This is a genomic window from Candidatus Hydrogenedentota bacterium, from assembly GCA_012730045.1.
Taxonomy (GTDB): domain Bacteria; phylum Hydrogenedentota; class Hydrogenedentia; order Hydrogenedentales; family CAITNO01; genus JAAYBR01.
Window position 1 is genome coordinate 1 of sequence record JAAYBR010000100.1, and the last position, 115,343, is coordinate 115,343.

The following is a 115,343-nucleotide window of genomic DNA, read 5'->3' on the forward strand; positions in this document are numbered from 1 at the left end:
CGCCCCCTCTTCCTTTCTGGCACCCCGGCAGGGGTGCGGGACTCCGGGGCCAGCGGGAACCGACGCGTCCTGAACCCCTGCCGGGGTTCTTGAAGAAATGGGGGGGCTGCTGTCCGGTGGTATCGCTACGCTCAACCACCGGCTAGTGTCCTGCATCCCTCCGGGATGCCCAAGACTTTCGCTTTCGGCCATTTCCACGTTTGGCAGAGAAAAACCTTCGGCTTGGGGCGCGGAAGAATACGTCCACTTCATTAGCAGCGAAGCGCGGCCATCTCGTTCCCGCCAGCGCCCCGGCCGACGCGGAAATCTTCTGCCCGGAAGACCTTCCCTCCCCCGCAGCCCCCGGTGAAACCGGACCAGCCCGGGGCTGGTCCGTGAAATGTGCCATATTTTCGGATTCTGCCCGGGTGACCGGCACGAAAGGGTCATGCGATGAAGAGGCATCATCAGGGATTCACGCTTATTGAGCTGCTGGTCGTCATTGCCATCATCGGCATTCTGGCGGCCATCCTCCTGCCCGCGCTGGCCCGGGCGCGCGAGGCCGCCCGCCGCGCGAGCTGCCAGAACAACCTGAAACAGTTCGGGCTGGTGTACAAGATGTACGCCAACGAGGCCGGCGGCGGGAAGTTCCCGCCCATGCAGTTCGAGGCCTACTCCCTGCGCAACGCCGACATCGCCATCGGCCCCATGGTCCGGGCCATCTACCCGGAATACATGACGGACCCGTCCATCGCCCTGTGCCCGTCGGACCCGAACAGCACGCTGGAGGACATCCGCAACGATGAGACGGGGCGGCTGGACATTATGGACGACCCCGAGGCGATTGACATGAGCTACGCCTACATGGGGTGGGTGCTGGACAAATGCGGCGACGACTCCCCCCAGATTGACCTCACCTCCATCTTCAACATGATGCCGGGCCTGCCCAACAACATGATCCTGGACGACCCGACCGCCACCGGCCCCTACCAGTTCATCGCGCTGTTCACCGCCACGGTGGCCCAGGTCATCTCCGAGCGCAACAGCCTCTCCGGGGACGACCAGATCCGCGCCGCCAGTTTCCGCGTCGCCGACGACGACAAGAAGGTCCCGGCCTTTAGCGGGCAGTCCATGGGCAACGGCAGCGGGGACACGATCTACCGTCTGCGCGAGGGCATTGAGCGCTTCCTGATCACGGACGTGAACAACCCCTCCGCAAGTTCCCAGGCCCAGAGCGACATCTGGGTCATGTTCGACACCGTCTCCAAGAATGTCAAATACTTCAACCATGTGCCCGGCGGGTCCAATGTCCTCTACATGGACGGCCATGTCGAGTTCATCCGGTACCCGGGCCGCGTGCCCGCCAACACCGGCATGGCCCTGTTCCTGGGCACGCTGCTGGACCGCACCCGGTCCTGACGGGGGATAATGCGCAATGGCTGACCGGACAAAAGTCGTGAAGGTGGTCGGGTCGCTGGTGGCCCTGAGTTTCTCCGGGTTGGTGCTCTTTGCCATGTACGGCCCCGAGGGCTGCGGCCCGTCGGAGGACGAGCTGAAGGTCGTCGCCCAGCTCAACAACCTGGAGGAGCTGATCCAGAAGGGCGGCTACGTCAAGACGATCACCCCCATCGAGGAGCGCGACGACCACGGCGACGCCGTCTACGGTTTTCAGGCCGAGATCGAGGATGAGAAAGGCGTGCCCATCGGCCGCCTGCGCTCCATGCGCGTCGAGGGCTTCGGCATGATGAAGCCCCGCTTCCTCTGGTACAAGCAGCCGGGCGTCCCCGAGGACTGGCCCCCGCGCGGCGAACGCCGCCGCCGCGGCGGCGGCGAGCGCCGCGACGGGGAACGCCGTGAAGGCGCGCCGCCCAACGCCCAGCAAAGCGCCCCCCCGCCCGCGCAGTAGGCGCAGAGGCGGATAGTTGGCGGAAACGCAAGGGAACAGGAGGGGAGGGAGGTTTCGCCCGGGCGGCCCCGGGTTCATGTCCCCCATCTCAAATCTCAAATTTGAGATTCTATGGATGTTGGGCCGGACACAGACGCAAGCCTCTTCGTGGACTCTCTTTTCGACCTCCCACACTTCCAGGGCAATCACGCTAAAAGGCCTCTCGAGAAACGCCAGCGACCGGCATGAACGCTCCCCGGATCCGTGATTTGGTGTTTGTTGTCCCAAAGGGGTATCCGCATATTGTCCAAGCAGGCCGCCGCCCATCCCCTCAGCCCCGGGTCCGCACAACGCGCAGCGCCTTGGAGTGCGGCAGCTTGCTGCCGCCTTTCTTCGCGTGGGCTTGCCCGCGCGGGGGCACACGAAAAATGACGGGGACCGCGCGTTTCCCCGAGGCCGTCGCGGCACCCCCTGCCGCAATTTCGGCTGCCCCGTTGGGGCATGATCCTTTTGACCCGTTTACCCAGGGCAGGCCTGGCCCTTCGGGCGGCGGCCTGGCCTGGGCTATATTCGGCAACGCTTTCAGCGTTGGGGAGGTCGGATAGAGGGCAATGAACGCACTCCGCCCAGAAGGTGTTTGCGGTTTCAGTGCGATTGCCCTGCCCATTTTTCCCGGCCGGGGTGCCCGCCCCGCGGCCTTGTGGTACACTTTGCCCGTTGTTTTGAACCCCCAGAAGGAGTGTTGGCGCCATGGCGGACGCGCGGTGGGAGACGGCCCGGGACTATCAGGAAATCCGGTATGAGAAGCGGCCCGGGGTGGCGAAGATCACGATCAACCGGCCGCACCGGCGCAACGCCTTCACGCCCCTGACGCTGGACGAGATCAGCGACGCCCTGCGCGATGCGCGGTTTGACCCGGCGGTCGGCGTGGTCCTCCTCACGGGCGAGGGGCCGCTGGCGTTCTGCTCCGGGGGCGACCAGAAGATCCGGGGCGAGGCGGGCTATGTGGACCCGCAGACGGGGGCGCACCGGCTGAATGTGCTGGACCTGCACCGCCAGATACGGACCTGCCCCAAGCCGGTCATCGCCATGGTGGCGGGCTACTGCATCGGCGGGGGGAACATCCTGGCGATGGTCTGCGACCTGACCATCGCGGCGGACAACGCCATTTTCGGCCAGACGGGCCCCAAGGTGGGCTCCTTCGACGCGGGCTACGGCTCGGCGCACCTCGCGCGGATGGTGGGGCAGAAGAAGGCCCGGGAAATCTGGTTCCTCTGCCGCCAGTACACCGCCGCCCAGGCGCTGGAGATGGGCATGGTGAACACCGTGGTGCCCCTGGACCGGCTGGAGGAGGAGACGCTCCAGTGGTGCTCGGAGATCCTGGAAATGTCGCCCATGGCCCTGCGGTGTATCAAGGCGGCCATGAACGCCGACGAGGACGGCCAGGCGGGGCTCATGGAGCTGGCGGGCAATGCCACCAGCCTCTTCTACATGTCCGAGGAGGGGCAGGAGGGCCGCAACGCGTTCCTCGAAAAGCGGCCGCCGAACTTCTCGAAGTTCCCGCGCAACCCCTGAGGGGCCCCATCATGACGGACACGGCACCCATCCGGCCGGCCGGGGCGCGCGTCTGGCTGGACGCCGCGCGCCCGCGCACGCTGGGCGCGGCGGTGGGGCCGGTGCTGCTGGGGGCGGCGTTCGCGGTGGACGCCGGGGGCGCGCATTTTCCCTCCCTGCTGGCGGCGCTGGTCTGCGCGCTGCTCCTGCAGGTGGCCGCCAATTTCGCGAATGACTACTACGATTTCCTCAAGGGGGCCGACACGGCGGCGCGGGTGGGGCCGGTGCGCGCGACGGCCTCCGGGCTGGTGACGCCCGCCCAGATGCGCCGCGCCCTGGCGCTCACGCTGGTGGCGGCGTTTCTGCTGGGCCTGTATCTCGTCTGGCGGGGCGGCTGGCCCATCCTCGTCATCGGCGTGCTGTCCATGCTCTTCGCCGTCCTCTACACCGGCGGCCCGTATCCCCTGGGCTATCTGGGGCTGGGCGAGGTCTTCGTGTTTATCTTCTTCGGTCCCGTCGCCGTGGCGGGCACGGCCTATGTGCAGACCCTTTCCTTCGACCCGCTGGCCGCTGTCGCGGGCATCGGCCCCGGCCTCTTCTCCGTCGCCATCCTCACGGTGAACAACCTGCGGGACCGGGACGAGGACGGCCGCACGGGCAAGCGGACCCTGGCGGTGCGTTTCGGCGCGCGCTTCGCGCGGGCGGAGTACGCGCTGTCCCTGCTGGCTGCCCTGCTCGGGGTGCCCGCCCTGCTGTGCGCGCTCCCGGGCGGGCACGGCGGCGCCTTTGCCGCCCTGCCGGTGCTGGTTCCCGCCATGTTCGCGGTTCGGACCGTCTCCAGGGAGTCCGGGCCGGCCCTCAACCGCATGCTCGGCGGCACGGGAAAACTGCTGCTGCTGTACAGCCTGCTGTTCGGCGTGGGGTGGGTGCTGTGGTGACGCCCGGCACCACGCGGGTGTACCGCTACGACCTGCCGCTGGCCCATCCGATACGGGTGGGCGGGGAAAGGCTGACCCGCCGCCGGGGGTGGCTGCTGGAGCGCGCGGACGCCGACGGCCGCTCCGCCTGGGGAGAGGCCGCGCCGCTGCCGGGGTTCAGCCGCGAAACCTTTGACGAGGCCGGGGAGGCGTTGATCGCCCTGTGCGGGGTGTCCGACCCGCCCCCCGATGCGCCGCCCTCTGTCCGTTTCGCCCTGCATGCGGCACGGGGGGATACCACGCCGTCAGGGAACCGCCGCGTGCCGCTCTGCGCCCTGCTGCGGGGGGACGGGTTGCAGAAGCTCACACACGCCTCCGAAGCGGCCAGAAAGGGATATCAGGCGGTCAAACTGAAAGTCGGCGGGAGAAAGGTGGGGGAGGACATCGCGTTGACGTTGAACCTGCGCAGCTTGCTGGGACCGGACGTGGCCCTGCGGCTCGACGCCAACCGGGCGTGGTCGTTGGAGGAGGCGGAGTCCTTTCTGCGGCGCATGACGGAGGAAGATGCGCTCTATGCGCTGGCGCCGGTGGCCTTCATCGAGGAACCCCTCAAGGACTGGACGCAGCTGCCCGAACTGGCGGCGCGGACGCGGGTTCCGCTGGCGTTGGACGAGACCCTTCAGGAGGTCTTCGGCGCGCGCACCGTCTCGCGCGCGGAGGCGGAGCCGGCCTTTCGGGCGGCATCGTGCTGGGTGTGGAAGCCCACCCTCTGCGGACCCTTTCAGACGGCCACAGAGGACTGGCTGTCTTTCGGTCCCCCCTTCAGGGGGGGGATTCGCGGAAGCGAACCGGGGGATGTTCCGGACTCCGGGGCGTTGGCGGGAACGGGATTGCTTCGCTTCGCTCGCAATGACCTCGAAAAAACACGTCATTGCGAGCGAAGCGAAGCAATCTCATGCTCGCGAAAACGCGGCATCCCCCCTCATGGGGAGATCAAGACCGGCCTTCCGGTGGTGTCCAGCGCCGCCTATGAGTCGGGCGTGGGCATTGCGGCGATTGTTAGGGCGGCAGGGGAAGGCGTTCTCGAACCCTTGGGCATTGACACCTACGCGGCGCTGGCGGAGGACGTGCTGGCGCGGCGGCTGCCACTGGACGCGCCGGAGGCGGAAGTGGGCGGGGTGCTGGCCGCCGCCGGGGACGTGGTCCGTTCACGGCTGGAATTGGTTCATGAGCACCCCTGACACCCCACGCTGGGAAAACCCCTTCGCCGCGGCGGCCCACCGCTTTGGCGACACCCCCTTCGTGGAGACGCCAACGGAGACGCTGTCGTTCGCGGCATTTCACCGCCGAGCTTCTGAACTGCGCGGGGGGCTGTCCGGTCAGGGGATCGGCATGGGCGCCTGCGTGTGCCTGCCCGCCGCGCGCACCGTGGAGACCCTGCTCCTTTGGGCCGCCTGCTGGGAATGCGGCGCGTGCGTGTGCATGGTGGATCCCGCCGCCCCGGAGGACTACACGGCGGCCCGCGCCGCCCAGGCGGGATGCACCCACCGCGTTTCCCCGTCCGGCCTTGTTCCCCTGACGTCACATGAGTCGCGATGCCATATGGGCAGGGAGGTTGCCTCTGACCAGAATGCGCCCCCCCACCCGTCATTCCCGCGAAAGCGGGAACCCATCTTGGGTCAGCAGGTTACGACATGCGTCGAAGACATGGGCCCCCGCCTTCGCGGGGGTGACGGCGAGCGAAGGGCGCCGGAGACCCCGTCCGGGGTCGGGCCCGAGACCGCGCTGGTGGTCTTTACCTCCGGCAGCAGCGGCACGCCCAAGGCCGTCTGCCACGGCGTCGAGGGTATGCGGCACGCCTCCCGCGTCACTGCCGCCGCGCTGGACCTCCACGCGGGGGACCGTTGTCTTCTGAGCCTGCCTCTCCACCATGTCTCGGGACTGTCCATGGTGCTGCGCTGTGCCGAGGCCGGCGCGGTGTGCGTGCTTCCCCCGGCGGGGGCGCCCCTGGCCGAAGCCCTGCGGAACACACAGCCCACCCATGTTTCCCTTGTGGCAACGCAGGTCGGCCGCCTGCTGGAGCAGGGTGCCGCCCCGCCCGCGTCCCTTCGCTGCGCCCTGCTGGGTGGGGGGCCGTCTTCCGCGTCCCTCATTGCCGCCGCTCTGCGGGGTGGCTACCCGGTCCGCAACAGCTACGGCATGACGGAGACTTTCGCCATGATCGCCGTTTCGCGGCCGGACGCTTCGGCGGACGAGGCGGCGGCCGCCGCTGAGGTCATCGAGCCGGGCACGGTGCGCGTGGGGGACGGCCGCATTGCCGTGCGCGGGGGGCGCCTGTTCCTGGGCTACTATCGGGACGGCGGTCTGGATCCCGCGCGGGACGCCGACGGGTTCTACCCCACCGAGGACCGGGGGATTCTGGACGGGGACCGCCTGTCCGTGCTGGGGCGGGCGGACACGGTGTTCATCAGCGGGGGGGAGAATGTGGCCCCGGAGGAGGTGGAGGCCGCCCTGCTCCGGCTGGACGGCGTGGCCGATGTTGTGGTTATCCCCGTGCCGCATCCAGACTTTGGCCGGGTGCCCGCCGCGTTCCTGCGCGTGCGGGACGGGTCCGTTCCCGAGATTTCCGCCCTGCGCGCCGCGCTGGCCGCCGCCCTGCCGAGGCACTGCCTGCCCTGGGCGGTGTTTCCCTGGCCTGCGGACGCGCCCGCCCCTTCGGCCAAACCCAACCGGGAGTGGTGGCGGGATTGTGCGGCGCGGACAGCGGGAGAAGGACTTTCGGGCTAACCCTCCGTTGGGGCGTCCTTCGTTTCGGCGGGGGGCGCATCCTGAGCGCGGGTGCGTGCGGCGCGGGTGCGCTCGACCAGGGTGGTCATGAACGCCTCGTCCCCGAGGGTCTCGCGGAAGGCGCGGCGGGACTCTGCGAGGTGGCCGCGCGTGATGGCGAAGAATTCCCGGACAGCCTTGACGCTGGCCACCAGAAAGAAGAGAAACATCACGGCCAGCACCAGGAAGAACTTCTGCGGGTTGTCCCGGTACCGGGCCATCTGCGCGCCCAGCACCATCACCACGGGAAAGCAGAGGAGAAGGTAGAAACTGACCGGCCGGCGCCGGTGCGCCTCGACGACACCCCGGGCGACACAGCGCCAGAAGGAGAGGGGGGGCTTGGGGGTGGGGGCTTCCTCGGTCATGCCGCCCTCCGGTCGCGCGCCGGGATCACAGGTCGCAGGCGCCCTGCATGGGGCAGCCGCCGTGGCCCCCGTTGCCGCCGCAGCAGCCCGCGCACGCGGGGTCCGTGGAGTTTCCGCTCAGGGCGGCGAAATGGCTCATCTGTTTTTCAAGGTCCGCCGAACCGCACACCGGACACTCCGGCCGCTCTGATCCGCGCACGAGAATCTCCGACTGGGCGCCGCAGGCTTTGCAGAAGAAGGCGAACAACGGCATGGGAAGCATCCTCCACGCGTTCGTTGGGAAACGTCAACCACTGGGAGAATTTTATCAGACTGGGCCGTTTTTTGCCAAGCCGGCGGACGGGTCAGCCTTCCCAGGTCCGCAGTTCGACGGTTCCGCCGCCGCAGAAAACGTAGGTTTTATAACGCATCCAGTCGCCCGGGTTCACGTAGAGCCCCTCGCCGCCGCCGGGCAGGGGGAACCGCTCCAGCGCCGCCGCGTGGGAATGGCCGCAGGCGACGAGACCGGCCCTGCCGGCCTCCAGCAGCGCCCGGGCGTGTTCGCGCAGCGCGCGGGCCTCCGGCCCCTCTGCCGGGTCGCCCACCCGGGTGAGGGTGCGGCTGCCGTGGCTGACCGTGCGGGCCAGGGCCATGGCCCAGTCGGGGTGAAGCAGGCGGAACGTTCCCACCACGAAGGGGTTGCGGGCGATCCGCCGGTATGCGCGGTAGGCCCGGTCCGCCGGGTTGACGCCGTCGCCGTGATACAGCAGGGCGCGCCGCCCGTCCAGGTCCATCTCCACGGAATCCGGGTGGATCTGAAACCCCACCTCGTCCCGCAGAAAGCGCCCCGCCCAGAAATCATGGTTGCCGCAGACCAGATGCAGCGCCACCCCGTCGTCGCGCAGGTCGGAGAAGGCGCGCAGGACGGTGTAATAGTCGGAAAAGCACACGTGGCGGTACTCAAACCAGAAGTCGAAGAGATCGCCCAGGCACACGACGCGCCCGCAGCGCAGGCTGCGCAGGCTCTGGAGGAAGTGGACAAACTGGTCCCGGACGGGCCGGGCCTCCGGGCCGCTCTTGAGGTGGACGTCGGAAAAGAGGACGGTCGCGCTCACAGCAGGCCAAACTTGCTCAGGGGCCAAAAGCGCAGCACAGCCCGCCCGACGATCTGGTCGTCCTTCACGGCGCGGAAACTGCGGCTGTCCTTGCTGACGCTTCGGTGGTCGCCCATGACGTAGTATTCCCCCGGATGCAGCAGGCAGAGGTCGCGGTCAGGGGACTGCATTTCAACGGGGTCCAGGTATCCCGTCTCGTCCACCTGCCAGTCGTTGACCCGCACCCGGCCCTTGTCATACTCCACCTGGACCACATCGTCCAGGGCGGTCAGCTCATCCTTCCGGACGGCATTGACGCCGTTTTCGGCCTTTTTGGGGTTCAGGGCGATGACCCGCTTGACGTAGCGCTTGTTCCCGATGCCGTCGAACACGACAATGTCACCGGGCTTGAACGGGGTGAACAGGCCCTCGAAAAGGGCCAGTTTGGAGAGTTGGTGGGGGGCCTTGAGCACCAGAATGCGTTCGCGGTCGTGAAGGTTCGGGAGCATGGAGGGGCCCTGCACCTCGTACCCCTCGATCACGAAGGTCTTGAGGCACCAGAACACCACGAGGAAGACCAGCACCATCTTCACGAACTCGTAAAGCTCGCGGCGGGCTTCCTGCTGCGGTTCCGACGTTTCCGCCGTCTCCGCCGGGGTCTCCAGGGTATTTTCCTCAAACTCCAAAACATCTGTCTCCGGGGGACTGCGCGGCTGCGAACGCGGGCGCGCCCCCCTTCCGCGCCGTCGTGGCGCGTCTTGCGGGAACTATACCATGCGCGCGCGGGGATGTCACGGCGGTCACTCCGCAGCCAGGCCGAGCCGGCGCGCCAGCTTAGAATCCGCGCGGTACCGCGGCATGATGATTTCGGTGTCGTGGGAGACGGCCTGCCGCGCCACGAAGAGGGCGGACGCGGGGTGGGCGTAGGCCATGTCCTTCAGATATTGCCACCATTCCAGATCAAGGGCGGACCGGCTGGCCAGCCGGGCCGAGATGCGCCGCGGGTTGTCGTTCTCCGCCGCCAGCTCGGCGACCTCCTCCGCCAGGGACTGGGGCGGCGCGTCGGTCTTGGCGCGCTCCAGGCGCTCCCCCTGCTCCCTGGCGAGAGCGCAGGCGGCCCGGTAACTCTCCGCGAAGGCGTCCCATTCCGGGTCCGTCTGGCGGACCCATTCCTCGAGGAAGGCCGTCTTGGCATCCAGCGGGAGGGCCGAGAGGCGCCCCGCGATCTCGACATTCTGCAGCAGGTAGTTCAGCGCCGTGTCCGCGTGGCGGTCCGGCGGCTGCACCGCCACGGCCTCCTCCGGCGTGCGGGGGTACTCCCCGTGGAGGATCAGGGCGGTCACCTGGTGGCGTGGCACGGCCGGCAGGGGCTCCGGGAAGGCGGCATAGTCGTAATCCAGCCCCACGGCGGTGCGGTAGCCGCGCACGCCGGCGGGCGTGTCGCCCGCCGCCAGCGCGGCGTCGGCCTGCGCGAGGAACTCCTCCTGCATCCGCCGCCGGATGCGCAGCAGCTCGTAGGCCTGGGCCGCGGCGGCGTATTTTTCCAGCCGCACCGCGTTGTCCGCCAGCTGGAGCAGGGGCTCCCAGGGAAGCTGGGGCGGACCGTTCTTCGTGAGCTGGGCGCGGACATGGGTGAGCAGCCCCGGTGCCTGTGCGGCCCGGAGGGCCTCCCGGTAGGCCGGGTCGTTTTCGTCCGGCGGCAGGAGGTAGGCATACTTGTCCGAGTGAAGGTCTTCCGTCGAGTCATCCCGCAGGGGGGAATAGGGCACGAAGAGGAAGCGGAAATTCACAATATCCCCGGCGGCGATGGCAAAGGCCAGGGCCTGGAGGATGTCGTTGTCCTGCACGGCGGCTTTTGGGGCGGGTTTCCGGGCCATCAGGCATCCCCTCCCCGCAGCATTGCCCGCACAAAGTTCGCCCGCTCCGCCCAGTCGACTTCCGGGCGTGTGACGTCGTAATAGGGGAGCCGCTCGTGGATCTTGTGGTACAGCCGCTGGCGGTAGTGGCGGAGCACGCTGCTGGCGTGGCGTTCGTGGGCGGGGTCCCACCCGCTGTTCTCCACGCATTCCGCGTCCCGGCCCGCCTGGAGCATGATTTCCTCCAGATAGGTCGAGAGGAAATGCCGCAGGGCCTGGTCAAACTGCCTGCGGCCGCCGTCGGCGGCCGAGGCGTCGCCGGCCGCCTGCTGCCAGGCCTCCTCCAGGGACATGACCTCCTCCCGGTCGGCGAGGTACTTCGCGGCCAAGTCGTTGTCCCGCAGGATGTAGAAGGCGGCGTTGAGCTGCGCGATCTGGAGGAGGTACTGGTTGCGCCGGTCCTCGGTCATGACCTGGCCGGTGATCTCCGCCAGCAGGTCTTTGATCTTTTTGCGGTAGTTCCTGCGCACGTCGGCGGGCTTGAAATCCGGGGGCAATCCCAGGATTTCGAGATAATCCACATATCCAGAATCGGACTCAGGCATAGATCGGTCGCTCCGTAAACCCGCATTCTACCCCCCCTGCGGGCCGATGGGCAACTCCGGTCAGGGCTTCGGGCTCTCCTCGATGAACTTCAGGGCGGCCTCTATGTACAAGTCGCCGGTCTTCTCGCCCAGACTCGTTTCGCTGATGTATTCGTAGCGGTCGAAGCTCATCCAGTCCACGCTGGTCAGCATGTAGCCGATGGCGTCGTTGGTGAGGCCGAACAGGAAGGCGTTGCGGGCGGGCATGTGGCGCTTGACATGGTAACCGATGTTCGGCAGGGCCTCGCCCGGAATGGTGAGCACCTGCGCGGTGCCGATGTTCACCAGGTTCACCCGTGTGGTGAAGTCGTCGCCGGGCAGGTTGTAGCCCAGGGGCGACATGCTGATGACCGCCTTGAGCAGGGGGGAGTCCATCGGGAAGGACACGGGCCGCGCGGCGCAGTACAGGTTGGGGTTCTCCTGGACCGGGGCCTCCGCCACGATGCGCAGGGCCTCGTCGGCCATGAGATTGCCGATGCGGATGCACTCCTCCCAGGTCTGGATGTCCTTGCCGCCGTTGTCGTCGCGGCAGTCCGCGGTGACCATGCCGCCCTGGGCACCGTTCATGAAGATGCCCATGCCCCCGGTCTTCTCCGCGATCCGGTCATAAAGCGGGCCGCAGAGGTCGGGGGACAGGATGCCCTGGTCGTTGCCGATGACCTCCGGGTGGGTGGCGTAGTTCACCAGGGTGGCGATGGTTTTTCCCTTGTCGTCGCCGTCGGCGGCCACGGCCTGGATCACGCCGCAGCGGGGGTCGTAGAGCTCGGGCGCGTAGTAGTTGTAGGCGATCTTGCCCTTGGCGCGGTCCACGGCGATCTTCAGCGTGGCCGGCCGCAGGGTGTCCACGGCCTCGTTAATGGCCTCCGCCATCAGGTCGCAGACCCGGTTCAGGTAGTTCAGGTCGGCCCCGTGCTGGCCGTTCATGTCGGGGAACCCGTAGGCGTCGGGCGCGCTGTGCGTGTGGGTCGCCCCGATGAGGATGTTCTCCGGCGGGATGCCCTTGACCTTCGCGCGGGTCTTGTCGCCCAGCACGGCGGGCCAGCCCAGGTTGTCCACGCTGACAATGGCGACGCGCGTGCCGCCCTTCTCAAACACCAGGGCACGGGTGGTCAGTTCGCCCTTCTTCACGGTGGCGGGGTTGGGCTTGCCCACCCCCCCCGACACCGGCAGCAACGGGTCGGGCGTGATAACGCGGAAGGCGGCCCCGGCCTTGAAGGTGTCCTGGGCGGCGGCGAATCCACAGAGCGGGAGGGCGGCGAGCAGCATGGCGGCGGCAATCCCCGTGAAGGATTTCATTTTTGGTAGACTCCGTTTGCCGCCGAAACATGCGGCGGCGAGGTTGTGGGCAATCTTACCGCAGTTGGACACCGCGCGCGGCGCGGGGGTTTCACTATAAGATGCCGCAGAGCGGAGAGATTCTGGCAAGGGATTGCCGTCGTGTCCGGGCGTTGGCGGGAACGAGATTGCCGCGCTTCGCTCGCAATGACCGGAAAAAACAGCTTTGCTGCAATGACCGCGCCAAATGGCGTCACTGCAATGACCGCAGAAAATGGCGTCAGTGCAATGACTGCGCCAAATGGCGTCAGTGCAATGACCGCGCAAAATGGCGTCACTGCAATGACCGCGGAAAATGGCGTCAGTGCCATGATGGCGGAAAATGGCTTTACTGCCATGACCGCATAAGCGCGCGTCATTGCGAACGAGCGAAGCGAGGGAAGCAATCTCGTGCCCGGCATGACGCCGACTTGCAGGTTTGTTTCATGTGACTCAGGTTCGTGCCTGGGACAACCATAAAGGAGCGCAATGGTGATCCTTGCGGTGGAAGGCGGTGGCACGGCCACCCGGGCGGGACTGTACGGGGGGGCGACGCTGCTGGCGGAGGGGACGGGCGGTCCGGCGAATCCGGTGGCCTACGGCCTGTCGCGGACTGTGGACACCCTGGTGGAGCTGGCGGAGCGGCTGCTGCCGGAGGGTGCCGCTCCGGACTGTGTCTGTCTGGCCCTTGCGGGGGCGGCGGAGCCGTTGCTGCGGGCCGCCCTGGCGCGCGGGACGGCGCAGCGGCTGGGCGCGGGGAGGGTCGTGGCCACCACGGACCTGCACCCGCTGCTGTTCGCCAATGCCGGGAAGGGTGCGGGGATTCTGACCATCGCGGGCACGGGGTCTTCCGTGCTGGGGAAGGACGCCTTCGGCTGCACCGCCCGGGCGGGCGGGCGGGGGGCGCTTTTCAGCGACGACGGCAGCGCCTACCGGCTGGCCGTGGAGGGCCTGCGCGCGGCGGCCGCGATGGCCGACGGTCTGGGGCCGGAAACCCCGCTGCTGGAAATGCTGATGGAGGGGGCGGGGGCGGCGTCTCTGGAGGGGCTTGTCGCCTGGTCTGCCCGCGCTGACAAGCGCGCGGTCGCGGCGCTGGCCCCCTTGGTCACAGCGGCTGCGGAGGAGGGGGACTATGTCGCCGCAGGCTGCCTGGAGGAGCAGGCCCGCAGGCTGGCGGGGCAGACCGCCGTGGTGGCGCGGCGTCTCGGGCTGGAGGACGGCTACCGCGTGTTCATGCACGGCGGGCTCCTGCTCAACGCGCCCCGGTACGCGGAGGCGTTCCGGCAGTGCTTGGACATGTACAGCGAGGCCCAGTTCATGACCTGCGCCCTGACAGGCCATGCCGCCGTGGCGGCGTGGGCGGAAACACTGGACCGGGTGCCGGAATGGGCGTCGGAGTGGCGCGGGGACGCCCCCGGGACGCGTCATCCGGAGCTGCCGCCCACAGAGCGGCGCGCCGACAGCGGGCCGTTCCTCGACGCGCTGGACGCGGCGGGCATCGTGGACCTCATGATCCGTCGGGAGGCGGACACCTGCGCAGCGGTGGCGGCGTGTGCGTCTGAAATCGCCCGGGTGGTGGGCCTGGCCGGACGCGTGCTGGAGGGCGGGGGCCGTATCTTCTACATCGGGGCGGGCACCAGCGGGCGCCTCGGCGTGCTGGACGCCTCGGAGTGTCCGCCGACCTTCGGTGTGTCCCCGGACCGGGTTATCGGCATCATCGCGGGGGGTGACACGGCCCTGCGGAACAGCCTGGAGGGGGAGGAGGACCGTCCCGAGCACGGCGGCCGCGACTTGGCGGCGCACAGCGCCGGCCCCGGCGATCTCGTGGTGGGCATTGCGGCGTCCGGTGCCACGCCCTACGTGGCGGGGGCCCTGGAGCACGCCCGGGCGGCGGGCGCGCCCACCGTGCTCGTCTGCTGCGTGCCCCGCCCGGCGATTGCGGCGGACACCGTGATCGCCCTGGACACGGGACCAGAGGTCCTCGCCGGGTCCACCCGCCTGCGCGCGGGCACGGCCACCAAAATGGTCCTCAACATGATCAGCACGGGGGGGATGACCCTGGCCGGATACGTTTGCCGGGGCCTCATGGTGGAGATGAGGCCGACCAACGCCAAACTGCGCCGCCGGGCCGCGCGGATCGTCGCCGAACTCGGCGGATGCCCTGAGGCGGACGCTGCGCACCTCTTGGAAAGCGCCGGATGGCACATCCCCACGGCGGTGGTGATGGCCGTCCTGAAAGTGCCGTCGGAAGAGGCGCGACGGCGGTTGCAGGCCGCCGGAGGCCGCCTGCGCGGGATATTGGGCGAAACCTGACCGTCCTGCGTTCTGCGAGCCTGGGTGCGGCAGAGCGCGCAGCGCCTTGGAGTGCGGCGGCTTGCCGCCGCCTTTCTTCCCGCAAGCTCAGCTTGCGGGTGTCCTCTCCATCCACCAGCACACGAGCGTCTTCATGCAGGGCGTTCCCCCATGAGGCCGCGAAGTGCTTCAGGAGTCCCGCAGACAGGACGCTCGCGCGGGCAAGCCTACGCACTCCAAGGCGCGCGCCGCGCGCGGGAGGACCGCCGTAGCTTTTGTTGGCCTGGGCGTTGCAGTGCGCGCAGCGCCTTGGAGTGCGGCGGCTTGCCGCCGCCTTTCTTCCCGCAGGCTCGCCTGCGGGCGATGTACGCAGAAAAACGTGGGCCGTTTTCCTTTCCCAAGGTCCTGGCGGAGCTTCGAGTTGAAGTCGAAAGGCCAATCACCATAGACTAGCCGCAGCTTGGTGTCGCGTTTTCAGTCAGAGCGCGAACATGGCGTGCATTGAAATCATTGGAGAACCTATACGCAGTAGCAGACAGCAATAACGAAAATAGACCTTAGGCGTTTGGTCTTGGGTGGTTCCCGACAAATCTTCCACTTCGCGTAATCCGCGAAAAAAGGCACGAACCACACAGGCACTGGACGCTCCCCTTTGGGAGCGTCGTCAGGCTTGTGTTCGTGCAGGGTGTGGAAGCCCCGTTGGGAACGCAGGTAGGCGGCGTTCCTTTTTTGTTGACTCCTTGCCTACCCGCCCACGACAGCCGGAAGAACACATACGACGGCGCGGCAGTCTGGAACATGCCGCAGGCGGACAGAGGGCGATTGAGGCGGACACCCGGCAGGGGATACCGCTTCGGACAACAGGCAAGGAGAAAAGGTCATGGTGCGGTTCAATTGGTTCATGCAGGGATGGCTCGGAAATGTAAACCGGAAAACACGGACGGCCGGGCTGTTCTTGATTGTCTGCTGGGTCCTCGCCCTTTCCGGATGTCCGAAGACTGTTCTTGTGACGGTTCCCGATCTGGCGGGCATGACGCGGGCCGAGAGCGAAGCCCTTCTCGGGCGGCTTCAGTTTTCCGTCGGGGAGGTCACGGAGGCTTACAGCCCCTCGGCGCCGGCGGGAAGTGTGATCGGACAAAGTCCGGCAGCCGGGGAACGCGTAGCTCGGGGAGCCTCGGTAAGCATGGTCCTTTCAAAGGGGCCGGAGCCGCCCTCCACGGAGGCCGTGACTGTTCCCGATCTCCGGGGAATGACCGAGGCGGAAGGCATGTCTTCCATCCAGGCTCTTGGTTTGGTCGTGGGCACTGTGGGACACCAGTACGATAGCGGCGTTCCCGCAGGACATGTCCTTGAGCAGTTGCCGGCCGCCGGATCACGCGTGGCCCCCGGAGCGAAGGTGTCCTTCGTGTTGTCCCGTGGACCGCGTCTCGTCCCCGATCTCTTGGGGAGGGACCAGTACTCCGCCGCAATGGCCCTAAGGGACGCGGACCTCGCGTGGGGAAATGTCACCTATGAGCACAGCGAAACGATCCCCGTGGGCCGCGTGTGCGGACAGAGTCCCGCGCCAGGAACCCCCATTTCCGTGATGGCGTATGTGAACATCGTAATTTCCAACGGCATCATGCCGGTGCCCGTCCCCAATGTGGTCGGCATGACCCAGGATGCGGCGACAGAAGCGATTGTCGCCGCTGGACTTGTCCTCGGAGGAGTGGATGGACAATTCAATGCCACCATTCCCGCTGGCACGGTGATGAGCCAAAATCCGACGGCGGGCACGAACAAAGTTCCAGGATCCCCTGTCAGCCTCGTTGTCTCCCTTGGGCTTCCCCGGGTGCCGAATGTGGTCGGCCTGACCCGTCTGTTGGCGGAGGCGGCCATTCTGCGGGCGAGTCTGGCCGTGGGGGAGGTGACGGAGCAGCACGATGAGACCGTGCCTGCGGGCATAGTCATGGACCAGTATCCCGAGCCCGGAACGGTCAGCAATCCGGGAAGACAGGTGCGCCTGATGGTGTCGGCGGGGCCGGAACCGGTCCCGGTGCCCTATGTGGTGGGGATCCCCCAGGCGCAGGCGGAAGCCGCCATTGCGGCCGCGCGGCTGGCTGTTGGAAGCGTCTCCGTGCAGTTCAGCGTCTCCGTGCCGGAGGGCAGCGTGATCAGCCAGGACCCCGTCGGCGGCACGGAGGTTGCCCCGGGAACCGAAGTGCATCTGGTCGTTTGCGGAAAGCCCACCATTCCAAACGTGGTCGGAAAGCGCGCCATAACCGATATTCAGGCAAGATTTTCCTCTGACACGAGAGCGCCCGCCGCTTTCTCACCGGACGGCCAAGTGGTAATCACCAATACCGCGGGAAACGCCGCGAAACTGTGGAACGTAACCTCCAGACAGGCACTGTTTACCCTGTCCCATGCGGAACCGGTCACCTCTGTGGCCTTCTCCCCCCAGGGAGACCGGGTGATCACCGGCAGCGAAGACTGGAAAGCCAAGATTTGGGACGTGCAGACCGGCGCCCTGCTGAAGACGCTGGTGGGGCATACCGGAAAAGTCCTGGCGGTGGCGTTCAGCCCTGACGGCACAACGGTGCTTACCGGATCGGAGGACAAAACCGCCCGCGTTTGGAACGCATCCACAGGGGGAATCGTGCAGACTTTTGCGGATCATGACCGCGGCGTAAGTTCTGTGGATTACGCGCCAAACGGGGCCACGGTATATACCGCCTGCGGAAAAGTCTATGCTTGGAGCGTCGCCTCGGGAGTGGGCAGCGAGATGCAATCCTATGGTTACACCGTGGATTGTTCCCCAGACGGACGCTGGTTGTTGGTTTCCGGTGTCTCTCTCGGCCCTTCCGATGTGTTGGATTTGCAGACAGGAGCCGTGACCCAAGAAATTGACATGGTGGAGGCGCGCTTTTCGCCGAACGGGAAAGAGATATACGGCGACGGTAGGTTCAGCGGCGGAATTCTCTTGGACGTCTCCACAGGCTTCACGTTGCAGAGATACCCTCTCCCTGTGCTGTGCGTGTCTTCAGATGGGAAAAGCGTCCTCTGTGAGGCTATGTTTACTGATGGTGTTCGGATATTCATATCGAACAAACTTGCCGCCGCACAGGAGACGCTCCTACGCTCAGGATTGTTTCCTGGATCTGTCACCTCCCAGCTTCACGATAGCATTCCCAGAGGACATGTGGTACATCAGAGCCCGTTGGCCGGAGGTCCGGCAGAGGTCGGGAGCACGGTGGACCTGATCCTGTCCGGGGTCACGGAATGACCGTGTACTGATTCCCCAACAACGAGGACCGATCCAAGCCTCCGGGATGTTGGCACCATGAGGGCCAGCCTTCCGGGGGCATTGTTTTCTTCCGATAAGGCACGGGGGACGTCCTGCCGCCCGCGTGCAAGCCCGCGCGAAGGAAGGCGCAGGCAAGCCTACGCACTCCAAGGCGCGCGTTGCGCGCGGGAGGACCGTCGCAGCTTTTGTTCGCCTGGGTGCGGCAGAGCGCGCAGCGCCTTGGAGTGCGGCGGCTTGCCGCCGCCTTTCTTCCCGCAGGCTCGCCTGAGGGTTCTTCTCCACCTCAGCCGACATGCCCGCCTGAAGAAGTGGTATCCTCTCACGGAACCGTGAAACTTGTCGGGAGCCCTGCGGACATGTCGTCCTCCGACAGACCAAGCGAACCCTTGCCGGACAAGCCGGGCTGGTGGCATCACGCCCCCATCCACCGGTTTGAACCGGGGGGTGTTTACATGATCACGGCCGGCACGCTGCACAAGCGGCCGCTGTTCACCGGGGACACCCGGCTTTCCCTTCTTGAGGACACGCTCCTTGGGGTGTTCCGCGAACACGGTTGGCAACCCCAGGCCTGGGCTGTTTTTCCAAACCACTATCACTGCGTGGCTCTGGCTCCTGCCGGAGATGGAGGGCTGCCCCTGCGCGATGCTGTGAGGTGTGTGCATTCCCTGTCCGCACGGGAGCTGAACCGGCTGGACAGCGCGCCCGGACGCAGGGTCTGGTTTCAGTACTGGGACACGCGGCTGACCTATGAGAAGAGCTACTATGCGAGAATCAATTACACGCAGAACAACCCGGTGAAGCACGGGCTTGTGGCGTGCGCGGAACAGTACGCCCACTGTTCCGCAGCGTGATTCTCCCAGAATGCCGACGACGTGTTCCGGCGCAAAGTGGCGACGTTTGGTTATGGGCGGGTGAGCGTGGCAGACGATTTTGACTGAGGGGCATGTCGTGAGGGCCGCGCGGGCAAGCCCGCGCGAAGAAAGGCGGCGGCAAGCCACCGCACTCCAAGGCGCTGCGGCGGTTTTCTCCTGTTTTGCGGTCCTTTCCGCTCCCGGTAGGCCTTGTTTCGGGTGTTTCATGGCCTCGAAGCTTGATTTTCTTAAAGAAAAATGTTTACAAATGTGCGGAATTGGGTATAATGAAAAAAAAGAAACGCGTCGTATGCGCCGGGTGAGAGGATTGTCCCGTCGTGCCGGGTTGCCGCAGGCGGGGGTTTGGGCGCCATGGGGCAGGAGGAGACGCGGAGCGAAGCGAGAAAGGTGCAGGCCATGAATTTGGAAGAGATCCGCAACAAGCGGGCGCGGTTCGGCATCGGCCTGATGTCGGGCACGTCCTGCGACGGGGTGAGCGCGGCGCTGGTGCGCATCAAGGGCACGGGCCCCGGGCTGGCGATCAAGATGCTGGCGCACCAGACTTTTGCCTACGAGCCGGAACTGCGGACGCGGCTGCTGGGGGAGCACCTTTCGGCGAAGGAAATCTGCCTGCTCAATTTTGAGCTGGGCGAGCGGATGGCGGAGGCGACGGGCACGATGATGGACATCGCCGCGGACGAGCAGGTGCAGGTGGACTTTGTCGCGATTCACGGCCACACTGCGGCCCACTATCCGCCGGGATCCTCCGGGGACCATTACGGCACGCTGCAGATCGGGGAGCCCGCCGTGATCGCCCACCGGTGCGGCCTGCCCGTGGTGTCCGACTTCCGCGTGCGCGACATGGCGGCGGGGGGGCAGGGGGCGCCGCTGGTGCCGTACGCCGACTGGCTGCTTTTCCGGCGCGAGGACCGGACGATGGTCTGCCTGAACATTGGCGGCATCTCGAACCTGACGGTGGTGACGCCGGAGTTCAACGACATCATCGCGTTCGACACGGGCCCGGGCAACATGATCATTGACGGGGCGGTGCGCCTGCTCTCGCGCGGCACGCGCATGTACGACGAGAACGGCGAGGCGGCGCAGCGGGGGAAGGTGGTGGACGAGTTTCTGGAGTACCTGCTGAGCGACGCCTATTTCACCAAGGACCCGCCCAAGAGCACGGGGCGCGAGCGCTTCGGCGTGGACGTGTACCTGCGCGACGCGCTGGCCAACCGGCGCGACCACTCCTATGAGGACCTGGTGGCGACGGTGACCGAGGCGGTGGTGCAGAGCATTGCGGACGCCGTCAAGCGCTTTGTCGCCCCGAAGCACGAGGTCTCGCACATGATCGTGGGGGGCGGCGGCGCCATGAACAACGCGATCATGCTCGGCCTGCGCCGGGCGATGCCGGACATCAAGATTTTCGTGAGCGACCGCATCGGCATCTCCTATGACGCCCGCGAGCCCATCGCCTTTGCTATACTTGGGAACGAGACGCTTTGCGGAACCCCCGCGAACGTCCCCCAGGCCACCGGGGCCAAGGAGCGGGTCTTGCTGGGAAAGATCACGCCGGTCTGAGCCCCGGGGAGACAAGGAAGACCGATGATCAGCCCCGAGTTGCTTGAGATTCTGGTGTGCCCCGAGAACCAAACCCCCGTGTCCCTTGCGGACGCGGCGCTGGTCCGGAAGGTGAACAGCGCCATCGCCGCCGGGAAGATGGCCAACCGCGCCGGGGAGATCGTCAGCGAGCCGGTGGACGGCGGGCTGGTCCGTGAGGACCGCGCCTGGCTCTATCCCGTGCGCGAGGACATTCCCGTGATGCTGGTGGACGAGGCGCTTCCGCTGGAGGGGCTGCTCCCCTGACCCGGCGCCGCCGTCCGGCGGGCCGCGCGGTTTCCTTTCACGCAACCAACCCCTTTTTGGAGAGACAAGCATGCGCATTTGCATGGCCGGCGCCTGCGGCCGCATGGGCCGCCGGATTCTCGAGTTCGCCGTCGAGGCGGGCGACATGGAGATCGCGGGGGCCTTTGACCTTCCGCAGAACAGCGGGACCGAACTCACGGTGGGCCTCGAGTGCGGCCGTCCGCAGAAGGTGGTGGTCGGCGCCGACAGCGCCGCCGAGATCGCCCGGGCGCAGGTGGTGATTGACTTCACCCTGGCGTCCGCGTGCGTCGGCAATGTCCGCCTCGCCGCGGCGGCGGGTGTGGCCGCGGTCGTGGGCACCACGGGCCTCGACGCCGCGCAGCAGGCCGAACTGCGCGCGCTGTCCGCCGACATTCCCGTGGTCTACGCGCCGAACATGAGCGTCGGCGTGAATCTGCTGTTCAAGGTGGCCGGCGAGGTTGCCCGCATTTTGGGTCCGTCCTACGACGTGGAGATTGTCGAGGTCCACCACAACCAGAAGAAGGACAGTCCCAGCGGGACGGCGGTCCGCCTGGCCGAGCGGGTCGCCGAGGCCCTCGGACTGGACTATGAGACGGCTGCGGTCCACGGACGCGGGGGGCTTGTCGGCGCGCGCCCGTCGGGCCAGATCGGCATGCACGCCGTGCGCGGCGGCGACGTCGTCGGCGAGCACACGGTCTCCTTCATCAGCCGGGGGGAGCGGGTCGAGCTGACGCACAAGGCGCACAGCCGGGACAATTTCGCGCGCGGGGCGCTGGTGGCGGCGCGGTTCGCCGCGGCGGCGGCCCCCGGCCTCTATGACATGCAGGACGTGCTCGGCCTCGAGTGACCCGCCGTCACCCGCCGTCAGAGGCGGGGCCGATGGTGATTTCGCGCCCCACGGCGCGGCGCACCTCCAGGGCCGCGCCGCCGGCGGGGGGGTGGTGCACGTAGTCTGCCAGGGCCGCCATGGTGCCGCCGTATTCCAGGGCGATCCTGCCCAGCGACGGGGCGTCCAGCAGCGTTTCCGCCCCGGTGACCCCCGGCGCGGCGCCCAGGAGCGCCGCCACGGCAGCGGTGAGCCCGGCGACATTGTCCGTCTCCACCGTGACGATCACCCGGTCGCGGTTCTGCCGCGCCAGCATGGCGAGGGTCACCGAAACCGCCGTGTCCCCCACAAGCCGGGCGGCGGCGTCACTGAGCACCTGGCTCCCCGCCGCTTCGGGGTCCAGCCCCTGGACAACGCCCTCGGCGGTGAAAACATCGCACATCTTTCCGTCGGTGCCGGAGAAGACGCGCAGCAGCACCGTGCCGCGGTGCCGGTACACGTTGGACCCGTCGGTGGTGGGCTCGCGGGTGACGGAGGCCTCCCCCAGCAGCAGGACGTCGTGCAGGTTCTCGCGGGCGAAGCGCGCGCCGGTCTCGAGTCCCCCGGCGACCACCGCCGCCAGCTCTTCCGGGGTGCGGCGGGGCTGCAGCGCCTCCACGCCCTTCACGGTGAAGTTGAACTTCTCCAGACCCTCGCGCAGGGCCGCCGCCGCGGGGCCCCCCTCCGTGACGGGGGGGGTGCCGGGCTCGGGTGTTTCCGCGAGCAGCACCAGCACGGTCGGGCGGCGGGGCAGCCGGGGCAGCATGACCGCCGCGATGTCCTGGCGCAGGGGCTTTTCCGCGAGGTGCGCGTCAATTTCCACGTGGGTCTGCCCGTCCGGCGTGGTGTCGCAGCGCAGGAGGTCGTGCCGGGGCACATAGGCGGACGCCTGCCGCAGCATCATGCGGAAGGGCGCCAGGTCCTCCGTGTTGGCCATGGTTTTCACGGCCTCCGTGAGGGCCTGCTGCTGCGCGTCCTCCACGGCGAGCCGGCGGGCGGCGGTGCCCGTGCCCCGGGCCGACCCGGTCATGCGCACGGTGAAGGAGTCCTCCTCCGCCGCGGGGCAGGGGAGGGCGGCCGCCACCGCGAGGAAAAGCGCGACCCGGACCGCGCCGCGCGCGGGTCCGGGCCAAAGCCTTTCGCTGGGGGCCATCGCGGGGTCAGTCCCGCCCGCGGGCGATGATCAGGATGCGCAGCAGGTTGAGCACGGCGGCGGCGGCGGCGGCGACATAGGTCATCGCCGCGGCGCCGAGCACTTTCCTCACCCCGAGCATCTCGTCGTCCGTGAGGTACCCCCCGGCGGCCAGGGCTTTCACCGCGCGGCGGCTCGCGTCAAACTCCACGGGGAGGGTGACGATGGTGAAGGCCACCGCGGCGCTGAAGAGGTAGATGCCCAGCTGCAGGAGGAACCCGAAGCCGCTGTCGCTGAAGATGAGCCCCGCGAAGATCAGGGGGAACGCCAGGGTGGACCCGATGCTGGACACGGGGTACATGAAATGGCGCAGCTTCATGGGCGCATAGCCCTGGGCGTCCTGGATGGCGTGGCCCACCTCGTGCGCGGCGATGCCGAGCGCGGCAATGGAGGCGCCCGCGCCCACGCCCTGCGAGAGGTTGACCCGCTTGGCCGCGGGGTCGTAGTGGTCGGTCATTTCCCCGGGCACCATGCCCAGGGAGACATTGCGCACGCCGGCGTTCTCCAGGATGACGGCGGCCACATCGGCGCCGGTCATCCCCGAGCGCGTGGCGATCTGCGAGTACTTTCCGTAGGCGTGCCTCACCCGCGCCTGCGCCCACAGGGCGAAGATCATCGCGGGGATCATCAGCAAGTCCGCCGGATGGAACATGTGGAACATCTCAGACTCCTTGTTTGTCCGCCGTCCCGGCCGCAGCCTCTTTGGGCGTGCCCAGCATGCTGCACTGGCCGTTCAGCGCCGCGCCTTCTTCCATCACCAGAACGCCCGCCCGCACATCGCCGTTGACAACGCACCCGGTCCCCAGCCGCAGCCTTCCGGCCACGGACACGCCGCCGGTGACGCATCCAAGGATGTCCACGCTGCCGCCTGCGTATATGTCCGCGTTGATCCGGCCCGTCGCGCCGACGGCGAGGTTCCCGGAGCATTTCACCGGGCCTTCCACCGTGCCGTCCACATGGCCCGACCCCGCGGACACGGCGCCTGTCAACGAGGCGGACTTGAACAGCGTCAGCTCCCCTTTCAGGGTGATGTCGCCTTCGACGCGCCCCGCGATCTCCGCGTCGCCCGCCGTTTCCAGCGATCCGCTGACCACCGCGCCCACCGGGATAACCATCCGGGCGTGTGCGGCATTCCGGCCCCGGCGGGCGCCCGGGTCCGAAGGACGCGGATGCGCCTCCTGCGGGGTCTGCCGGAGCGGCGCGGTGTTCCGCGCCCCGCCCCGGCCCTCCTGGACCGCGCGGTCAAACCAGCCCGCAATCCTTCCAAAGACGCCCGGCTTCCTGTCGGGTCCGCCGTTGCCGTTTCCCGGCGCCTGGGGGGTCTGCTCTTCGCTGGACATGGATTCAGCCCTCAATGGGTGCGCGCCGCTTCGTCCGGGCCGCCGCATGGGGCACCCCCCATGCGGGCCGTTGCGGCTTGTCTGCCCGCAAGTGTAGCCATTTCGGCGCGGTGTTATCAAAAGCCCCGGCGCGCCCGGGCGGAATGGAACGTTCTCCGGCCGGTGTTGAATAAAACATGTGCTGAAGAGGACGCAACAAAGAAGGAGCGGAAACATGCGAAGAAAATACAGGGTGGTTGTCCCGCTGGTGGTGTGCGCGCTTGCCGGCGGAGCGGTTGTGCTGGGAGCCCTGCACGGCGGGGTGGTGCTGGCCGCCGTGGAGATTGGCCAGGCGGTGCCCGGTTTTGAGCTGCCCGATGTGAACGGCAAAACGCGGAAACTGGCTGATTTCGAGGGGAAAATCGTGGTACTGGAGTTCTGTTCGATAGAGTGCCCGTTCTCGCGCGGAGCGGATCCGCACCTTTCCGCCCTGGCGCAGCGCTACGCGCCCCAGGGGGTGGTGGTGATAGGCATTGACTCCCACAAGAGCACCACCCCGGAGCAGATACGGAAGTATGCGCGGGAGAAGGGGAAGACGTATCCCATTCTCAAGGACGCGGGAAACGCCTACGCGGACGTGCTCGGCGCCAAGGTGACCCCTGAGGTGTTTGTCCTGGGCAAGGACGGCAAACTGGCGTATCACGGTGCCTTTGACGACCGGAAGGCCCCTGAAGAGAAGGGGGAAACCCCGTATGTGGAGAATGCCGTCAAGGCACTGCTTGAGGGCAGGCCTGTGGAGCCCGCCACCGTCAAGGCGTGGGGCTGCGGCATCAAGCGGGTGGAGAAACCCTGACGGTGTCTGAAAAACGGTCCAACGGTGCGGGGCGCGGAATGCCTGCCGGTATTCCGCGCCTCCCCCTGTCTCTGGCGGCCTGCGTTCTGCTGTCCGCCTGCGGCGTGCAGAATACCCCTCCCGCCATGCAGTCTCCCCCGGCTGCGATGGAGAAGGCCGTTGTCTCCCCCATTTCCGGCGATGGCATCGTCCGGTGGCTGAAGGAAACCCGGGGAAAGGCGGCTGTGGTGAACCTTTGGGCCACCTGGTGCCCCCCCTGCGTGGCCGAGATGCCGGAGCTCAACGACTTTCACAAAACGGCGGACCCCGCCCGGGTGGCCCTGCTGGCGGTCTCCGTGGACGACTCCTCCCGGTTGGCTTCCACCGTGGTTCCTTTTGTGGAAAAGCACGGAATCGTCTTTCCGGTCCGTGTGCTGGAGGACACCTCCCCGGACGCGTTGGGAGCCGCGCTGGGCATTGACTTCTCGGGGGCTGTGCCGGTCACGCTGCTGTATTCCGCAACGGGAGAGCTGGTGAAGATGTGGGACGGTGAGGTGACGGCGCGGGAACTGCGGGAGGCGCTGGGAGGCGCGTAACGGCGGTTTTTGTCGCTATTTGACCGTCGTCTCCCGCTGAGGAAGGGCGGTTTCCGAAATTAACCCTTGACATGGCGCACCGTTTGAAGTAATCTATTTACAAATCCGCCGTTTGTGCGGTTTTCAAGTGAACGTTCAAAGGAACTTTGGAGGGTCTTCTCGTGAGACATGTGACGGCTGTTACCCGGCGAAGGAACGTGGCCAAGGCGACGGCGCTTGAGGACACCATTTGCGCGGTGAGCGCGGTTATCAGCGCGCTGCTCGGTTTCTTCGGCGGGAGTTCGCCCCTGCTGCTGTTCGTTGAGGACAAGTGCGCCATTCCGACGCCGGGCACCGGGTCGGACACGGCCAGCTAGGGGTACGAAAACAGGCAGGGATGCCGTTTTTCGCGGCTTGAAAGCGGGACCGTCCCGTTTCTGCTGGTGAAACTTGGAAAAAGAGTGTACTATCTAGTCTGCGAGGCCGGAGGCGGTCCCCGGGATGGGCTGCCGCGCCGGGTGGACAGAAACTCAAGGTGAGCGTATGGAAATGTCAACGGCGAGTCGTAAGGTTCTGACCGCGTGCGTGGCGCTCTTTGTGCTGGCGGCTGTGACCGGGTGTGATGTGATCAGCCCCGTCTACATGCCCGACAAGGCGCTGTCCAAGGTGGTGCGCGCCGCAGTGGGCAAGCCGCTGGGGGTGGTGACGCGCGCGGACATGGCCAAGCTCAAGGAACTCCAGGCTGCCGGGATGGGCGTTGTTGACCTGCAGGGGCTCCAATACTGCGAGTCGCTGTCCGTGCTCAATCTGAGCGGCAACGCCGTGGTGAGTCTGGCCCCTCTGGCGGGCCTGCGGAATCTTGCCCGGGTGAACCTCAGCGACAACCAGCTGGGCAGCGTTGAGGCGCTGTCCGGGTGGTTCTATCTCGAGGAGCTTCAACTCTACGGCGAGCAGAACCTGATCTGGGACTGGCGTCCGCTGCTGGCGAACGTGCAGGCCGGCGGGCTGGGCGCGGGGAACATCCTCGTGCTGCCCACGGCGACCACGCTGGACTCGAACAGCAACCCCCTTCCCGGATTTGCCGAGGCGCAGAAAGCCCTGATTGAGCAGGATGTCAAGGTTACCTACGGCGCCCCGGGCGAGACGACGGATGGCACGACGGACGAAACGCAGACCGGGTCCTGACGGCATGCCGGGTGTTTCCTGGAGAGTCCCGAGGGCGGGTCGTTGCAAGCGGCGGATGCCGGCGGGCGGCGTCAACTTTTAAGGTGTAGCACAATGAGCATGGCCATGCCTCGGTGGTGCGCGGTTGTCTTTGTGGGGGCCGCGCTGCTGGCGCTCGGGGGGTGCGGGAACAATGTGGACCTCAAGGTGGAACCCGGGGCGCTCGCCTTTGGCACCGACCGGTCCGAGGTCTTCTTCACCCTGCTGAATGACGGCGTCTTTGCCGCGGAGTGGACGCTGGAGGAGGTGGTCCGGGAGAGCCAGGAGGCCGAATGGCAGCCGGCCGACGTGGCCTGGTTTGCGGCGGACAGCGCCGGGGGCAGGCTCAGGCGGGACGAGTCGGCGCGGGTTTCCCTGACCGCGAACCGGGCACTGGTCGGCGCCGGCACCTACAGCAACACCGGCGTGCGGATCACCTCGGGCAAGTTTGTCCAGGTGCTGCCCGTGTCCATCATCGTCGAGGCGTCCCTTCGGGTGTTGCCCGCGCGGATCGCCCTGACCCCCGGCAGCACGGGGGCGCGTTTCACGGTTTTCAACGTCGGCAACCAGCAGCTCTCGTGGTCTTTGATGTATTTGGGGTCCAGCACGGTTCCTGGGGATGCCGTGGCCCTGCCATCGGACATCGTGGCCACCCCGGCCGCGGGGGACATCAGCGCGGGCGATCTGGCCCAGGTCGAAATCGCCTGGACAACGGAACGCGCCGACTTTAACCTGCTGGTGGACTCCGCCGGCGGGCAGGCCGTGGTGCGCATCGTGTTCGGAGAGCCGCTGCCGGGGCTGGAAGTCACGCCGGAAGTGCTGACGCTGTACTATGACCCGTCCGGGGAGGGGGAGCAGCCCGCCTCCAAACTCACCATTGAAAACACCGGCACGGTCGCCCGCAGCTGGACCATTTCGGCGGCGGACCTGATGAACCCCGCCGCCGCGCCCGCCATCGCCGCCGCGCCCAACCAGGGGGCGACGCTTCCCGGGGAGACGCAGGAAGTCACGGTGCGGGTCACGGACCCCGAGCTGATCCTGTCCGGATCGGGCAACTACGAGCTCCAGATGCGTTCCGGCGAGGAGGGGTTCCTTGCCGTTCCGCTGGTGCTTGAGATCGTGTCCCTTCCCGACATCGCCGTTTCCGATCCGCCGAACCCGGAGTCGGGGCGGCCGGAAGTGACGTTCATGGACGTTTTGGACTTCGGCCGGGAACAGGTGGTGGGCGAGTTCTGGGTGGCCAACATCGGGCCGGTCGGGTCCGACCTTTTCTTCAAAGTCGTGTCCGACGATGACACGTCCGCCGCGCCGCTGATCACGAGCATCACGCCGCGGCAGGGGGACACCAACCAGCGCCCCGGGACGGATTTCTTCCGGGACAACACGTCCAACACGCTCATAGACGGCACCCCCGTTTATGTGACGGTGGACCGCTCCGTGATGACGGAGGACGTGGAGTACCGGAAGGTCACGGTGGAGGCGTGGAACCAGGACTACACCCAGCGGCTGGACTCGGTGGAGCCCTATGAGCTTTCCGTGCGTGTGGAACGCCCGCCACTTACCGTGGAGGGCGCCACCAACCGGAGCCGTCCGCCGTTCCTCAACCGCTTTGTGTTCCTGCTCCGCGACACGACGAGCCGGGTCATCCCCACCCGCACGCCGGAGGACCTCGCGCGGCTCAGCTTCGATGTCGCGGAGGATGGTGTCTACATTGACTGGAACGAGGCCACCAAGAGCATCACGGGGCCGGAGAGCCTGCGCACCAACATGGTCCTGATGCTGGACTACACCGGGAGCATGTATTACGCCGGAACGACCGACCCGGCCAACCCGCTCGCGCCCGGCGAGGCGATCGCGCAGGTCAAGACGGCGGCCCTTCGGTTCATTGACGACCTGCCCCCGGGCACCCGCCTGGCCATCATGTACCACAGCGACCGGCAGCAGCAGGACCGGTTCATCTTCCCGTTCAGCACGGACAAGACGGCTCTGAAGAACGCCCTGGCGGCGTTTCATCTCTCCCCGGCGCTGCACGGCACGTCCACCGTGTGGGACGCGGTGGAGGAGGCCGTGCTGCGGGTGGCCCTCGAGGATCCCGGCGATGTGCTGGCCTTCGACGATGCGGACGTGCGCGCCGTGGTTTTCCTTACCGACGGGCGCGACAATTCCTCGCTGTCCGACGCGTCCTCCGTGTCCACCCTGGCACAGGATCTGCGCGTGCGCCTGTATCCCGTCTCCTACGCCCCCAGTTCACCCGTGGAGACCACGGACATGATTGTTGCGGCCGGGGAGACCGGCGGGCACCACTATGGCGGCGGCAACGTGCGCGCCTTGAACGCGCTGCTTGGGAACCAGCGTTCCCTCACTCTGGACCCGGCGGAGAGCACCTCCGCAGACCAGGTGGCCTTCCTCGTGTCGAACACGGGCACCGCCAATCTTTCCTGGAGCGCCGCCCAGGCGGAAACGAAACCCTGGATCGTGTCGCTCACCCCCGAGGCGGGCATTGTCCCCCCCGGCGGGAGCACCCGTGTGACCGTGACGGTGAATCCGGCCCTCGCGGGCGCGCCGCCGCTGAACAGCGTTCGGGGCGCGCTGAACGTGGACTCCAACGACGGCGCCGCCACGGTCGAGGTGCTGATGACCCTGACCGAGGACAATTCGGCGCTGCGGGGCCTCACCGCCGCACTGATGGACGAGCCCGGAACCATACTGGGCGAGCTTCGGAACCAGGTTGTCCTCGCCTATGTCAGCCCGCGCCAAGCCCCCGGAACGTACACCATCCGGGTGAAGTATGAGCAGCCCAACGGCGAGTCTGTCACGGGCTTCTTCGAGAAGGACGGCGTCTTCACATCCGGCGATGTGCGCGCCGGGCAGCTCTCCCTGACCACGGCGGGCATTGTGGAGGACCTGGACGCGGCGGACCTGGCGTCCGCAGTCCGGGCGGAGGCCTATCTGCGCGCCGACTACGTGCCGCGCGGCGTCAGCCAGTTCCGATTCCGCTTCCTTCCGTCGTTCCCGGTGGATGCGCCGGCCGCCGCGCGTGCGGCCTTTGCCGCGACGGCGGTGCTGGACGCCGACCTCGCGCCCGGCGGGCTGCTCGCCTCGGGCAGCCAGACCTCGTCCTGGCGCCTGGTCCGGGAGCGCGACCAGATTTACACCCTGCTGACTGAGCAGGAGAACTGCCTGCCCTATGCGTCCTTCGGCAACCTGCTCCGCATCCGGATCACGGGCATAAAGGGGTATGTGGACGCCTGCGAGGCGGCCGGCGTTGAGCCGCGCATCCTCCTGGGCATGCGCGCGGAAAACCAGATTTACGTCCGTCCCGCCGGGCCGGGAAGGCCCAGCGAGAGCATCTACTTCCTGTATCCAACGGGTCCGCTGTCGCCCAGCCGGCCGCTGGAGATCGGGGGATACTCCGACACCGCCTCGCCCGCGCGCACCATGCTTGACCTGTTCTCCACGTATCTGGATCCCGAAGCGCCGAACGCCTGGGACATGGACGAGGACGGACTGCCCGACTTTCAGGATCCGGCGATTGACGACGACGGTTTGCCCGGCCCGCTGACGTTCCCGGCGCAGCTTGACTTGACGCTGGCTCCGGCGACGGTAAGCCTGATCAACGGGCGGCTGGACACGTTCTCCTGGACTGCGGAGCTCGTGCCGGAGGCCCCTGTGGCGGCGCTGCTGGAGGGCCGCTTCACCCTGGACTTCTCGGGGGCTGCGACGAGTGTGGCGCCCGGAGAGTCCACGTCGTTCACCGTGGATGTGGACCGGACAGGGCTGCCCAGCGGCCTTTATGAGGCCACGCTGCTGATCCAGACCGATGTCTTCCAGACGGAGCAGGTGAGGGTCGTTTTCCGCATCTCCTGACAATAGACCGCCCGGCGGCCCCGGCCGCGGGATAAGGACGCCGCATATGTTTAGAGCAACGCGTTGCATGATCATGGTGGGCTTGGCGGCCGCCGCCGCACTGGGCGCCGGCTGCACATGGCGCCCGGTTCTGAGCGTCACCCCCGTGACGGTGGCCCTGGGCAACGGAGTTAGCGACGGCACCTTCCGCGTGGCCAACACGGGCGGCGGCGCCCTGCGGGTCACGGTGTCCGAAGACCTTCCCTGGGTCGCGCTGCGCGCCCCCTCGGGCGAGACCGTCTCCCCCTACACGGCCACCGTGCGCCAGGACGTGCTGGTGCTTCAGGTGGTTCTTGTCGAAGACGGGATTCCCGAAGGTGAACTGGAGGTCCGCGGGGAAATCCGCATCAGTTCCAACGCCGGCGAGGAGACCGTGATTGTTTCCGCGCGCCGCGAGACGGAGGCGGTGCTCAATGTGACGCCCGAAACCCTCGATTTTGGCCTCAACGCCCTGGAGCAGACCGTCACGGTGACCAACCGGGGATCGGCGGCGTTGAACTGGACCCTGGGCATCCCCGCCAACCAGGTCTGGCTAGGCGCCACGCCGGTGGCGGGCACCCTGGCGTTCGGAGAGCGCGCGGAGGTCACTGTCCGGGTGAACCGGGGCAATCTGGCCGCCAGCGCGGAACCCTACAGCGCCCCCCTGCAATTCGTTTCGAACGGCGGCAACGCCCAGGTGACGGCCACCATGCAGGTGCCCACCTTCTCGGTGTCCCCGCCCGCGCTCGACTTTGGCGCCCTCAGCGAGAACACCACGCGCACGCAGGGGATTGTCGTGCAGAACCGCAGCGCGGGTCCGATTCCCCTGCAGATCAGCGCGGTCACCACCGACGGGGCCGGCTGGCTCGCCGTGGGGGACACGGCGCCCGTGCTGCCCGCCTCAACATCCCTCCAGGTGCCGGTGTCGGCGTCCAGCGCGGGCCTGCAGCCCGGAACCTACACCGGCACAATCCGGGTGGCCGCCCCCTCTCTTGACTTCTCGCTTGAGATTGCGGTCTCCGCCCTGGTGCAGGCTTTCCGGCTGGCCCCCGTCTCCGTGGATTTCGGCACCATCACCGAGCCCGCCACCCGGACGGTCACGGTGGAGAATCTGGGCCAGTCCCCGCTGGACTGGTCCGCCTCGATTCCCCCAGTGGCTGCCGGATGGCTTGCGGCAGACCCGGCCTCCGGGACGGTGCCCGGAGCGGGCACCGTCACCCTCACGCTGACCGCGACCCCCGGCGCCGTGGCTTCCGGCAGTTACACCGCGGCGGTGTCGGTGGATGTCGCGGGGGTGGTGACGCAGGTCGCCGCCGCAATGACGCGGCCCAAGCCCGCGGAACTGAAGGTTTCCCCCAGTGAGGTGGACTTCGGGGTGTCGGGCACCGAGGTCACCGTCGGGATATGGAACGAGGGCATAGGCACCATCACTTGGGGGATTGACACCACGGCCTTCCCCGCGTGGCTGAGCCTGGCGCCCGTGGACGGCGCCGGACAGGCGGGGGGCACGGTGTCTGGAGACCTGACCGACACGGTGACCCTCCGGGTGGACCGCACCCTGGCCCCCGAGGGGCAGGACATTTTCGAGCACGCCTTCCAGGTGACCGCGGCGGGCGACTCCACCACGGCGGTCCCCGTGGTCGTCCGCGCCTCGGCGCCGAAGCTTCCCGAGTTTGCCGTCGTGGGTGAGGGCGTGGATGTGAACAACATCCCGTTCCTGCTGTTCGACATTCAGGAGACGACGCAGACCTTTGTCATCCAGAACACGGGCTACGGGCGGCTTTCGTGGCGGGTGGACGAGAACCAGACCATTCCCAACTGGGTCACCTCCATCTCGCCGCTCCAGGGGGAAGTGGAGCCCGGGCGGCAGGCAACCATCACGGTCACCGTCAACCGGGAGGGCCTCCCGCGGACCGGCGCCGTGTACGCCCTGCAGCTCGCGTCGAACGACCCGGCGCGGCCCCTCGCGCTGCTTGAGCTTCAGGTGAGGGTCCCCTACACCATCACGATTGGCGTCAAGCCCGAGTCCATTGCGTTTGGCCGCTTTGCGAACACGGCCATCGTCGAGGTGTGCAACCAGGGCGATCCGGGCGAATACCTGAACTTCCAGATCGTCTCCAACCAGCCAGACTGGCTTTTCGTGGACCCGGGTTTTGGACGCAGTCTGGGGAGTCCCGCGGGCATTCCCAAGGACTGGCGCCCCATCAGCGTGGCCATTGACCGCTCCAAAATACCCGGCACCGGCGCCTCGGCCAAGCTCACCGTCTCGGCGACCGAAGTGCCCACGGACGCCATTCCCCCGGAGCCGGTGGAAATCACGGTTTCGGTGGACCTGGCCCCGCTGACGATACAGGGCGCGGTGCCCACGCTGCGTTGCCCGTCTCTGATCCGGGCCAATTTCCTGCTGCGCGACTCGGCCTACACCATTTTTCCGAAGCTTCTCGACGATCCAGCAGACGCGCTGTTCCACTACGACCTTGCCAATGTGGACGCGGTGGTCCTTGAGGACTCGCTTCCCCTGGACCTGGACGAGACAGAGGTCTACGTCCGCAAGAATGAGGGGCTCCGGTTCACGGTTCTCATCATGATGGACTTTTCGGGCAGCATGAAGGCCGCCGCAGAGAAGCTCGTGGAGGACGGAGACCTTCCCGGGGGCCTTGCCGATCCCCTGCTCGAGCTGTACCGGCGGACCATCGGCCCGCTTATCGCGGCGTTGCCGGGCCACTACCGGGTGGCCCTGGGCGTCTTCAGCGAGCGCGACCAGTCCCAGCCGCTGCGCCTGATCTACGGCGCGGACGCCGCCAACCCGGGGCTGGCCAACGAGCCGTTTGTCAAGAACAAGGATGTGCTGCAGTACCGGCTGGACACGATCACCGTGGTGGACAACGGGGCGACGGCGCTGCTGCCGGCGATCACTTCGGCGGCCTCCACCCTGTTCCTGCTCGACAGCGACGAGATTCTGGTGCCCTTTGACGCGTCCGAGGAATATGTTGCGGTCGCCGTGACGGACGGACGGCGCACGACGCCCCCCGGGGAGACGGGTCCCGTGGGCGATTTTCTTGAGGGCACCCGGGTGCGGCTCATGCCGATCGGCTGGGGCACGGACGTCCAGGCCAACCCGCTCATTGAACTGGCCTCGCAGTCCGGCGGCCATTACTACGCCGCAGAAAGCCGGATGACCGAAACGGGCGAGAAGCGGCCCACCCTTTCCGGACTGCTTAAGCGCTGCGGTGTCGAGGCCGGCTTCGAGACCCAGTCGCTTCCCCGTGACCTCCAGGCCCACTTCTCCTTCGGCTACGTGTCCCTGAACGAGGCGGCGTCGGTTCTTCTGGATGCGCGGATAACGTCCTACGACAAGAACCCCGAGGTCACGGGGGACTACTTTGTGGAGCAGGTGCCCACGGGCACCTACGCCAACGACGTCCGGCTTGGCCAGATCGGCATGAAGAGCGAGGGCATTTCCGGCGGCTCCGCCGTGGTGCGCCTCTATGCCGACTACATGCCGCGCAACCTCTCCCGCCTGTCCCTGCGCGTGTCCGCCGAGCAGCTGGACGGGACGCCGCTGCCGGCGCCGGCCTACGCCGTGGTGCCCAAGGAGGGCGGCGGCCTGGTGTCGGACTGGACGCTCCAGGTGGTAAACAACGACTACACATTTGAGGCGCCCGCGGGCCGGGCCTTCCGCTACGGAGACTACGGCGAGCTGATGGACATCACGGTGGACTCGGCGGTTCCCTTCAAGGTGCGGCTGGAGGTGCTGGACCCGCTCATCGGCGGGTCGCAGGACGGCAAGTATTTCACCAGTCCGGACACCATCACAGTCGGGGACACCTTCTTCCAGGCCACGTCTTTCCCGAGGCCCAGGCTCGGTTACGACCCCGCGCCCGTCTTCACCAAGCCGGACGTGGTGGACCTTGGGGCCGCGGGGCTTCAGGCCGACGTGGACGTCTTCAACATCGGCGGCTCGCACCCGCCCACGGACGTGGCCCTGCACTGGGTGATCCGTCAGGGCGCGCTTTCCTGGCCCGGCAGGCAGACCGGCAGCTTCACCATTGACCCGATAGACGCCGAACTGATTCCGCCGGTGACGTCCACGGAGATTCCGGGGCTGTGCGTCATTGCCCCCGACCGCGAGGCGGCGGAGCCGGGCCTCTACAGCGGCTCCTTCTACATGGACTTCACCTACGGCAGCCTGCCCTATTTCGGCACCCTCGGCCCCTTCTATGTGCTGTACGCGGTCGAGCCGCCGAAGATGGAGATCGAGAACGCCGACCTCGACTTCGGGGATGCGGCCACCGAGCTGCCCGCCAAGGTGACCAACACCGGCCAGGGCCTGCTGGAGTGGTCCATTGACACGGCGGACCTTCCTGAGTGGGTGTCCGTGACCAGCGCCGGTTCCGTGCTGGGGCCGGGCCAGGAGGCCCCCTTCAATGTGCGCGTGGACAGGAGTGTCGTGGGGCCGGGAACCTATGTGAAGAACATCCAGGTCCGGGGCAACACCGGACTGACGGACATGATCCATGTGCGGATGGTGAAGAACTGACGGGCCCGCGGGCCCTTCCGCGAAACACAAAGCGGGCGTCCAACACCGGTTGGGCGCCCGCTTCCGTTGTTTCCGGCTATTCCTTCCAGGCCCTTCCGCAGCCGCAGTCGCCCGCTGCGGCCGACCTGGCCACGTTCTTGAGATGCTCCCACGAGAAGATGCCCGAGCTGTGCCCGTCGCTCCAGGAGAGGGCCACGGCGTAGTTCCCGAGGTACTGGAGCTCCTCCGCGTGGATGTCCTCCGGCACAGAGGCGGGGTCCAGTTTCTGCTCCCGCGTGTACTCGTCCACGCAGACGGCGCACTGGCAGGAGGCCCGCAGCGCCCGGTTGGGAATCCGGTCCTCCGTGCCGTCGGGCCAGAGCACGGACACAAAGGCGAGGTCCGTGCGCACCTGCGGCTGCGGCCCCCGGCCCGCCCGGCGCATGCCGACGGCCCGGTGGAGGTTCGCGGCCAGCTGGGCGAAGGCGGGGATGTCCGCCCCGGCGTCGCGGGTGGCGGCGGTGTGCAGCCCCGGCAGGATGGGCAGGCGCGCCAGCGTGTCCAGGCCGAAGCGGTCCTTGAGCGCGCGGGTGCCGTCGCCGAAGGGGTGGTGTTCCCTGCCGCACCCGTCGCAGGTGAAGGAGGCCATGTTCTCCACGATCCCCAGCACCGGCACGTCCACCCGCTCAAACATGAGGATGCCCCGCGCGACGTCCACGAGGGACAGCGCCTGGGGCGTGGTCACGATGAGGGCGCCGTCCAGGGCCACCCGCTGTGTCAGGGTCAGCTGGATGTCACCGGTGCCCGGCGGCAGGTCAATGAGGAGGTAGTCGAGGGGGCCCCACTCCGTCTGGCCGAGCAGCTGCATGACATAGCCCGAGACCATGGGCCCGCGCATGACGGCGGGCCGGTCGCCCAGCATGTAGCCCAGGCTCATGGTCTTCAGCCCGTCCACCTCCACCGGAAGAAACTGCTCGCCGAAGGAGACCACCTCCGGGTGGTGCGTGTTCAGCAGCGTCGGCAGCGACGGCCCGTGGACATCCGCGTCCAGCAGGCCCACCGCCAGCCCTTCGCGCTGAAGGGCGCGCGCCAGCAGGGCGGCCACGGTGGATTTTCCCACCCCGCCCTTGCACGAGGACACGGCCACGATCGCGCCGATCTGGCCCAGGTCCAGGTCCGGCTGGGCCTTTGACCGGTGCTGCGCCGTCATGGCCACCTCCACCCGGTCCACCCCGGGCAGCGCGCCCACGGCGGCCTCGGCCTGCCGCTTGAAGGCGTCCTTCACCGGGCAGGAGGGGGTCGTCAGCTCGATGTCGAAGCTGACCGCGCCGCCCTCGATCTTTAGGTTTTTGACGAATCCGAGGGACACGATGTCCCGGTTCAGGTCGGGGTCCACGATGGCCCCGAGGGCCTCCAGGATCTGTGCTTCGGTGGCCATGGTCCGGGGTCTCCTTTGGCGGGCCGCCGCGCGCTCAGGCGAACGCGTCGCCCTCGAACAGCAGTCCGCAGTAGAGGCACTTCTTGTGCCTGGAATTGCTCACACGCCCGCAGTTGGGGCACTTGACGGGGTGGCTGGTCAGTCTGCCGTCCGCCATTCCGTCGCGCAGGTCAATCTCCTGCGCCAGCTTCTCCAGTTCCGCGTCGGACAGGCTCGCCCGCGCCCTCACGAGCTCCCACATGGCCTGGCACATGAGGGCCAGCCGCTCCACCTGGTCACGGAGCTCCCGGATCTCCGACGCCTGCACGGGCGACTGCCGCGCGTCGGTGGCCCGGGGGCCCGCCTGGGGCAGGTCGGCCGTCGGGCCGGCGTCAAAGGGGTCGAAGAAGATGTTCGCCATGGGACGGTCTCCTCGGGAGCCCGGCTACTCCACGCACCGGCGCAGCAGGTCCAGGTCCAGTTCCGGATACACCGGGAACCGGGCCAGCAGCGCGGCGACGCGGCCGCGGGCGGCCTGCCGGACCGCCGGGTCCAGCTCGTATTTCTTCTTGCTCGGCTTGCCCGCGTTGTCGCCTGTGGTCAGCACGGCCGGCTTGGCGGCGTTCAGCACCAGGGCGAGGATGTCCGCGATCTCCGCCATTTCCGGCGCGCCCATGCCCAGGGTGGTCACGGCGGGCGTGCCGATGCGCAGGCCGCTGGTGATCATGGGCCCGTTCGGGTCGAAGGGCAGGGAGTTGTAGTTCAGGGTGACGCCGCACTCGCGCAGGGCCGAGGCGGCCTGGGTGCCCGTGAGTCCCCGGCTTGCCGCCACGTTCACCAGCATGAGATGGTTGTCCGTGCCGCCGGTGGCCAGGGTGAACCCGCGCTCCGTGAGTTCCGCGGCCAGGGTGCGGGCGTTGGCGGTGATCCGCGCCGCGTAGTCCTTGAAGGCGGGCCGGTTGGCCTCCGTCAGGGCGACGGCCTTGGCCGCCATGATGTGGGGCAGCGGGCCTCCGAGGACCAGGGGGCATCCCTTGTCCACATACTCCGCGAACTCCCTGGTGCACAGCACGATGCCGCCGCGCGGCCCGCGCAGGGTCTTGTGCGTGGTCGAGGTCACGATGTGCGCGTGGGCCACGGGGTTGGCGTCCCCCTGGAAGACGCCCCCTCCCACGAGCCCCGCGAAGTGCGCCATGTCCACCATGAACACCGCGCCCACTTCGTCCGCAATCCCGCGCATCCGGCGGAAGTTGATCTCGCGCGGATAGGCGCTGTACCCCGCCAGCAGGATGAGCGGCTTGATTTCCCGCGCCATCCGCCCGATCTCGTCATAGTCCAGCAGCCCCGTCTCCCGGTTCACCGTGTAGGTGTGCGCGTCAAACATCTTCGCGGACAGGTTGCGCCGGTATCCGTGGGTCAGGTGGCCGCCGGAGTAGTAGTCCATGCCCAGCAGCCGCTGGTTGTTCAGCGCCTGCCGCACCTTTTCCCAGTCCTCCTGCGCCATGTGGGCCATGTTCGTCACGCCCATCTTCTGAAGCGCGGGAACCTCCACCCGCGCCGTCAGAATGGCCCAGTAGGCCACCATGTTCGCGTCCGCCCCGCTGTGCGGCTGGACATAGGCATGCTCCGCGCCGAACAGCTTGCAGGCCTGTTCGCAGGCGAGCGCCTCCACGGTGTCCACATTGTCGCAGCCCTCGTAGAACCGCTGGAAGGGGATGCCCTCCGAGTACTTGTCGGTCAGCAGGTTGCCCATGGCCAGCTGGGTGGCGAGAGATGAATAGTTCTCGCTGGCGATCAGTTTCAGATAAGACCGCTGGTCGGCCAGCTCCTGCACGATGGCGCGGGCCGCCTCCGGGGACACTTCGCGGATGACCGAAAGCTGGGCCAGCCAGGCGACAAAAGCGGCGGAGGTCTTTTCAGAAGGGGTGCGGGCCAGATGGTCCCGAAGCAGGGTGTCAAACACGGCAGGCTCCTCAGGAATTAGGGTTGCGCGGTCCCGCGATCCTCCGGGAACCTCGGCGTCCGAGTATCGTACCCCGCAGGTGGCGGAAAAGGCAAACGCGCGCGCAGGGGAGTGTCCCGGCCCCGGCGCGGCTTCGATTTTCCCGGCATCCCTTCCTGCGGACGGGCGGCCTGCGGGGAACCGATGACTTTTAAAGTGATTGGACCAGTTGAAAAAAAAGGTGTGTTTTGTTCGGTTTTTTGCTAATCATACTGAGGAAACCACGCAAACTGCGGTTGTGTGCTATTTTTTTCCGCTTGCTTTTTTCCCGGTTGTCTGGTACATTGTCCCTTGGAGGACTGAGCCATGGATGTGCGAGAAGAACGCAAGGCCAAGTCCGGCGGCACAAGTGACGGGGGTTTCACGCTTGTTGAGGTGATGTTCGCCGCAGGCACCCTCGCCTTGGCGCTCACCCTGCTGTTCGGATCCCTGATTTCCATCAACCTTATGGGGGAAGTCAATGAGGGGCGTGCCAAGGCCTCGAACCATCTGGCGAGTGTGATGGAGAGTCTTCGTTCGCGCTCCCTCAACGACGTTATCACGCAGGAAATCCCCCTTTACACAGAGGACCATGTGGAGATCGCCGTGGCGCTGGAGGCGGTGAACACGTCTGGCGAGCGGGTGAGTCTCCCCGTCACCGATGTGGTCCAGGCCATGGCGGCGCTTCCCGATCCCGTGGAGGTGGTGGCCACGGCCGTGTGGACAGACACGCGGGGCCGCATGTATACAAGCACGGCGTCCACGATGGTGGGGAGATGAGTTCATGGGCATGAACAACCGCGGCTTCACGCTTCTGGAGGTGATGACGGCCTCCGCCATTCTTTCGGTGCTCCTGCTGACGCTGTACGGCCTTTCAGAGGCGTTTGCCGGCACCGCGCAGGTGCAGCGGGCGAAAATTCAGGGAAACGAGGAGGCGCGCCGCGGGGTGCAGGTGGTGCTGCCCCTGGTGCGCATGGCCTCCCGCAGCACCGTGAACTGGAACCAGCTTCCCGGCCCCGTGCTCACGTTCCGCGCCGCGGAAGATGTGGACGGGAACGGCACGGCGGTCAATGTGGGCGCGCGGCTGGAGCTCGGCGCGGCCATCACCGTCGGTCCGGACCTGCAGGATGCAAACGAGGACGGGGTGACGGCCACGCAGCTGGTGATGGTCCAGGGCGACGTGGTCACCGTGCTGGCAAACCATTTGGTTGCGCCGCCCGGCGGGGCGCAGCCGACGGCGGACAACAGCGGTTTTTGGGTGACCCCGCGCGATGCGGGGGTTGAGTTGATGATCCGCGCCCAGGGCCGCACCGCCCGGGGGCGTGTCATGACAACCAGCATGTCGCAGTTTGCGGCGATGAGGAACTAGCCATGAAGAGGAACACCATTCGGCGTGGGGGCACCTCGGGCATGGCGCAGTTGACGGCGGTGATTTTCATCGCCGTCGCGGCGCTCATCATCGTGGCCGTTGCCACACGGCAGCTGGACCAGTTCAGGCTGGTGGAGCGCCACGAGGATTTCCAGATATGTTTCGACGGCGTGGAGTCCGCGCGGCTGCACAGCGTGGCCATTCTGGAGGGCGCCTCGACCGGCACCCCGGCGGCCGCGCCGCCGGAGGGGGTCAACCTCAATCCGGTTTCCACCTCGGGCATCGGCGCCTCGACCGCGAAAAGCGCGGCGGGCGGCGGCGCCAGCGGCGCCAGTGTCGGCCTGGAAACATGGGATCCTGTCTACGACTCGGACAACCGGATTGTGCTGCCCGAGTTTGACTCCACCGAGGCCAATCCGGTGGAGCTTCCGGGCATGCCCGGGCTCGTCTACATGAGCTATGTGGCCGACTGGGCCAACGACAGCCGGGACAACAACGGCAACGGTGCGGTGGACGACTTCGGCGAGCAGCTCGTGTTCAGCATCCACAGCGAGGCGCAGTACGAGGGGGTGCAGCGCGAGGTGGAGTCCGTGTACGTCGCGAAGGACATCAACGTGTGGAACAACGCCATCTTTGCGGGCACGGGGGCCGCCGGGCAGCTGATCAACGGCAATGTGAGCATCTACGGCTCCGTGCACCTGCTGGGCGATGATCTGGACCCGAGCAACCTGGCCGTGAACGCGATGGACCTCAGCGGCACGTCTATGATTCACAACAACTACGTCGGCATGCCCGGCACCCTGCGGTCGCGGGTGCCCGCCCTGCCCACCACCTTCGTGAACGGCAAGGAGGTGGAGACGCTGGACGCCGCGCTGCGGGTGCGCCGCGGCCTCGTCAGCCTGTCGGGCAACTCCGAAATCGGCGAGAGGAACAACGACGGCAACAGCGTGAAGGAGCTGATGGACGGCACCTTCAACACGGACGGGTGGGCGGGCAACGCCGTGATTCCCGACGGCGGGCGGGGCATCCCCCAGTCGGTGTGGAGCGACAACGGGTTCAACAACACCTACGACCTGGGCACCCGCATGTCGCTGCCCCTGCTCGACGACGACTGGCGCGAGACCGACGGCTCGCGCGTCATGAACCCCTACACGGGCACCTGGTACACCCACTCCGAGTACTTCAGCGAGGTGCTGCTGGCCGACCCGACCGCGCGGACCGACGGCATGTACAACAAGAACATGCTCATTGACACCGGGGCCAACGCCGCCTTCTACTGGAACGCGACGACGGGCCAGGAGCTCACCGGCGCCGCCGCGGTCGCCGCGGTGCCCGGCGCCAACGACGACTATATCAGCTTCAACCCGGTGACGAATGTGCTGAAGATCAACGGCCAGATCCGGATCAACGGGGACCTCGAATTCACGGGGAAGGGCAACGACACAACCATCAATTATTCCGGACGGGGCGCCATCCTGACCTATGGCGACGTCACCATTGACACGAACCTCCTGACCTGCAACAACGGAAATCCGGCGGACACGGCCCTCAGCTATCCGGTGCGCAACGTGCTCGGCGTCATGTGTTCCCAGGACATGATGGTGGGAAGCAAGGCCCAGCTCGACATCATGGGCGCCTTCTATGCCGAGGGCCAAATTAAGACCATGAAGCAGACCAACGTGATAGGAACCTTCGTGTCCAACTACTTTGACATGGGTTCCCAAGTGCCGAACATCTACCAGGTGCCCGAGCTTTCGCGCAACCTGCCCTATGGCATGATCGGCAACTACCCGATCATGGACCTCTCCATGGTTTCCTGGCGCGAACTCCCGCAGAACTGAGGGTTTTCATGAACGCGGAGTTTCTGCGGAAGAACGGGTGGATGGTGGGGATGTGCGCCGTGTGCCTTGTCGCACTCGGCGCGGGGGTGGTTTCCCTCTTCACCGGGGGGGCGGAAAAGGAGGCCCCCGCCCGGAAAGTGCGCCGTCCGCACCCCGTGGCCGCCGACCAGCAGGACCGGGCCCGGGAGATTTTTTACGCCGCCAAGGAGGCGGTTCCCGCCCCCACCAAGCGGGAGGAGCGCCTGGGCTATGTGGAGAAGTACCGGCGGCTGCTCGAGGAGGACCAGGACGCCCCGGAGACGCCCGTCACCCTGATGGCCCTGGGCCTCACCTACCGGCAGCTTCAGGATTTTGAGAACGCCGCATGGGCCTTCCACGAGGTTATAGACCGTTATCCCCAGTCCAACCAGTGTATCCAGGCGTGGCTGGAACTCGGAACCTGCTATGAATTCACGGGCAACCAGGAGAAGATGATCAGCACCTACATGGAGATGGCAAAAGCCTTTCCGCCCGACACGGACGCCCACAAGTTCGCGCAGAGCAAACTGAAGCTGCTGGACCTTCCCATGTCCGGCCCCGTGGCCGAGCCCGCCCCCGCGTCCGAGCCCGGTTTTGTACCCGATGTGGAGTTCGAGAGCACGTCCGCAGTGGCGGCGGAGGCCGCGCCCGCAGCGGAGGAGCCGGCGGTGGAGGAGGCCCCGTCCGCAGGGGAGGTTCCTGCCGCGGAGGAGGCTGCCGCGGCGGAGGAGGCACCCGCCGAAGCCGTTCCCGTCCCTGCGGCGGAACCCGTCCCCGCGGAGGCCCCCGTCGCTCCGGAGGAAGAGGCGCCGGCGGCGGAAACCGCCGCGCCCGCGCAGTAAGGGGCCGTTTTTTCCCGAAAGACCTGACAGGGGTGAGGTGTGTCCAAGACACGCGCGCGGAGCGCGCCTTGGAGTGCGCAAGCTCGCTTGCGCCTTCCAGACCGGGTTGCCACGGAATCTGCCAAGGGGCGGCGGAGCCCGGCGTGTCGTGTAAGCGTGCGCGCGGGCAAGCCCGCGCGAAGAAAGGCGGCAGCAAGCTGCCGCAGTCCAAGGCGCTTCGCGCCGCGCGAAGCTACGGTCAGCTCGGTGCCCAGCGGTCTGTTGGCGCGCGGGGTTGTGGGGACGGGAAGCGGGCGGCCCGGTCGAGACGCAGGCCGTGGTAGACTGTCCGCGTGCCGGGTGTTCTGGCGGGAGGTCATTGGCATGGATGGTATGGGTGTGGACCGGGGCCGGCGGCGGTTTTTGGGGGCGCTGGGGGCGGGGGCGGTGTCGGCGGCGTGGCCGCGCGGGGCGGCGCGGGCGTCCGCGCCGGACCCCCGGCCCAACGTGCTCTTCATCGCGGTGGACGATCTGAATGACTGGGTGGGCTGCCTGGGCGGCCACCCGCAGGCGCGTACGCCGAACCTGGACCGGCTGGCGGGGGAGGGGGTGCTCTTTGAAAACGCGCACTGCCAGGCGCCCATCTGCACGCCGTCGCGCGCGTCCCTCCTCTCCGGGATGCTTCCGTCCACCACGGGCCTCTACTTTCTCACCCCGCAGTACCGGGAGGCGGAGACGCTCCGCGACACGGTGTCCCTCCAGCAGCACTTCATGGCCCACGGCTACCGGTCCCTGGGGGCGGGCAAGGTGTTCCACACGAACACGGACCCCGAATCTTTCCACGAATACGGCGGGGCCATGGGCGGTTTCGGCCCGCTTCCGGAGAAGAAACTCAGCTTGCCCAAGGGGCACCCCCTGTGGGACTGGGGGGCCTTTCCCGGGCGGGATGAGGACATGCCGGACCACAAGATTGCGTCCTGGGCGGCGGACCGGCTCTCGGAGGACCACGGGGGGCCCTTCATGCTGTCTGTGGGCTTCTTCCGGCCCCACGTCCCCATGTATGCGCCGCAGAAATGGTTTGACCTGCATCCGCGCGGCAAGATCATCCTCCCCGAAGCCCGGGCGGACGAGTACGACGACATTCCCCGCTACGCGCGGCAGCTTTCGTATGCCGCCGCCGCGCCGCGCCACGACTATGTGGTGTCCCTGGGCGAATGGGAGCACGGCGTGCAGGCCTATCTTGCCTGTGTCAGCTTTGTGGACGCCTGCGTGGGCCGCGTGCTGGACGCGCTGCGCGCGGGGCCGCATGCGGACAACACGGTGGTGGCGCTGTGGGGCGACCATGGGTTCCACCTGGGCGACAGACTGCGCTGGGGCAAGCGGTCGCTGTGGGAGGAGGCGACGCGGGCGCCCCTGATGATCGCGGGGCCCGGCGTGGCGCGGGGCGGCCGCTGCCGCCGTCCGGCGGGCATGATTGACCTGTATCCCACGCTGTCGGACCTGTGCGGACTGCCGCCGCGGCCCGGTCTGGAGGGGCGCAGCCTGCGCCCCCTGCTGGAGGACCCCGCGGCCCCGTGGGACCGCCCCGCGCTCACGACCTTCGGCCCGAACAACCACTCCCTGCGTTCCGAGCGCCACCGCTACATCCGCTACGCGGACGGTTCCGAGGAGCTGTACGACCACGAGACGGACCCCGGTGAGCATGTGAACCTGGCGGGCACGCCGGGGGCCGACGCTGTGGTGCGGGAGATGCGCCGGTGGCTGCCGGCGGTGAACCGCCCCGCGCTCCCCGGAAGCGGCGGCTCCGACTCGCCCCTCTACGGCCCCATAGACGCGTGGTGAGGAGGGCGCTAGTTTCCGAAGCGGTCGGAGGATTCGACGATGACGACGCCGCTGGGGGTGACGCGGAAACGGGCGGCGTCGCGGGCGAGGTCGTAGCCGATGAGGGTGTTCTCGGGAATGTGGACCTCCTTCTCCACAATGACGCGGCGGAGGCGGCAGTGCCTGCCGACGACGCACCGGTCCATGAGGATGGACTCCTGCACGTGGGCGTAGGAGTTGACGCGGACGCCAGACGAGAGCACGCAGCGGTCCACCAGCCCGCCGCTGATGATGCAGCCCGGGCTGACGATGGAGTCCACGGCCACGCCGAAGCGGTTGCCCATCTCGGCGAAGACGAACTTGGCGGGCGGCAGCATGGGCATGTCGGTGCGCATGGGCCAGTCGCGGTCGTAGAGGTTGAACAGGGGGTCCACGGCGACCAGGTCCATGTTGGCCTCCCAGTAACTGTCCAGGGTGCCGACATCGCGCCAGTACTTGGCGTGCTTCCGGTTCTCGTCCTCGAACCGGAACGTGAAGACCTTGTGCGTTTTCAGCATCCGGGGGATGATGTCGCGGCCGAAGTCGTGGTGCGAGTCCGTCCGCTCCGCGTCCTCGCTGACGACACGCTGGAGCGCCCCGGCGTCGAAGAGATAGACCCCCATCGAGGCGAGGGCGGTTCCCGGGGATTCCGGCAGCGGCTTTGGCCGGTCCGGCTTCTCCTCGAAGCCAGTGGCCTGGCCGGCCGCGTTCACCTCAAACACCCCGAAGCGCCGCGCCTCCTCCAGGGGCACCTCGATGGCGGCGACCGTGAGGTCCGCCCCGGCCTCCCGGTGCCGCTGGGCCATCTTCTGGTAGTTCATCTTGTAGATGTGGTCTCCCGACAGGAGGAGCACCTCGCCCGGGTCGTGCTGGTTGATGGAGTAGAAGTTCTGGTAGATCGCGTCCGCCGTGCCGAGGTACCAGTTGCTGTTGATGCGCATCTGCGGCGGGATGATCTCGATGAACTCCCCCAGCTCCGGGTGCAGGAAGTTCCAGCCCCGGTTAATGTGGCGGGCCAGTGAGTTCGACTTGTACTGCGTCAGCACGAGAATCTTCCGGCAGCCCGAGTTGACGCAGTTGGACAGCGTGAAGTCTATGATGCGGTAAATGCCCCCGAAGGGCACGGCGGGCTTTGCGCGGTCGCGCGTGAGCGGGTAGAGCCGTTCCCCGGCCCCCCCGGCCAGCAGGATCGTCAGCGTTTGCTGCATGGGGCGTCCTCCTCGGTCCGCACGGGCGGACGGTTTCGCGGCACATGCGAAAGCGCCACCCCTAATCATGCCACATTCGCGCGGGAAAGGAAAGCGCGTTCACGGTCCAGGGGTCCGGGGGCGGGCCGTCGTTGTCCCTGCTTTGGACCCGGGCGGTTGCATTGGGGGCGTTGCGCGGGTATTCTTTTGGCGGTTCGGAAACATTCCCCCCTTTTTGGAGTCCGTTGTGAAAGAAACACGCCTTCCGCGCTTCGCGGACAAGACTGTGGCCGCGGAACTGGTTTCCGCGCTGGCCGGTGAGTATGCCGTGGTGGAAAACCCACCGTACATCCACCCCCCCTACGAGCTGTACCCGTTGTCGCGGGGTGTTTCCCGTCTGGAGCGGGGGCTGGCGGCGGCCGTGATGGACATGGACGGCACCACGACGACCACGGAGCCGGTGTGCATCCACGCGCTGGACACGATGACGCGCCGGGCCTCGGGGCGCGCCGACGACCCGTCCTGGCCGGGTCTTGACCATGCGCGGGACTATCCGCACATCATCGGCAACAGCACGACGAAGCATGTCGAGTATCTCGTGCGGGCCTATGGGGACGGATTTCAGGCGGACGCCCTGCGCCGGCATTACATCGCCGGGGCGGCGTGGACCCTGGGACATGGGAAGGACGAGCTGCGCCGTCGCGAGGTGCGGTCCACCCTGGCCTCGACGGGGCTGGCGGGGCTGCTCTCCGACGCCCGGTTTCAGGCGCTCTGCGGTGCGGAGTCCCTTGAGGCTCCGGAGACGGCGGCCCTGCTGGACACGCTGGCGGCGGAGACGGCGGGGGCCTTCTCCTGCGCCGGTGTCCCGGCGCGCACCCGCGCGTGCATTGACATTTATTACCACCGGTACCACGAGGTGCTGGAGGCTGTGGGGCGCGGCGAGGGGGATGCGGCGGCCCGGGAGATTCTGGGGGCGGGCTCCTCGCGCCTGGTGGGGCCCATGCCCGGTGTGGGCGTGTTTCTGGCGCTGCTCCGGGGCCTGCTCGGGGACCATGCGGGGGCGTTTGCAGGCATGCTCTGTGCCCAGATTGAGCGGGCCGGCATGGCCCCGCCCTCCACTGCGGCGGCGGAGGCTCTGCTGGCGGGGCTGGGCCGGCGCTTCGCGGCGCAGCCCGCGAAGCTGGCCCTGGTGACCTCCTCCATCGCCTACGAGGCGCACCTGGTGCTGGGCGAAATCTTTCGCGTCCTGCGCTCGGAGATCCCGGCGTGGCCCGTGCCGCAGGGACTCCGGGAGACCCTCCTGGGCGCCTTCGCCGACCCGCTGGTGTTCTATGACGCGGTCATCACGGCCACCGATTCCAGCGAAATCCGGCTGAAACCCCACCGTGACCTCTACTCCATCGCCCTGCACGAGCTGGGCGTTTACCCGGAGGACTTCGACCGCGTGGCGGGGTTTGAGGACAGCGAGTCCGGCACCATCGCCATCCGCGCGGCGGGCATCGGGCTCTCCTGCGCGCTGCCCTTCGCGATGACGAGGGGCCACCATTTCCAGGCGGCCACCCAGGTGTGCCCCGGCGGCCTGCCCCAGGTGATGCTGGAAAAAGGGCTGTTTCTCAACGGGGAAGGAACCGGACCATGACAGACAACGCCGCAGTGTTTCAGACCATGGCGGCGGGGATGGCCGCGCGCATCCGGAAAATCTGCGAGGAGTTCGGGCCGAGGCCTCCGGGAAGCCCCGGCGAGGCCCGGTGCCAGGAGTACCTGGCCGGGGAGCTGCGCGCCGCGGGGCTTGACCCGGTGCTGGAGACCTTTCCCGTGGCGCAGAAGGCCTTCATGGCCGTTCCCATGCTGTCCAGCCTCCTCACGGTGGCCTCCCTGCCGTTCTACTGGCTCGCGCCGTGGGCGGGGGTTCTCCTCAGCGCCGCCGCCCTGGCGTTGTTCGTGCTGGAGGTCGGCCTGTACCGCCATGTGCTTACGCCGTTTTTCCCGAAATCCGTGTCCACCAACGTGCACGCCCTGGTGTCGCCGTCCGGGCCGGTGCGCCGGCGCATCATTCTCTGCGGCCACGCCGACGCCGCCTACGAGTGGCGGTTCCAGCACGACAGCAACCGCCTGTTTCCCCTGATCGTCCCCATGATCATCATTGGCGTGCTGGCGGTCGCGGCGCTGCACCTGCTCAACGCGCTGTTCCTTGGCGGCGCGGCCTGGGCGGGCATGGCCCAGCTGGCCGCCGGATTGCTGGCGTTGCCGGGGGTGTTCTTCACGCGGTTCAGCGTGGTGGCGCCCGGGGCGGCGGACAACCTCAGCGGCGCCCTGCTCACTGTGGCGCTGGCCGAACACTATTCCCGTCCGGAGAACCGTCTGGCGGACACGGAAATCGTGGCGCTGGTCACGGGGTCGGAGGAGGCGGGGCTGTGCGGCGCGGCGGCCTTCGCGGCGCGCCACAAGGCGGAGTGGGGGGATGTGGAGACAGTGGCGCTGGCCTTGGACACCTTCAACGACAAGGACTGGTTTCGGGTCTATCACCGCGACATGAACGGCGTTGTGCGCAACGACCCGGCATTCTGCCGGTTCCTCCAGGAGACCGGCCAGACCCTCGGGCTGAGCCTGCCCCTGGCCGTGGTGACTGTGGGGTCGAGCGACGCCGCCGCTTTCAGCCGGGCGGGCATTCCCGCCGCCCTGCTGGCGGCCATGGACCCCCGCCCGGCCCACTACTACCACAATCGGCGGGACACCTGGGAGAACCTGGATGCGTCCTGTCTGGAGCTGGGCTGCCGGATGGCGGCGGCCTCCGTGGACCGGTTTGGGGCGGGACACCTGGCCCGCTGAGGGCGGTTTATCGGGAGGGGGCCGGAATGAACCCGTTCGGGGGGAGTGTTCCCCCAGAGACTGGGGCAGGCGCCGGGTTCAAATTTGTCATTATTATTGAATTGCGTGAAGCGGGCCCGATTTTGTACACTAAGAACGGTCTTCGGGCTGAAGGCCGTGACAGGGGCTGACGGCACGCGCATGGTGCGCCGGACATCGGTGTTTCCGCCGGGGCCGGTCTTGGGCTGACAGGAAGCAGGCACTGCAACGAAAGGAGCGAGACATGGACAACGCGAAACTGATTCTCGGCGGCAAGGAATACGAGTTTCCAACCTTTGTGGGCACCGAGAACGAGTTGGCGGTGGACATCAAGAAGCTCCGCGATATGACAGGGGCGATCACCTACGACCCCGGTTACGGGAACACGGGCGCCTGCAAGAGCGCGATCACCTACATTGACGGGGAGGCGGGCATCCTGCGCTACCGGGGGTACCCCATCGAGCAGCTTGCCGGGAGCATCCGCTATTCGGCGGCGGCGTATCTGATGGTTTTCGGCCGGATTCCCACGGACGAGGAGTTTCTGGAGTGGCGGCGCGCGCTGACCATGAACAGTTTCGTCCATTCGAGCCAGGTGAGCTTTCTGGACCACTATCCGACCTCGGCCCACCCGATGAACATCCTGGGATCCATGGTGTCGTCCATGTCCTCCTTCTACCCCTACGACGCGGAGGACGACGCCCACCTCCAGTTGAACATTCAGCGGCTGATCGGCCAGGTGAAGACGATCGCGGCCTACTCGTACCGGAAGTCGGTGGGGCTGCCCTACACTTACCCGAAGGCGGACCACAGCTACGCGGCGAACTTTCTGCGGATGATGTTCTCGTCCCCCGCGGAGGAGTACGTGGTGCCGAAGGTGATGGAGGACGCGCTGGACATGCTGCTGATCCTCCACATGGACCACGAGCAGAACTGCAGCACGTCCACGGTGCGCATGGTGTGCAGCTCGGGCGCGAACATCTACGCGGCGGTGTCGGCGGGCATCAACGCGCTGTGGGGCAAGCTGCACGGCGGGGCGAACGAGGCCGTGCTGAACATGCTCATGCGGATCCACCAGGACGGCGGCAATGTGGACAAATACGTCGCGATGGCCAAGGACAAATCGAGCGATTTCCGGCTGATGGGCTTCGGCCACCGGGTGTACAAGAACTTCGACCCGCGCGCCACGCTGCTCAAGGGGGCGGTGGACCGCATTTTGGAGGAGATGGGCATCCACGACCCGCTGCTGGACATCGCGAAGCAGCTGGAGGAGGTCGCCCTCAAGGATGACTTCTTCATCGCGCGCAAGCTGTACCCGAACATTGACTTCTACAGCGGGATCATCTACCGGGCCATGGGCATCCCCACGGAGATGTTCACGGTGCTGTTCGCCATCGGCCGCATGCCCGGCTGGATCGCCCACTTCCTTGAGATGCGGCAGGATCCGGACCTGCGCATCCAGCGGCCCCGCCAGATATACACCGGCGAGACCCTGAGGGAATACAACGGCTGAACGCCCCCCGATGAAGAACGCGGCCGCCCGGGTGATTGCCCGGGCGGCCGTTTTTCGTCCGTCTGCAACGGGGTCAGAGTCCCGTATCTCCCTCCACGAGCGCCTGCGTGGCAATGGCGGCCGCGGCCTCCGGGGAGGCGTCGGCAAAGCTGGCGTCCATCATCGAGACGAGCTCGAGGAAGGAGGTGAGGCTCTGGGCGAGGGCGCTGTAGGCGACCTCCAGCATCTGCATGCCGTCGGGGGTGGCAAGCACCTCCGTCACCCGCACCAGCGCGTCCAAAGCGGTCATCTGGAGGTCCATGCCCGCGAGCTGCTCGTTGGCGAACTCCGCCCCCTCCGCCACCTGCTCGCCCAGACGCTGCACCCCCCGGTAGAGACCGGCGGCGGTTTCAAAGTCCTTCGCCTCTTCATGGGCGGCGCCCTGGGCCATCAGGTCGTCGCCGAGGGTGGTCAGCTCCGCGTACTGGCTGCGCCCCGCCTGCGCGTAGGCGAGGAAGCGGGCCAGGTCCTCCTCCGCGCCCGCGGCGGCGAGGGCTGCGCCCCGGTTCTGGGCGTCGGCGAGGCCGAATGCGTCGGCGGACTCCATGGACATGCCCTGCGCCAGCGAGGCGAGGGCGCCGTCCACGTCCCCGGACTCCAGGCGCATCTGCGCCTCCATGTAGCGGCCCAGGCCGTTCTCCGGGGAAAGGGAGTTCAGCGCGGCGATTTGCTCCAGAGCCTCGCCCCGCGTCTCCGGATTGGCGGCAAGGGTGCGGGCGAGCAGATACCGGACCTGGGGGTCTTCGGGGTTTGCGGCCGCCGCCTCGCGGAGCCGGGAAGCAGCCTCGTCGGATGGCAGAAACTGCAGCGCGCCGAGATAGGCGGACAGGGAGAGGTCTTCGCGCTCCAGCAGGCGGCGGGCCTCGTCCCCCGTCAGGCTTCCCATGGCGTTCAGCCGGGCGCGGGCCTCGGGATCCCGGGCGCGGTCCTGCTGGAAGGCCGCCAGGGCGTCCTCCATGTTGAGCGCGGCGAGGCGGTCCGTGCCCGTCTCCAGGACGATGGGCGCCGGGGCGGCGATGGGCCGCGCCAGGCCGGAATACTCCCCGAAGCGGGGGTCCTTTTTGACCCGTTCGCCGCGGACGGGGACGGGGGCGGCGGGCACTGCGGGGTCGGGCCGGGCGGCTACCTGCGTGGTCTGCGGCGCAGCGGCATCACGCATGAACCAAAAGGCGGACACGGTCAGGCCGAACATGACCAGCAGCATGGCCGCGAGCCGGGTGACTACCTGCCACGCGGCGGGTCCCTGCCGGCGGGGGAGGGGGGCGGCGGGGCGGTGTTCGCCGGGGAAGGGGACAACCCGGTCCCGGGCCGGGGGGGCGGCCTCGGCGGGGCTGTCTTTGCGCATCCGCCGGACGGCATCCAGCACGCCCGGCTGAACATCCACAGACGGCGCATGGGACCGCAGCGCGGCTCCCAGGCCGGCAATTTCCTCCTCCAGGAGGGCGTCGGGTGCGGGGGCGGTGTCTCCGGCGCGCAAGGCCGCCACGGCAGCCATCACGCCGGGCAGCACGTCCACTATGGGCAGTCTTTCGGCCGTTTCCGCGCCGAGGGCCTCCAGTTCCGTCTCCAGGGGGGATCCGGTGCCCGTCAGAAGCCCGGACAGGGGCGTGCGCACGGCTTCCAGCACCGACGGCGTCAGGTCTGCGGGGGAGGCCAGGGTCCGCCAGTCCCGCCCGGCGTCCTCCAGACGGGCCGCCAGACGGCCCAGGGCGTCCCGCTCCGCAGCGAGCCCGGCGTCCGCCGCGAGGGCGTTGTCCACGCGCCGCAGCGTTTCCGGGGCGGCGTCGCCGTCCAGGTGGGCCATCAGGTCGGCCGGGGTGATTTCAGGGTCATAAGGCATCTAAAAGGACTCTTTCCTCGTCTCGCACACGGCGCGGAGCTGGTTCATGGCCCGGTGCAGCCTAGTCCGCACCGCGCCCTCCGTGCTGTCCACCACCTCGGCGATGTCCCGTGCGGACATCTGCTCGAAATAGCGCATCATGAGCAGTTCGCGCGCGTCTTCATTCAACTCGTTGAGCGCGGCCATCAGGGCGGCGTGGCGCTCATTGGTCTCCAGCACGCCCGAGGGACCGTCCACGGCGAAGCGGTCCAGGCCGCCCGCCTCGTCCCGCGATGAGCTGGCATAGGATTCCAGGCTTTCCATGCGCACCGTCTTGCGCCGCTGCAGCTCATTGAGGCAGAGGTTGCGGGCGATGCACATGGCCCAGGGCTTAAACTTTCGCTCGCTGTCGAAGCGTTCCCGCGCCACGTAGAGGCGGATGAACGTTTCCTGCGTCTTGTCCAGTGCGGCATCCGCGTTGCGCAGGTAAAACGCGCAAAAGCGGAAGATGTCGTTCTGGTGGCGGCGCACCAGCTCGCCCAGGGCGGGGTCATGGTCCCCCCGCACCAGGGTCATGAGCTCTTCATCTGTCTTTGCGGCCAGTTCCGACATGCGTTTCTCCGCGCAGGGCGACGGCGCGCTCTTCGCCCGGGACGCTTCTTTGCGCCCCGACTGACGAACACAATACCGCCGACCCCGCAAGATGTTACAGGCGCGCCGTTTGCGCGCCCGTATTCCCGCATTCTATGCAAAACCGTGGGGCCGGGGACAGTTTTCCCCGGCGGGGCGCCTACCGGCGGGTCCGGTCCGCCAGGAGCCGCTTCAGGTTTTTCGGCTCTTCCAGCCAGGCGGCCGCCCGCGTGTAGTCCGGGTGCGCCCGCTCCAGGCGGCGAAACTCCGGGGGATGCACCCGGCGGCGTCCTGTGGGGCCCTCCCCAATGCCGAGGAAGGCGTGCAGCATCTCATGGTGGACCACTGACCGCACCACCCACTCGGGGACATAGGCGTTGTCGAGCACGGCATGGATGCGGATGAGGTTCCGCGCGCCGTCGTGGGATCCGAAACGGATGGTGCGGCTGCGCACGCGCCGCCGCACCGCCACCGCGGACATCCCCCAGCCGATGCGCGCGGTGATCCTGCCGTCAAACCACCGGGCGTTCTCCTCGTCGAAGAGCCGCCGGAGGTCGTGGTGCAGCCCCAGGGCTTCCAGTGTCAGGGGCGTTTTTCGGGGGGGCCGGATCAGCGCCCCTTTTTCCGCGAAGAAGGCCCTGAACAGGGGGTCATTTCTGCCGGAACGGGGATGCTTGATCCAGTGGGCGACGGCCTTGAGCAGGTCTTCCGGGGCGTCCAGAAACATGTGGTGCAGCCGGACCTTGGCTTCGCCCGGCTGCGGCGTGTGCCGCACGACCATCAGGCTGCGGCGGTTGTCCGTGACAGTGAGGTCGAGGACCATGCCCGTGAGCGCCTTGAGACGGGCATGGAGACGCAGGAGTTTCTCGCGGCGCCCATCCGGCGGCGGCGGGGCGTCGGGGGGCTGCGTTCGGGGGGCAGGGCAGGGCGGAGGGGGGGGCGGTTTCGGGTCCCGGGGAAAGAGTTCCAGTTGTTCGGGGTGTTCATTCACGGCGGCACACTTCTTCTGGTTGCCCGGACAGCACGCTCCTGACCATCCTGCATGGGACAGAAAGCGGAGACGCGGTCACGGGCGGAGCGTGAACACCACCTCCGCGAACACCGCCGGGTGGTCGGACGCCCGCAGCTGCTCCGGTCCGTAGCCGCGGCGGTCCACAATCCACCGGGTCACCTTCTTGTCCCAGTCTCCGCCGAGGAGGATGTGGTCAATGATGTGGTCCAGGTTCTCCAGCGGGGTGCCCGTCTGGGCGGGGGTCATGCCCTCGGCCGGCGGGAGTTCCTCCCTCACCGGGGCGAGGTCGGCGGCGTTCACGAACTCGGCCGTCGTGTCGCCGCCCGTCAGCAGGTTGCGGTAGCGGTCCGTCTCGTGGGAGGTGTTGAAATCCCCCGTGAAAATGACCGGAAGGCGCGCGGCGTGGAGACCGAAGGTCTTGTTGGCCAGCAGCGCGGCCGCCTCCTTGTTGGGCGGGTTGTTGTCAAAATGCGTGTTGAGAAACAGGAACTCGAAGCCGTCGGCCTTCTGGCGCAGGTGGGCCCAGCTGACATACCGGGGCATGGCGAGGGTCTGCCACCCAAACGCGAAGGGCAGGGAGGGGTCCGGGGCGAGCCAGAACTGCCCCGAGTCCACGAGATCGAAGCGCTCGCGGTTGTAGAGCAGTACCGCGTCCGCGTAAGCCCAGGGACCGAAACTGTGGGTGACGGGGGCGTATTTCTCCGGTGCGATGTTCAGCTCGAGGATGTCCTTCCAGCCGCCGACCTCCTGGTGGCCGATGAGGTCGGGGGCGTAGTCCACGATCAGGGCGCGCAGGTGGGGCAGCCGCCCGTACCAGTCCTCGTGCCCGGGCTTGTTGTCGCCGCTCGTGCAGACGCGGCACAGGATGTTGTAGGTGAGGACCCTGATGGGGCCGCTGCCGCAGGGGGAGGCGCCGCCGCAGTTTTGCTCGGGCAGGATGCGGGAGGAGTCGAAGTGGGGGTTGCTCCAGGACCAGGTGGCGAAGGCCAGGGTGTATTGGATCCCCTGAACCCACACGAACCCGGTGAAGGCCGCCAGAACGACCAGCACCAGCCCGAGCGTCTTCAGGAAGACCATGAGGTACCTTTTCATTGTCGGAACTCCGGAATCCGAACCGCACGGCGCCGGAAGGCGGAGCCTCAGGCCCCTGTCTCCCCGGCAATCCGGCGGAGCACCTCGATGCCCCGCTTGAGCGTCTCGTCCTTGTTGGCGAAGGAGATGCGGAAATGGGTCTTCTTCTCGGAGAACACGCTCCCCGGAATGATCAGCACGTTGTTCTCAATGGCCTTCCGCACAAAGGCGTCGCCGTCGCCGTCCGGCGCCTGCGGGAAGATGTAGAACGCGCCGCCGGGCCGGGTGACCGGGAAGAGGTCCTTCAGCCCCTCAAAGATGATGTCGCGCTTGGTGCGGTAGGCATCCACCTTCGCCGTCATGTCCGCCTCCAGCGCGAGCACCGCCGCCTTCTGGGCGAAGGACGGCGCGCACACGAAGGTGTACTGCTGGAGCGTGTTCATTGCCTGGATGATCTCGTCCGGCCCCGCCGCGAAGCCCACGCGCCACCCCGTCATGGCGGCGTTTTTCGAGAAACCGTTCAGGCAGACAACGTTGTCGTACATTCCCGCGATGGACGCCGGAGTCCCGTCATAGGACAGGGACTCGTAGATCTCGTCGCTGATGACCAGCAGGTTGTGCCTGCGCGCCAGGGCGGCCACGGCCTGCAGCTCTTCGCCGTTCATCATGACCCCCGTGGGGTTCGCCGGGCTGCTGATGATGAGGGCCTTGGTCCGCGGCGTGATCGCCCCGGCGATCCGGTCCGCCGTCAGTTTGAAGTCCGGGTAGGTGTCCACGGGCACCGACGTGCCGCCCAGCAGGTTCACCAGGTGCTTGTACATCACGAAATACGGGTCCGCGCAGATCACCTCGTCCCCCGGGCCAACGGTCGCCATCAGCGCCAGAAACAAGCCGCCGGACACGCCCGACGTGATCATGACGTTCTTCAGCGGGAACCCGAAGCGCCGCTCGTAGTACGCCGAGCACGCCTCGCGGAGTTCCTGGATGCCCCAGGTCTGCGTGTACGAGTTGAACCCGGCGCGGATCTGGCGCACCGCCTCGTCCTTGCACAGCTCATCCACGTCATAGTCCGGCTGGCCGATGCTCAGGTTGATCGGGTCCTTCATCTGCGCGGCCAGCGCGAAAATCTTGCGGATGCCGCTGGCGTCAATCTGGTTCATCCGTTCCGCGATGAAACTCATGGAAAAAGTCTCCTGTGTCAAGGCTGCCAAGGTTCCGCCGATTGTACACGCGCCGCCGCAAAGGGGGCAAATGGCGGCAGGCAACGGCCATTTTCACCGCGACGCCGCAAAGGACACAGGGAAGACCGGAAAGGGAAGGGAAAGAGAAGATGAGCGGCGAGGTCGGGAAGAAAAACCCTGAGGTCCCGCCCCCCTGGGACTGCCAGGCTTCCCCCCGGCTCTCGGGGGAATCTGCGAAAGACAGTTCCGCGCGCGCGGAAGGACCGCCGGCTTTCTCCATGGCCCAAGAGCCGCACCGTGCTGCGCCCCTTGGAGTGCGGTGGCTTGCTGCCGCCGTCATTCCCGCAGGCTTGCCTGCGGGAGGCCACAGCGCAGGACGACAGACGGCCCCCGCCTGCTGTCACCACTCCGCTTTCCCTCCTCCGCGCCTCTGCGTTGAGTCGCCTCCATCCCTAAGCCGCGCCCCCCCCTGCCGCGACGCGCGGGCAAGCCCGCACGAAGAAAGGCGGCGGCAAGCCACCACGGCGACCGGACGCGCCCCGCACAAGCGTCGTCCGCAGCCGCCTGTTGCGGCAATCTGCGCGATCTGCGGACTGTCCCCGAATCGCCGGATAAGGAATGACCGATAATTCACGTGAGAGAAAACGTGCCTTGTGAATTCGCGCCGAATGCCTCTGGGGCGGCGCGCATGCCCGTTCACCCACGGGATGCGACAGACTTGGGGTGTTCCGGCACGAGATTGCTTCACTTCGTTCGCAATGACGTGTGTTTCCGCGTCATTGCGAACGAAGTGAAGCAATCTCGTGCCCGCCACCGCTCCGGCTCGCGTCCATCTTATCCGTCTATCAGGACTGTCCCCCTGATTTGACCCCGGCGCGTTTCTGTGGTAGACTCTTGGAGACTGTTAGCACTCTCGCGCACTGAGTGCCAAACCGTGCCGCCGGCGACGGTTGCCGCGCGGGCGGAGTGCGTGCGCAACAGGATGCGGGCCGCGCCATGCAAAAACACCCGGAACTGACGGATCGGGAGCGGGAAATCCTGCATGCCGTGGTGAACAGCTACATCATCTCGGCGGAGGCGGTGGGTTCCCGGACCGTGGTGAAGCGCTTCGGCATGGAGCTCAGCCCGGCCACGGTGCGCAACGTGATGTCCGACCTGGAGGAGATGGGGCTGCTGGAGCAGCTCCATACCAGCTCGGGCCGCGTGCCGACGGGCGCGGGCTACCAGTACTACATTGACCATCTGATGCGCGTGCAGGAGCTTACGCTGCGCGAGCGGCGGCGGATTGAGGAGGAGTTGTCGGAGCGCCTGGACGACGCGGACGGCGTGCTCCGTCGGGCGAGCCACCTGCTGGCGCTGGTGTCGCACCATGCGGGCCTCGCGGAGACCCCCGCGGACAAGGCCGCGGTGGCGATGCGCGTGGACCTCGTGCGCGTGGGGCCGGCGAAGCTGGCCATGCTGGTGGTGGACAATTTCGGGCGCGTGCGCTCGGTGATGGCCCAGGTGGCCAGCCCGATGGAGGACACGGAGCTCGAACAGTTGAACCGGTTCATGAACGAGCACCTGCACGGCGCCCCGGTGGACCAGCTTTCGGTCCGCGTGGAGGAGCGCCTGCGGCTGTACCTCGACGAGCAGCGGCGGCTGGCCCAGCGCGCGCTGGAGGTGCTGGAGCTGCTGCCCCGGCGCCCCCAGGGCATGCTCATCGTGGAGGGCACCTCGCAGCTTTTGGAGCAGCCCGAGTTCCAGGACATGCGCCAGGCCCGCGACGTGTTCAACCTCCTGGAGGAGCGCGAGGAGCTGCTGGGGCTGCTGCGGTCCGCCTCCGACGAGGGCGGGCGCAGCGCGGTGTTCCTAGGCGGCGGCGCGCGCAAGCTGGAGGGCCTGGGCCTCGTGGCCGCGCCCTACGAGGTGGACGGCCGGAAGGCGGGCATGATCGGCGTGCTCGGGCCGCGCCGGATGCACTACTCGAAACTGACCGCCGTGGTCGAGTACACGGCCGGACTGGTCGGCCGGATCCTCACCCGGCTTTCGGGCTGAAACGGCCCGCGGAAAGACCGCGAAAAGGAATGTGATGGCGGACGAAAAGGACGAAAGAGAGCTTGCGGACAACGCCCCCGTAGAGGACGCGCCCGAGGCGTTTCCCGGCAGCTGCGGCTGCGACTGCGACTGTTCCGGGGCCTGCGCGGACTGCGCCGCCCCCCCGGAGGAGCCGGACCCCCTGGATGTGCTCGCGGGCGCCCTGGCGGCCTCGGAAAAGGAGCGCGTCCTGTACAAGGACCAGCTCCTGCGCGCGCGCGCCGAGTTCGACAACTACCGCAAGCGCGTGGCGCGCGACGCGGAGCAGCTGCGCCGCACGGCGGCCCAGGACCTGCTGCGCGACCTGCTCGCCGTGGCGGACAATCTGGAGCGCGCCCTGGAGCACGCCGGCGTCTCCGACGACGGCGGGGTGGCCGAGGGCGTGCGGATGGTTCTGCGCCAGATGCAGGACCTGATGGCGTCGCGCGGCGTCGCCGGCATTCCGGCGGCGGGCGAGGCTTTCGACCCGAACCTGCACGAGGCGCTGGCCATGCAGCCCTCGGACGACTGCCCCGCCGGCATGGTGCTGGTGGAGTTTCAAAAGGGATACACCCTGGACGGCGCGGTGCTCCGCCCGGCCAAGGTCGTGGTCAGCAGCGGACCCGCGGAGGCGGCGGACACGCCGCCCGCCGGAGACGCGTCCGCTGAGACTCAAGAGACAAACAACTAGAGGAGCAAGATAAGCATGAGCAAGGTAATCGGCATTGACCTGGGAACCACCAACTCCTGCGTGGCCGTGATGGAGGGCGGCGAGCCCGTCGTCATCGCGAACGCCGAGGGCAACCGCACCACCCCGTCCGTCGTGGCCTTCGCCAAGGACGGCGAGCGCCTCGTGGGCGCGGTGGCGAAGCGCCAGGCGGTGACCAACCCGCAGAACACCGTTTTCTCCATCAAGCGCTTCATGGGCCGCCAGCACGGCGAGGTCGGCTCCGAGGAGAAGCTGGTGCCCTACCGGGTCACCTCGAGCCCGTCGGGCGACGTGCAGGTGGAGGTCGGCGGCCGCACCCACCGTCCTCCGGAAATCTCCGCCATGATCCTCCAGAAGATGAAGGAGACGGCGGAGTCCTATCTGGGCCACCCGGTGACCCAGGCCGTGGTCACCGTGCCCGCCTACTTCAACGACTCGCAGCGCCAGGCCACCAAGGATGCCGGCCGCATCGCCGGGCTGGAGGTCCTGCGCATCATCAACGAGCCCACGGCGGCGGCGCTGGCCTACGGCCTGGAGAAGAAGCGCGACGAGAAAGTCGCCGTCTACGACCTGGGCGGCGGCACCTTCGACGTGTCCATCCTCGCCATCGGCGACGACAGTTTCGAGGTGCTCAGCACGAACGGCGACACCCACCTGGGCGGCGACGACTTCGACCAGCGGATCATTGACTGGCTGGCGGAGGAGTTCATGAAGGACCAGGGCATTGACCTTCGGAAGGACCCCATGGCCCTCCAGCGCCTGAAAGAGGGGGCGGAAAAGGCGAAGTGCGAGCTGTCCTCCGCCATGACCACGGACATCAACCTGCCCTTCATCACGGCGGACCAGAGCGGCCCGAAGCACATGAACTACACCCTCACCCGCGCCAAACTGGAGCAGCTCTGCGACGACCTGCTCCAGCGCACGAAGAAGCCCTGCTTCCGCGCCCTGGAGGACGCCGGCCTCACGGCGGCCCAGGTGGACGAGGTCATCCTCGTTGGCGGCATGACCCGCATGCCCGCCGTCGGCCGCATCGTGAAGGACACCTTCGGGAAGGAGCCCCACCGCGGCGTGAACCCCGACGAGGTCGTCGCCATCGGCGCGGCCATCCAGGGCGGCGTGCTTTCCGGCGAGGTGAAGGACGTGCTCCTGCTCGACGTGACGCCGCTCTCCCTGGGCATCGAGACCCTCGGCGGCGTCTGCACCAAGCTCATCGAGCGCAACACGACGATCCCGGTGACCAAGCGCCAGGTCTTCTCCACCGCCGCCGACGGCCAGACCGCCGTGACCATCCACGTGCTCCAGGGCGAGCGCGAGATGGCCTCCGACAACCGCACCCTCGGCAAGTTCGACCTCCTCGGCATCCCCCCCGCGCCGCGCGGCGTGCCCCAGGTGGAGGTCTCCTTCGACATTGACGCGAACGGCATCGTCCACGTCTCCGCCAAGGACCTAGGCACGGGCAAGGAGCAGGCCATCCGCATCGAGTCCTCCAGCGGCCTGTCGGAGGAGGAGATCAAGCGCATGGTCGGCGAGGCCGAGCGCCACGCCGGCGAGGACAAGCAGCGCCGCAGGCTGGTCGAGGCGAAGAACAACGCCGACGCCATGGTGTACCAGACCGAGAAGGGCCTGAAGGAGTACGGCGACAAGGTGGCCGACACGGACCGGAAAGCCGTCGAGGACGCCCTGGAGACGCTGCGCCAGGCCGCCAAGGGCGACGACGCCGACGCCATTGAGTCCGCCCTCAGCGGGCTGACCTCGGTGTCCCACAAGATGGCCGAGGCCATGTACGCCCAGGCCGCCCCGCAGGGCGCGCCCCAGCCCGAGCCGGGGCAGGGCGCCGGGGACGCCATGGACGCGGACTTCACGGTGAAGGACGGGGACGACAAGAACAACTGAGGCCCCGCCGGCCCACGGTGACGCAGCATGGCGAAGACGAGGGACCTGTACGAGATACTGGGCGTGGCCAAGGGTGCCAGCCAGGACGAGATACGCAAGGCGTATCTCAAGCTGGCGCACAAGTACCACCCGGACAAGACCGGCGGCGACAAGGCCGCCGAGGAGAAGCTCAAGGAGATCAACGGGGCCTACGATGTCCTGAAGAACCCCGAGAAGCGGGCCCAGTACGACCAGTTTGGCTCCGCCGACGGCCAGCCCTTCGGCGGCGGCGGATTCGGCGGGGCGGGCGGATTCGGCGGATTCGGCGGCGGCGAGGGCGGCGGGTTCGAGGACCTTTTCGACATGCTCTTCGGCCAGGGCGGCGGCCGCCGCGGCGCGGCAGACCGCACCCGGCGCGGGGCGGACCTCGAGGGCGCGGTGCGCGTCTCCCTCATGGAGGCGGCCCACGGCACGAAGAAGATTTTCTCCTTCAACCGGGCGGAGCCCTGCGCGGACTGCGGGGGCGCCGGCGCGGCCAAGGGTTCCAAGCCTGAAACCTGCCGCCAGTGCGGCGGCTCCGGGCAGATACGCGCGTCCCAGGGCATCTTCAGCGTCAGCCGCACCTGCCCGGTCTGCAACGGCCGCGGCCAGGTCATCGCGTCCCCCTGCCATGCCTGCGGCGGCGCGGGGGTCCGGCGCGCCCGGCGCGAGCTGAACGTGGACATTCCCCCCGGCGTGGACGACGGGCAGCGCCTGCGCGTGCAGGGCGAGGGCGAGGCCGGCCGGAACGGCGGCGGGCGCGGCGACCTCTACATCTCGATCCAGGTCGAATCCCACCCGCTTTTCACGCGCAAGGGCACCACGGTCTACTGCGAGGTGCCCGTCACCTTCGGCCAGGCCGCCCTTGGCGGGTCGGTGGACGTGCCCACCCTCCACGGCATGGTCTCCGTGAAAATCCCCGCCGGGGCCAAGACCGGCACCCAGCTCCGCATCCGCGGCAAGGGCATGCCCGACCTGCGCGGCTATAGCCACGGCGACCAGGTGGTCCTTGTCCGCGTAGAGGTCCCCGTCAAGCTCTCGCGGAAGCAGACCTCCCTCCTGGAGCAGTTCGAGGCCGAGGGCGACGCCAAGACCTACCCCGATGTGGATGCCTTCCACCGCGCCGCGCGCGACGCCATGAAGCCGGGGAAGTAGGACGCCCGGTTCAGTCCCTTCGTGACTTGAGGCGCGGAAGCCCGGTGGCGTACCATGTCCGCGTCCCCGTTTCCCGGGGACAAAACAAGGGCTGAGGCATGGTTCCGGATTCACGCATGACCCCCGCGGCGGTGGCGCCGTTTGTGGACCGCTTTCTCTCCGTCGCGGAGGGGAAATGCGCCCGCCTTGCGCGCAAATGGATGGACGGCCGCGGCGGCATGGGCGCGCCCGTGTTCACCCGCGCGGGCAAATACACCGCCCGCGGCTGGACCGAATGGACCCAGGGTTTCCTCTTCGGCGGCCCCCTGCTTGTCTTCGACGCCACGGGCGACCGCGCCTCCCTTGACGCCGGCATCCGGGGCACCCTGGACCGCATGGCCCCCCACGTCAGCCACACCGGCGTCCACGACCACGGCTTCAACAACGTCTCGACCTACGGCACCCTGCGGCGGCTGATCCTGGAGGGGAGGGTCCCGGACCACGGCGGCATGCTGGCGCAGTGCGAACTGGCCCTGAAGGTTTCGGGCGCGGTGCAGGCCGCCCGGTGGACCGCCACCACCGAGACCGGCGGCGGCTACGTCTACTCCTTCAACGGCCCCCACTCGCTTTTCTGCGACACCATCCGCTCGTGCCGGAGCCTTGTGCTCGCGCACCAGCTCGGCCACGCGCTCATGGGCGAGAACGACCGGCCCGTTTCCCTCCTTGACCGCGCCGCGGCGCACATCCGCAGCACCCTCGCGTGGAACGTCTTCCACGGCGAAGGGCGCGACCTCTACGACGTGCCGGGCCGGGTCGCCCACGAGAGCCTCTTCAACGTGAACGACGGGAAGTACCGCTGCCCCTCCACCCAGCAGGGCTATTCCCCCTTCTCCACCTGGACCCGGGGGCTGGCGTGGGTGCTCCTCGGCTGCGCCGAGCAGTTGGAGTGGTTCTCCCGGCCCTGCGTGCAGTTCGAGGGCAAGGCCGCCTTCCTCCGGGAAATGGAGCGCGCCGCCCGCGCCACGGCGGACTTCTACCTGTGCCACAGCTCCGCCGACGGCATCCCCTTCTGGGACACCGGCGCGCCGGGTCTGGCGGCGGGCGTCGCTGACTACGCGGGGCCTTCGGACCCGTGGGACGGGCCGGAGCCCGTGGACAGCTCCGCCGCCGCGATCTCGGCCCAGGGCCTGATCCGGCTCGGCCTGCGCCTGGGCAGCAGGGGAAGCGGCTATCTTCGGGCCGGTCTCGGCGTGTCCCGCACGCTGTTTTCGCCGCCCTACCTCTCCGAAGCCCCGAAACACGAGGGGCTCCTCCTCCACTCCGTCTATCACCGCCCGCGCGGCTGGGATTATGTTCCCAAAGGCCGGAGAATCCCCTGCGGCGAGTCCTCCCTGTGGGGGGATTATCACGCCCTCGAGCTGGCGGTTCTGGTCAAGCGGCTCGCCCGCCGGGAGCCCCCGGCCACGTTCTTCGCCGGAGGGTGAGCACCGGACGGGTGGGCATTAAGGAGTGCGGGAGATGAAGAGGTTCTTTGGGTGTCCCCTGCGCGCGGCGGCAGTCTCGGCCGCCGCCGTCCTGTTCGCCGCGGGGGCCGTGGCCGGCCCCATGTTCTCCAGGGACCTGCGGACCACCGCCGGCGTGTCGGAGTACCACGACGTGCCGATGACCGACGGCACGCCGCTGGCCACGGACGTCTATCTCCCGGACGCGGGCGGCGGCCCCTGGCCCGTCATTCTCCTCCGCAACACCTACACCCGCAACATGAACCTCAACCGCTATGTGAACGACGGCTATGCCGCCGTGGTCCAGGCCCCGCGCGGCCTCCACGGCAGCGGCGGCGAGGCCCACGCCTTCTATTACGACGGCTGGCGCGAGGGGCTCACGGACGGGGCGGACACCGTCGCCTGGGTGAAGAAGCAGCCCTGGTGCAACGGAAAGATCGCCACCACCGGGGAGTCCGCCCTGGCCATGGTCCAGATGCTCATGGCCCCCGTCACGCGCGATGTCGCCGCCCAGTACATCTACCTGACCCCGGCCAATTTCTACTTCGAGGTCGTCTATCCCGGCGGTGCCTTCCGCAAGAACCTGGTCGAGGGGTGGCTCACGCTTCTCGGGCAGTATGACGTCGCCGCCGTCTACCGGGGCCACCCGGTCTATGACGACTTCTGGTCCTACTACAACGTCGTCGCCCGCGCGAAGGACATCACCGCCCCCGCCGTCTTCATGGGCGGATGGTACGACATCTTCCAGCCGGGCACGGTGGACGCCTTCATCTCCCGCGAGACCGAAGGCGGCGAGGGCGCGCGCGGGAAGAACTACCTCGTCATGGGCTGGCGCACGCACAACAACGACTCCTCGCCGGACTACCAGTTGCCCTCTAGGGACCCCGCCGTCAGTTCAGGGGACATCGCCAACCGCCTGTTCTCGCATTATCTCAAAGGCGATGAGAAAGCCCTCGACGGCATCCCCAAGGTGCAGTACTACGTCATGGGCGACGACCGCGACCCCAATGCCCCGGGCAACGAGTGGCGCACCGCCGAAACCTGGCCCCCCTTCCCGACAGAGGAGGCCGCCTTCCACCTCGCCCCGGACGGACTGCTCTCCCGCGACGCCGTGCCCCCGGCCGGGTCGCTGGAGTTCACCTTCGACCCCAAGAACCCCGTGCCCACCCTGGGCGGTGCCAACCTCCTGCCCAACCTCAAGGCGGGGCCCTATGACCAGCGCAAGGTTTCCAGCCGCCCGGACATCCTGAAGTTCGCCACCCCCGTGCTGGAGGCACCCGTCGAGACCGTCGGACGCCTCCGCGTCACCCTCTACGTCTCCTCCGACGCCCCTGACACGGACTTCACGGCGAAACTGGTGGACGTCTTTCCCGACGGCGACGGCCGCGAGATCAACGTCCTCGACGGCATCCGCCGCGTCAAGACCCGCGACGGCTACGACAAGGTGACCCCGCCCCTCACCGGCCCCGGCCAGGTGGTCCGCCTCGACATTGACCTCTGGAACACCGCCTGGGTCTTCAACAAGGGCCACCGCATCGCCGTGCATATCTCCAGCAGCAACTACCCCAAGTTCGACGTCAACCCCAACACGGGCGCAGATCACCCCGAACCCGGCGCCGAACTCCGCAAGGCCCAAAACCGCGTCCACTTCGGCGGCGACACCCCCAGCGCGCTGTGGCTGCCGGTGAAGAAATCGTAAGTCGCTGGGTGAGGAAAGGGAAGCAGGGTGTCCGGAGAGAAGGCATCCCGACAAGAGATTGCCACGTCGGCCGGGGCGGCCGACTCGCAATGACGGGCCAAACGGCGGCCTTCCGCTGAACCGGCCCTCAACGCGTCATTGCGATGGAGCGAAGCGACTGAAGCAACCTCGTTCTCGGCACGGCCCCCGGTCTCACAGCGGCCTATCCGGCGATTCGGGGAAATAGACACGCTTGACTGCCGTGGGATGCCCGCCGCAGAATGGCGGCACAAGGGCGCGGACACCACGACAGGAGCAAGCCCATGAGCGGACCATCCATCACCAGACGGGGATTCATGGGCGGCGTGGCCGGGGCGGCGGCGGCGCAGATGGTGCGTGCGGCGGCGGCGCAATCCGCCGACACCGGCGCGAAGGTAAAGGCGGGACTCATCGGCGTGGGCGGGCGCGGCAACATGATCGCGCAGCTGGTCGAGGCCCACGGGGGCTACGAGCTCACAGCAGTGGCGGACTATTTTCCCAAGGTGGCGGAGGAGGCGGGCCGGCAGTTCAACGTGCCGGAGAAGAACCGGTTCAGCGGGCTGACGGGGTATCAGCGGCTGCTGGAGAGCGGCGTGGAGGCGGTCTTTCTGGAGACGCCGCCCTACTGTTTCCCGGACCATGTCGAGGCGGCGGTGGCGGCGGGCATCCATGTGTACATGGCGAAGCCCGTGGCGTGCGACGTGCCGGGGTGCCTGCGCGTGGCGGAGGCGGCCAAGCGCGCGAAGGACGCCGGGCGGTGTTTCCTGATTGACTTCCAGACGCGGACGGACCCCTTCTTCATGGAGGGCGTGGACCGCGTTCACCGGGGGGAGATCGGCCCCCTCGGCCTGGTCAGCTCCCTCTACACCGACGAGTCGTTCTCCGACCCGCCCCTCACGGACACCGTGGAGAGCCGTCTCCAGCACCTGATCTGGGTGAATGACGACGGTCTGGGCGGCGGCTATCTCGTGAACGCGGGCATCCACGCCGTGGACGTGGCGCTGTGGCTCGCGGGGGGTGTGCCCGTCAGCGCCGTGGGCGCGTCGCGCATCGCCCGGAGCGACCCGCACGGCGACTCCCATGACGTCTACTCCGTGACCTATGAATTTGCCGACGGCCTGATCGTGAACCACCGGGGCGAGCACCTGCGAAACAAGTTCGACTTCCACTGCGACTGCGTCGCCCACGGGCGCGACGGCTACCTGGAATGCGGCTACTCCAACAGCGTGGCGCTGCATGGAAAACAGGACTGGCCGGGCGGCAAGGTGGAGGACCTCTACCTCGTCGGCGCGCGCCGCAACATCGCGTCGTTCCACACGGCCATCGTCAGCAAAGACGCGTCCAACCCCACCGTGGAGCCCAGCATCCACGCGAACCTCGCGGTCATGCTCGGGCGCGAGGCCTGCCTGCGCGGGTCCCGTGTCACCTGGGACGAAATGATCAAGGAGAGCCGCCGGATCGAGCCCGACCTGCGCGGCCTCAAGGCATAGGGAGAGTTGACATGAGTCTTGTCCCTGAAAACGCCGGACATTGTTGTGTGTTTGGGATGTCCCTGGAGCGTTGCGAAGACGGGGTAGCCGCGTTCGCCGGGATGTTGGCGGGCAAGAGATTGCTTCGCTTCGCTCGCAATGACACGAAAACAAGCGTCATTGCGAGGGAGCGAAGCGACCGCGGCAATCTCGTTCCCGCGAGCCCCACACGCTTCCCGCGCGCGGGCTTTTTGTTCAGTCCCCTTCTTGTGCTCTTGGCGATGACTGCGGCATTCGCGGATCCTGCGGCCCTGGTCTTCACGCAGGCGGGCCCGGAGACCTATGCCTTTGACACCGGGGTTCTGCGGGGCGGCCTGCGCGCCGAAGGCAAGTCTGTCGGCCTGCTGGCCTTTGAGCACACCGCCACAAAAACCCGGCTGGACGGCAACGACTACGGCCTCATGAGCCATTACCGCGTGTTCACGGCGAACAGGCGCTACGGCGGCGGCGCGTGGTACTGGCCCAGCACGTCACGCCTGCTGCCCGGCGGCGCGGTTGAAGTGCGCTGGGCTCCCGAAGAGGGCCGTCCCTTTGAGATGACCGCCGTCTACCGCTGGGCCGCCCCGGACACCCTGGACCTCACGACCTCCGTCACGGCAAAGGAGGACCTGAAGGGCTTCGAGTCCTTCCTGGCGTCCTATTTCACCAAGGACTTCCCCTCGGCCACCGTGTGCGTGAAGGACGGCCCGGAGGGCAAACCCGCCTTCCGCAGCACGCCGGAAAGTGCGGGGCCGTGGCAGGTTTTCCCGCGCGACGCGGCCGCCGTCGCCCTCATCCAGGACGGACGCTGGAAGATTGAGCCGAACCCCGTGGACTGGGCAGTCCGGGACGAGCTGTACGCCCCGCTCATCATCCGCCGCAATCAGGACACGGGCGTGTGCGCCGTCTTCATGGCCCCGCGCGAGGACAGTTTCGGCGTCATGTCCCCCTGCGAGGGTGAGGCCCACTACTCCTGCTACCTGAACCAGATCGGCCGCGACGTCAAGGCCGGAGAGACGGTCTCCGCGCGGGCCAGGCTCGTGGTGCGCCCCCTGGCCAAAGACGAGGAGGCTCTGGCGCTCTACGACGCCTATCTCCGGGAACTCGCGGCGCCGTGAAGAGGGCTGTCGGACAAGTCAGACCGGTCCGACTTGTCCGACCTGTCTGACGTTTCCCGCTCATCCGACCGATCGGACCGATCCGACCGATCGGTCTGATTTCTTCCTCCGGACTCCCCTCACCCCAGCCCGTAGAGCGCCGCGTATTTCTCCTCGAGGTACCGCAGGAAAGGCTCCGGCGTGGGGGGCTGGCCGGTGACCTCGGTGAGAAGCTGGTCCGCCGCGACCGCGCGGCCGCGGGAATGCACATGCTTCCGGAGCCAGCCGAGGACGTCCCAGAACTTCCCCTGCGCCACGCCGTCCCAGAGGTTCGACAGGTCCTGCTCCATCTTCTCCATGAGCTGGGCCGCGTAGAGGTTGCCGAGGGCGTAGGTGGGGAAATAGCCGAAGGAGCCGTGGGACCAGTGGATGTCCTGGAGGCAGCCGCGGGCGTCGTCGGGCACCTCGCAGCCGAGGTAGAGCCGCATGCGCTCGTTCCACAGCTCGGGCACATGCTCCGCCTCAATGCTTCCCTCGATCAACGCCGTCTCGATCTCGAAGCGCAGGATGATGTGCAGGTTGTAGGTGCACTCGTCCGCCTCGACGCGGATAAGCGACGGCTCGACGCGGTTCGACGCGCGCCACACCTGCTCGGGGGACAGGTCCTCCGGAGCGCCGGGGAACACGGAGCGGACCCGGGGCGTGTAGTGCCGCCAGAAGGGCAGGCTGCGCCCGACGATGTTCTCCCACAGGCGCGACTGCGACTCGTGCATGCCCAGAGACGGCGCGTCGGCCAGAAAGGTGCGCCGGTAGCGCGCGGGGAAGCCCTGCTCGTAGAGGGCGTGCCCGCCCTCGTGGACCGAACTGGACAGCGCGGAGAGAAAGTCGCGCCGGCTCACCCGCGTGGTGACACGCACGTCCTCCGTGTCAAAGGAGGTGGTGAAGGGGTGGACCGACTTGTCCTGCCGCCCGGCCTCGAAGTCGAAGCCCATGTCCCGCAGCACCTCCTCGGTGAGCCGGAGCTGCGCCTCCTCCTCCCAGTCGCGGTTCATCCAGGCCGTGTCCGGCTGGAGGGGGGACTCCACGATCCGGGCGACCAGCGCGCCCTGGCGCTCCGCGAGGGTGTCAAAGATGGGTCGCAGCCGCGAAGCGGTCATGCCGCGCTCATAGTCCTCCAGGAGGGCGTCGTAGGGCGACTCGGCGTATCCCAGGCATTCCGCCTTCTCCCGCGCGAGGGAGACCAGGCCCGCGAGGTGGGGCAGGAACTCGCCGAAGGCGGACTCCGACCGCGCCCGCACCCATGCGTGGTAGGCGCGGCTCTGGGCCTGCGCCATGCGGTGCACCAGCGACTCCGGCAGGCGCGCCGCCCGCTCCAGGTCGCGCGCCGTCTCGCGGACAAAGTCGTTCTCGCCCAGCGACAGCTCGGACGCCTCGGCGGTCAGCTCGGCCACCAGGTCGCGCATTTCGGAACTGGTGAACAGGCGGTGCTCCAGCGCCGCGAGCGTGGCGATCTGGTGGCCGCGGGCCTCGGCCCCCTTCGGAGGCATGCACACCTCCTCGTCCCACTGGAGCAGCGCCAGCGTGCGCCGCAGATCCACCACCTCCCCCGTCTTCCGGAAGAACAGCTCCATCTTGTCGGTCAATGAGGACATGTCTTGCTCCACAGCCTTTGGGGACACCGCTTAAACGATAGCACAGTGTGCGGGGCTCATTGGCGCCCGCCGCAGCATTTCTTGTACTTCCGCCCGCTCCCGCAGGGGCACGGATCATTCGGGCCGCCCGCCGGGGGCGCCTCCCGCTCCTGGCGGCGCACCCATTCCATGACATTCGCCGGGGGGCACTGCGCGCGCAGCTCCGACGCCATGAACCGCATGGTCGGCGCGGCATGGGTGAAGAAGCGCCGGTACCCCGCGCACAGGTAGTTTAACCCCGGCTCGCCGGTGGGCGCCGTCGTGAAGCGGTGCTTGGGGCATTCGCCCCGGCACACGAAATGGACCGGACATGCGCGGCAGTAGCCGGGCAGGGTGTCCGCCTTGTCGCGGCCGAATCGGGTCTGGGCCTCCGAGGCTGCCAGTTCGCGGACGTTCGTCTCCAGGATGTTTCCCAGCCGGTACTCCGGGTAGACGTAGTGGTCGCAGGCGTAGAGGTCGCCGTTGCGCTCAAGGGCCATGGCGAAGCCGCAGTGCTCGCGGAACAGGCACAGGCTCGGTTGCATGCCCATCCACGCCTCCAGCGTCACCTCGAAGAGCTGCACATAGACCCGTCCCACGTCCTCGCGCACCCATTCATCGTAGATCGTCGTCAGGAACTGGCCGTACTCCTCCGGCGTGGGGCACCACGGCGCGACCTGCCCGGTGGAAGCAGCCCCCGGCCGCGACAGGGTCAGGCCGTCGGGGTCGGGCGCGTCGGGAATGCGCTCCACAATGGGGATGAACTGCATGTGCCCGCTGCCGTGGCGGCGCAGGAAGCGGTACACCTCCAGGGGCCGCGCCGCGCTTTCGTGGTGGACGCAGGTCAGGGTGTTGAACTCGACTTTGTGCCGCTTGAGGCACTCCAGCGCCCGCATGACCCGGTCGTGGGTGCCCTTGCCCCGGGCGTCCAGCCGGTAGGCGTCATGCACCTCCTTCGGCCCGTCCAGCGACAGCCCCACAAGAAAGTCATGCTTTTTGAAGAAGGCGGCCCAGGCGTCGTCCACCAGGATGCCGTTCGTCTGGAAGGTGTTGTGGAGGGTGCGGCCGCCGGCGTGCTCCCGCTGGAGCGCCACAGCCCGCCGGAAGAAGTCCAGCCCCGCCGCCGTCGGCTCGCCGCCCTGCCAGGCAAAGGTGACCTCCGGCGTGTCATGGGCCGCGATGTAGTCGCGGACATAGGCCTCCAGGACGGCGTCGGACATGACCGGCGCGCCCTTGCCGGGGTACAGCCCCTCCTTCTCCAGGTAGAAGCAGTACGCGCACCGGAGGTTGCACAGCGCCCCGGTGGGTTTCGCCATGACATGAAAGGCGAACGGCGTCTGTCGGTTGGAGGGGAAATCCGGCACGTCTTGCTCCATCTTGGGATTGCGCTGCCATTGTACCGCGCCCGGCGGCGGCAACGGAAACGCCGGGAACCCCTCTTCCGGGCGTTTTCGGCCGCCTTTTCGCTCCCCGGCCAGAAATCTGTTGACAAAAATGAAGGAAAGCGTTATCTTATAAGAGGTTGTCACACTGGAGAACGAATGCTCGGCGTTCGCCGCAGGAGACTCTGGAAAACGAGAATGTCCGTCATGCAGAGGGTGGATCAATGAACACAGCGGAAGTGAAAGAAGCCATCGGCAAACTGGGAACGATGGTTCAGGCGACAACGGCCGGTCCGGACGGGCAGGGACCGTCCGGGGCGCTGGACATTTTGCGGGGGGCGGTGGACGCCCTGGCGCGGGAATGTGAAATGCGGCGCGCGGCCCGGGCCACCGCCGCCGAGGAGATGGCTGCGCTGGTCGTTTCCCTGAGGGACTATCTGGAGACCGCCGACACGGGGGTTTCCGAGGCGGCCGAGGCGAAGGCGGCGGCGCTGGCATCCGAGGTGGAGACCCTGAAGGCCGCCCTGGAGGAGGCCGAGTCCCGCGCCAAACAGGCCGAGCGGCAGGGGCAGGAGGGGGCGCAGGCGCTGGCCCAGCTCCGCACACTGGAGGAGCACCTCCAGAAGCGGGGGGAGACCATTAACGAGGCGCGCCGGCGCATTCTGCGCCTGCAGGAAAAGCTTGAGGCGCTGGTGGCGGAGAGCGCGGCGGACAAGGAGAAGCTGAAGGAGCAGGAGGCCACCCTGGTCCGGCGCAACGCGGCGCTCAAGGCGGCGGAGGACCGTTTCAGCGACCTGCGCCGGCGCATGGACGCGGCGGGCGGCAGTGCGGCCCCGGGAATGCAGGCCCAGGTCAAGGTTCTGGAGAACCAGGTGGAGGAGGCGCAGAAGGCGGCGGCGGCGCTGGAGGAGCGCCATGGGAAACTCCAGCAGGAGTTGAACCAGCGGGTGGCCGCCGAGGCGGCGGCGCGCCAGCGCATTGAGGAAATGAAGCACCAGGTGGACGATGCGGAGCACGAGCGCGGCGAGATGGCGAAGCGCATGGGCCGTCTGGAGGACGAACTCCGCAAAGCGTCGGACGCGCGGGATGAGGCGTCCGCCCAGGCGAAGAAGGCGGCCGAGGCCCTGCAGCGCGCCGAGGCGGCGGCGGAGGCGGCGAAGAAGGACCTGGCGGCGGCGCGCGGCCAGAACGGGGCGCTGGCTGCCGAAAAGGCCGCGCTGGAGGCAAGGGTGGCGGAACTGGCCCCCAAGGCCGCCGAACTCGAGAAGGAGCGCGCGGCGGCGGCGGAAAAACTGGCCGCCCTCGGCAGGGAGAAGGACGAGGCGCTGGCTTCGGCCGAGGCTTCCGGCAGGCGTGCCGGTGAACTGGAGAAGGCCCTTTCCGAGATCGAGGCCCGTGTGGCCGCGGCGCAGGGGGAGGCCGGGTCCGCCCGGGAGGAGGCCGCGCGGCTTTCCTCCGAGATCGGCGCGCTCCAGCAGCGTGCGGAGACTGCGGAGAAGGAGGCCGCCGCGGCCTGCGGCACCCTGGAAGCCGCCCAGACAGAGGCTGAGGCCGCCCGTGCCCGCGCCGATGCCGCCCATGAGCGGGTCGCCGCGCTGGAGGCCGAGCTTTCGGAGCGGGACGGCGCGCTGGAGGCCGCGGAAAAGCGGGCCGACGAGGCGTCGGAGCGGGCGGTGGCGGCGGAGGGGGCCGTGTCGGACGCCCAGGGGCGTCTTGGGGCGCTGGAGGCGGTGGCCGAGACCCTGCGCGCCGACATTGCCGCGTTCCAGGAGAAGGCCGCCGAGGCCGACCAGTTCCGCGCCGAGGCGGACGCGGCGCGGGAGCGCGCGATGAGCCTCCAGGAGCAGCTGGACAAGGAACAGGCCAAGGGGCTCAAGTCCGCGCTCGCCCTGCAGCTCGCCGAGGCCATCCGCGAGAGTGAGGCCGCCCAGGAAGAACTGAGCAGCCTGCGCCGCGAGGTGGAGCGCCTGCGCAAGAGTGAGGCCGCGCCGGTCCCGGCAGCTCCGGCAGCCCACGCAGCCCCCGCCGAGGAGGCCGACGAGGAGACCGCGCTCCGGAAGGCCTATGAGGCCATGCCCGCGGACAAGCGGAACAATCTGGGAGAACTGCTCGTCGCGGCGCGCGTCATCACCAAGAAGCAACTGGCGGACGTCAACAGCGCCGTGAAGAAGTCCCCGGACCTGGGCATGGTCGCGGTCATCTGTGAGAAGGGGCTCACGGACGAGGACACGGTGGTCCGGGCGCTTTCCCTTCAGTCCGGCGCGCCGGTTGCGGAGGTTGGCGAGGACGGGCTGGACGCCGAGGCGGCGACCCTGATCTCCGACAAGATCGCGCGCAAGCACCGGGTGATCCCCCTCCGCGAGGAGGAGGGAGCCCTGATTCTGGCCATGTCCAACCCCATGGACCTGCTGGCGCTGGAGGACGTGGGCCGGGCGGCCGGCAAGCCCGTGAAGCCCATGGTCGCGCGGCACTCCGCCGTCATGAACGCCATCAACCGGTACTACTGGGAGCCGGAGTGAGCCGTCCCACGATGAGGCCGTGGAACCCGCCGGGGAGGGGTTAGGGTCTGGGGTTTAGGGTTGGGGGCGGAGTTTTTTCCCATACCTCCCATACTTTCCATTTGCCTGTCTGCTGTTGCGTCCGCTACGCGTGCTGTTTCCAGGCGCGCTTGATCCGCTCCACGAGCTTCTCCTGGTCCCATCCCCAGTACTGGTCGGAGAAGACCTCCACCTCGACAAAGCCGCGGAAGCCCGCCTGCTCCACCCACCCGCGTATCTCGCGGATGTTGATGCAGCCGTCGCCGGGCATGCCGCGGTCGTTAAGCAGGTCGCGGGTGGGGGTGCGCCAGTCGCAGACGTGGAAGGCGAAGATGCTTTTGCCCGCCCGGGAGATTTCCGAGCGCAGGAAGGGGTCCCACCAGCAGTGGTAAACGTCCACCGCCACGCCCACCATGGGGCTGTTCAGGGCGAAGACGATGTTGTTCGCCTGCTCCAGCGTGTTGATGGCGGACCGGGAGTCGGCGTACATGGGATGGAGGGGCTCGATGGCCAGGCGCACCCCGGCGGCTTTGGCGTCGGGCTCAATCGCGTGGATGGCGTCGAAAATCTGCTGGCGGGCGCGGGGGAGGTCCACCTCGGGGGCCGCGCCGCACACCAGCACGAGCACCGGCGCGCCCAGTTCGGCGGCCTCCTCAATGGCGCGGCGGTTCTCGCCCTTGGCCTGTTCGCGCGCCTGGGCGCCCGAGGCCACGAAGAACCCGCCCCGGCACAGGCTGACCACGTTCATTTCGGCGTCGCGCAGGAGTTTTGCCGCCTTCTTCGCGCCCAGGGGGGCGAGATGCTCCCGCCAGACGGTGATGCCGGGGATGCCGGCGCGGGTGTACCCGTCCACCGCCTGCTCCAGGGTCCAGGGCTTGGTGGTCATGGTGTGCACACAGAGGCGCGAGAAATCGTTGAACGGTTCGGTCATAATTCCTCTCTTCCCGGCGGGGCTACAGGGCGGGCACGTCCACCCAGGCCCGGCGCCGCCAGCTTTCATATCCCAGTTCGGCGAACTGCACGCCCTTGGCCCCTTCCAGGAGGTTCCAGGGGAAGGGTTCATCGGTGTGCAGATGGCGCAGGAAAAGCTCCCACTGCGCCTTGAACGCGTTGTCACAGGGTTCCGTCTCGGGAACGGTCTCCCATCCGTCGAAGAAGTTGATCGGGCTCGGGATGTCGGGGTTCCAGACGGGCCGCGGGGTGTCGGCGCCCTTCTGGACCCGGCATTCGCGCAGTCCCGCCACTGCCGACCCCTTGTCGCCGTCCACCTGCACGGTGAGCAGGTCGTCGCGCCGGACCCGCGTGGTCCAGGAGGAGTTGAACTGGCAGACGATCCCGGGTTTCGTGACGGCGGTCATGTAGGCGGCGTCCTCGGCGTCGGCTTCATAGGGATGGCCGGCCTCGTCCAGGCGGCGCGGGACGTGGGTGGCCCCGAGACAGCAGACCGAGGCCACGGGGCCGAAGAGGTTGTCAATCAGGTAGCGCCAGTGGCAGAGCATGTCGGAGATGATGCCGCCGCCCTCGGCCTTTTTGTAGTTCCACGAGGGGCGCTGGGGCTGGCCGTCCCCGCCGGTGAAGACCCAGTAGCCGAAGTCGGCCTTGACACTGTGCACCTTTCCCAGCGCGCCAGAAGCCATGACCCGGCGGAGTTTGACCAGGCCGGGGAGCCACAGCTTGTCCTGGACCACGCCGTGGCGCACGCCCCCGGCCTCGGCGGCGTGAAACAGCGCCAAGGCCCCGGTGGCGGTGTCCGCGGAGGGTTTCTCGCAATAAATGTGCTTTCCCGCGGCGATGGCGGCGGACACCGCCTCCACACGGCGAAGGGTGGTTTGCGCGTCGAAATAGACAGGGTAGTCCGGGTCGGACAGGCAGGCGTCGAGATCGGTGGACCACGGCAGCCCGCCGTGTTTCTCCGCCAGCGCGCGCAGTTTTTCCTCGTTCCTTCCCACCAGAAGGGGGGCCGGCAGAATCCTGCGCCCGTCGGGCAGTTCCACCCCCCCGGCGGCGCGGATGGCCATGAGGGAGCGTTCGAGATGCTGGTTCATCCCCATGCGCCCGGTGACGCCGTTCATGATCACGCCCGTGCGGACAGTCTCAGACATTGCAGCCTCCTTTGCGGGATGGGTTCGCAGCCCTCAGGCCCCGCCGTTTTCCCGTTCTCGCTTGCGGTTCATGTGCGCCTCGCGCAGGATCCGCCACAGGTGCATCGTCAGAGCGCGGCGGGACTCCCCGGGCACATGGGTGAACTCCAGCCCCGCGCGGAACGAGGGGCCCTGGGCGGACTGGAGGGCCTCCAGCCGGCAGACGCGGGCGTTCACCAGAACGGGACGGCCCTCTTTCAAGTCAATCTTGAGGTCAACCGTGTCGTTGACCGACAGGCGCGCCTGGGTCTGAACCAGGGCGCCCTCCATGCTCAGGTTGTGGACGACCCCGTCAATGAAATGGGGGGAGCCGTTCCGCCGGATCGCGGCGTTCAGGCCCACCGCCACACGCCATCCCCGCCGGTTGAAGTTTCCCCCCGCCCGCGGGTTTCGCCGGAGAACCACCTCGCGGCCCGTGTCCTCCGGAGTGCGCAGCACCTGCATGAAATACAGCAGCGAGCAGCCCGGCGTGGTGCACGCCACCTCGCACACGGTTCCGCGCTCCAGGGCGACGCTGCTGGCCAGATTGACGGAAATCCAATCCGACTGGTAACTGGACACACGCGAGGTGATTTTGCGGCTGCCCAGCCGGAGAATAATGCGCTGTCCCACCCGAAAAATGGATATCACCTGAGGAGTCTTCCCTGCTTGCCGGATGAAAGATGAAAGATATGATTCCCAAATGATAGTACCGCGTGCGGGGCCGGGATGCAAACCGCCGGAGCGCTTCCGGTATAGTAGTCCCCGTGGACGCGGCGTTTCCCCGGCGGAGCGGGCGTCCCGGTGGACGGGCAACCCGGGGACGGAGGCATGGATCCGGTTTCGAGAAGACGCCTTGAGCGCAGGACCGCGATGGCGGTGTTCTGCGCTCTTGCCCTGCTTTCCCTGCTGCTGAATTTGGCGCCCTGGATTGTGCCGGGCGGCGCGGTGGGCGTGCCATGAGGGAAAGCGCGGGGAGGTTGGTCTTGAGACGGGACGGGTTTCGTCTCATGGTGGCGGCCGGGGCCGCGCTCTCCTGGCCGCTGGGGGAGTTTGAGCGGCTGGCGGGACCGGTGCATCTGTCCCATCTGTGGGTCTTTCTGGCCTTCGCCGTGGTGGTGCATGAACAAGTGCGGACACGGCGGATCACGCTGCCGTTTGACCTGGCCGCCTCGGCGGTGGGAGCGCTGGTGGTTGCCCTGTTGCTTGGCACAGGCAGCGTGTGCGGCGGTATTGCGCTGTTTGCGGCGTTTTACGCCGCCGCGTCCTTGGGGCTGTCCTCCGGGCAATCCCGGACCGTGTTGGGGGTTGCGGCGTGGTGTGCCCTGGCGGTCGCGGTTGCCTCCCTGGGGGCACTTTTTCTTCCCGTATTGCCCACAGCCACCTCCCTCGGCGGCGGAGCACGCATGCTGGGACCGGTTTCTCTGTCCGCAGGAGGGCTGGTCCTTTTCGTTGGGCTGGTCATCTTTCTGATTCGACTCCCCGGCGGCGGGGTCTTTAATGGGGTCGTTTCCTGTGCTGCCGCAGCGTTGTTTGTGGTGGTTGGCGCTGTTATTGCGCGGTTATTGTTTTCTGAGGCGGCGCTGTGGCTGCCGCCTTCGGGGTATTTCATGCCCCGGGCCTTGCCGGTGACGGCGGCGGTGTTGTGGGTGGTCTCGCTGTGTGTGGGAAAACTCGTTACCTCGGCACGTCTGGGGGACGACCGCACGCCGGCCCTGCTGGCTGCGGGGGTGTTCCTGGTCGCCGTCGCGGTGCTTGTCCTTCGCGCACCGGTGCCGCCGGGCGCGGCCTTTCTGGGGGGGCTGGCGGTCTCGGCCGGGTATCCCCAGACCGCCGCAACGCGGGCGGACCGGCGTTTTCTGCTGTTTCCGGCGGTTCTGGCAGTGCTGCTGGCGCTGGCGCATGTTTTCTGGCTGGAGCATTTTCCCGGGGACATGCGGCACTACGCGGCGCGCGCCCGCGCATCCATTGAGGCGGGCCATCCCGGGGAGGCGGACCAGGCACTCCTTCTTGTCCTGAGCCGGAAACCCCGGGAGGCGTGCGCCGTGTTCTGGCGGGGGAATGCGGCCCTGGCGGCGGGGCGTCCCGGCGAAGCGGTGGATTTTTGGCAGCAGGCGGCGGCGATGGCGGGGGAACCGGGGGCGCTTCCGGCCCCGACGGCCGCCGAGTGGGAGGAGGCGCAGGCCCGGCTGCGGGACCATGTGGGCACGCTGCCCGAGGCGTCGCGGGGGTGGACGCTGGAGCGGTTTCTGCTGGTCCGGGGGGAGCGGGAGGCGGCGTTGGGCCTCCTGCGGGCGCGTGTGGAGGACGCGCCGGACCAAAGTGGACCGCCTGAACTGTATGCGCGGGTACTGGCATCATTGCTCGGGTTTCCCGGACTGGAGGACGACCTGTCGGAGTGGCGGACGGGGGAGCTCGTTCAGGCGCTTTCCCTGGGGCACCCGTTCGGGGCCGTGGTGACCGCCCCGGCGGGGTTCCCGGCGGCGTGGACTCCCCTGGTGGCGGCGGTGCGGACGACCCGGCGCGGCGCGGCAGTGCAGGTGTGGACGCAAAGCGCCGCCTTCGGGGGGGACCGGCGGGGTGGATGCGGGGCCGACACGGACGCGGCGCTGTGGATGAGCCCGAAGGCGGACGAGGAAGGGGGCTGGTATCTGTCCGCGCCGCCGGTGGGCCGCGTGCTGCTGGAGGGGGAGGGCCGCGTCTTTTTCGAGGATTACAACGCGGGCTGGGGCTGCGACGAGCATGACAGCTGGCAGGTCATCTGCGTCGTGCCTTGACCCTTCCCGGGCGCGGATGGCAGAATAGGCGGACAACCTGAACGGAGAACACCCTGATGACGCCCCATACCCCCTTCCGCCACGACGGCGAATGCTGCGGAGACGCCGAGAAACCCCGGGACAACGGCATCGCCGCCCGGCTGCTGCAATCCCGCATCGTCATGGTGGCGGGGGAGATTGAGCCGGAGACGGCGGAAGGCATTCTCGCGCAGCTGCTGCTGCTGGACACCCTCTCCAACGACCCGATCAAGGTGGTGGTGTCCTCGCCGGGCGGGCATGTGGACTCCGGGTACGCCATCCACGACATGATGCGCTTTGTGAAGTCCCCCGTGCTGGCGCTCGGGGCGGGCTGGGTGGCGAGCATCGCCGTGCCGATCCTGCTGGGCGCGGACAAGGGCAAGCGGTTCAGCCTGCCCAACACGCGCTTCCTGCTTCACCAGCCGAGCGGCGGCGCGGGCGGCCAGGCGGCGGACATCCGGATCGAGGCGCAGGAAATCCTGAAGATCCGCCAGAAGATCAACACGCTGATCGCCGCGGAGACCGGACAGCAGGAGGAGAAGGTCGCCAAGGACAGCGACCGGAACTTCTGGATGAGCGCCGAGGAAGCCCTGGAATACGGGCTGATTTCGGGCATCGTCTCCACCATGGCCGATTTTCAGTGATCCCCGCGCGCGCGGCGCGTTTCGGCGTCGTGCACGGCCCGGTACAGCGCGGCGACCCGCTTCCGGTGCTCTGAAACCGGATCGAGCAGTTCCCCCGCCAGCCCCAGCCGCCGCGCGAGGTTGCCCCGCGCCGCCCCGTCCTCGGGCAGGGCGCTGGCCGCGTCCCCCCGCATCATGCGCACCCGGTTCATGACGCGGCGCAGGAAGTTGTAGGCGTCCGCCAGGGCGTCGCAGGTCTCCGCCTCCTCCAACCCCTTCTCTTTCATCACGCCCAGCGCCCGGAACACGCCCCAGCACCGGACCTCCGGGCAGGCCGCCGCGTGCCGGAGCTGAAGCAGGCGCGTGGTGAACTCCACATCGGACAGGCCGCCCTCATGGCGCTTGAGGTCCAGCGGGGATGCCGCGGCGGCCGCCTTGGCCCGCAGGCTGTCCATCTGTTCCAGTGCGTCGAGCGCGGGCCTTCGCGAGAAAGCGGCGTTCCGGGCTGCATCCTCCAGGCCTTCGCGGAGAGCGGGGTCCCCGGCGACGGCGCGGGCCTTCATGAGGGCGAAGCGCTCCCAGGGGTGGGCCTCCTCGGCGTAATACTGGATGAAGCGGCTGAGGGGGATGGCAATGTTGCCCTTGCCGCCGTCCGGGCGGAGCCGCGCGTCCACGTCATAGAGCACGCCGTGGCGGGTGGGCTCCTTGAGGCGTTTCACCGTGAGCGAGGCGACCTGGGCGAAATACTCCGTTTCCGACATGGAACCCGGCGCGGGGGCGGTCTCCGGGTCGCCATACACGAAGACCAGGTCCAGGTCGCTGCCGTAGCTCATCTCGCGCCCGCCGAACTTGCCCAGGGCGAGGACGGCGAAGGGCGCGGGCGCGGGGCCGCACCGCTCCCCGGTCCTGGTCTCCGCCCCGGAGAGGGCATGGCCGAGGATGACCTCGGCCAGCAGGGTCAGCTCGTCGCCCACCTCCGCCACGGAGACGTCCAACACCAGCTCCCGCAGGGCGGTCTTGAGCATTTCCGCATCGCGCAGCCGGCAGGGCGCCGCCTCGGGGACGGCGGCGGCGAGGAGGGCGCCGAAATCCTCCTCCAGCGATGCGCGGGTGGAGGGCGCGGCGATGGTGCGGGGGCTTCCGACGATCTCCAGGAGTCCGACATCGCGCACGAGGAGGGTGGAGAGGTATTCGCTGTTTGCGGTGAGCACGGCGAGGTAGCGGCAGAGGTCGGGATTGTAGTGGAGCAGCTCATAGAGGGTGCGCGGGGAGCGCATGCGCTCCACGATCTGGGCCAGGCGCATGAGGCCCCGTCCGGGGTCCGGGGTGTGCGCGAAAGCCTCCAGCAGGGCGGGGGCCGCCGCGGCGAAGGCCGCGGCCACGTCCCGGGTGTGGGGCGCGTCCTTCGGGCCGTTTGCCAGCGTCAGCAGTTCCCGTCGCACCTGCTCCGGCTCCGAAAAGCCCATTTCCCGGAGCCGGTCGAGACCGGCGGCGGAATCCGCCCCCCGGTCCAGCAGCTCGGTGATCCAGAGGGTGCCGTCGCCCTTGACGGTGAGGAACTTCTGGAGGACGCGCCGGCTGTCCTCCGTGTGTTCGCGGTAGACCCGCATGAACGCGGCACCGTCCGTGTAGCCGAGCTTGCGGGCGAATTCGTCGAGGTCGTCCGCGCGTTCGGGCAGGGCGTGCACCTGCTGCCCGGCCTCGATCTGGAGGCGGTGCTCCACCCCGCGCAGGAAGGTGTAGTTCCGCGCCATGGCGGCCGCCTCGAGGGGGCTGAAACTCTGGCGCTCGCCGAGGAGGCGGATGGCCTCCAGGGTGTTCCGTGTGCGCAGTTCGGGGAAGCGGCCGCCGTTGAGGAGCTGGAGCATCTGCACGGTGAACTCGATGTCGCGGATGCCGCCGCGGCCCAGTTTCACCTCGCGCTCCGTCTCGCCGCGCCCCGCGGTGCGGGCTTCGGCCTGCTCCTTGACCCGGCGGATGTCCTCGAGCGTGGCGTCGTCGAAATAGCGGGGAAACACGAAGGGGCGCAGTTTGCCCAGCAGGGCCTCGCCCAGCCCCACATCGCCCGCGCAGGGGCGGGCCTTGATGAGGGCCTGCCGTTCCCAGGCGCGCCCGTAGTGCATGTAGTATTCCAGGGCGGGGTCGAAGGGGATGGCCAGGGGGCCGCTCGCGCCGAAGGGGCGCAGGCGCGCGTCCACGCGGAAGACGAAGCCGTCGGCGGTCGTCTCGGAAAGCGCCCTGATGATCAGCTCCGCCAACTTTTTATAATACTCCTCGTTGGTGACGGTGCCCGACGCGCCGCCGGAGGTCACCCCCGGGTCGCTGTAGAGGAAGACAAGGTCTATGTCGGAGCTGAAATTCAGCTCGCGCCCGCCGAGCTTGCCCATGCCCAGCACGGTGAACTCCGCGCGCCGGTCCGTGGGCCCCTCCGCCGTGGTGCGCAGGGGCGCGCCGTGGCGCGGCGCGAGCTGCTCCGAGGCCATGCGAAGCGCCGCCTCCAGCGCGGCGTCGGCGAGGTTCGAGATGTCCTCGCCGATGCTGGAGAAGTGGGGATGGATGAAGACCTCGCGGGCGGCGATGCGGAGCACCTCGCGGCGGGCGGCGCGGCGCAGGGCGGTCATGCGGCGCTCGAAGCTGTCGCAGGGGCCGACGGCGGCCCAGAGGTCCGCAAGAATGGCGTCCGCCGGGCGGGCATTGTCCAGCTCCGCCTCCTGCCAGAGCCACCCGGCATATTCGGGGTTGCGGCAGAGGATGTCCGTGAGCAGGCGGCTTTGGGAAAACAGCGTGACGAGCAGGGCCGCGTAGCGCGGGCTGGAGGCAAGCAGCTCCGCCTGGGTGCGCGGACTGAGGGAGCGCTCCAGAAAGCGGCACAGGCCCAGCGCCGCCTTGAGCGGGTTCGACGCATCGGCCAGCGCGCGGCGGACCGTGTCCAGGGACAGGTTGCCAAAGACCCCGGCAAGGGTGTCCAGCAGCTGCGCGCCCTGCCCCGGGTCGGAAAAGGGGATGGGGGGGGCGGACATGCTCATGCGCCTTTGCTTTCAGCGTGGCGCCAGTGCTGGCAGACCAGCAGCGCCCAGAGGGCGAGGGTGTGGTCGCGTCGGCCGGCGGCGTGGTCGTCGAGCATGCGGCGGACGGCGGCGGGGTTGAAGAGCCCGTCCCGCGCGAGGGCGGCGTCGGAGAAGAGGCGGTCCCGCTCGGTTTGCAGGCGTCCCGTGAGCCATGCGCCGCGCGGGGGCTCGAAGCCGCGCTTGGGGCGGCGCAGCACCGCCGGGGGCAGCTCGGGGGCCAGGGCGCGGCGCAGCAGCACCTTGGTCTCGCGGCCCAGCACCTTCAGTTCCGGCGGCGCGGCGGTCATGAACGCGAGGAGGGAGCGGTCGGCGAAGGGCACGCGCATCTCCAGTCCGTGGGCCATGCTCATGCGGTCGCCGCAGGTCAGCACGTTGTGCGGCAGGAAGAGATGGGCGTCCACATACATGGCCTGCGACAGCGGGTTATCGCGGCCCGACTCGCGGGCGAGGCCGCGCACGGTGTCCCAGGCGTCGCGCCCCGCGAGGGTTCGCTTGAGGTCCTCGGTGTAGAGCGCTTCCTTCATCTCCGGGGTGAAGCGGCTGAGCCAGCGGGCGTAGGCGGCCAGGGGGTCGCGCGGGTCGGCGGAGAGGAACCCGCGCACGCGGCGGGGCCAGGGGCCGCGCGCGGCGTCCTCCGGAATCAGGGCGGCCAACGGCCGCGCGGCGCGCCAGAATCCCGCCGGAACGCCCGCAAGTTTCTGCGCGAGGACCATGCCCCGGTAGCGGGGGTAGCCGCCGAAGCACTCGTCTCCGCCGTCGCCGGAGAGGACCACGGTGACATGCCGCCGCACCAGCCCGCAGACGGCGTGGGTGAGCAGGGCCATGGGGTTGCCGTAGGGCTCGTCGAAATGGCGGAGCAGCGTGCCGAGGAAATCGCCCTCCGCCGGGCCGAGGCGCAACTCGTGGTGGTCGCTGCCGAGGAACGCGGCGGTCTCGCGGGCCTCGGCGGTCTCATCCGCCGGGAGGGACGGATCCTCGTAGCCCACGGTGAAGGTGGCCGGCCGGACGCCGCCTCCGCGCATGAGGGCGACCAGGGCCGCCGAGTCCACGCCGCCGCTGAGGAGCGCGCCCACGGGCACATCGGCGATGAGGTGGCGGTCCACCACTTCCCGCAGCCGCGCGCGCAGCGCCTCCTCCCATTCTCCGGGGGTCTTTGGGGGCGTGTCCGCCGTGTCCGCCAGCCGCCAGTAGCGCCGCATGGAGACCGCGCCGGTTTCCGCGGACCAGACGGCCAGATGGGCCGGCGGGAGCTGGCGGATGCCCCGGTAGAAGGTGCGCGGGGGCACGGTGTGCAGCCAGGTGAGGTAGTCGTCGAGGGATTCGGGGTCCATCTCCAGGTCCACGCCGGGACACAGGAAGAGGGACTTCATCTCGGAGGCGAAGAAGAGTGCGCCTCCAGTCTCGGCGTAGTAGAGCGGCTTGATGCCGACGGCGTCCCGCGCGAGAAACAGGCGGCGCGCCGTCCGGTCCCACAGGGCGAAGGCGAACATGCCCTCCAGCCGGTCCAGGGCCCCCTCGCCCCACTCGGACCAGGCCGCGAGGATGACCTCCGTGTCGCTGCGCGTGTCAAAGACCCGGCCCGCCGCCTCCAGTTCCCGGCGCAGCTCGTGGAAGTTGTAGATTTCGCCGTTGAACACGATGGTCAGCGCGCCGTCGCGGGTGGACATGGGCTGGCGGCCCGCGGCGAGGTCAATGATGCTGAGGCGCCGGTGGCCGAGGGACACGCCGTCGGCGATGTGGGCGCCCTGGTCGTCGGGGCCGCGGTGCGCGAGGGCGTCCGTCATGGCGCGCAGGAGCGCGGCGTCCTCCCGTCCGGCGATGCCCGCGATGCCGCACATGCTAGCGGCCCTCCAGTCGGCGGAAGGCGTCCAGCAGAACCTCTTCTTCCCGCGCCCAGTTGTACTTCTGCTCGACGATGCGGCGTCCGTTCCCGCCGAGGCGGGCCGCCTCCGCCTTGTCCGTGAGCAGGCGGTGGGCGGCGTCCGCGATGGCCGCCGGGTCCGTCACGTCCACGAGGAGGCCGCAGTCCGCCTCCTCCACGATGCGGCGGACCTCCACGGCGAAGGCCGGCGCGATGACGGGCTTTCCCTCGCGCATGTAGTCGAAGAGCTTGTGCGGCATGGCCAGCGTGTGGTTCACCGGCCCCGGCTGGAAGAGGACCAGCCCCGCCGCCGCCGCGGCGATGTGGGCGGGCACGGCCTCATAGGGCACCGTGGGGAGCAGGAGCAGGTTCTCCGCGAGCCCCGACTCCTCCACGGCCCGGCGGTAGGCGGCCTCGTCGCCGTAGACGTACTGCCCCAGCACGACGCACCGGACCTCCGGGATCCGCCGGACCAGCAGCTTCATCGCCTCCAGCAGCTTCCACGACCCGCGCACGTCGCCGAAGACCCCCTGGTGGATCAGGACGGGGCGGCCCGCGAAGCGCTCCGAGAGGGCCGCCGGGATGTCGGCGCACGGGGGCTGGAGATGGTTGGTGTTGATAATCGTGACCCGCGGGGTGGGGAGCCCCTTCCAGGGCGTCTCAAAACTCTCCCGCGTGAGGATAATGAGGTCCGTGTACCGCGCGAAGAGGCGCATGAAGCGGACCGTCAGCCGGGTCATGAACCCCTGCAGGGGCGCGGGGAAGAATTTGGCGAACTCCGTGGGGATGTGCTCGTGCATGTCCAGCACGACCCGGCCTCCGCGCAGGGCCTTCAGCGCCAGCGCGGCCACCCACGACTCCGGCTCCGGGGCGCACCAGGCGTCCGCGCCGAGGCGCATGCCCTCGCGGACCAGGCGGAACACCGCCAGGAATCGCCTTTTTTTCGAGGCTGCGGGGGGCACGAGAACAAAGCGGATCCCGTTAACGTCGGGTTCGCCGGGTTCCGGCAGGGGGGCATGGGTGCCCGGGGCGGGCACGGGCGCGACGGACCAGACCTCGTGGCCCGCGCGGGCGAGGCTGACGCCGATTTTCTGGTAGACCCGCTTGTCGTGGGGCTCGTGCAGCGTGTTTAGGACGACGATCTTCAAGGTGCGTGGTTCCGGGGGATCCGCCTGTCGCGGCACCATCATACCCGGCGCGCCCCCCGCAGACAAACCGGACGGGCCGAAGGGGGAGTCTCCACACAGGGGCAGAGGGGCAGGGCGGAGGGAAGGGAAGAGGGCGCGGCAAGCGGCGTCCCTACTCCAGTCCGGAAATCCGCGCGATATGGTCCTTGCTGCCGTCGTTGGCCCAGGCGTCGAGCTGGTCGGGGGCCTTGAGCTGCTGGCCGCGCATGCGGGGCACGGCGATGTAGCCGCAGCCCTTTCCGGCGGGCACGAGGGCGGTCATGTCGCTCCAGAGCTTCTCGCACTGGGCGACGGGGTACACGTCCTCCTGCCCGTGGCCCCAGCGGCGTTTGACCTCCTTGATGGTGACATAGGTGGGCATGAGGCGTGCCACATCGCGCACGGCGCCGGCGATGCGCTCCTCCGGGCCGTCCAGGTCGGCTCGCGTCAGGCCGAAGAGCGCCAGCAGCGGGTCAATCTGGATCCAGGTGGTCATGCTGTTGTAGAAGCTCAGGCGGAGTTCGTCCTCCTCGCGGGGCTGGGCGAGGCCCTCCAGCAGGCGGACCCTGCCGTTGACCCGGGCGAGGCCGCCGCCCCGGTCGTCCATGCGGCGCGGCACCACCTCGAAGCTGAGGGTGTTGCCGCTTTCGAGGTGGGCGCCGAGGGCCCCGGGGTCGAGGTCCGCGCCGAGGGTGTCAATGTTGTGCAGCATGATCGTCTCAAGCTGCGGACGCTCGCGGAGCAGTCCGGCGAGCACGCCGTTGCGCAGGAGGTTTGCCGCCTCGTACCAGTGGCCCGGCGGGTTGAAGCGCTGGACGGGCACGTTGTCCGTGTAGTCCGTGCCCTCGCCCTTTTCGCGGGCCCAGCCCATGAGCGTGCTCCGAACCGCGTCGCGCACCTTCTGCTTCTGCTCGTCGAGGGTCTCCTGCGGCATGGTCTCCCACAGGAAGACCAGGTCGCGGACCATGGGCACAAAGCGCTGGCCGATGGACCGGCCCGGGGAGAGCACGACGGGGCCGCCGTAGCCGTAGTGGCCGTTCAGCCTCAGGTGCTTTTCAATGGCCCCATGGGTGAGGTAGCTCGTGGAGACGATGTGCGGCGGCGGGGCGCCGAAGAGTTCCGCCGTCCGCCTTGTTTTGGCAACATGGATTTCCAGGAAGCTTCGGTGGCGGCTGCCGAGCTGCACAAAGGGGTTGACCGCCTTGATGACCCCCGCGCCGGTGGTCCACCGGCTGCCCACGCCCGCCGCGAGGCTCATCACGGCGACGCGCCCCTCCCGCAGGGCGGCCTCGCCGGTTTTCCGGCGTCCGGCGTCGCCCGTGAGGCGGAGGACGTCCCCCTCCTCCACATTCTCGATCCGCGTGTCCACGGGCAGGCGGTTGTGCGCCAGGCCGATGCGGCCGTGCTGGAGGTCGGCGCGCATCTGCCCGTGCTGGATCTCGTCGAAGCCGTTCTCCGCCTTGACGCGCGCGGCCTCGGCGTCCCATTCGGCGCGCTCGCTCCCCGCCGCCGCGCCGGAGACGTTGAACAGTCCGGCAACCATGCGGCGCAGGAGGCGCTGCGACTCGCCGGGGACGTCGCCCCGCGCGGTGAAGCGGTCCAGCTCCACGCGGCGCAGGCGGGAGGACTCCTCGGCGCTGCGCCGGATCAGCTCGGGGATCTGGAGTCCGTAGTAGCGCCCGGGAAGGAGGGCCGCGTCGCCCGTCAGAAGCCGCGCGGTCGTGCCGTCGCGGTTGATGTCGAAGGTGTAGACCACGGGGTCCATGGCGAAGGCGAGGGCGTCCTCCAGCTCGGCCTTGGTCTCGCGCATGATCCGCAGGATCCCGTCGCGGAAGGCGGCGCAGCGCTCCGGCGCGACGAACATGGCCATGCCGCCGCCGGACATGCCGCCGAGCATGAGGAAGCCCCAGAAGTCGTCCCCCAGCGCCTCGCCCGCGCGGCGGATGATCGTCTCCGTGAACCGGTTGGTCACCCAGGGGATGATCGTCTTGAGCGGGCCGTTCCAGTTCCGCGTGGTGCATTGCGCGAGCCCGCGGATGTCGCCGCCGCGCAGGGCCGCGCGGATGCCGTCGAAGATCTCCGCCGTGTCCCCGCGCGCGCGCCACTCCGCCTCGCCGCGCAGGAGGTATTTCTCCGTCACCATCTCCAGGATGGGGCCGACGTTCTGCGCCATGCCGCCGTGGATCAGGACCAGCGACGCCGCCATCCGCTCCGCAATCTCCGGGTGCAGGTCGCCCGCGCCGAGGATGCGGTGGCGCGGCAGGAGCCGCCCGCGGCTCACGCCGTATTCGGGGTCGCCCTCCACCGCCTCGGCCCCCTCGATCACCTTGAAGCCCGGCCAGGTGCCGCCGGAGTCCTGCCAGCCGCCGCCGGAGCCGCCCAGCCACTCGCCGAGGATGGCCCGCGACGCCACGAGGCGCCGCTCCTCCTCCGGCAGGCTGCCCTCCAGGCTTCCGGTCTGGCCCGTGGCCCGCATGAGCGCGCTGATGATGGACACCAGCATGTTCGTGGACACGGCCAGCCGCGAGCCCTTGGGGATGTCGTTGACCCGGGTGACCAGCTCGACGCCCATGCCCGGCCCCACCACCCGCTCCATCACCCGCGCCAGGGGCTGGTGCGTGCCCTCCAGTGACGGCGGCACGAGGCCCGACGCGATCACGCCCGCCTTCAGCAGGCTCAGGTAGTCGTTTCCGAAGTTGAACAGGTCGCGCAGCTCCGTGACGTCCTTCGTCGCCTCCAGGTCCACGCTGGTCAGCCGCAGCAGCGGCTCGGGGATCACGCGGACATACGCCGCGATGGGCGGGCGCACGGCGTCGTCGCGCCCGTGGACCCCGAGGTCCACGGAGATGTTCAGCACCCGCGCGCCCTCGGGATAGTCCATCCCCAGGAAGAAGATGTCCGACCACCCGCTGTGGCTCAGGTCCAGCCGCACCGGCGTCGTCTCCATGAGCACGGGGAAAAGTCCCCCGTCGCCGCGCCGCATCAGTTCCGGCCGGATGCGGACCGGGTGGTCGTCGGCGTGGCCCACGCGGAACATCCACTGGTTGCCCCGGCTGGCGCGGACGCTCCGCCGGACCTGGTCGCTCAGGGTCTGGAACGCGAGCTGGTGGTAGGCCTGCGCCAGCGCGCTGGACAGCGCCCCGTTCGGCCCGTCCCGGCGCATCGCCGCCGTGAAGGCGCTCACCGCCTCCTCAAAGCGCCGCGAGAGCAGGGCGTCGAAGCCCTCCGGCGGAATCGCGCCCAACGACGGGAAGGCCGGGGATTCCTGGAGGAAGAAGCGGTGCGCCGCGTGGAGGAAGAGCGCCGCGCGCACGCGCTCGTACAGGTTGTCCGACGCGCGGCGGAAGCGGTCCAGCTCGTCGCACGCCGCCAGCAGGGCCTCCGGGGACAGACCCGCGCACAGCGAGCGGAAAGACCGGTCGCGCAGGGCCGGATCCCGGCTCGTGATCGTCTCGATGAAGGGGTTCGTGCCGCTCATGCCGACGCCGGCCCCCCGGGCCGGTCCGTCTCGGCCAGCAGCTCGATGATCGCGCGGAGCACGCCGTCGCGGTCCGTGCCCGCCGCGCCCAGGGCGATCTGCGCCTGCATCAGCCCGAACTTCGCGCTGATGTCGTATCGGATGCCCGACACCTCCAGCGCCAGGCAGCGCTCGCGGTTGGCGAGCTCCTGGAGCGCCGGGGTCAATTGCAGCTCCGCGTCGCCGCGCGCCGCCAGCCCCTCGCCCAGAATGTCAAAGATGCGGTGCGGCAGCGCGTGCATCCCGAAGAAGCAGAGGTAGTGGGCCGTGCGCAGCCCCGGCGTCTGGAGCTGCAGCTCCGCCTGGCTCACCGACGGCTTCTCCAGGATCCGCTCGACCTGGTAGACCCCGTCCAGGTCCGGCATCCGCCGTCCGCTCACCGTGCCGTAGCGCCCCACATGCCGCTCGTGGGTGGACTGCACCGCCGACACCGCCGCGTCCTCCTGCTCCGCCAGCCGGATCACCTGCTCCGCGCAGCGCCGGTCCCGCAGCGCCGAGATGTAGAGATGGTCGTCCAGCAGCAGCAGGAACGACTCCCTGCCCACAAAATCCCGGGCGCACCACACCGCGTGGCCGTAGCCCAGCGGCTCCTCCTGCACGGCGAAGGACAGCCGGGGGATCAGGTCCTCCAGCCGCGCCGCCTGTTCGCAGGCCCAGCCCGCGCCCCCGCACGCGCCCCGCAGGTTCTCCCGCAGCAGCCGGAGCTGGCGCAGGTACTGCTCCTCGTCCCCCGGCGCGCAGACAATGCACACCTCCTCGATGCCGCTGCGGATCGCCTCCTCCGCGATGATCTGGACCAGCGGCTTCGCCAGCCCGTCGCGGTCCACCAGCGGAAGCATCGCCTTCTGCACCGTGTCCGCCACCGGATACAGCCGCGCCCCGCGCCCCGCCGCCGTGATCACTGCCTTGCGTATCTTCAAAGGCCGACCCTTTCATGATCCGGCCCGGAATCAGGCATTGCCCGGGCCCGGACCAGCCTACCAGCGCCCCCCCGGCCAGTCAATTTTACGCCCGGCCCGGGCCTCTCAAGGAGCGGCCGCCCCGCAGCGCACCTCGAAAACGTGCTCCGTGCCCACATCACTCCGGATGCGCAGGGTGTCGCCCTCCCGCGTGACCTCCGTCCACTCCTGTCCGTCCCGCAGGACCGTTGCCGGACCGGTGATCTTCTCGCACCGCAGTTCCGTCTTCCCCGAAAAGGACGGGTTCCCTTTCAGGACCACGAAACGGAGCACCGGCGCCCGGTATTCGGCGGCGCGCACGTAGATGTTTGGATAGTCCACCCCGGCAAGGGTCGGCGCGGCCAGAATCTCCGTGCGCGGTGTCCGGTAGAGGGTGCGCATGGAGTCGCCGTCGGTGGCCAGGGCCGCCGCGATGAGCCCCGTGGCCGATATGTAGTGTTTCGGGCACACGTTGTAGTAATACGACTCGTTGCGGCCGTCGCCGTCCGTGTCCAGCGGCTTGCCGTAGGTTGCCTCCAGCCAGTTCAGCACCTCCCGCGCCCGGGGCGAGTCCTTCCCCTCCGCCTGCACGCCCGCCAGGGGGAGGAAGCTGTTGGCCACGCTCAGCGACCCGCCGCCGCAGCAGCCGATCACCTTGTTGTTCACGGCGTAGGCCCGGCCCTTTTCCGGGGTGACCCACTTGGCCTTCTTGCAGATGTGTTTCCAGCCCTCCTTGAGAAACCCGGGGTCCGGGAACCAGGGATAGCCCCAGCCGAGGGCCCAGCAGTCCGCGCCGACATCCCCCACCGGATAGAAGACCTCCTTCTTTTGGTCGTAGATGACGTAGAGGAACTCGCGGGTCAGGGGAACCTTGTTGCGGAAATGGACCCGCATCCAGTCAAACCACCGGGGGTTAGCGTCGGCATACCGCGTGCCGTGGAGCAGGTCGAACAGCAGGAAAGAGTTTGCGCTGTGGGAGTTGCAGTCGGCGAAGACCAGCCCCGGCTCGCAGCAGATGCCGCCCGAGGGGCTGGCGAGGCTCTGGTCACGCAGCCCGCGCACGGCCTTTTCCAGGGTGTAGTGCGTCTTCCGGCCGTCCTCGGCAACGAAATCCCACCCCTCTTCGGAGTAGCGCATGTCGCCCGTCATCAGCTCATAGAGGCACATCAGCTGCGTGAGGTGCCCCGTGTACATGACGTTCTCGTAGCGGCAGGGGTCGGGCGGGTCGTCCCCGTAGTCCCAGTAGTGGGTGACATAGCACCAGGTCCGGCGGTCCACCATCCGCTCGCAGAGATCGCCGAGCTGGCGGGCTATCAGGTCGCGGTAGGCGGGCGTCCGCGCCGCCATGGCAACGCACCCGTACCCGCCAAAGGCAAACTGGTACCGGAACGCCGTGACATCCAGCTGCTTGCCGTCGTCATACCAGCCGATCCACGGATCCGCTTTATGGCCCTGCATGTGCGTGAGATGGGAGAACCACCGCTGGATGGCCAGCTCCCGGTCCGAAAGGCCCTCCCCCCATGCGGGCTCGTCGGCGGACGCTGGTCCGGACAGCAGGGAAAGGCCGCACGCCAGACAGAACCACGCAAGACACCGCATACGCATGCCCAAGCCTCCTTGCAGGGCGCCCGCGCACGGGCGTCCCGTCTCTAGAAAACCGCCGAGGCGGGGATAAGGGCGCTTTTCGACGCCCTCCCGCCACCCCCCCCCACTTTAGCAGGTCGCGCGCGGGACATCAACGCGCCGGGGCGCGAGGTTGACGCCCCCGGGCCTGTTCTGTTTCAATGCATGGGCGGCGTGTTTCGGCGGGATGGCCGCGCCGGCGCGTGCCGGGGCTGAACAGGGCGCGGAGGGCAGCGCATGGCGGCGGGCGGGTTGAATCCCTTTGACATGGCGGTTATCGCGGTGTACCTCGCGGGCATTGTGGCGCTGGGGTGCTGGGCGGGGCTGCGCAAACGCAAGGGGGCGGCGGGGGACGGCTATTTTCTGGCGGGGCGCAGCCTGGGGTGGCCGGTGATCGGCATGGCGCTCTTCGCCACCAACATCTCGACCATCCATCTGGTGAGCCTCGCGCAGGAGGGCTACACGAACGGCCTGGCCTACGGGAATTTCGAGTGGATGGCGGGGTTCACGCTGATCCTCCTCGCCCTCTTCTTCGCCCCGTTCTATGTGCGGTCGCGGGTGGCCACACTGCCCGACTTCCTGGAGCGGCGCTACAGCCGCGCCAGCCGCGGCTGGCTTTCCCTCATTTCCATCGTGGCGGCCATCTCATCCACATCGGTTTCTCCATCTACGCGGGGGCGGTGGTGCTTGAGGGGCTGTTTGGCATCAACAAGACGGCCAGCATCATCGCCGTCGCCCTGCTCACGGGGGCGTACACCATTGTCGGCGGCCTGATGGCCGTGGTGGTCACGGAGACAGTGCAGACGGTGATCCTCCTGCTCGGCGCCGTGGCGATGACGGTCAGCGCGTGGAATGCCCTGGGCGGCTGGGGAAACCTGACCGCCGCCGTGGACCCGGTGCAGCTCACCATGCTGCGCCCGGCGGGCGACCCGTCGGGCCTGCCGTGGTATGCCGTGTTTCTGGGCTATCCGGTCATTGGTATCTGGTACTGGTGCACGGACCAGACGATCGTGCAGCGCGTGCTGGGGGCGAAGGACGAGCACAACGCGCGGATGGGCGCGCTGTTTGCCGGATTCATCAAGATTCTGCCCGTGTTCATTTTCGTGCTCCCCGGCCTGATGTGCGCGGCCCTGGTCAGGACGGGGCGGGTGGAGGGCGCGCCGGAGAACTCCGAGCAGGTCTATGCGTTCATGATCGGGGCGCTCATGCCCGCCGGGCTGCGCGGGCTGCTTGCCGCGGCGCTGCTCGCCGCGCTGATGAGCACCGTTTCGGCGGCCCTGAACTCCGCCGCCACGCTTTTCACCCACGACCTGTACCGGCGTTTTCGTCCCGACGCGGACGACCGGCGGCTCGTCCGGGTGGGGCGGATCGTCACGTTTGCGGGCATGGTGCTGGCCGTCCTGTGGTCGCCCTTTCTGGGGCGGTACCCCACGGTCTTTCAGGGGGTGAACGCCGCCATCAGCTACATCGCGCCGCCCATCACGGTCGTGTTCCTGTTCGGCGTGTTCTGGCGGCGGGCCTCGTCGCGGGCGGCCATTGCCACGCTGGTCACGGGCTCCGCCGCCGGATTCGCCGTGTTTCTGCTGGACTGGTTCAGGGAGTTCACGGGCTGGAATGTGCCCTTCATGATGGCGGGGTTCTACCTGGCCGTCCTGTGCTCCGCCGTGATGGTTCCCGTGTCCTGGCTCTTTCCCGATCCGCCCAGCGCGGAGCGGGACGCCCTGGTGTGGTCCAGCCCGCTGGCCGCGTTCCGGGGCGCGACCGGCAGGGGGCTGGCGGACTACCGGGTCGTCGCGGGGCTCCTTTTCGGCATAATGGTCGCGCTGTATGTGGTGTTTGCCTGAGTCGGTTGTCCACACACCGGGAGAACAGGTCATGCGAAAGGCGGCATGGGCGGCGGTGTTCGTCGCGCTGGGGATGCTCGCGGGCTGCCGGCACGCCGGGCTGGGTCCGGACGACGCCGTCCAGCGCTTCGGCAGCGTCATTGGCCTGAAGGCGGAGAAGCTGGACTACTACAAGGAACTGCATGCCAACGCCTGGCCCGGCGTGCTGGACAAGATCCGGGAGTGCAACATTCAGAACTACTCGATCTACCTCCACCGGCTGGACGACGGCAACTACTACCTTTTCAGCTACTTCGAGTACACCGGAGAGGATTTCAAGGGGGACATGGCCCGGATGGCCGCCGATCCCCTCACGCAGAAATGGTGGAAGGAGACCGACCCCTGCCAGTTCGCCGTCAAGCACCGCGCCGAAGGCGAGTGGTGGGCGGACATGGAGGAGGTGTTCCACACCCCGTAAACCCGCCGCGTTCGCGCGCGGCACAGGAGGATGATCCATGGAGATGAACCGCCGCTCGTTTGTGAAGACCGCCGTGGCCGGAACCGCGGCGGGAATGTTCGCCGTGGACGCCCTCGGGGCCAATGAGCGGGTGCGCCTCGGCGTGCTCGGCACGGGCAACCGGGGCGGCCAGCTCATTGACATGATTCTGAAGCACCCGAACGCCGAGATTGTGGCGCTGTGCGATGTCTACCATCCGCATCTGGACAAGGCCCGTGCGCGGCTGGATGGCAGGCCCGACGTGTTCACGGACTACCGGAAGCTGCTGGAGCGGAAGGATATAGACGCGGTCTTTGTGGCGACGCCCGACCATTGGCACGCCCTCCAGTGCGTGGACGCCTGCGAGGCGGGTAAGGATGTCTACGTCGAGAAGCCCCTGTCCGTCACCATCCACGAGGGGCGGCGCATGGTCGAGGCCGCGCGCCGGACGAACCGGGTGGTCCAGGTCGGTGTGCAGCGCCGGTCCAGCCTCATGTATGCCGACCTGGCGCAGAAGGTGAAGGACGGGCTGATCGGCAAGGTGACCGTCGCCCGGACCTACCGCCTGTCCAACATGTGGCCCGCCGGCATGGGGAAGGGACAGGACGCCGACCCGCCCGCGGACCTCAACTGGGACCTGTGGCTCGGGCCCCGGCCCCTGCGCCCCTTCCGCGACACCATCGCCCCCTACAAGTTCCGTTGGTGGGGCGCCTACTCCTCCCAGATCGCCAACTGGGGCATTCACTTCATTGACTCCCTCCGCTGGATGCTCGGCGAGGAGGCCCCCGACGCCGTTGTGTCCCTTGGCGGCCGCTTCGCCGTGGACGACGACCGCGACATCCCGGACACCATGGAGACGACCTTTCAGCTCCCCGGCGGCTGCCTGCTGATCTTCGGCCAGTACGAGGCCAACCAGAACAACCCGCTCAAGCGCGGGCATTTCGAGCTGCGCGGCACCAACGGCACCCTCTACATCGAGGACGGCGGCTACGAGATCGTGCCGGAGAAGGGCGGCCAGTTCCAGGACCCGAAGCCGCGCATGGAGGCCGTCACGCAGAAGAACCCGCTGGACCCCGCCGGGGACTTCACCATCGCCCACATCGGGAACTTCCTCGACTGCATAAAGACCCGCGCGCTGCCCCTCGCCGATGTGGAGGTCGGCCACCGCTCCACCACCTTCTCCCACCTCGGGAACATCGCCCTCGCCACCGAGTCCCTCCTCAAGTGGGACGCGAAGGCGGAGCGGGTCACCAACAACGAGGCGGCCAACGGGCTGCTTCATTACGAATACCGCGAGCCGTGGAAACTGGGGTGAGCGCGCCGGGAGCGGTTCCCTTCACACAATGGGGACACACGATGAGAAACGGCCTGGCTTCAGCGGCATGGATCCTTGCCTGCGCGTTTGCGCTGGCCGCCAACGGCGAGGGGCTGCGCGTTGAGGCGGTCCCCGCCGCCGGAGGGCATGTCTGCAAGGTCACCGACGGGCAGGGGGACGCCTTCCTGCCGGTTGCGGGGGAGGGGCTGCGGGTGCTTCAGCCGGCCGGGGAGACGCTCGTTTCCTTTTCCAGTGTGAAGGAGGACTCCGGCGGCAGTTGGCAGTTCGCAGACGGCAGGATTCCGGGGCTCGTGCTCACCGACGCCTACCGCGCCCTGGGCCCGGAGCTTCTGGAGCGGGTGGTGACCGTGACCGCTGAAAGCGACCAGCGGTATTTCCTGGACCTGGGATGGCGCTGCCCCCGGAAAGGCGTCATGCACTCCTTCACCGGCCCCGAGGAGAAGGCTGCGTCCTACACCCCCGGATGCGGCGGCCCCGAATTCGGCGGCGGGTCCCTCCAGACCTTTCCCTTCCTCGGCCTGCTGTCCGAAGGGCGGCTGTACGGCGTCATCGGCGACACGCCGGGGCTGTGGGAAAACCGGTCCTTCATGGCCTTCGACCCGGCGTCGGGCGCCCTGTCCCTGACCAACGGCGACGGCTCCCCGAAGCGGGTCATCGCCATTCCGACGAACGTGGACGCAACCACGGTCTACCGGGCGCGGTTCGACGGGTGGCAGCACATCGAGGCGGGGGAGACGCAGACCTTCACCACCTGGATTTTCGCGTCCCCCGCGAGGACGCAGTACGACGTCCAGCTGGCGGCCCATCTGGCGCTGGCCAACGCCAGGGGGTTCAGCGGGTCCGCCGTCGAGGCCATCCTGCGCAACACCTCCTACCTGCTGCTGCGCCGCAACCTCCTCCGCCCCGAAAGCGACTACCTGTTCATCTCAGGGGTCGGCTACGGCTGGAAGCAGTGGGTGTCCGACGGGTTCTGGATGAGCCGCGGGCTCGACGACCCGCGCTACGACGCCGAGGCGCAGGCCGCCGTCTTCTACGAGCGCATCCACTACGAGGACAACGCCCAGTACTATCTCATCTGGTCCGCCCTCGTGAAGCGGGCGGGCGGGACGGTGGACATGCGCACCGTGGACCGGGCCTACCAGTTCATCCGCGAACACGAGGTGGACGGTCTCTACCGTCCCCCCCGGCTGACGGCCAACTCCATCATCATGCGCACCTACCACGACCAGCTCCCCTACGAGGACGGGGATGCGCAGTCGTCGAACCAGGGGTTCCACTGCGGCGCGCTGATGGCCGCCCGCGAGCTGGGATACCCCGTGACGGAGGAGGACATCCAGAGGGCCAAGGACGGATACGCCCGGATATTTAACCGGGAGGGCGGCTACATGGCCACCAGCCTGATGCAGCAGGACCATGTCGGGCAGGACGGGTTCTACGGCGCCATGCTCACCTACTGCGTCTTCGGCGAGAAGACGCTCCCCGACGACCTGGTGCGCACCCACCTCGAGACCACCATGCGCATCCAGTCCCCCCACGGGATGCGGGTCATCTCCAATGCCGACGGCAGCCTGCTGGAGGGGCACACGGGCGTCTACACCCACGGCGGGTCGTGGTTCCTCAACGACGCGGCGAACTACCTCGCCGGGCTGATCCACGGCATGGATCCCGCCTGGGTGGACGAAAAGCTCCTCTGGCGCCTGGAGAAGGAGCTCGCCTTCATGCCCGCCTTCCACGAGTCCATCAGCACGGTCCACGGCAAGCCCCACGGCCACCACCTCTACTCCTGGAACTCCGGATTCTGGTGGCTCCGCCGCGAAACGCGCGCACGGATGGGCATGGACGGCCCCGACCCGCTCTACGCCGCCCTCGACGCCAAACTGGGCGTCAACAGGGAAGGGGAGGCCCTGGTCTTCACTCCCGGAAACCGCACCTATCCCTGACTGGCGCCCCCAGGAGGGCCGGCCAAACCGTCCCGGCGTCGGTCCCTGATCGCCGGATAAGATGTCGTGAGAACCGAAGCCGAAGCGAGAACGTGATTGCCGCAGTCGCTCCGCTCCTTCGCAATGACGTGTGTTTTTGCGGTCATTGCGAGGAGGCCGCCCCGGCCGACGCGGCAACCTCTTGTTGGAAAGCCTCAGGTTCTCCGCATGTCACGGGGTGAATGGACACCTTTGCGCCCCGTCGGCGCTTTCACCATGAACCCACAAGACGCACGCCCCTCCAGTGCTTTCACGGCCCGGTGCTTGTCCGGCGATCAGGCGCTTTCTTCTTGCTTTTCGGGTTTCGTTTGTTGAGAATGGTGCTTTCCCCTTTCACTGAAGGAGCCCAACCATGGCAGAGAAACGTCTTCTTTCACGCAGGTCCTTTCTGAAGCGCTCGTCGCTGGCGCTGGCCCCGGCGGTTTTCCCCGCCATCATCCCCGGCTCCGCGCTGGGGCTGAACGGGGCGGTGGCGCCGAGCAACCGCATCGTCATGGCGTCCATCGGCGTGGGCGGCCAGGGGTCGTATGACACCAAGGCCCTCATGAGCATCCCGGACGTGCAGTACGCGGCGGTGTGCGACGTGGACCGCAAGCACTGCGCGGCGGCGCGGGAGATGGTGTCGTCGTTCTACGCGGACAAGAGCCCCGACGGGAAGTTCGACGGCATCCAGGAGCACCACGACTTCCGCGAGGTGATGGCGCGGGATGACATTGACGCCGTCATGATCGCGACGCCGGACTTCTGGCACCCCATCGTCAGCGTGGCGGCGGCCGAGGCGGGCAAGGACATCTACTGCGAGAAGCCGCTGGCGAACTCGATCCCCGAGGGCCGCGCGGTGGTGGACGCGGTGCGGCGGTACCGGCGGGTGTTCCAGACGGGCAGCCACGAGCGCAGCCGCGACAACGCGCGCTACGCCTGCGAGCTGGTGCGCAACGGCCGCATCGGCAAGCTGCACACGATCTCGGTGAACCTGCCGATTGACAACCACGGCCCCATCGGCAACCAGCCGGAGATGCCGGTGCCGGAGGAGCTGGACTACAACTTCTGGCTCGGCCCGGCGCGCGAGGCGCCCTACACGGAGAAGCGCTGCCACTTTTACTTCCGCTACATCATGGACTACAGCGGCGGCGAGATGACGGACCGGGGCGCGCACATCATTGACCTCGGCCAGCTCGGCAACGGCTCCGACGACACGACCCCCGTCACCGTCGAGGGCAAAGGCTGGTTCCCAGAGGACGGCCTGTTCAACACGGCGATGGACTACACCTTTCAGTTCGAGTACGCGAACGGCGTGGTGATGAAGGGCGCGTGCAAGGGTCCGCGCGGCGTCCGCTTCGAGGGCAGCGACGGCTGGGTGTTCATCCATGTCCACGGCGGCAACCTGGAGGCGTCGAACCCGGCGCTGCTCAAGGAGGTCATCGGGCCGGAGGAGCTCCAGCTCGGCCGCAGCAAGGGCCACCATGTGGACTTCATCGAGTGCGTGAAGACCCGCGGCGAGGCGAAGGCCCCCGTGGAGGTCGGCCACCACACGGCGACCATGTGCCACATGGCGAACATCGCCATGAAGGTGGGCCGCAAGCTGCGCTGGGACCCCGTCAAGGAGCAGTTCGACGACGACACGGCGAACCGCATGATGCACCCCTCCATCCGCGCCCCGTGGCGCATCTGACCGCGAAAGCAAAGGGCACTGACATGAAGAAGACCATGAGACTGACGGTTACCGCGGCGCTGCTGGCCGCCGCAGTGTTTGCCGGGGTTGCGTCCGCCGCCCCCTCCCTCGATGAGGCGTTTGACCTGCTGGCCGCCTACCAGTTCGGCCAGGATCGCTCCGCGCTGACCCAGATCAGCGACGCGGTCACGGCGGCCACGCAGGGGACCGCCCCCGGCGGCATCACCCCGGCGGACTTCGAGAAGCGCTTCGCCGCGATGCTGGAGACGGACATCACGCTGGAGGCGCGCCGTTTCATCTCCCGCGAGCTGTCGCGCATCGGCACGGACCTCTCCGTGCCCGCCGTGGCCGCCATGCTGAAGGACCCCGCGCTGCTGCAGCTCGCCGCGACCACGCTGGAGGAGTACCCCTCCGAGGCCGCCGCCCAGGCGCTCGCGGCGGCGCTGAAGGGCGCCACGCCGGAGCACCAGGCGCTGCTTGCCGGGTCGCTCGGCCGACAGGGGAACCCCGCGTCCGTGGACGCGCTGGCCGGGCTGCTGGGCGCCGGCGACATGGCGGTGGTGGACGAGGCGGCGAGCGCTTTGGCGTCGCTGGACGGTGGCGCGGGCTTCGCGCTGGTGGAGGAGGCCTTCGCCAAGGCTGACGCGGAACGCCGCAAGGCGTTCTATCCGGCGTGCGTGAAGGCCGCCATGAGCCAGGTCGCCGCCGGGAACTGCGCCGGTGCGGCGAATCTGCTGGGCATGCTGTATGACGCGGCGTCGCCGGGTTCTGTCCGGGCGGCGGCGCTGAACGGAATGGTGGCCTGCGCGCCCGACAAGGCGCCCGAGTTGCTGGCCCAGGCCATCGCGGACGCGGATCCGGAGATCGCGCGCACGGCCCTCGGGCTGGCGCGGGGCACGGCGGGCAAGGCTGTCACCGGCGCGCTGGTCGCGCTGCTGGACTCGGCCCCCGCGGAGCGCATCCCGGCGGTGCTGGACACCCTGGCCGCGCGCGGCGACGCCGAGGCGGCCCCCGGCGCGGCGAAACTGGCGGCGTCCGAGGACGCGGCGGTCGCCGTGGCGGCCCTGCGCGCGCTGGCGCTCGTCGGCGACGCCTCCAACGCCGGCCTGCTTGTGGACCTGTCGGTGAAGGCCAAGGGCGACGTCCGCGAGACGGCCCGCGAGAGCCTGCGCCTCCTGCGCGACAAGAAGACCGACGACGCGCTGGTGGACATCGCGAAGGCGGCCGGCGACAAGGAGCCGCGCGTCCAGGCGGTGCGCAGTCTCGGCGCGCGCCGCGCGGCGGGCGCGATGGACGCCCTGTTCGCCCTGGCGGAGGACAAGGAGAAGGACGTGGCCGACGAGGCCCTCAAGTCCCTGCGCGGCCTGGCCGGGCCGGACGAACTGCCGCGCCTGCTGGCCCTGCTCGCGAAAACCGGGGACGCCGGGCTCCGCGACTCCGTGTCACGGACCGTGGCCGCCGCGGCCGAGCGCATCCCGCAGGTGGAGAAACGCGCCGAGGCCGTGGCCGCCGCGCTGACATCCGCCAAGCAGGAGGAGGAGCAGGCCGCCCTCGTGACCACCCTCGGCCGCATCGGCACGCCGGAGGCCCTCGCGGTCATCCGGTCGGCCTTCGCGGACGGCCAGGGCGCCGTGCGCGCCGCCGCCCTCGACGCCATGGCCGGATGGGACGGCACCGCGCCGCTCGACGACCTTTTCGCCGCGGCCAAGAGCGCCGACGCCAAGGAGCGCGCCACTGCCTTTGGCGGCCTCCTGCGCCTGCTCAAGTCTGCCTCCGACATGCCCGCCGTGGAGGTCTGCGCGAAGTACCGCGACGCCGCGGCCCTCGCCGCCGACGACACGGAGCGTCTCATCGTGGTGTCCGGCCTGGGCGGCGTGGCCGCGCCCGAGGCGCTGGCGCTGCTCGACGAGCTTTGCGCGAATCCCGCGCTGGCCAACGAGTACGCCCCCTCCATGCTGAAGATCGCCGCCGCCGTGTCCGGCGCGGACCCCGCGGGCGTGCGCGCCCGGCTCCAGGACTTCCTCGGCAAGAGCCCCTCGCCGAAGCAGGCCGAGACGGCCAACGCGATCCTGAAGACCCTGGACGGCTTCGGGGACTACATCACGGCGTGGGAGGTTGCGGGCCCCTATGTGAAGGACATGGCCTCCGCCACCACGATGTTTGAGACCGAGTCCTTCCCGCCGGAGACCGACGCCCCCGGCGTGGCGTGGCGCGCCATGCCCATGGGCCTCGACCCCGCCCAGCCCTGGGTCGCCGACCTCGACAAGTACAGCGAACTCGAGGAGTGCGTCGCCTACCTGCGCACCCGCATCCACGCCGAAAAGGCCGGACAGGCCGTCCTCGAACTCGGCACCAACGACGGCTGCAAGGTCTGGCTCAACGGCAAGCAGATCCACGGCGTCAATGTGGGCCGCGCCCTCACCCCCGGCGAGGACAAGCTGACCCTCGACCTCGCCGCCGGCGCGAACACGCTCCTCGTCGCCGTCTACCAGCAGGCCGGTGGCTGGGGCGCCTGCGGCCGCCTCACGGCCCCGGACGGCACACCCGCGCAGGGCCTCAAGACCGGCCTCCGCGCCGACTGACCCCGCACAGACCAGACAACGCTTTCACCGCGTTCCCGGGCAACCGCCCGGGAACGCGCTTTTTCATTCTCGTCCGTTCCACCAGGAAGAGGAGAGCAACCACCGATGAACAGCGATGAACACCGATGGGAGGAACGGGCCGGGAAGGCAAGTAACAGAACGGGAGGACAACGGTCCCGCCCCCCTGGGACCGCCAAGCTTCCCCTTGGCACTCGGGGAAACATGCCGAGGAGAGGCCCGCGCGCAAAGACTGAAGAGGCCAGGCTGGAGCCTGGCGATCCCAGGGGCGCGTGGTCTGGGGAATGAAGGAAGCTGAAGTCGTGGCGGGCACGAGATGGCTTCGCGACGCTCGCCATGACGCGTTTGTGCAGGGGTATAAAGAAGACCGCCGCTCACCCCGTCATTGCGAGTCGGCCGCCCCGGCCGACGCGGCAATCTCTTGTAGGAAGAGCCGTGGCGAGCACGAGATGGCCGCGCTTCGCTCGCCATGACGGGTTGCGGCAGGCGGTGGCGAGAACGAGATGGCTTCGCTTCGCTCGCCATGACGGGTTGCGGCAGGCGGTGGCGAGAACGAGATGGCCGCGCTTCGCTCGCCATGACGGGTTGCGGCAGGCGGTGGCGAGCACGAGATGGCCGCGCTTCGCTCGCCATGACGGGTTGCGGCAGGTTGTGGCGAGAACGAGATGGCTTCGCTTCGCTCGCCATGACGCGTTTGTGCAGGGGTATAAAGAAGACCGCCGCTCACCGCGTCATTGCGAGTCGGCCGCCCCGGGCCGACGTGGCAATCTCTTGTCGGAAGACCCTCCTGCGCTGTCCCGTCACCCCCGCGAAAGCGGGGGTCCAGGCCTTCGACGCGCGACATCATCTGTCACGCCAGGATGGATTCCCGCGTGCGCGGGAATGACGGCGGGGGGGAGCTGGGGGGATGAAAATACTCAAGCGGGAGGAACGCCTGTGGTCCCGCCCCCCTGGGATCGCCAAGCTCCAGCTTGGCACTCGGGGAAACATGCCGAGGAGAGGCCCGCGCGCAAAGACCGAAGAGGCCAGGCTAGAGCCTGGCGATCCCAGGGGGGCGCGTGGTCTGGGGAATGGAGGAAGCTGAAGTCGTGGCGGGAGCATGACGGCCGGATCGCGTTCCCTCGGCTATCCCGGGAACTCCGGGCATGGCCCGGGGGCGCGGCGGTTTAGTATACTTTCGGCGTTTCCGCAGGCCGCATTTCACAAGGATGACCCGAACATGACGCTGCGCTTTCAGAACACGGAGTCCCGGACGAAGCAGGAGTTCACCCCGCTGGAGCCGGGGAAGGTCTCGCTGTACACCTGCGGGCCGACGATCTACAATTTCGCCCACATCGGCAACTTCCGGGCCTATGTCTTCGAGGACCTGCTGCGGCGCTATCTGGAGTACCGGGGCTACGCCGTGACGCACGTCATGAACCTCACGGACGTGGAGGACAAGCTAATCCGCACGTGCCGTGAGACGGGCGAGCCGCTGAAATCGGTCACGGAGCGCTACGCGGCCGCGTTCTTCGAGGATGTGAAGGCCCTCGGCATTCTCCCGGCCCACCGCTACCCGGCGGCGACGGACCACATCCCCGAGATGGTGGAGATGATCAAGGTTCTCCGCGACAAGGGCCACACCTACGAGGACCGGGGGAGCATCTACTTCAAGCTGGGCACCTTCCCGCGCTACGGCCGCCTGAGCCACATGGACCTCGACCAGCTCCGCACGGGCGCGAGCGGGCGCGTGGACGCGGACGAGTACGAGGCCGAGGAGGCGCGCGACTTCGCCCTGTGGAAGGCCTGGGACGAGAACGACGGGGAGGTCTACTGGGAGACCGAGCTGGGCAAGGGCCGCCCCGGCTGGCACATCGAGTGCTCCGCCATGAGCACCAAGTACCTCGGCCCCCGCCTCGACATCCACTGCGGCGGCGTGGACAACATCTTCCCCCACCACGAGAACGAGATCGCCCAGTCCGAGTGCTGCTCCGGCCAGACCTTTGTCAACTGCTGGCTCCACTGCGCCCACCTCGTCGTCGAGGGGCGCAAGATGTCCAAGTCCCTCGGCAACTTCTTTACCCTGCGCGACCTGCTTGAGAAGGGCCACGACCCCCAGGCCATCCGCTGGGTCCTCATCGCCACGCACTACCGCCAGCCCAACAACTTCTCCTTCGACGCCCTCGACGGCGCGAAGCAGGCGCTCAACCGCCTGCGCGACTTCCGCCTGCGCCTCGGCGAGGCGAAGGGCCCCGGCGACGCCCTTCAGGCCGAGTGTGACGCCTGCCGCGCCGCCTTTGAAGAGGCCATGGACGACGACCTGAACATCTCCGGCGCCCTCGGCGCGGTGTTCAACTTCGTCCGCGACGTCAACAAGGCCCTCGACGACGGCCGCGCCGGCGCCGAAGGCGCGAAGAACGCCCTCGCCCTTCTCGACCGGCTGAACGCCGTCACCAACCTCTTCGCCCCCTTCGGCGAGGAGAGCGCCCCCGCCGACATCCTCGAAAAGGTCATGGCCCGCCAGCAGGCCCGCCGCCAGAAAGACTTCGCCCTCTCCGACCGCCTCCGCGACGAGGTCCTCGCCGCCGGATGGGTCATCGAGGACACGCCGTCCGGGCCGAGGGTGAAGAGGGGGTAGGGTTTAGGGTCGAGGGTTTGGGGTTTAGGGTTTAGGGTGCGGGGAGGCTTTCCCGGCGGGCTCACAGGAACATGGCCTGGTCTTCGTCGCAGACGCTGGTGACCTGGTCGCGCGCGCGGGGGAGGAGGGCGTCGAGCTGGGCGAGCAGCGCGGCTTGGTCGCGCGGGAGGCGCCCGCCGAGGGCGATGAGGTTGGACACGTGGTTCATGCGGAACAGCGTGTCGTCCAGTTCCAGCCCGGCGAGCATGTCGCGGGCCTCGCGCAGGATTTCGCGGTCCGTGAGCGGCTGAAACGACCCCTCGCGGGTCCACGTCATCAGGGCGGTGTGCGGCACGATCATGGCCGTCAGGAAGGAGAGGTATCGGGGCCGCATCCGGTTGACGACGGCGATGGTCCCGGCCACGTGGTCCGCCGTGAGCGCGCGGCCGCCCGCCCCCAGCAGCACGATGGCCGACAGGTCCATGCCCGCCGCGCGCGCCTTCTCCGCCATGCCCGCCATGTCCTCCGGCGTCGCCCCCTTGCGGATGCGCTCGAGCACCGCCGCGCCCCCGCTCTCCAGCCCGAGATAGCACAGGGAAAAGCGCAGCTCCCGGAGCCGCGCCAGCTCCTCCGGCGACAGCCGCAGAATGTCCCGGGCGTTCGTGTATGCGGAAATCCGCTCCAGCGAGGGAAAGCGCCGGACGATGTGCGCGCACAGCGCGGAAAACGTGTCATAGCCCGCGCTCAGGGCGTCGCCGTCGCACACAAACACCCGCCGCGCCCGCGGCCACAGCCGCGCCGATGCGTCCACATCCTCCATCACCTCCTCCAGCGGCCGCACGCGGTGTTTCTTGTCCGCGTACATGGCGCAGAAGGCGCAGCGGTTGTGGCTGCACCCCACGGTCAGCTGGATCAGCACGCTCTCCGCCTCGCTCGGCGGACGGTATATCCGGCCCTCAAAGCGCATGGGGGGACTCCGGTTGGGAAGACTGCTGCCGGGAAACATCCACGACCACGGTGTCGCACAGGACGTCATGCAGGGTGCGGCGCTCGGGGTCCGTGAGGGCCGCGGCGTAGCCCAGGCCGAGGGTCAGACGGCTGAGCCATTCGGCGAGGCTGCGGCACAGGGCACGGCGCCAGCCGACGGGCGCGCCGTCGGGCCGCGTCACGCGCATGCCCAGGAGCAGCTTGCCGGGGGTGCCGCCGAGCCACGCGGTGAAGACGGTGTCGTAGGCGTGGTGGGCCGCCCACCCGCCTACCAGCAGCAGGGGCATAAATTTCGGGTCCTTGACGGCGAGGCCCGCCCCATAGACCAGCGCCGCATGGATCAGGGCGCGCAGGCCGGTGTAGGCCGCCATGTCGGCGAGTTTTGCGCCGACGCGGTTCCCCGGCTCGGCGTAGACCCTTCTCGTGGCGGAGTCGTTCATTTTGCGGCGGCCCCTTCATCGGGGGAAAGCGCGCGCGGGGAGATGCGGAGGTTGCGCATCCAGCCGTGGAAGTAGTCCGACGCGCCGAAGCCGATGCGGAGGGGGATGCCGCCGCCGAGGTCGTAGTCGGCGGCGTCGAAAGGCGCGCTTTCTGCCACCTGCGTCCTGTCCACGTACAGGAACAGGCGTTCGCCCCGGCGGACGGCGTCGAGGCGCCGCCATCCCGTGGGCAGGGCGCGGTCGTCGGTCACGCAGCGTCCTGCCTCCAGGCTGAAGACCCGGCCCGAGGGCAGGGTGCCGCAGAAGAGCCGCCCCTGGTAAAGGGCCATGGACCATGCGCGGCGGTACTTGTTGTCCGAGGCGTCGAGCACCTGGCCCACGGGCGTCCAGGTGTCCGCGCCGTCAAGGCGGTAGACGCGGGCGGAGGGCAGCGTGCCCGTGTAGAGTTTTCCGTTGTAGACCATCATCCCCATCGTCTCCAGCTCGTCCCCGGGCCGGCCGCGCAGCCGCCAGACGCCGCTCCGGTCCAGGCGGTGGACGTGGGCCTCCGGCCACGTGGACAGGTGCAGCTCGCCGCCGTACACGGCGAAGCTGTAGTCCTGCTGGATGGGCGGGGTGATCGTCCCGCCGATATGGGAGAACCCCTTCCCGTCGTAGCGGAAGGGGCCGCCAGGCGCGTCGTAGGACACCATGTGCAGCGCGCCGTTGAACACGCAGGGGTTCAGCACGCGCCGCCCCGGGTTCCCGCAGTAGGTCCAGGTCTCGCCGCCCCCGTACCGGTAGAGGCCGAAGCCCTCCTGCTTCAGCGTGGTCGCGTGGAGCGCGCCCTGGAACACCGCCAGCCCGCCCAGCGTGGCCGCCGTGCCCGTTTCCGGGTTGGACAGTTCGCCGCAGAAGGTCCACGCCGTGCCGCCGTCGTACCGGTAGACCTTGCCGCCCGGCGTGGTGTTCGGCGACGCCGCCATGGCGGACCCGGTGGTGTCGTACCGTGACGTCCCCGCATAGAGCGCGCCGTTGTGCACGGCCAGCGCGGCGACGGCGTTGCTGCCGTCGGGGCTGCCGCAGTCCTCCCAGCGGTCGCCGCCCGCGTACCGCCACACATGCCCGGCCCCGCCCTCGTGGGCCTCGCAGGTCGCCGCGTACAGCGCCCCGTCATGCACCGCGAATCCGAAGACAAACACGGCCTGCCCCGGCCGCCCGCAGTCGGTCCATTCCGGCTCCAGTTGGCCGTTGTCCACGCCGAAATACGCATTGCGGTGGTTTGGCTGGGAGTTCGCCACGCCGGAATACGAGGCGATGCCGAAGTTCAGCCCGCGCCGGGTGTCGGGGTCGAAACACCCCAGAATGTCCCCCGGCGCGTCGTCCAGCGGCTCCTCCACAAAGACCTCCACGGACACCGTGAAATCCCCCGCGCCGAAGGTGGGTGCATGGTCCGCGGGCACCTCCAGAAAGGCGGACACCCCGTCAAACCGCGCGGCGCGCGCCCCGTCCGGCGCCGGGACATCAAAGACCACCCCGTGGTTCACCGTGGGCAGGTCGTTCCCGGAATGGTCACGGGCGTCGTCCACAAGGGGCCAATGCCCCTCCGCGCCCAGCGCCGAAGCGGCGAATACCAGTCCCGCGCAGACACCCCCCAAGATCGTGTGGATGTGCACTCTCATGTCCTCCTCATGCCCTGCTGCGGTTGCGTGAGTTCTTTAAGAGTTTTGGAACCACCGATGAACACCGATGAACTGTGATGGAAGAGAAGAAGAGGCATGGCCCAACCGTGAAACGCCGTTCTTCCTCCTTTTCTTGCTTCCTCATCGGTGTTCATCACTGTTCATCGGTGGTTGCTTTTTTCATTTCCCCTCGGCGGCCCAGGCTTTCATCTGCGCGATGTTCTTCTCCAGGATGCGGACATAGTCCGGGTTTCGCTTCTGGCTTGCGAGGTAGACCGCCATGTCATCGTCGTAGGCCGCCTCCGTTTCCGGGGCTTGCCCCCTGTCGCCGGTGTCGCGGATCCACTGGTCCAGAATGCCGCGCAGTTCCGCGAGGGTTTCCGCGTGGGCGGGGTCGTCCGCGAGGTTGTTCAGTTCCCACGGGTCCGTCGCGCGGTCGTAGAGCTCCTCTTTCGGACGCGGCGCGGCAAACATCCGCTCCGCCGGGTGCCCCGCCAGTTTCCCCTCCGCGTGCAGCTCGCGCAGACGGACAAGAATCGCCTTGCCGTCCTTATAGGCGTTCGGCTGGAGGTGCGGGCGTTCGGGGTAGAAGTTGCGGATGTAGGTGAAGGTGCCCTTGCGCACGCTGCGGAGACGCTCGACCGTCTCGTCGCAGCGGTCGCGGGCGGACACCACAAAGTCGCGCGGGCGGGCCTCCGGCCCGAAGAGCGGCCGTCCCTCCATGCAGTCCGGCACGGGGATGCCCGCGAAGTGCAGGGACGTGGCCGCCAGGTCTATGTGGGCGATGAAGTCCTTCCGGACCTCTCCGGCGGGCACGCGGCCCGGCGCCCACACGATGAACGGGACCCGCGTCCCCTCCTCATACAGGAACTGCTTGCCCCGGGCGTGGCTGATGCCGTGGTCCGTGAGGAAGAAGACCACCGTGTTCTCCGCCAGTCCGTCGGCGCGCAGGCGCGCCATGATCTCGCCCACCTCCCGGTCCACCTCCAGCACGGAGTTCAGGTACTCCGCCCAGTCCTCGCGCATCACCGGGTCGTCGGGGTAGTACGGCGGCAGCGTCACCGCATCCGGCGACACGGGGTTGGGAACCTTTGCGTTCCGCTTCTTGCCGCCGTGGAGCTGGAACTGCATGAAGAAGGGCTGGCCCGGCGCCCGGCCCGTGTAGTCCTTTCCGTCATACAGCGCGCCGGAATAGGTGAAGTTGTAGTCCGTCTTTCCAAGCGCGTCCGCCGCCGGGTTGGCGCCGTTGCAGACGTGGTAGCCGGCCTCGCGGAACAGCTCCGGCACGGGCCGAACGGGCGGGGTCAGGTCGTTTTTGAGCTTCCCTCGAAAGCTCCGGTGGTTGTGCGCGCCGATGGTGGTCTGGTACATGCCCGTGATCAGGGCCGACCGGCTCGGCGAGCACACCGGACAGGTGACGTACGCCGCGTCAAAGACCGTCCCCTCGCGGGCCAGCCGGTCCACGTTCGGGGTGGCGATGGTCTTCTCCCCCTGGTAGCCGAAATGGCACGACATGTCCTCGGCGAGAATCCACACGATGTTCGGGCGGTCCTGCGCCGCCCGCGCGGGCGCGCGGCCCAGCAGCAGGGACAGCGCCCCCGCGCCGCCCGCCTTCAGAAAAGACCGTCTTTTCATGGGGTATCCTTTGTTCGCGGAACGCCGGGCCATTATGACGAAGAACCCGGTGCGCCTCAAGAAGCTTCCGGGCCGCGGGGACACGGGTGAACGGAGGACCCGCAAGCAGAGCTTGCGGGAAGAAAGGCGGCGGCAAGCCACCGCACTCCAAGGCGCTTCGCGCTTTTCAGCACCGGGCTCACGCGTCGGGAACGGCACCATGGTGCGGACACACCCGTCTTCCGGTCGTGCGCGCAACGCGCGCCTTGGAGTGCGGCAGCTTGCTGCCGCCTTTCTTCGCGCAGGCTTGCCCGCGCGTTGCGCGAACGGCGCAGATCACTTCGTCAATGCCTCAATCAGAAATACCGCAATGGACGCGTGCCGCGCCCCGGGCGCGCCGGGATAGAAGAACTCGCAGGGCACCCCCGCCGCGCGGCAGCGCTCCTGGAATTTCACGCCGTAGTTGGACGTGTGGGTGGGGTCTTTCTGATCCTGCCCGGGCGTCGGGGCCTCGCGGTAACGGAGGTACAGCGTCGGATCGTCCGAAGAGACCAGTTCCCAGGGCGAATAGGCGCGGATCCACGGCAGGATCTCTTCGCGGCGGGCCAGAAACTCGGCAAAGCGGGTGTCGCGGGTGGTGAGGTCCCTGGGGTCCATGAACCCGAAGGCATGGCCGCCGTAGCGGCTGTTGGGCGTCCATTCGCGGAGCTGCGCCGGGTCGAGGGAGGTCTGCGCGCGGTCCACGGCGGCGCACCAGAGCCGGGTGGACTCCCGCGCCACGGGGTCCGCGCTGTCCGGGTCCGCGAGGTCGTCGTGCAGGGCGAGGTACAGGCTGGAGCACGCCCCGGCGGAGGTGCCGGTCGCGCCGATCCGCCGCTTGTCAATATTCCACTCGTCCGCGCGGCTCCGCACAAACTGCAGGGCGCGGGCGGCGTCCTCCAGGGGCCACGCCACCGGCGGCGTCACCCCCGCCAGCTGGGCCTGCCAGGTGTAGCGGTAGTTGATGGAGACCACCGATATGCCCGCGGCCAGATAGGCCTCCGGGTCCGGCACCTCTGACTTCTCGCCGTTTACCCAGCCGCCGCCGTGGATGTGCATCACCACGGGCGCGGGCCCCCCGGGGGCGGCCTGGTAGAAGTCCAGCACCTGCCGCCCGTGCGGGCCGTAGGCGACGTTGGCCTGTGTGGGGGCGCGCCGCGGGGACGCCGTCTCAACCGGCGCGCTTCCGGGGCGCCACTGCGGCCACATCGCGGCGCGGCCCGCCGCCAGGTCCGTGACGCGCGTCTCTTTTCCGGTGGTCAGGTCCCGCACAAACAACTGCCGGACCCCGTTCCGCAGGGAGCCGTAGGCCAGCCACCGCCCGTCCGGCGAGGGCGTCGGATGGTAGTGCAGCGTGCCCGCGGGGCGGGTGGTCACCTGTTCCGCCGCCCCCTCCAGCGTGGTCCGGAACAGTTCCACGCTCTCCCCGACCCGGGCCGTGTACCACACCGACCGGCCGTCGGCGGACCACACCGGCGTGTCGCTGCTCCCCTCGTGGAAGTCGGGAACGTCGAGGAAGAGGATCCATCCCTGGTATCCGTTGAGGTCCGCCAGTTTGCGCAGGCCGGTTCCGTCGCCCCGCACCACGTGCGGGTTGCTCTTCCCGTGTTCCCCGCTGGAAAAGAGGATCCATTCCCCGTCGGGCGACCAGCGCGGACCGAAGTTGAAGGGGTTGCCGGTCTCCGCCCGCCGCTTGTCCGTGCCGTCGGCGTTGGCGATGTGGATCTGGTAGTCCTCGTGGTAGCTGATGCGTTTCCCGTCGGGGGACGCGCTGTAGCCGTAGGCAAAGCCGCCGCCCTCGCCGGACACGTCGCGCTTGTTGCGGCCGTCGGCGTCCATGACAAAGGGCTTCGAGACGCCGTCCACGAGGGCGGTGAACCCCATGCGGCCGTCGGGCAGGAAGAACAGCCCGCCGTTGTAGTGGCTGACCCGGTCCACGGCGGTGGCGTTGAACACCGCGCCCGTCTCCAGGTCCACGAGGCAGCAGTCCAGGGACCATTTCCCCGGCTCCATGCGGAAGGTCTTGTGCTCCTCCTCCCAGCGGGCGTTCTCCGGATCCTGCCAGCCCCGGCAGACCACCGCCCGCGTTCCGTCCGGCGACCATCCGGCGAACTGGGTCCAGACATCCGGCCCGTCCGCCAGCTCCCCGCCCACCTCCCGGCGGCCCATTCCGTTTGCGTTCACTGTGAACGCCCGCATGGTGCGCACGTTCGCGTGCCGGCCCCCGGGCAGGTCCGTCCGCAGTTCCGTATACCCGAGCATCGGGGGAAACGCGAAGGCCGCCCCCGAAAGGAGAAGAAACACGGTCAGCGCCGCCGACCCGCCGAGGAGTCCCCGGCGTGTCAGCCCGTCGTGTCCCATCGCATGCTCCTTTCCGCGCGGGGCGCGCTCAGGCATTCTATTTCCCGCCGAGGCAGTTTTCCAGTTCGGCGAAGTCGGCGTCGTTCCGGGCCGGGTCGAAGTTCAGGGCCGCCTCGCAGGCAAGCAGCTCCTGATGCTCCGCCGCCATGCGGCCGCGGAGCTCCTTGTCCGGCGCGGCGACGTAGATTCCCACCAGCGACCGGGTGTCGGTGATCTCCACCCCGCCGTCCTTCGCCGTCCAGGAGACATCGTGGACCCCGTCGGCGTCCATGCGGAACACGTCGGCGGGCGCGCCCAGATACGCGGGCAGCGCGAAGGCGAACACCGCGGCCCGCGGCGGGCCGAACTGGAACACGCGGGCCTTGCGGTCGGCGTCGTAGTCGAGGTCCAGGGCGAAGAGCAGCGCCCCGCGCGGGCAGGCCACGGAGTTGAGGTCCCAGTCCGGCCTGCCGTCCGCCTTTTTTACACGCTCGTGCCGGTAGGCGTCGCCCTCCAGCAGGAAGTCGTCCATCATCCGCATCTCGCGGCCCACGCGCCCCAGTTCGTCCAGCGTGTCGCGCCACTTCACCAGCGTCTTGAGGCTCAGGTTGAACCAGTAGAGCGAGGTGATGCGGGTGGACAGGGCATGGTGCGCCTGGAGGCGCAGCTCCTCGGGCGTGGGCGAGGTGCGCTTGCGGCCGCCGTAGACGCCCCAGCCCTCGTGGGGCCCCTGCGACCAGTACGCGCAGGGCATGGGGCGGCTCATTTCGCGCAGGGACCGGCTCATGTCGCCGATGGTCTCCAGCGGGGAGCCCCAGTAGATTTTGCCGCCCGTCCACCGGTCGTACTTCCACCAGGCGTCCGCCGACGGCGCGGTGACGCGGTAGGCGTCGTAGTGCGTGAAGTCGCCCAGGCCCGCATAGTCGCGCCAGATGCGCTCCTCACTGTTCGTGAGCGTGGTGGCCAGGCGCGTGGACGCGTAGGGATAAAGCTTCTCCCACACCTCCTGCGGCGGAACGGGCCGCCCGCCGCCGTACTGCGGCTCGCCCAGGCACTCCACCCCGTGGATGCGCGGCAGCAGCCCGTCCGTGTCGTACTGCGCGGGATCGAGGCAGTTGAAGTACTTGAGCGGGTACTTCGCGTACAGTTCGGTGTCCGTGTATCCGGGCACCGAGGCCGTGTGCGCCGTGTTCACGTAGAAGCGCTTGAGTGTCTTAAGGAACGCTTCGCTCTTGAGCGCGTCGTTGCTGCCCACCCAGCCGCCGGAGATGTCGAACACCTCCTTGCGGACCCGCAGGTGGCCCCACAGGGAAAACTCGTTTCCGCCCGAGGCCACGGTCACCTCCACCACCGCGTAGGTCAGGGGGAGCGGGCCGGTCTGGGCGGTGAACCCGCCCCGGTCCTTGGATGGAATGCTTTGGTGGCCGTTGAAGGGCGTGATCACCGCCAGCGGCGGCTGCGCCGCCAGCACGCGCGGGTTCTTCGGGTCCAGGGGCAGCCACAGGCGGCACCCGCGCATTTCAAGCGGCGCGGCGGCGTCGTTGGCCAGGTGCACCACCAGTGTGTCGGGGCGGACATCCGCCTCCGGCCCGAGGAAGGTGATCGCGGAAATCCACTGTCTCGGCGCGGCAATTTCAAGATCCCGCGCCAGCCACGGGGCGTCCTCGGGACCCAGCGCCAGCGCGCAGGCGCCGCCGGGGCCGAAGGGCGTCCTGCGGCCGTTGAAGGTCCACACCGTCATGGTGTCAGGCGCGAGGACCAGCGTCCCCACCTGCGGCGCGGCGGGCGTGTCATGCCACGCCCAGTCCTCCGAAGCCAGCAGATCCGCCGGGGCCCTTCCGCCGAACAGCAGTCGCGACGCCGCGTCCACGGTCACCGCCTCCTTCGAGGCGTTGCGCAGGAACAGTTGCACCCGCGCGCCGTCGGCGGGCTCCGGCGCCTTGGTGTAGCGCATCGTGTCCAGCATCAGGTGCGGCGCCACGGCGACGCCGTCCAGCGACAGCGCGCCCGGCGCGGCGAAAGCCGTTCCGGCGGCCAGCAGGGACAATGCAACGGCGCCAATGGGTCGAACGAATGAAAGCACGCCCTTTGTCATGGGGACTCCTTCTCCTCTGTTTCAGAGGGAGGGGGACGCGTGACGGCCACATGTGTGGCCGCCCGCGCACACGTCCGGGTTTCGCCCCGCCGGCATCAGTCGCGCGCCCGCGCGTTCCACAGGAAACACGACAGCACCAGCGAGACCACCGCGGACCCGATCCAAAAGGTCATGGCCGCGCTGAAGTCATGGGTGGTCGCCCCGGTTTCCGACACGGTCATGCCGGCCTGGATCAGCCGCCCGCTCACCTGCTCCTGGAGCGTTGCGCCGATGTAGCTGCAAATGCCCACCACCCCCATGGCCGCGCCGCTGGCCTTCTTGGAGCAGATGTCTATGGCGATCAACCCGCCCAGAAACGCGATGAGGCAGCCGATGCCCATGCCGTAGATGGACGCGCCGACCAGATGCTGGATCTGGTAGTTCTTGAACACGCGGAGCCGGTCGCCGGCGTCCACCACGCGGCAGCCGCCCCAGCCGGAAAACCAGGAGTTCGACCGGAGCACCCATCCCGGGGCTTTTTCATCCCCGGTGACGGAGAACCGGGTGGCATCGTCCGTGGAAACGCCCAGTTCGGCAAGCGCCGCCCGCAGGGCGGGGTCCACGGCCCCCTCCGCATGGAGGTGGGGGCGCATGCCAACCGGAAGGTCGCCAAGGTCGGTCGAGGGGGTGACGGCAAAGAGGGCGAGTCCGCCCACCGTGAAGATGCCGCTGGCGATGGTGACCACGGACCGCCGCGACTTGAAGAAGATGTCGGAAATGAACCCGGAGGCCACCGTGCCGACAGTCTCGAGCACCTTGGCAAGGCTCAACAGGCCGCCGGCGGCCAGGAGCGAGTATTCTTTGGTCTCCTGGAGGTACAGCACCCCCCAGCTGTTCATCCCGTAGCGCGTGATGTACATGGCCAGCGAGGCGAGGCAGACGATCCAGACATAGGGGTTGCGGAAGACCTCCCGCTGCGCCTGCGCCGTGGTCAGCGGCACCGCCGAGGGATCCGACGCGTGGTCGTTCCGGTAGTCCGCCACGTTGGGCAGGCCGCAGGTCTCGGGGCGGTCGGAGAGCGTCTTGTACATGACCAGCGCGGCCACCCCCGCCAGCGCCGCCGCCGCCCAGAACCCGTAGCGCCAGCCCAGCCAGGTGACCACCCCGGCGGTCATGAAGAGGCTCAGCCCCTCGCCGATGCTGTGGGAGGCGCTCCAGAAGCTGTACCACGAGCCGCGCTCGCGGTTGCTGAACCACTGGGACAGCGCCACACCGGAGGGCACCGCGCCCATGGACTGGAACCAGCCGTGCAGCCCCCACAGGAGGAAGAAGAGGGAGTAGTACTTGTTCGCGCCGAAGAGCGCCACCGTCACCGCCACCGCCATGAGCCCCGTCGCCATGAAGCGACGCACGTTTGCGCGGTCCGCGAGAAAGCCGTTAATGAACTTCCCCAGCGCGTAGGTGATCAGCAGGGCCGTGCCGATGTTGCCCATCTGCTGGACGTCCAGAATGCCCTCGTCCAGCATGGACTTCTTGGTGATGGCGAAGGACTGGCGGCACACGTAGAAGACGCTGTACCCCAGGAGAATGGAAAGGAACACGGACCAGCGTTTGATCCCGTAGAGCTGCCGCACCCGGGCCATGTCGCCGATGGGCGGGGCGTCCGGCCCCGTCGCAAACCAGTGCAGCACTCCACGCATCATTTCACCTTTCGTTCCTTGGGCCCCGTCCCGTTCCATCCCAGAAGATACACGGTTTGCGGGAAGGAATTCACCACGGAGGCACGGAGAGCGCGGAGAAGCACGAAAAAAGGGGAGAAACTGAACGGACCCTGGGGAGGGATCTCCGCATTTTGGGGAAAGCCTCCCCATGACTGCAAAAGACCGGGCAGGCGAAGCTCAGAATTCGGCTGGGCACCTTCTTCGTCTTACTAATCCGACTCCCGCCACAGACTGCAAATCCATGCCCGTTCCGGCCCTTTTCCATCATCCTCCAGACTTCCCGCCCCTATTTCATCTTCCGGTCCCGCCTTCTCCGCGCCCTCCGTGACTCCGTGGTAAGCAGCGTCAGAGAACGCGCCGCACAATTCCGTCCCGCAGCAGCGGCACATTGAAGTTGATGAGCAGTCCCACCTTCCATCCGCCAAGGCGGAGATAGGTCAGCAACTGCGCCTCGTGAATGGGTTCCATGGATGACACCGCCTTGATTTCGACGACCACCACCTCCTCGACCAACAGGTCCAGCCGGTACCCGCAGTCGAGGCGCGTCCCCTTGTACTCGACCGGGAGGGGAATCTGGCGCTGATGGGCGACGCCCCGCTCCCGCAGTTCGGCGCACAGGCACTCCTCATAGGCGGACTCCAGCAGGCCGGGCCCAAGCACCCGGTGCACCTCTATCGCCGCGCCGATAACCCGTTCCGTGATCTCCCCATGACAAAGCGGCATTTCAAGAATTCTCCCTCTTCACAGACTCGCTGAACGGTGTTTTCCCGATTCACCACGGAGACACGGAGGACACGGAGAAAGAAATTTTTTCTTTGGGAAAAAGGGCCTTGAGGCTGGCCGCAAAGTGCCTCCTTTCGGCCATCTTCCGTCTCTCTCCCACGTCATGAAAGCCGCGCCAATCCCCTCCGTCCGCTGCTGCAGGCCCTTTCCATTCTCTCTTTTCTTCCTCTTCTCGTTCCCTCTCCCGGACATTCTTTCCCTGGCCCTCTCCGTGCCCTCCGTGGCTCCGTGGTGAGTCTTCCTACCGGAAAGCCGCCGAGCCCGCCTGCGCCTCGAAGATCCGCCCGTCGGGCAGCACCACCTCGCCGGTCACGCCCTCCGGCAGGGTCACCTCCAGTTCAAAGGCCGGGGCCTTCCGCCAGCGCACGGTGATGTCGCCGAGGGGTGTGGGGACGGTCCCCTCCGCATGCTCCAGGTCGCCCGTCCACGGCTGTATCCGCACCCGAGCGAATCCCGGCGCGAGGGGCCGCACCCCGAGGATCATCTCCATGAACCGGTAGGTCGGCGTGGCGCTCCAGGCGTGGCACTCG

At 68.2% G+C, this 115,343-nt stretch carries 83 protein-coding genes and 1 pseudogene (1 of these 84 running past the window's edge); 45 read left to right on the top strand and 39 right to left on the bottom strand.

Annotated features, from left to right (window positions below; all coding sequences use genetic code 11):
- The first annotated feature begins 432 nt into the window (after positions 1-432).
- The 6 genes from GXY15_10315 (at position 433) to GXY15_10340 (ending at position 7,122) form a co-directional block, all read left to right on the top strand.
- Positions 433-1,398, top strand: coding sequence for a DUF1559 domain-containing protein (locus tag GXY15_10315; protein ID NLV41605.1), 966 nt, complete (start codon positions 433-435; stop codon positions 1,396-1,398).
- A gap of 16 nt (positions 1,399-1,414) precedes the next feature.
- A complete protein-coding gene (locus GXY15_10320) occupies positions 1,415-1,885 on the top strand; it encodes a hypothetical protein (GenBank protein NLV41606.1) in 471 nt (156 codons plus the stop codon).
- 729 nt (positions 1,886-2,614) lie between these two features.
- A complete protein-coding gene (menB, locus tag GXY15_10325) occupies positions 2,615-3,439 on the top strand; it encodes a 1,4-dihydroxy-2-naphthoyl-CoA synthase (protein ID NLV41607.1) in 825 nt (274 codons plus the stop codon).
- An 11-nt stretch (positions 3,440-3,450) separates the two neighbouring features.
- Positions 3,451-4,356 carry a 1,4-dihydroxy-2-naphthoate polyprenyltransferase gene (locus tag GXY15_10330; protein ID NLV41608.1) on the top strand — a complete coding sequence of 302 codons (906 nt, stop codon included), beginning with the start codon at positions 3,451-3,453 and terminating at the stop codon, positions 4,354-4,356.
- Positions 4,353-5,576 (top strand): o-succinylbenzoate synthase, encoded by a 1,224-nt coding sequence (gene menC, locus GXY15_10335; GenBank protein NLV41609.1) that lies wholly within the window; start codon positions 4,353-4,355, stop codon positions 5,574-5,576. Before GXY15_10330 ends, menC begins: the two co-directional genes overlap by 4 nt.
- Positions 5,563-7,122 (top strand): AMP-binding protein, encoded by a 1,560-nt coding sequence (locus GXY15_10340; GenBank protein ID NLV41610.1) that lies wholly within the window; start codon positions 5,563-5,565, stop codon positions 7,120-7,122. Before menC ends, GXY15_10340 begins: the two co-directional genes overlap by 14 nt.
- Here the strand turns inward: GXY15_10340 and GXY15_10345 are convergent.
- The 7 genes from GXY15_10345 to GXY15_10375 all read right to left on the bottom strand — a co-directional run bounded on the left by GXY15_10345 (position 7,119) and on the right by GXY15_10375 (position 12,365).
- The gene (locus tag GXY15_10345) at positions 7,119-7,526 is read right to left on the bottom strand and encodes a hypothetical protein (GenBank protein NLV41611.1); all 408 of its coding nucleotides are present in this window, start codon (positions 7,524-7,526) and stop codon (positions 7,119-7,121) included. The genes GXY15_10340 and GXY15_10345 overlap by 4 nt on opposite strands.
- Positions 7,527-7,551: 25 nt before the next feature.
- Positions 7,552-7,779: a zinc ribbon domain-containing protein gene (locus GXY15_10350; protein ID NLV41612.1), complete on the bottom strand. Its 228-nt coding sequence runs from the start codon at positions 7,777-7,779 to the stop codon at positions 7,552-7,554.
- A 91-nt stretch (positions 7,780-7,870) separates the two neighbouring features.
- Positions 7,871-8,620 (bottom strand): UDP-2,3-diacylglucosamine diphosphatase, encoded by a 750-nt coding sequence (locus GXY15_10355; protein ID NLV41613.1) that lies wholly within the window; start codon positions 8,618-8,620, stop codon positions 7,871-7,873.
- Complete coding sequence (gene lepB / locus GXY15_10360) at positions 8,617-9,285, bottom strand: signal peptidase I (protein NLV41614.1); 669 nt, start codon at positions 9,283-9,285, stop codon at positions 8,617-8,619. Before lepB ends, GXY15_10355 begins: the two co-directional genes overlap by 4 nt.
- Before the next feature lie 114 nt (positions 9,286-9,399).
- Positions 9,400-10,476, bottom strand: coding sequence for a hypothetical protein (locus tag GXY15_10365; protein ID NLV41615.1), 1,077 nt, complete (start codon positions 10,474-10,476; stop codon positions 9,400-9,402).
- Complete coding sequence (locus GXY15_10370) at positions 10,476-11,060, bottom strand: hypothetical protein (protein ID NLV41616.1); 585 nt, start codon at positions 11,058-11,060, stop codon at positions 10,476-10,478. The genes GXY15_10365 and GXY15_10370 overlap by 1 nt, the downstream gene beginning before the upstream one ends.
- A 60-nt stretch (positions 11,061-11,120) precedes the next feature.
- Positions 11,121-12,365 carry a hypothetical protein gene (locus tag GXY15_10375; GenBank protein NLV41617.1) on the bottom strand — a complete coding sequence of 415 codons (1,245 nt, stop codon included), beginning with the start codon at positions 12,363-12,365 and terminating at the stop codon, positions 11,121-11,123.
- Positions 12,366-12,536: 171 nt separating this feature from the next.
- Here GXY15_10375 and GXY15_10380 point away from each other — a divergent pair, with 171 nt between their 5' ends.
- The 7 genes from GXY15_10380 to GXY15_10410 all read left to right on the top strand — a co-directional run bounded on the left by GXY15_10380 (position 12,537) and on the right by GXY15_10410 (position 21,573).
- The gene (locus GXY15_10380; protein NLV41618.1) at positions 12,537-12,782 is read left to right on the top strand and encodes a hypothetical protein; all 246 of its coding nucleotides are present in this window, start codon (positions 12,537-12,539) and stop codon (positions 12,780-12,782) included.
- 120 nt (positions 12,783-12,902) lie between these two features.
- Positions 12,903-14,726, top strand: coding sequence for an N-acetylmuramic acid 6-phosphate etherase (locus tag GXY15_10385; protein NLV41619.1), 1,824 nt, complete (start codon positions 12,903-12,905; stop codon positions 14,724-14,726).
- 859 nt (positions 14,727-15,585) lie between these two features.
- Positions 15,586-17,970: a PASTA domain-containing protein gene (locus GXY15_10390; protein NLV41620.1), complete on the top strand. Its 2,385-nt coding sequence runs from the start codon at positions 15,586-15,588 to the stop codon at positions 17,968-17,970.
- A gap of 473 nt (positions 17,971-18,443) precedes the next feature.
- Positions 18,444-18,842, top strand: coding sequence for a hypothetical protein (locus GXY15_10395; protein ID NLV41621.1), 399 nt, complete (start codon positions 18,444-18,446; stop codon positions 18,840-18,842).
- 417 nt (positions 18,843-19,259) lie between these two features.
- Complete coding sequence (locus GXY15_10400) at positions 19,260-20,420, top strand: anhydro-N-acetylmuramic acid kinase (GenBank protein ID NLV41622.1); 1,161 nt, start codon at positions 19,260-19,262, stop codon at positions 20,418-20,420.
- Positions 20,421-20,444: 24 nt separating this feature from the next.
- Positions 20,445-20,705, top strand: coding sequence for a Trm112 family protein (locus GXY15_10405; protein NLV41623.1), 261 nt, complete (start codon positions 20,445-20,447; stop codon positions 20,703-20,705).
- Positions 20,706-20,775: 70 nt separating this feature from the next.
- On the top strand, positions 20,776-21,573 hold the full coding sequence (locus tag GXY15_10410; protein ID NLV41624.1) for a 4-hydroxy-tetrahydrodipicolinate reductase: 798 nt from the start codon (positions 20,776-20,778) through the stop codon (positions 21,571-21,573).
- A 7-nt stretch (positions 21,574-21,580) separates the two neighbouring features.
- On the opposite strand, the gene GXY15_10415 is transcribed toward GXY15_10410, so the two are convergent.
- Genes GXY15_10415 through GXY15_10425 form a run of 3 tightly spaced genes read right to left on the bottom strand, consistent with a single transcriptional unit; the run spans position 21,581 to position 24,123 of the window.
- Positions 21,581-22,744 carry a hypothetical protein gene (locus GXY15_10415; GenBank protein ID NLV41625.1) on the bottom strand — a complete coding sequence of 388 codons (1,164 nt, stop codon included), beginning with the start codon at positions 22,742-22,744 and terminating at the stop codon, positions 21,581-21,583.
- 7 nt (positions 22,745-22,751) lie between these two features.
- The gene (locus GXY15_10420) at positions 22,752-23,444 is read right to left on the bottom strand and encodes a zinc metallopeptidase (GenBank protein NLV41626.1); all 693 of its coding nucleotides are present in this window, start codon (positions 23,442-23,444) and stop codon (positions 22,752-22,754) included.
- A gap of 1 nt (position 23,445) precedes the next feature.
- A complete protein-coding gene (locus GXY15_10425) occupies positions 23,446-24,123 on the bottom strand; it encodes a polymer-forming cytoskeletal protein (GenBank protein ID NLV41627.1) in 678 nt (225 codons plus the stop codon).
- 214 nt (positions 24,124-24,337) lie between these two features.
- On the opposite strand from GXY15_10425, the gene GXY15_10430 reads away from it, so the two are divergent.
- The 6 genes from GXY15_10430 (at position 24,338) to GXY15_10455 (ending at position 35,137) form a co-directional block, all read left to right on the top strand.
- The gene (locus tag GXY15_10430; GenBank protein ID NLV41628.1) at positions 24,338-24,955 is read left to right on the top strand and encodes a thioredoxin family protein; all 618 of its coding nucleotides are present in this window, start codon (positions 24,338-24,340) and stop codon (positions 24,953-24,955) included.
- Between the two features lie 125 nt (positions 24,956-25,080).
- Entirely contained in the window at positions 25,081-25,530 is a 450-nt protein-coding gene (locus GXY15_10435; GenBank protein NLV41629.1) for a TlpA family protein disulfide reductase, read from the top strand.
- Positions 25,531-25,691: 161 nt separating this feature from the next.
- Entirely contained in the window at positions 25,692-25,886 is a 195-nt protein-coding gene (locus tag GXY15_10440; protein ID NLV41630.1) for a hypothetical protein, read from the top strand.
- A gap of 166 nt (positions 25,887-26,052) precedes the next feature.
- Complete coding sequence (locus tag GXY15_10445) at positions 26,053-26,694, top strand: leucine-rich repeat domain-containing protein (GenBank protein ID NLV41631.1); 642 nt, start codon at positions 26,053-26,055, stop codon at positions 26,692-26,694.
- 105 nt (positions 26,695-26,799) lie between these two features.
- The gene (locus tag GXY15_10450) at positions 26,800-30,579 is read left to right on the top strand and encodes a hypothetical protein (GenBank protein NLV41632.1); all 3,780 of its coding nucleotides are present in this window, start codon (positions 26,800-26,802) and stop codon (positions 30,577-30,579) included.
- Between the two features lie 46 nt (positions 30,580-30,625).
- On the top strand, positions 30,626-35,137 hold the full coding sequence (locus GXY15_10455; protein NLV41633.1) for a hypothetical protein: 4,512 nt from the start codon (positions 30,626-30,628) through the stop codon (positions 35,135-35,137).
- A 76-nt stretch (positions 35,138-35,213) separates the two neighbouring features.
- On the opposite strand, the gene GXY15_10460 is transcribed toward GXY15_10455, so the two are convergent.
- The 3 genes from GXY15_10460 to GXY15_10470 are packed head-to-tail and all read right to left on the bottom strand — an operon-like array spanning position 35,214 to position 38,496.
- A complete protein-coding gene (locus GXY15_10460; protein ID NLV41634.1) occupies positions 35,214-36,554 on the bottom strand; it encodes a P-loop NTPase in 1,341 nt (446 codons plus the stop codon).
- A gap of 34 nt (positions 36,555-36,588) precedes the next feature.
- Positions 36,589-36,954 (bottom strand): hypothetical protein, encoded by a 366-nt coding sequence (locus tag GXY15_10465; protein NLV41635.1) that lies wholly within the window; start codon positions 36,952-36,954, stop codon positions 36,589-36,591.
- Between the two features lie 24 nt (positions 36,955-36,978).
- On the bottom strand, positions 36,979-38,496 hold the full coding sequence (locus GXY15_10470; GenBank protein NLV41636.1) for a glycine hydroxymethyltransferase: 1,518 nt from the start codon (positions 38,494-38,496) through the stop codon (positions 36,979-36,981).
- A 345-nt stretch (positions 38,497-38,841) separates the two neighbouring features.
- On the opposite strand from GXY15_10470, the gene GXY15_10475 reads away from it, so the two are divergent.
- The 5 genes from GXY15_10475 (at position 38,842) to GXY15_10495 (ending at position 44,405) form a co-directional block, all read left to right on the top strand.
- Positions 38,842-39,294, top strand: coding sequence for a hypothetical protein (locus GXY15_10475; GenBank protein ID NLV41637.1), 453 nt, complete (start codon positions 38,842-38,844; stop codon positions 39,292-39,294).
- 4 nt (positions 39,295-39,298) lie between these two features.
- Positions 39,299-39,883: a prepilin-type N-terminal cleavage/methylation domain-containing protein gene (locus tag GXY15_10480; protein ID NLV41638.1), complete on the top strand. Its 585-nt coding sequence runs from the start codon at positions 39,299-39,301 to the stop codon at positions 39,881-39,883.
- A gap of 2 nt (positions 39,884-39,885) precedes the next feature.
- Positions 39,886-41,724, top strand: coding sequence for a hypothetical protein (locus tag GXY15_10485; GenBank protein ID NLV41639.1), 1,839 nt, complete (start codon positions 39,886-39,888; stop codon positions 41,722-41,724).
- 8 nt (positions 41,725-41,732) lie between these two features.
- Positions 41,733-42,584 carry a tetratricopeptide repeat protein gene (locus GXY15_10490; GenBank protein ID NLV41640.1) on the top strand — a complete coding sequence of 284 codons (852 nt, stop codon included), beginning with the start codon at positions 41,733-41,735 and terminating at the stop codon, positions 42,582-42,584.
- Between the two features lie 363 nt (positions 42,585-42,947).
- Positions 42,948-44,405: a sulfatase gene (locus GXY15_10495; GenBank protein ID NLV41641.1), complete on the top strand. Its 1,458-nt coding sequence runs from the start codon at positions 42,948-42,950 to the stop codon at positions 44,403-44,405.
- Between the two features lie 8 nt (positions 44,406-44,413).
- Here the strand turns inward: GXY15_10495 and glgC are convergent, their stop codons facing one another.
- The gene (glgC, locus tag GXY15_10500; protein ID NLV41642.1) at positions 44,414-45,631 is read right to left on the bottom strand and encodes a glucose-1-phosphate adenylyltransferase; all 1,218 of its coding nucleotides are present in this window, start codon (positions 45,629-45,631) and stop codon (positions 44,414-44,416) included.
- Between the two features lie 226 nt (positions 45,632-45,857).
- Here glgC and GXY15_10505 point away from each other — a divergent pair, with 226 nt between their 5' ends.
- The 3 genes from GXY15_10505 to GXY15_10515 all read left to right on the top strand — a co-directional run bounded on the left by GXY15_10505 (position 45,858) and on the right by GXY15_10515 (position 49,967).
- Positions 45,858-47,249, top strand: coding sequence for a hypothetical protein (locus GXY15_10505; GenBank protein ID NLV41643.1), 1,392 nt, complete (start codon positions 45,858-45,860; stop codon positions 47,247-47,249).
- A complete protein-coding gene (locus GXY15_10510; GenBank protein ID NLV41644.1) occupies positions 47,246-48,439 on the top strand; it encodes a M20/M25/M40 family metallo-hydrolase in 1,194 nt (397 codons plus the stop codon). Before GXY15_10505 ends, GXY15_10510 begins: the two co-directional genes overlap by 4 nt.
- Positions 48,440-48,701: 262 nt before the next feature.
- Positions 48,702-49,967, top strand: coding sequence for a citrate synthase (locus tag GXY15_10515; GenBank protein ID NLV41645.1), 1,266 nt, complete (start codon positions 48,702-48,704; stop codon positions 49,965-49,967).
- Between the two features lie 73 nt (positions 49,968-50,040).
- Here the strand turns inward: GXY15_10515 and GXY15_10520 are convergent, their stop codons facing one another.
- From GXY15_10520 to GXY15_10540, 5 genes are all read right to left on the bottom strand, one after another.
- On the bottom strand, positions 50,041-51,846 hold the full coding sequence (locus tag GXY15_10520) for a hypothetical protein (GenBank protein ID NLV41646.1): 1,806 nt from the start codon (positions 51,844-51,846) through the stop codon (positions 50,041-50,043).
- Complete coding sequence (locus GXY15_10525; protein NLV41647.1) at positions 51,847-52,437, bottom strand: sigma-70 family RNA polymerase sigma factor; 591 nt, start codon at positions 52,435-52,437, stop codon at positions 51,847-51,849. It abuts the gene before it with no gap.
- A 178-nt stretch (positions 52,438-52,615) separates the two neighbouring features.
- Complete coding sequence (locus GXY15_10530) at positions 52,616-53,446, bottom strand: hypothetical protein (GenBank protein NLV41648.1); 831 nt, start codon at positions 53,444-53,446, stop codon at positions 52,616-52,618.
- Positions 53,447-53,521: 75 nt separating this feature from the next.
- The gene (locus GXY15_10535; protein ID NLV41649.1) at positions 53,522-54,559 is read right to left on the bottom strand and encodes a hypothetical protein; all 1,038 of its coding nucleotides are present in this window, start codon (positions 54,557-54,559) and stop codon (positions 53,522-53,524) included.
- Between the two features lie 47 nt (positions 54,560-54,606).
- Positions 54,607-55,719 (bottom strand): aminotransferase class I/II-fold pyridoxal phosphate-dependent enzyme, encoded by a 1,113-nt coding sequence (locus GXY15_10540; GenBank protein ID NLV41650.1) that lies wholly within the window; start codon positions 55,717-55,719, stop codon positions 54,607-54,609.
- A 996-nt stretch (positions 55,720-56,715) separates the two neighbouring features.
- Here GXY15_10540 and hrcA point away from each other — a divergent pair.
- From hrcA to GXY15_10580, 8 genes are all read left to right on the top strand, one after another.
- A complete protein-coding gene (gene hrcA, locus GXY15_10545) occupies positions 56,716-57,756 on the top strand; it encodes a heat-inducible transcription repressor HrcA (GenBank protein ID NLV41651.1) in 1,041 nt (346 codons plus the stop codon).
- Between the two features lie 34 nt (positions 57,757-57,790).
- On the top strand, positions 57,791-58,465 hold the full coding sequence (locus GXY15_10550; GenBank protein NLV41652.1) for a nucleotide exchange factor GrpE: 675 nt from the start codon (positions 57,791-57,793) through the stop codon (positions 58,463-58,465).
- Positions 58,466-58,480: 15 nt separating this feature from the next.
- Entirely contained in the window at positions 58,481-60,376 is a 1,896-nt protein-coding gene (gene dnaK, locus GXY15_10555; GenBank protein ID NLV41653.1) for a molecular chaperone DnaK, read from the top strand.
- Between the two features lie 27 nt (positions 60,377-60,403).
- Positions 60,404-61,549, top strand: coding sequence for a molecular chaperone DnaJ (gene dnaJ, locus GXY15_10560; protein ID NLV41654.1), 1,146 nt, complete (start codon positions 60,404-60,406; stop codon positions 61,547-61,549).
- Between the two features lie 98 nt (positions 61,550-61,647).
- Complete coding sequence (locus tag GXY15_10565; GenBank protein ID NLV41655.1) at positions 61,648-63,012, top strand: glycosyl hydrolase; 1,365 nt, start codon at positions 61,648-61,650, stop codon at positions 63,010-63,012.
- A gap of 34 nt (positions 63,013-63,046) precedes the next feature.
- Positions 63,047-64,729 carry a CocE/NonD family hydrolase gene (locus tag GXY15_10570; protein ID NLV41656.1) on the top strand — a complete coding sequence of 561 codons (1,683 nt, stop codon included), beginning with the start codon at positions 63,047-63,049 and terminating at the stop codon, positions 64,727-64,729.
- A gap of 302 nt (positions 64,730-65,031) precedes the next feature.
- On the top strand, positions 65,032-66,237 hold the full coding sequence (locus GXY15_10575; protein ID NLV41657.1) for a Gfo/Idh/MocA family oxidoreductase: 1,206 nt from the start codon (positions 65,032-65,034) through the stop codon (positions 66,235-66,237).
- A gap of 260 nt (positions 66,238-66,497) precedes the next feature.
- Positions 66,498-67,373 (top strand): hypothetical protein, encoded by an 876-nt coding sequence (locus tag GXY15_10580; GenBank protein NLV41658.1) that lies wholly within the window; start codon positions 66,498-66,500, stop codon positions 67,371-67,373.
- A gap of 119 nt (positions 67,374-67,492) precedes the next feature.
- Here GXY15_10580 and GXY15_10585 read toward each other — a convergent pair whose 3' ends face one another.
- Together GXY15_10585 and GXY15_10590 are read right to left on the bottom strand one after the other, a co-directional pair.
- A complete protein-coding gene (locus GXY15_10585) occupies positions 67,493-69,004 on the bottom strand; it encodes a carboxypeptidase M32 (GenBank protein ID NLV41659.1) in 1,512 nt (503 codons plus the stop codon).
- A gap of 56 nt (positions 69,005-69,060) precedes the next feature.
- Entirely contained in the window at positions 69,061-70,398 is a 1,338-nt protein-coding gene (locus GXY15_10590; protein ID NLV41660.1) for an anaerobic sulfatase maturase, read from the bottom strand.
- Between the two features lie 230 nt (positions 70,399-70,628).
- Between GXY15_10590 and GXY15_10595 the strand changes: the two genes are divergently transcribed.
- Positions 70,629-72,923: a hypothetical protein gene (locus GXY15_10595; protein NLV41661.1), complete on the top strand. Its 2,295-nt coding sequence runs from the start codon at positions 70,629-70,631 to the stop codon at positions 72,921-72,923.
- Positions 72,924-73,047: 124 nt separating this feature from the next.
- Here the strand turns inward: GXY15_10595 and GXY15_10600 are convergent, their stop codons facing one another.
- The 3 genes from GXY15_10600 to GXY15_10610 form a co-directional block, all read right to left on the bottom strand.
- A complete protein-coding gene (locus GXY15_10600; GenBank protein NLV41662.1) occupies positions 73,048-73,827 on the bottom strand; it encodes a sugar phosphate isomerase/epimerase in 780 nt (259 codons plus the stop codon).
- Positions 73,828-73,894: 67 nt separating this feature from the next.
- Entirely contained in the window at positions 73,895-75,013 is a 1,119-nt protein-coding gene (locus GXY15_10605; GenBank protein NLV41663.1) for a Gfo/Idh/MocA family oxidoreductase, read from the bottom strand.
- Between the two features lie 63 nt (positions 75,014-75,076).
- Complete coding sequence (locus tag GXY15_10610) at positions 75,077-75,712, bottom strand: PilZ domain-containing protein (GenBank protein NLV41664.1); 636 nt, start codon at positions 75,710-75,712, stop codon at positions 75,077-75,079.
- A 335-nt stretch (positions 75,713-76,047) separates the two neighbouring features.
- Between GXY15_10610 and GXY15_10615 the strand changes: the two genes are divergently transcribed.
- Both GXY15_10615 and GXY15_10620 read left to right on the top strand, forming a co-directional pair.
- Positions 76,048-77,838 carry a hypothetical protein gene (locus GXY15_10615; protein ID NLV41665.1) on the top strand — a complete coding sequence of 597 codons (1,791 nt, stop codon included), beginning with the start codon at positions 76,048-76,050 and terminating at the stop codon, positions 77,836-77,838.
- A 56-nt stretch (positions 77,839-77,894) separates the two neighbouring features.
- Positions 77,895-78,500 carry an ATP-dependent Clp protease proteolytic subunit gene (locus GXY15_10620; GenBank protein NLV41666.1) on the top strand — a complete coding sequence of 202 codons (606 nt, stop codon included), beginning with the start codon at positions 77,895-77,897 and terminating at the stop codon, positions 78,498-78,500.
- Here GXY15_10620 and glnE read toward each other — a convergent pair.
- The 6 genes from glnE to GXY15_10650 form a co-directional block, all read right to left on the bottom strand.
- A complete protein-coding gene (gene glnE, locus GXY15_10625) occupies positions 78,494-81,505 on the bottom strand; it encodes a bifunctional [glutamate--ammonia ligase]-adenylyl-L-tyrosine phosphorylase/[glutamate--ammonia-ligase] adenylyltransferase (protein ID NLV41667.1) in 3,012 nt (1,003 codons plus the stop codon). The two genes, GXY15_10620 and glnE, sit on opposite strands and share 7 nt — an antisense overlap.
- Positions 81,502-83,385, bottom strand: coding sequence for an asparagine synthase (glutamine-hydrolyzing) (asnB, locus tag GXY15_10630; protein NLV41668.1), 1,884 nt, complete (start codon positions 83,383-83,385; stop codon positions 81,502-81,504). Before asnB ends, glnE begins: the two co-directional genes overlap by 4 nt.
- A 1-nt stretch (position 83,386) precedes the next feature.
- Positions 83,387-84,556 (bottom strand): glycosyltransferase family 4 protein, encoded by a 1,170-nt coding sequence (locus GXY15_10635; GenBank protein ID NLV41669.1) that lies wholly within the window; start codon positions 84,554-84,556, stop codon positions 83,387-83,389.
- 151 nt (positions 84,557-84,707) lie between these two features.
- The gene (locus tag GXY15_10640) at positions 84,708-88,052 is read right to left on the bottom strand and encodes a UTP--glucose-1-phosphate uridylyltransferase (protein ID NLV41670.1); all 3,345 of its coding nucleotides are present in this window, start codon (positions 88,050-88,052) and stop codon (positions 84,708-84,710) included.
- Positions 88,049-89,011 (bottom strand): nucleotidyl transferase, encoded by a 963-nt coding sequence (locus GXY15_10645; protein NLV41671.1) that lies wholly within the window; start codon positions 89,009-89,011, stop codon positions 88,049-88,051. Before GXY15_10645 ends, GXY15_10640 begins: the two co-directional genes overlap by 4 nt.
- Before the next feature lie 105 nt (positions 89,012-89,116).
- A complete protein-coding gene (locus GXY15_10650; GenBank protein NLV41672.1) occupies positions 89,117-90,634 on the bottom strand; it encodes a hypothetical protein in 1,518 nt (505 codons plus the stop codon).
- A gap of 255 nt (positions 90,635-90,889) precedes the next feature.
- Between GXY15_10650 and GXY15_10655 the strand changes: the two are divergent.
- From GXY15_10655 to GXY15_10685, 7 genes and pseudogenes are all read left to right on the top strand, one after another.
- Positions 90,890-92,496 (top strand): annotated as a pseudogene (locus tag GXY15_10655) (sodium/solute symporter).
- A gap of 73 nt (positions 92,497-92,569) precedes the next feature.
- Complete coding sequence (locus tag GXY15_10660; protein ID NLV41673.1) at positions 92,570-92,953, top strand: L-rhamnose mutarotase; 384 nt, start codon at positions 92,570-92,572, stop codon at positions 92,951-92,953.
- A 37-nt stretch (positions 92,954-92,990) separates the two neighbouring features.
- A complete protein-coding gene (locus GXY15_10665; GenBank protein NLV41674.1) occupies positions 92,991-94,286 on the top strand; it encodes a Gfo/Idh/MocA family oxidoreductase in 1,296 nt (431 codons plus the stop codon).
- 41 nt (positions 94,287-94,327) lie between these two features.
- Entirely contained in the window at positions 94,328-96,247 is a 1,920-nt protein-coding gene (locus GXY15_10670; GenBank protein NLV41675.1) for a hypothetical protein, read from the top strand.
- 391 nt (positions 96,248-96,638) lie between these two features.
- Complete coding sequence (locus GXY15_10675) at positions 96,639-97,958, top strand: Gfo/Idh/MocA family oxidoreductase (GenBank protein NLV41676.1); 1,320 nt, start codon at positions 96,639-96,641, stop codon at positions 97,956-97,958.
- Positions 97,959-97,993: 35 nt separating this feature from the next.
- Positions 97,994-100,540 (top strand): hypothetical protein, encoded by a 2,547-nt coding sequence (locus GXY15_10680; protein NLV41677.1) that lies wholly within the window; start codon positions 97,994-97,996, stop codon positions 100,538-100,540.
- 1,237 nt (positions 100,541-101,777) lie between these two features.
- Entirely contained in the window at positions 101,778-103,175 is a 1,398-nt protein-coding gene (locus GXY15_10685) for a cysteine--tRNA ligase (GenBank protein ID NLV41678.1), read from the top strand.
- A 61-nt stretch (positions 103,176-103,236) separates the two neighbouring features.
- On the opposite strand, the gene GXY15_10690 is transcribed toward GXY15_10685, so the two are convergent.
- From GXY15_10690 to GXY15_10730, 9 genes are all read right to left on the bottom strand, one after another.
- A complete protein-coding gene (locus GXY15_10690) occupies positions 103,237-104,121 on the bottom strand; it encodes a radical SAM protein (GenBank protein ID NLV41679.1) in 885 nt (294 codons plus the stop codon).
- The gene (locus GXY15_10695; GenBank protein ID NLV41680.1) at positions 104,111-104,581 is read right to left on the bottom strand and encodes an RDD family protein; all 471 of its coding nucleotides are present in this window, start codon (positions 104,579-104,581) and stop codon (positions 104,111-104,113) included. Before GXY15_10695 ends, GXY15_10690 begins: the two co-directional genes overlap by 11 nt.
- On the bottom strand, positions 104,578-106,242 hold the full coding sequence (locus GXY15_10700; protein NLV41681.1) for a LamG domain-containing protein: 1,665 nt from the start codon (positions 106,240-106,242) through the stop codon (positions 104,578-104,580). Before GXY15_10700 ends, GXY15_10695 begins: the two co-directional genes overlap by 4 nt.
- A 180-nt stretch (positions 106,243-106,422) precedes the next feature.
- Entirely contained in the window at positions 106,423-107,877 is a 1,455-nt protein-coding gene (locus tag GXY15_10705; protein ID NLV41682.1) for a sulfatase, read from the bottom strand.
- 315 nt (positions 107,878-108,192) lie between these two features.
- Positions 108,193-110,256 carry a carboxylesterase family protein gene (locus GXY15_10710; GenBank protein NLV41683.1) on the bottom strand — a complete coding sequence of 688 codons (2,064 nt, stop codon included), beginning with the start codon at positions 110,254-110,256 and terminating at the stop codon, positions 108,193-108,195.
- A 37-nt stretch (positions 110,257-110,293) separates the two neighbouring features.
- Positions 110,294-112,330 carry a hypothetical protein gene (locus tag GXY15_10715; protein NLV41684.1) on the bottom strand — a complete coding sequence of 679 codons (2,037 nt, stop codon included), beginning with the start codon at positions 112,328-112,330 and terminating at the stop codon, positions 110,294-110,296.
- A gap of 95 nt (positions 112,331-112,425) precedes the next feature.
- Entirely contained in the window at positions 112,426-114,012 is a 1,587-nt protein-coding gene (locus GXY15_10720) for an MFS transporter (GenBank protein NLV41685.1), read from the bottom strand.
- A gap of 363 nt (positions 114,013-114,375) precedes the next feature.
- Positions 114,376-114,753: a GxxExxY protein gene (locus GXY15_10725; protein NLV41686.1), complete on the bottom strand. Its 378-nt coding sequence runs from the start codon at positions 114,751-114,753 to the stop codon at positions 114,376-114,378.
- 301 nt (positions 114,754-115,054) lie between these two features.
- Positions 115,055-115,343, bottom strand: partial view of a family 78 glycoside hydrolase catalytic domain gene (locus tag GXY15_10730; GenBank protein NLV41687.1) — the end only. Its footprint extends 2,123 nt past the window's final position; 289 of the gene's 2,412 nt are visible here — the last part of the coding sequence; its start codon lies beyond the right edge, outside the window — the gene reads right to left on this strand; the stop codon is at positions 115,055-115,057.

What these genes read in the sequence shown, in the direction of transcription:
- GXY15_10315 (NLV41605.1), top strand. Translation starts at nt 433, where the DNA reads ATGAAGAGGCATCATCAGGGATTCACGCTTATTGAGCTGCTGGTCGTC.
- GXY15_10320 (NLV41606.1), top strand. Translation starts at nt 1,415, where the DNA reads ATGGCTGACCGGACAAAAGTCGTGAAGGTGGTCGGGTCGCTGGTGGCC.
- menB (NLV41607.1), top strand. Translation starts at nt 2,615, where the DNA reads ATGGCGGACGCGCGGTGGGAGACGGCCCGGGACTATCAGGAAATCCGG.
- GXY15_10330 (NLV41608.1), top strand. Translation starts at nt 3,451, where the DNA reads ATGACGGACACGGCACCCATCCGGCCGGCCGGGGCGCGCGTCTGGCTG.
- GXY15_10340 (NLV41610.1), top strand. Translation starts at nt 5,563, where the DNA reads ATGAGCACCCCTGACACCCCACGCTGGGAAAACCCCTTCGCCGCGGCG.
- GXY15_10345 (NLV41611.1), bottom strand. Translation starts at nt 7,526, where the DNA reads ATGACCGAGGAAGCCCCCACCCCCAAGCCCCCCCTCTCCTTCTGGCGC.
- GXY15_10350 (NLV41612.1), bottom strand. Translation starts at nt 7,779, where the DNA reads ATGCCGTTGTTCGCCTTCTTCTGCAAAGCCTGCGGCGCCCAGTCGGAG.
- GXY15_10365 (NLV41615.1), bottom strand. Translation starts at nt 10,476, where the DNA reads ATGGCCCGGAAACCCGCCCCAAAAGCCGCCGTGCAGGACAACGACATC.
- GXY15_10370 (NLV41616.1), bottom strand. Translation starts at nt 11,060, where the DNA reads ATGCCTGAGTCCGATTCTGGATATGTGGATTATCTCGAAATCCTGGGA.
- GXY15_10375 (NLV41617.1), bottom strand. Translation starts at nt 12,365, where the DNA reads ATGCTGCTCGCCGCCCTCCCGCTCTGTGGATTCGCCGCCGCCCAGGAC.
- GXY15_10385 (NLV41619.1), top strand. Translation starts at nt 12,903, where the DNA reads ATGGTGATCCTTGCGGTGGAAGGCGGTGGCACGGCCACCCGGGCGGGA.
- GXY15_10390 (NLV41620.1), top strand. Translation starts at nt 15,586, where the DNA reads ATGGTGCGGTTCAATTGGTTCATGCAGGGATGGCTCGGAAATGTAAAC.
- GXY15_10395 (NLV41621.1), top strand. Translation starts at nt 18,444, where the DNA reads ATGATCACGGCCGGCACGCTGCACAAGCGGCCGCTGTTCACCGGGGAC.
- GXY15_10400 (NLV41622.1), top strand. Translation starts at nt 19,260, where the DNA reads ATGAATTTGGAAGAGATCCGCAACAAGCGGGCGCGGTTCGGCATCGGC.
- GXY15_10405 (NLV41623.1), top strand. Translation starts at nt 20,445, where the DNA reads ATGATCAGCCCCGAGTTGCTTGAGATTCTGGTGTGCCCCGAGAACCAA.
- GXY15_10410 (NLV41624.1), top strand. Translation starts at nt 20,776, where the DNA reads ATGCGCATTTGCATGGCCGGCGCCTGCGGCCGCATGGGCCGCCGGATT.
- GXY15_10415 (NLV41625.1), bottom strand. Translation starts at nt 22,744, where the DNA reads ATGGCCCCCAGCGAAAGGCTTTGGCCCGGACCCGCGCGCGGCGCGGTC.
- GXY15_10420 (NLV41626.1), bottom strand. Translation starts at nt 23,444, where the DNA reads ATGTTCCACATGTTCCATCCGGCGGACTTGCTGATGATCCCCGCGATG.
- GXY15_10425 (NLV41627.1), bottom strand. Translation starts at nt 24,123, where the DNA reads ATGTCCAGCGAAGAGCAGACCCCCCAGGCGCCGGGAAACGGCAACGGC.
- GXY15_10430 (NLV41628.1), top strand. Translation starts at nt 24,338, where the DNA reads ATGCGAAGAAAATACAGGGTGGTTGTCCCGCTGGTGGTGTGCGCGCTT.
- GXY15_10435 (NLV41629.1), top strand. Translation starts at nt 25,081, where the DNA reads ATGCAGTCTCCCCCGGCTGCGATGGAGAAGGCCGTTGTCTCCCCCATT.
- GXY15_10445 (NLV41631.1), top strand. Translation starts at nt 26,053, where the DNA reads ATGGAAATGTCAACGGCGAGTCGTAAGGTTCTGACCGCGTGCGTGGCG.
- GXY15_10450 (NLV41632.1), top strand. Translation starts at nt 26,800, where the DNA reads ATGCCTCGGTGGTGCGCGGTTGTCTTTGTGGGGGCCGCGCTGCTGGCG.
- GXY15_10455 (NLV41633.1), top strand. Translation starts at nt 30,626, where the DNA reads ATGTTTAGAGCAACGCGTTGCATGATCATGGTGGGCTTGGCGGCCGCC.
- GXY15_10460 (NLV41634.1), bottom strand. Translation starts at nt 36,554, where the DNA reads ATGGCCACCGAAGCACAGATCCTGGAGGCCCTCGGGGCCATCGTGGAC.
- GXY15_10465 (NLV41635.1), bottom strand. Translation starts at nt 36,954, where the DNA reads ATGGCGAACATCTTCTTCGACCCCTTTGACGCCGGCCCGACGGCCGAC.
- GXY15_10475 (NLV41637.1), top strand. Translation starts at nt 38,842, where the DNA reads ATGGATGTGCGAGAAGAACGCAAGGCCAAGTCCGGCGGCACAAGTGAC.
- GXY15_10480 (NLV41638.1), top strand. Translation starts at nt 39,299, where the DNA reads ATGGGCATGAACAACCGCGGCTTCACGCTTCTGGAGGTGATGACGGCC.
- GXY15_10485 (NLV41639.1), top strand. Translation starts at nt 39,886, where the DNA reads ATGAAGAGGAACACCATTCGGCGTGGGGGCACCTCGGGCATGGCGCAG.
- GXY15_10490 (NLV41640.1), top strand. Translation starts at nt 41,733, where the DNA reads ATGAACGCGGAGTTTCTGCGGAAGAACGGGTGGATGGTGGGGATGTGC.
- GXY15_10495 (NLV41641.1), top strand. Translation starts at nt 42,948, where the DNA reads ATGGATGGTATGGGTGTGGACCGGGGCCGGCGGCGGTTTTTGGGGGCG.
- glgC (NLV41642.1), bottom strand. Translation starts at nt 45,631, where the DNA reads ATGCAGCAAACGCTGACGATCCTGCTGGCCGGGGGGGCCGGGGAACGG.
- GXY15_10510 (NLV41644.1), top strand. Translation starts at nt 47,246, where the DNA reads ATGACAGACAACGCCGCAGTGTTTCAGACCATGGCGGCGGGGATGGCC.
- GXY15_10515 (NLV41645.1), top strand. Translation starts at nt 48,702, where the DNA reads ATGGACAACGCGAAACTGATTCTCGGCGGCAAGGAATACGAGTTTCCA.
- GXY15_10520 (NLV41646.1), bottom strand. Translation starts at nt 51,846, where the DNA reads ATGCCTTATGACCCTGAAATCACCCCGGCCGACCTGATGGCCCACCTG.
- GXY15_10525 (NLV41647.1), bottom strand. Translation starts at nt 52,437, where the DNA reads ATGTCGGAACTGGCCGCAAAGACAGATGAAGAGCTCATGACCCTGGTG.
- GXY15_10535 (NLV41649.1), bottom strand. Translation starts at nt 54,559, where the DNA reads ATGAAAAGGTACCTCATGGTCTTCCTGAAGACGCTCGGGCTGGTGCTG.
- GXY15_10540 (NLV41650.1), bottom strand. Translation starts at nt 55,719, where the DNA reads ATGAGTTTCATCGCGGAACGGATGAACCAGATTGACGCCAGCGGCATC.
- hrcA (NLV41651.1), top strand. Translation starts at nt 56,716, where the DNA reads ATGCAAAAACACCCGGAACTGACGGATCGGGAGCGGGAAATCCTGCAT.
- GXY15_10550 (NLV41652.1), top strand. Translation starts at nt 57,791, where the DNA reads ATGGCGGACGAAAAGGACGAAAGAGAGCTTGCGGACAACGCCCCCGTA.
- dnaK (NLV41653.1), top strand. Translation starts at nt 58,481, where the DNA reads ATGAGCAAGGTAATCGGCATTGACCTGGGAACCACCAACTCCTGCGTG.
- dnaJ (NLV41654.1), top strand. Translation starts at nt 60,404, where the DNA reads ATGGCGAAGACGAGGGACCTGTACGAGATACTGGGCGTGGCCAAGGGT.
- GXY15_10565 (NLV41655.1), top strand. Translation starts at nt 61,648, where the DNA reads ATGGTTCCGGATTCACGCATGACCCCCGCGGCGGTGGCGCCGTTTGTG.
- GXY15_10570 (NLV41656.1), top strand. Translation starts at nt 63,047, where the DNA reads ATGAAGAGGTTCTTTGGGTGTCCCCTGCGCGCGGCGGCAGTCTCGGCC.
- GXY15_10575 (NLV41657.1), top strand. Translation starts at nt 65,032, where the DNA reads ATGAGCGGACCATCCATCACCAGACGGGGATTCATGGGCGGCGTGGCC.
- GXY15_10580 (NLV41658.1), top strand. Translation starts at nt 66,498, where the DNA reads ATGACTGCGGCATTCGCGGATCCTGCGGCCCTGGTCTTCACGCAGGCG.
- GXY15_10585 (NLV41659.1), bottom strand. Translation starts at nt 69,004, where the DNA reads ATGTCCTCATTGACCGACAAGATGGAGCTGTTCTTCCGGAAGACGGGG.
- GXY15_10590 (NLV41660.1), bottom strand. Translation starts at nt 70,398, where the DNA reads ATGGAGCAAGACGTGCCGGATTTCCCCTCCAACCGACAGACGCCGTTC.
- GXY15_10595 (NLV41661.1), top strand. Translation starts at nt 70,629, where the DNA reads ATGAACACAGCGGAAGTGAAAGAAGCCATCGGCAAACTGGGAACGATG.
- GXY15_10600 (NLV41662.1), bottom strand. Translation starts at nt 73,827, where the DNA reads ATGACCACCAAGCCCTGGACCCTGGAGCAGGCGGTGGACGGGTACACC.
- GXY15_10605 (NLV41663.1), bottom strand. Translation starts at nt 75,013, where the DNA reads ATGAACGGCGTCACCGGGCGCATGGGGATGAACCAGCATCTCGAACGC.
- GXY15_10620 (NLV41666.1), top strand. Translation starts at nt 77,895, where the DNA reads ATGACGCCCCATACCCCCTTCCGCCACGACGGCGAATGCTGCGGAGAC.
- glnE (NLV41667.1), bottom strand. Translation starts at nt 81,505, where the DNA reads ATGAGCATGTCCGCCCCCCCCATCCCCTTTTCCGACCCGGGGCAGGGC.
- asnB (NLV41668.1), bottom strand. Translation starts at nt 83,385, where the DNA reads ATGTGCGGCATCGCGGGCATCGCCGGACGGGAGGACGCCGCGCTCCTG.
- GXY15_10640 (NLV41670.1), bottom strand. Translation starts at nt 88,052, where the DNA reads ATGAGCGGCACGAACCCCTTCATCGAGACGATCACGAGCCGGGATCCG.
- GXY15_10650 (NLV41672.1), bottom strand. Translation starts at nt 90,634, where the DNA reads ATGCGTATGCGGTGTCTTGCGTGGTTCTGTCTGGCGTGCGGCCTTTCC.
- GXY15_10660 (NLV41673.1), top strand. Translation starts at nt 92,570, where the DNA reads ATGCTCGCGGGCTGCCGGCACGCCGGGCTGGGTCCGGACGACGCCGTC.
- GXY15_10665 (NLV41674.1), top strand. Translation starts at nt 92,991, where the DNA reads ATGGAGATGAACCGCCGCTCGTTTGTGAAGACCGCCGTGGCCGGAACC.
- GXY15_10670 (NLV41675.1), top strand. Translation starts at nt 94,328, where the DNA reads ATGAGAAACGGCCTGGCTTCAGCGGCATGGATCCTTGCCTGCGCGTTT.
- GXY15_10675 (NLV41676.1), top strand. Translation starts at nt 96,639, where the DNA reads ATGGCAGAGAAACGTCTTCTTTCACGCAGGTCCTTTCTGAAGCGCTCG.
- GXY15_10680 (NLV41677.1), top strand. Translation starts at nt 97,994, where the DNA reads ATGAGACTGACGGTTACCGCGGCGCTGCTGGCCGCCGCAGTGTTTGCC.
- GXY15_10685 (NLV41678.1), top strand. Translation starts at nt 101,778, where the DNA reads ATGACGCTGCGCTTTCAGAACACGGAGTCCCGGACGAAGCAGGAGTTC.
- GXY15_10690 (NLV41679.1), bottom strand. Translation starts at nt 104,121, where the DNA reads ATGCGCTTTGAGGGCCGGATATACCGTCCGCCGAGCGAGGCGGAGAGC.
- GXY15_10695 (NLV41680.1), bottom strand. Translation starts at nt 104,581, where the DNA reads ATGAACGACTCCGCCACGAGAAGGGTCTACGCCGAGCCGGGGAACCGC.
- GXY15_10700 (NLV41681.1), bottom strand. Translation starts at nt 106,242, where the DNA reads ATGAGAGTGCACATCCACACGATCTTGGGGGGTGTCTGCGCGGGACTG.
- GXY15_10705 (NLV41682.1), bottom strand. Translation starts at nt 107,877, where the DNA reads ATGAAAAGACGGTCTTTTCTGAAGGCGGGCGGCGCGGGGGCGCTGTCC.
- GXY15_10710 (NLV41683.1), bottom strand. Translation starts at nt 110,256, where the DNA reads ATGGGACACGACGGGCTGACACGCCGGGGACTCCTCGGCGGGTCGGCG.
- GXY15_10715 (NLV41684.1), bottom strand. Translation starts at nt 112,330, where the DNA reads ATGACAAAGGGCGTGCTTTCATTCGTTCGACCCATTGGCGCCGTTGCA.
- GXY15_10720 (NLV41685.1), bottom strand. Translation starts at nt 114,012, where the DNA reads ATGATGCGTGGAGTGCTGCACTGGTTTGCGACGGGGCCGGACGCCCCG.
- GXY15_10725 (NLV41686.1), bottom strand. Translation starts at nt 114,753, where the DNA reads ATGCCGCTTTGTCATGGGGAGATCACGGAACGGGTTATCGGCGCGGCG.